Here is a 115,343-nt window from a genome sequence, read left to right as displayed (position 1 = left end):
ATTCTATGTGGATCTAATAAACAGGAAATCTTATAAAGACCTTGAGCTAAATAATCAGTTACCTCATTGATAATGGACTGATATTCTGGTACCCCATTTATATAACTAGCAAAAACATCTTTTGTTGAAATCGTACCTACCTGTAAGTCTCTTTCGGCTATTCTCTGGATCCCTGGCCCAGCAGCGATTTTTTCTAATCGTTCATTGATCCCCTTCGATAGAACAGGGATCAAACCTAGTTCTCCAGCAAATCCTGCTCCCCTAAAAAATGAGCCTTTATGAATGATAGAACAAGATATTCCCGTACTTATAGTCACGTAGACAAAGGTTTCATTTCCTTTTACATGTGCTGCTCTCCATTCAGCAAAAGCCGCCATATAGACATCATTGTCAATCGTAATCCGCTGGATTCCAAATTGCTCCTGCAAACGGACTGAAATAGGAAACTGGCTCCACGGTAAATTGTTTTGAAAAACGGCAATTCCATTCTCACAATCCACTTTTCCCGGTACTCCAACGCCAATACCCTCAATATCAGAGATGGAAACTGATAATTTTCTGAGAACTTGTTCCACAGCTTCTACAACTCTACCAAACATTTTTTCCCGGTCTAAAGGATCACTTTTTACTTCCGTACGTTCGAGCAGTTCGCCTGTATCTGAAACAACTCCCGCTGCAATCTTCGTTCCTCCAATATCAATACCGACTGCCTTTTTCATTTGTCTGCACCCCTAAGTTTGTATTTGATGCACTGAGTAGTTTTCTATGTTCATTATCGTTGAACATAGACCTGCGATTTCGTAATCAATCCACTTGCCCCAATTGATTTATACGTATTTCCGATTGTAATTATAAAGCAGCCCTAAGAGACCAGCTAATCCAATTAACATCATACCCAGTTCAAATTTACCAGCTGTCTTTTGGTAGACGATAATGAAAGATAGGCATACGAGAAACACAACAATTTTAATAACGAATACGATATTAGCCTTCATTTGAAAAATCCTCCCACCTGATTTCACTAGGTGCCAACGTCACTTCTATCCTGTTTCCTTGTCCATCGTAGACAAACGTCATTTGTTCGACCATCGAATTGTTAACAATCGCCATTTTTCGGATGGATGGATATGCATGAACTTCACAATAAATGTTGCTCGCATGATACTTTTGAAATTCTTCTTCTTTATGGGCAGCATAGTATAACGCACGCATCAGCAGACGTGTATTTTCTTCGCTGTATGGAAGCCCTGCTATATAGACAGCTCTGCCTTCTCCAAACGGATGAGCAGAAAGATGAACTTCCCCATTTGAATATTCGATTATTTCGGTTTCTTCTGATAACGCATAAATATTTTTCATTCCTTCACCAAAATTAAATTGGGTGCTGTCAGCAGAAATAAAATGATTTTCAACAGGATTAATAAAATATTTATCTGTTGATAAGCTGAATCCGAGTTCCTTGTCAACGCCTAAGACATTTGCCAATTGAAAATAATGTCCTTCATGCTGATAAGCTGTAGGTTCTCCAATACCTATGAATCCTCCGCCATTATACATCCAAGCTCTGATTGTAGTGACTAACTTTTCATTAATCCAATTAGCCCCCCCTGAAAAAGCTGTGCCCACATCTCCGGCATTAATGATTACATCAATATCCTCTGGTATCCCATCATTCATGACATCATCAAAACTAATGAACGAAACCTCCACGGCAGCCCCACTCAAGGACTCTAAAACGCCTAAATAAGAATAAATTTGTTTATACCATAGTGCATGAGCAACCATATGTGTTTGCCAAGTTCTCAACTTGCCCCAAGAATTCAAAATCGCAACTTTAAGACCGCTATATGGTTTCACACCTTTGATTGTGTCATGAATTTCACGAAATTCCTCAGTAACTTTTTCAATATAGGAGATGAATTCTGGAAATTGATATGCTAGACTTAAATACCCCCCATATCCGATACGATCAACAGGATTACGCAGTATAGCTCTACGCGCCGTTAGCCAATTTTCATTCGCTTCAATCGTCGGGTTGTTACCTTCGTAAAAAGTATCTGGAAAGAAATAAGGTAAGAACCGCCCTTCCGTATATCGAACATGTGGTATATCTGCAATCATACGCAATGTGGCTCCACCGCCCACACTGCCTACAACTGCATCCAATCCGATATTTTCAAAGTATTTTCCATATGGTTCTGTCCCAATCCAGTTATCACCAAGGAACATCATTGCTTCTTTTCCACTTTCATGGACAATATCCACAAGTTTCTTTGCTTCTTCAGCAACGAACTTATGAACAAAATCTATATAATCTAAAAAAGCTGGGGTTGGAATTCGAAACGAAGTATTATAATAACCTTGATCAACAATGTCCTCTGGTCTTAAGCGATAGCCTTTTTCTTTTTGAAAAGCATCCAAAGCAGCAACTGAAACACTAGCACCATATCCGAACCAATCGACAAACTTCTCTTTGCCAAGATTATTGAATACAAGGGTAAAATGATAGAAAAACGTTGTAAACCTGACCACATCTGTATCCGGATTTTCTGTCAGCCATTGTTTTAAATAGGTTTTCATAAATTCATTAGAATGTGGCTGCCTGACATCAAAAGGAATATCATGTGGCTTATCTCCCCAATTATTAGTAATATGATTGTACATTTGGGTTGGATCCCAAATCGCATAGACTAGGAATGAAACCGTATATTCATGCCAAGGAATCGCCTTCGTAATCAAAACACGATTTTGATCTTTGTTTACTTCCCAATCATTAACGTCAACAACTTCTCCTGTTGTCCGATCAATAACCTCCCAGTATTTTTTTGGACTGTGAACGTAATCCGGTTTTAATTGTTCCTCAAAGTAGCCTTTCATAAAATCAATTTCGAGGGTGTCAGTAATCGCAGTATTGAACAAGCTCATTAAATAAAGTTGCTGGCATTCATCCATATGCTTCTCTGCGAACTCATTGTGAGCTCGAGCAACAAAATAGGTCGTATAAATTTTCGCATCCAATTGTTTAATATCATTATCTAGTTTTGTTCCATCACTATCGCGAATCGCATCTGCACCCCATCGTTCCATTAATTCTTTCGTTTCCTTAAGAAAATTTTCTTCACTCGGTAAAGTAACTCGGCCTGTTTTCCTTTTCATGTAAATCCTCCTCTAATCCTTTAAACCACCAAGGGTCATTCCTTGTGTTAATTTTTTTTGAACAATAATATATAAAATCAAAGTTGGCAGCATGACAAGAACCATTCCTGCATACATTTGACCATAGTTTGCAGCAGATTTTTGAGCTGCCATCAAGTTCATTAACCCAACAGGTAACGTCTTATTCGGCCCTGGAATTAATGTTAAAGCTATAATGTATTCGTTCCAAAAAGCAAGAAAATTAAATAAAATGACGGCAATAATACTTGGACGAGCTATCGGAATCATAACTGAAATCATTGTTTTGAAATATCCGGCACCATCGACCAACGCCGCTTCCTCATACGTGGATGGAAGCGATTGAAAAAAACTAGACAGCAAGTAAATCGTGAATGGTAACGCCGTCGCCGCATATACCACAGCTAAAATAAATAAATTGTCTAATAGCAATCCATCACCTAGTTGGCCTCGTAAAAAGTTATCTCCGTCCAATAACATCAAGAAAATTGGCACAACAATGTAGTTCACATTGATGAATAATCCAGCTTTAAAAAAAGTATTTATCAATTTACTTCCTCTAAAGGTATATCTTGCCAACACATAAGCTGCTGGTAAAGCCACAATCAATAAAATAAGAAGGGCCAACGCAGTTACCATGACTGAATTCAACATATAGGTACCCATGTTTGCCTTTTGGAAAGCATCGATAAAGTTTTGAAAATAGAAACTTTTCGGCATGGCCCAAGGGCTTCCATAAAACTCCGAATTTTGCTTCACTGAGGCTAAGAAAACCCATGCAACAGGAATAACAATTGAAATTGCTAACGTAATAAGTGCTACGTAGATAAAGCAGCGATACATTGCTTCTGTAGTCATTCCTTTTTGTGTTTTCATTGTTTTTGGGGCTGGATAAGCTGATTCTACAGTCACTTCTTTTTGTGTTTCTATCGTTTTTGGATCTCGATAAGCTGTTTCTGTAGTCATTCTTTTTTGTGTTTCCATCGTTTTTGGACCTCCTTAATACTCCAACACTTCCCTTTTAGTAACACCACTGATAATTGCAGATAATGCGAATGAGAATAAGAAAATGACCACCCCAATAGCCATACCGTAACCGTAAGAAGAATTCGTGTAAGCCTGCTTATACATGTAGCTTAAAAACACTTCCGTCGATCCATCAGGTCCGCCGCCAGTCATTGCTTGAACGAGAAGAAAACTTAAATTAATCGTACTAATAACGAAGAAAGTTAACGTCGTCCGAATGTTGTTCCAAATTAACGGTAAAGTAATACTAAAAAATTGTCTGAACCGTCCAGCACCTTCCAAAGCAGATGCTTCATAAAAACTTTCCGGGATACTTGCCATTGCCGCCATATACATGACCATATAGTAGCCAATTGCTTGCCAAATGAGCGCCCCGCCAATGCTGTAAATGGCAAGTTTCTGATTTCCGAGCCACATCTTTTGTAGGTGTTCCAGGTTAAATAAAGCAAGTAAATTATTTAACAACCCTGTAGTTGGGTCATAAACTGCAGAAAATATTCCCGCGATAACTACAACCGATAAAATATTAGGGATATAAAAAATAATTCGAAAGAAGCTTTTTCCTTTTATTTTTTCTCTTGTTAACAAAGTGGCAAACAAGATCGCCATCACCATCGTGATGAGTGTGACGATAACAATCAAAACTATACTGTTTTGGAGAGACCGAAGGAAGTTCATATCATTCCATAAAATCTTGAAGTTTTCGAGCCCAACAAATACCTTATTATTAGAAAATCCTCCCCACTTATATAAGGACATCCTGAATACCTCAATCGTAGGAACAATCATAAAAATGGCTAACAGGATTAGTGCTGGTGCAGTACAAACAAAAATAAAAATTCTTTTCTCTGTCGTCTTATTCATGCCATCACCTCAATTAATAAGTACAACGGTGAGACTAGGCGACTCACCATTGTACATAGTGAAAACGAATTCATTTTAATGCAGACCGTAATTGGTCACTCACTTTTTCAACAGAGCTTTGCCAATCTTTCACCTTTTTATCACCAGAAACAACACTGTCAATCGTTCTAAATAATGTATCTGGCATACTTATACCTTCAACAGCTTTCGTTGCAGCAAATCCACCTATTCCCACTTTCACTCCATTATCATAGATACTATAGAATGATTTATTTTCACCTGTCAGTTTATTAGAAAGGCCTTTAATAGGCTGGATCGCACTCGACTCAGCAAAAATTTCAGCTGCCTTATCCGAATAAACAAACGTCATGAAGTCTTTAGCAAGTTGTTTATTTTTAGCTGCCGATGGAATCCACATTTGTTCAAAGAAAGTAAATGCATAACGGTCGCTATTAGCATCAAGTGTTGGTAAAGCCATCATGCCCCATTCAAACCCTTTAGATCGAGGAGCTTCTTTCATTTCACCAACTACCCACGTACCATTTGGCATAAACAAAGCTTTGTTATCGAGAATCAACTGTTGATTTTTCTTGTAGTCTTTATCATTTGCATTCGCAACAGTAGTTGGCTCTGTATACTTTCCTAATTTTCCGATAATTTCAAAAGATTTTGTTGCTTCAGAAGTTTCCCAAACACCATCTGTATATTTCATAGCTTTATTAAATAACTCAGGCCCGCCCACCCCTAGTAGTAAAGAATAGAAGAATGTATCAAAGTAGCCTGTAGTAGGATAAGTAAATAATGAAATCCCTTCTGCTTTCGCTTTATCTCCTAAAGCCCACATTTCGTCCCAAGTCTTCGGCACTTCCCAACCTTTTTCTTTTAATAAACTAGCATTATAAAATAATCCAGTTGGACTATAGAACATCGGTGCCATATAAATTTTACTGTCATTATAAGGATTAGTTGCAGGTGTACCAGTAAGCCCTGGTACTAACTTATCTTTGACTTTAACATCTTCACCATAAACATTTTTATCAAAAACATCAGTAATGTCTTCTAATGCTTTATCTTTAATCAAAGTTTCTGTTAGCGCCTGTTTTCTCCCAGTTGCCAACAACACAACATCCGGATACTTTCCTGCTTTCATATTTGAACCTATGACATCCTCAAGATTTTTGTCCACTGTCAATTTAACATCAACTTTAGGATTAGCAGCTTCATATGCGTCAATCACTTTGTTCCACATCTCTTTACCATAAGCCGATTCAAGTGTTGCCACATGAAGGGTTTGTTTTTCACTGGAGCCTTTACCATCCTTAGCGTTATCAACTTTTGTAGTATTACTTTGGCAAGCTATTAAACTAAAAGATAACAAAGCTGTCATTCCAGACAACAATAACTTTTTTTTCATCTTTATCTTACCCCCATCTCCTAATCTTCCTTTCATAATTAAAGAATACAAAATAGATAACGCTTTCACAATAAACATCTTGTTCTGTTTTTTAGATATCTTGCTTTTTACTGAATATCCCACTAAAATCTTTATAAAATAGATAAAAATTCTAAGAAGGAGGGATTCATTTGTCCAATGAAGTATATGAGATTCCACAATTTCAACGAAACCATCTTCCAGTAAAACTTCTTTATATAACAAAATCAAAATACGATAAAGATTGGCATAGTACCATTCATGCTCATCACTTTACAGAGCTATTGTATATTACTAAGGGCAAAGGCACTTTTATCTTTTACAAAGAAGAAATCCCTGTTCAAGAACACAATTTGATTATCGTCAATCCAAATATCGAGCACACGGAAAAGTCGGATACAAATCATCCACTCGAATATATTGCACTTGGTATTCAAGGCCTGTCCTTTTCATCCATAGAAAATCCTAGTCCTGTCACTATTCATAACTATAAACAGGATCAAAAAAACTTCCTCTTCTACCTTCAGCAATTGGTCGAAGAAGTGGAAAACCATCAAGAAGATTATGATTTGATTATACAAAATATTCTGGAAATTTTATTACTTAAGATGATGCGAAAAAAATCTTTTAATGTAGAGAAAACATCTACTCAAAAAATTAATAAAGATATTGAATTTATTAAAAACTATATTAAGCAGCATTTTCACGAAAATATCAGCCTAGATACATTAGCAAGCATTAGTCATATTAATAAATATTATCTATCCCATTCCTTTAGAAAATTCGTCGGTGTGTCGCCTATTGAATATTTAATTCAAACTCGTATTAGAGAAAGTAAAATTTTATTAGAAACTACTAACTATTCGATTTCTAATATTTCAACCATTACCGGTTTTTCTTCACAATCATTCTTTGCACAATCATTTAAACGAGAAATGAATCTATCTCCTTCACAATACAGAAACGCTATAAATTCTAGCAAAAACAAACTAGATTCTAGTGCAAAAATTTAAAGATAAATGCAATGAATCTATACTTCTTTAATATATTGTTACTATTATTTTGGAAAGAGAGTGTCCCTATGATTCAACAATTAAAAACATATTATGGTGAGGATATAAAAATCAATGAAGCTGTGTTGTCAGAAGATTATAGCTGGTTTTTAGTTGAAGGAAATAAAGTCGGGATTCGAAAAATTCGATTACATCAAAAGGAACATCAATTGCTTTCATCCATCTTAACACCCATTCATGCTGATACATTTTATAAAACGGAAAAAGAAAAATCGTGGTACGAAGCATTATACAGAAATAACAATATCCCTATACGATCAGTTCGTTTTTTACACTTCTTCACAACACAATCTATTGTAGAAAGAGAAGAATTTCAAGATGCTTTACAGTCTATGTTTTCTTTTACTACTACAATGTTATGGGAAACTTCGCAAGCCGGTGTCCTCATCTTAGAAGAAAACATAACGGAATCTGTATTGCAAACAGCCTTAGATACACTAGAAACAGATTTTTTTATATCCCTATCCTTCTTTGTTGGAAGACGTTATTCGCAAACAACTGAATTTACTTACCTGTATCAATGGGAACGAACATTATTTTCTGTTCTTTCTCCCTATTTATCAAAAAAAATTACATACATTGAACAACTTCTCCCTTATCAATTAATGATTTCATTACCAAAAGAAGAAAGAAAAAAATACACGAATCAATTATTAGAAAATATTTCAAACGATAAAGAACTAATAGATAGCGTTAAAGTATTCTTCCAGTGTAACTTAAATGTCTCTCTTGCAGCTAAACAATTATATTTACATCGTAATACTTTGCAGTATCGAATTGATAAATTCATTGAAAAAACAGGGATTAATATAAAAACCTTTGAAGGTGCAGTAGCAGTTTATATGGCGTTTCTTTCTTTAGATATCTCGTGAAAGACGATACAATATTCATTTCTCTTATATCATCATCGTTTTATAGTCCCTTGTGTGACTGGGAAACTCTATAAACTTATTTTTCTACGAGAAAAGAATACTTTCTTCCCATATCTATAGATGAACTTAAGTTCTACAGGAGCTTTCTCGTATCTTAAATCTGTAAACTTGCATAAAAGCTCCTCATTCTTTTGTGCACAATGCCAATTTACTTACGCCTTTAATAATCTTATAATTCTATCAATTACCAAAAAAGGAGTGGATATTTATGGCCGAACTTGTATTAGATCATATTTTTAAAGTTTATGATAATAAAATCACTGCCGTTTCTGACTTTAATTTACATATTAAAGATAAAGAGTTTATTGTATTTGTCGGTCCTTCTGGGTGCGGAAAATCAACAACTCTACGTATGATTGCAGGGCTAGAAGACATTTCTGATGGTTCGTTTTATATTGATGGGGATCGTATGAATGATGTCGCTCCAAAAGATCGCAACATTGCGATGGTATTTCAAAATTACGCACTCTATCCGCACATGACTGTGTATGATAATATGGCGTTTGGCTTAAAGTTACGCAAACTTCCAAAAGATGCAATTAATCGCCGGGTAACGGAGGCAGCAAAAATCTTAGGGCTAGAAGATTACTTACAACGAAAACCAAAGGCATTATCAGGTGGACAACGCCAACGGGTTGCACTAGGAAGAGCTATAGTCCGTGATGCAAAAGTATTTTTAATGGACGAGCCTCTATCGAATTTAGACGCAAAATTACGCGTAAGTATGCGTTCAGAAATTTCTAAACTTCACCGCCGTTTAAATACGACCACTATATATGTGACACATGATCAAACAGAGGCAATGACAATGGCATCACGCCTTGTTGTTATGAAGGATGGGCTCATCCAGCAAGTTGGAACTCCAAAAGAAGTATATGATACTCCTGAGAACATATTTGTTGGCGGATTCATTGGTTCTCCAGCTATGAATTTCTTTACTGGGACATTACAAGATAGCTATTTTCACATGGAAAATATCCGCTTCAAAGTACCAGATGGTCAACTAAAGACATTAAAGCAAAAAGGGTATAATGGAAAAAAAATCATACTCGGTATTCGTCCTGAAGACATTCATGATGAACCTATCGTTCTTCAATCTTCTCCTGAATCCACAGTCGAAATTACAGTAGAAGTTGCTGAATTATTAGGTGCTGAAACGATGATTCACGGAAAACTTTCAAACCAAAACTTTATTGCGCGAATTAACGCTCGTTCCGAGATTAAAACTAACGATACACTTCCATTAGCTTTTAGTTTAGCGAAAGCACACTTTTTTGATATCACTACCGAGCAAAGAATACGAAATAATTAACGAATGTCTAAAAAAATCCCGATAGAATTGTCCCGTAAGTAACTCAATCTTTCCATTTTATTGTATGCATAACTTCTACTTCGAAAAAATAGATGTAGCTACGACAAACATTTCTTGAAAAAGAATTCAAGACTAGATTCCACTATATATGCGACAGAACCATACTAAAAAACATCTCATAAAAATATGAGATGTTTTTTAGTAATTGTTATTCTTTCAATAAATCTATTAATCCATTCCCTTCAGATGTACGTTCATATCCTAAAGGTACAGTTCTTTTAATAAGTTGTGCATATATTTCTGGTTCTGATAACTTTCTACCATATTCCCTTTCACACTGCTTTATGAGCAATGCCAGTGCTCCAGCGACATGCGGTGTGGCCATAGAAGTACCACTTAATACCGCATATTTCCCTTCAGGATACGTAGATAATATTTCATCGCCTGGCGCCACTAAATCAATTTCTTGATTTGAATTACTAAAACATGCGATTTTCCGCTCTAAATTGACGGCACCCACTTCAATTACTTCTGAGTATGCACCTGGGAAATCTAGTTCCTCCGTATTATCATTACAATCTCCATTATTCCCAGCAGCACATACGACGAGAACATCTTGCTTTACCGCATTTTGAATTGCTTCATGTAATTCCGGAACGTCTTGCGGGCCACCAAGTGACATGGAAATGACTCTAACTCTTTCTTTATTAGGTCCTCTCCAATTTACAGCATAATGAATCGCCTCAATAATTTGCTCATAACTTCCAGAACCATCTCCTGCTAAAACCTTTAACACTAACATTTTAGCGAGCGGTGCGACTCCTAAAACACCAACTCCATTTTCAGTCGCTGCAATTGTCCCAGCTACATGAGTACCATGTCCGTTATTATCAAGATAAATATTTGGATCTCCTTCGTAATCTTTCGTGAAATTTCTTCCGCCGATAATACGATCCTTTAAATCTATATGATTCATATCACACCCTGTATCTAATACGGCAACAACAATATCTTTTCCTTTTGCACTCTTCTCCCATACTTGCGGAGCATGAATGAGTTGTACACCTGGTGGAATTTCATTTACTTGTTCAACTACCTTATCTACTGTAAAAGGAATCAATTGTATACCTTTTTGTTTATTCGCTGTACTACTGTTCATCGTAATCCCTCCTGAAAATATATTATTTTCATTTCAGACCACTTTTGAAAATGCTTACATGTAACATTCGTTTTAGTTGTTTCGTTTTCCTTCCTTAAAAATATTTCTCAATAAGGCTTACGAAATTTATACTACTCTTTTATTTATCTCGTAATTTGTAGACATCAAAAATCCGATTGGTACAACCAATAACCAAAATAAAAGGACCACTAAATTGGTCCTTTTATTGTCTTTCAAGAATGATATGAAATTTTTAAAATAATATAAATTAAGACTAAGCCTCACTCTTGTTTAAAAACTTCTCTATTTCTTTTATTAAATATTTCGCTCCATCTATACTAACAGTAATGTTTCCATTTGCTAATGATATGTTTTGATTTGAAACATCACCTGTTATTTGACAAGCATTGTAAGGTTGATATTTTTGTAAAATGACTTTGTCTTCTTCTACGAAAATTTCAAGCGGTGATTTAATTTGTATTCCCAATACATCACGTAATTCTTTAGGAATTACAATTCGTCCTAATTCGTCTACTTTTCGAATAACTCCTGTTGCTTTCATATTACTTCCTCCCTTACTTTTTATTAATTTTTTCACCTCGCTTTTTCCATTTTATCACTTTTTGGTAATACCTGCCTCTTTTTAGAAAATTTTGTACTCAAGTTAAAAAAACACATTTAACGAATATATAATCTCTCTTTCAATTGTTTTAAATAACGAGATCGAATCAGTAAGAAATATACAACTTGAATTCCTACGAAAATACTTAATACAATCGTATTTTCTTTAAATAGTGGGTACTCAAACATCTGCCCGAGTGCAGTTAACGCTACTGCCCCATGTAATGTTGCAACACCTATTGGAACAAAGAATAAAAGCGCCAATCGAATTGTAACTACTTTCGATAATTCTCTACTCGTTAAACCTACTTTTCGAATCATTTCAAACAAACGAGTATCATCCTCCAAATCAGAAAACAAACGGAAATAAAGGAAGCTTCCTGCACATACGAAAAATACAATACCGATAAAGAAACCTACAAATAGAATTGGTCCTGCAATTTGTAAACTTTGGTTTTGTGCGTACTCTTCTGCACTAAACGTTGCATGTTCTTCATAAGGTTTCATCTGATGCGTTAGTTCTTTCCCAACCTCAATTTCATCTTTCGTTCCTTCTGTTTTGTATACATAATTTTTTTCCTCTTTAAATCCATCTTGTAATGCATCATACTGCTTGTTAGAGATTACATAAACGTTACCTCTTATTATTTTACTTAATGAAGACGTATTAATTTTTTTCACTTTTAAAGGTTCATTCAAATGCGGCAACGTAATTTCTTTTCTTTCTTTCATCGGTGGTCCTGGTATATCAACTGCCAAAAATAAAACTTCTTTTTTTGATACCGCATGAAAGGGTTCTCCTGTTAACTTCGCATATTCCTTATAGTCTGATTCCTTTATAAACGTGGCGCTTCTTAACGACTGCTCCTCCGTTTTCTTCGTTGAAATATTAGTTTTTGAAGCTGCTATACTATGTTTCTTTAACCCTTCGTCAATCATCTTCAAATGCTGTGATTCATTACTATTTCCTTGCTTAGAATGATAGTGAAACGCAATTGGTCTCTCCATAATCGCCTTTGTCATTGATGTAAAGCCAACTAATGTACCTATTGCTGAAAATGCTACAGTTGAAATTATCGTTACAATAAAGAACATTCTTGCGTTATCTCTCATACGGTAAGCTAAATCTGACAACGTAATAATATTTGTCTGTGTCCAATAAAAACGTTTACTTTTTTTACATAGTCTAATAATAAAAACACTCAACTGCTTGTACAGCAAATACGTACCAATAATGACTACCGTTGTAACAGGAATCATCATGATAAATACCATTGCACCGTGTGACATAAGCGCTCCTGCATATCCGGCACTAAGCAATATAACTGCTAATATAGAAGAAATAATGGATGCTTTCGGTTCCGGCTTCGCTTCTGCCGATCCTCTAAACAATTTCATAATTTTATTTTTTCGAATCATTCCTGCACTAAACAATGAAATGATCATAAATAATACGAAAAACATCATACTCGTTACAACAATGGCTTTCATTGGAATGTAATAAGGTAAGGAAATATCTAACTTTAATATCATTGGAGCTATAAATAGTAATATTCCGGAAAATAGCATTCCAGCAAGTATCCCAAAAATAATTGCCCCTATTCCAATCATAATATTTTCAAAAAAGATAAGACGCTTTAATTGATATTTCGTCATACCTAACATCATTAAAATTCCTAGTTCACGCTTTCTCGTTTTTAAAAACATTCCCATCGAATATAAAATAAAGAAAAATGTAAATAAGTAAATAATGGACTGTGCAAAAGACATACTTACGAACACATATCGTCCCAATTCTCCAGCACTTAATGCCGGATGAAACGCAAAAAACGAATAAACAAAAAAGGCCATAATAGCAAATGCACTACTTAAAAAATATGCTGAATATGTTCGTCTATTTCGCGTCACATTCCGATATGCGAGTTCTCTAATATTCATATTACTTCTCCGCCCTTCTACTAACTATGTTCTTATATTAGTAAAGTACGGAAATCCCTTCCATCGATTCAAATGACAAAAACCTTACATTATTGAAAGGTTTCAAAAAAATTGCTTAAACGATGCAGTTTCATTATAATGACTACATTCATATTCATACACACATCCTATTGTATATTCGTTAATTTTGCGAAATAATAAAGGATAGAAGTATGTACCAATATACATATAAACTTATTTACCGCTTTAATATGAATAGGAGGAAAACATAATGACATTGCAAGAACAGATTATGAAAGCATTACACGTTCAACCTGTAATTGATCCGAAAGCAGAAATCCGTAAACGTGTTGATTTCTTAAAAGATTATGTAAAAAAAACAGGTGCGAAAGGATTTGTACTTGGAATTAGTGGCGGACAAGACTCTACATTAGCTGGACGTTTAGCTCAGCTTGCAGTGGAGGAAATTCGTAATGAAGGTGGTAATGCAACGTTTATCGCCGTGCGCCTTCCTTATAAAGTGCAAAAAGATGAAGATGATGCGCAATTAGCATTACAATTTATTCAAGCTGATCAATCTGTTGCATTTGATATCGCTTCAACTGTTGATGCTTTCTCAAATCAATACGAAAACTTATTAGATGAATCGTTAACAGATTTCAATAAAGGTAACGTAAAAGCACGTATCCGCATGGTTACACAATATGCAATCGGTGGACAAAAAGGGCTCCTTGTTATCGGAACAGATCACGCTGCAGAAGCTGTAACAGGATTCTTTACAAAATTCGGAGATGGTGGTGCAGACCTATTACCATTAACGGGATTAACGAAACGCCAAGGACGCGCTCTATTACAAGAATTAGGTGCGGACGAGCGACTTTACTTAAAAATGCCAACAGCTGATTTATTAGATGAAAAGCCAGGTCAAGCTGATGAAACAGAGTTAGGTATTACGTATGATCAACTTGATGACTATTTAGAAGGTAAAACAGTTCCAGCTGACGTTGCAGAAAAGATTGAAAAACGTTACACAGTGAGTGAGCATAAAAGACAAGTACCAGCATCAATGTTTGATGATTGGTGGAAATAAATAAAACATAAAAAAGAAGCTAATCTCATTTAGCTTCTTTTTTATATGTTAACGATATACCCCTACCCTTTTCTCCAATAAATCTTGCAGGCAATCTTCATGCTGTTTACAAAATAACGGTGGCATGTCGTCTAACGGGAAAAACTTCAAATCCAACGTTTCATCACCATCCACTTTTTTGTCGCCTCCAACTATTGAGCATGAAAAACACATCACAATTGACTGCGCCTTGTCTCCATTTGGATATGATTGAAAATATTTTGTATACACTCCAATAAGTTCATTTATTTCTACATCATACCCGGTTTCTTCTTTTATTTCTCGAATTGCAGTTTCCGCAGCCGATTCTCCTATCTCCATTGCCCCCCCTGGAAAGCCCCAAGCGTTAAAGTCGCCTCTTTTTTGCAGTAATACTTCTCCTTCTTTATTAAATACAAAACCACCGGCAAAGTTTAAGAAAACATAATCATGCCCTACTTTTTCGCGTAATTCTTTTATATAATTGGCCATTCTCTTTCCCCTTTTCATACTTCTTTTATCGCTATTCCTTATCTTTTTCAAGCAATTCAATAATTCGATCTAGCTTCTGATTCATATGCATCACTTGTTGTTTTTTTGCAGCACTGCTTTGCAATACTCTTTTAATGAACAAAGTAAATGATAGGAAAAACAAAACGATAAGTCCGATTACTAAACAAGTATATATCAATGTAAAAATATCACTCTCGAACAAATTCATTTAGATTCCACATCCTTCCTCCTTTCATTTTATTATATAATTCTAATTTTTGTAGTAATACATAAGAAAAAGAGCATCCTTTACAGATGCTCTCTTTCACCGATTAATACGTAAATGTAATTGTCGCTAATGAATAATCTGCCATCGCACTATAAGGTGCTACTTGATAAGACACACGCTTTGCACCTTTTGGCCAATTTATTTCATTTAATACTTTCTTTATATCTTGCATCGTCCCATCCATAGACTGCTTATATCGTACTTCTACCTTTTCTGGCTTAGAAGCAAATTGTTGCTGTAATTTCTTCTTAAAATCACTATAATTCTCTGCTCCGTATTGTGTAGACATATATTTTAAATTTGTTTCTTTTAACATTTGTTCATACGCCGCAGTCTTTGAACTACCCGCTTTTATTTTGTTTGTTAATTCATTAAAGTAGCTTGTAGTTGCTGCTGGATATTTGCTACGATCCCATTCGTGATCTTTACTTAACTGCTCGTCAGACATATTAAAATATGAATATGTTACACGTCCAGCTTTATCTGGCACTGGATCATCGAATGTAGTATCAAGGTGGTACCATTTGTTTTCAATGTTCACTAAATTCCATGCGTGAGCTTGTCCATTCCCTGTACCTGTTACAATATGGTTTTGGATACCTGCTTCTTTTAGTAATTCATATGTTAATAACGTATATCCTTGGCAAACAGCAGAGCTATTCGCTAACGCTTCATATGCTGTATATGCTTGATACGACGTGTCATACGATACATGTTTTACAACGTAATCATGAATAGCTTTTACTTTCTCATGATCATCCATCCCTGGTTTTACAATCGAGCCGATAATCGCTTTTGCCTGAGATTTTACATATTGTGTTTGCTCTTTCAATTCACGGTACTTCACTTGCAGTGTAAACGTATAGTTTCCTGGTAACCCTTTAATGGAATATCTAGTAGACGCTACATTATATTTTACATACTCATCTGCATCTACAATCTTATTAAACTCGCCATACAATTCATCCATAATACTTCTAGCATTTCTATCTTTTGTTTTATATGTGATTGTAATATTTTCTTCTCGATTATCAATCTGTTTTTTTAATTCTTTTTTGAAATCATTTAACAACTTTGTATCTGATTGCGATGTCGCTACAGTTTGATTTGTAGCTGCATAAGATACAGATGACGCGTGTAAGCCCCCCATTACTATAGTTGAACAAAGTGCGGCAGCTGTCACATACTTACTTGTCTTTCCCATCTCGTCACTCCTTACATTCTATAACTATACGAAAAAGTATCGTATAGTTTCAGAGTATACAATACTTTTTCGTATAGGTCATATGAGATTATGCATATTTAACATTGTAAAAGGGTTGTTCTTTTTACAAGAACAACCCTTTTCATTAACAAGTTTGTAATACACAACATACATTTTCAAAACGTCGATTTTTCAAGTCTTCATTTCCAATGCAGAAATAAAGCATCCCTAAATCTCCCCACATCATATTACAATTTTTAGTATCTGAATCAATTTGGAATAAAAGCGTCATTTGCTGCGGATCTATGTCCATATATTGTCCAGTCTCGTATAATACCTCATCTTGTACAGAAAATGGCTCACCAAATATTTGATGGTTATCATAGTTGTCTGGGATTAGCTCTTCAAGTAATTGTAAGAAACGGTCCGAATCAGCCTCATCTTCAATGAAAAGCTCTGGCAATTTATACGTTAATTCAAAAGTAATTGCACACTGGTTATAATTCGTTTGCAATTCATCTCCTCTTCGTAATTGCTCTACAGGAACATCATAATAAAGCACACGCCCCGCTTCGGTTGGATTCACATCTTCTTCAAAGTAATTTTCCACGGTAAAGAAATATAACATCCCCGTCTTAGGAAGATCGTGATTCATACCAATATTTTGTAAATCCTTTAAATTAAATTGTGCAATAAACTGTAACGTATTTCCTTTATGCGTTGGATATTCAAATGTAAATGGCAAGTCAGGAACCCCTCCCATTTTCGAACTACCTATCGCTACTGTTTCCTCCTGCTTTGGCACAACTTTTATACAAGGAAATACAGTATTCATAAGTTCCTCTTTTAAATGCGTCAGCCCATATTTATCAATTAATACTTCAATTTGTTTATTCATACATTCTCCTTATATTTACATACTTATTTGTATCATCGCACAAAAATTATACTCCATTCTTTGCAAAAACAACAAGCCTTCAAAAAAACGGGCTCATCTTCCATACGCGAACAAGTTAAAAAAAGCATAGTATACATTGTTCCTACAAACACGATAGTTCATTATTTCTTCCAGTACATTTTCCCCTCGTTCATTTTTATTTTTAATTTAAGGAGGAATTCCACATGGGTTACGGATATAGTTGCGGCGGTTACGGTTACGGCGGTAGTTGTGGTGGATGTGGTTATGGAGGCTTCGCTTTATTAATCGTTTTATTTATCCTTCTAATCATCATCGGAGCTAGCTGTTGGGGCGGCTTTGTAGGCTGCTAGTAAATTTAAAAACTATTGTAAAAAAGCACGTATAATACGTGCTTTTTTGCCATTTTCAAATATTTTATGTGAAAGGAAGTATGACTTTATGAAGATTGATGGTGTTTTTGAAGGAGGCGGTGTACGCGGAATTGCGCATGTAGGGGCAATTTGCGCGTTAGCTGAAAAAGGCTATGAATGGGAACGTGTAGCTGGAACATCAGCTGGTTCGATTATCGCTGCGCTCCTAGCAGCAGGATACTCTTGCTCAGAGCTAAAAACGATTATAACAAATATTGATTATGATAAATTTACGAAGAGAACCTTTATTGACAGAATCCCGTTTATTGGAAAAGGATTAAGCGCATGGACTACTCTTGGTATTTACTCTAATATTTTTATCGAAGAATGGATTGAAGAATTACTTCGAAAAAAAGGAGTTCACTTATTTACAGATTTACCTGATTTAAATAAGCTTAAAATTATCGCTTCTGATATAAGCAATGGTAAAATGGTTATCTTTCCTGATGACTTACCGAACTATGGATTTTTGAATTATCGCTTCTCTATTGCGAAGGCTGTAAGAATGAGTAGTACAATCCCCTTCTTTTTTGAACCGGTAAAATGGCGAACCCCAAAATGGAAACAACCTTGTTATATGGTTGATGGAGGGATTTTAAGCAATTATCCAATTTGGATTTTCGACTCCCCTACCTCTCCCCGCTGGCCGACTTTTGGGTTTCATTTCGTAAAAGATGAGATTCAAGCTGACCCTGCTCACTATAACGAGCCTATCTCCATGTTTAAAGGACTATTTAAAACAATGATGCAAGCCCATGATTTACGTCATTTAGACAAAGAATCAAAAGCAAGAACAATTACAATTCCAACAGGGTCCATTACTAGTACAAACTTTGAGTTAACAATAGAAGAAAAAGAGTGGCTATACAATTCTGGTTATAACGCCGCAAATAAGTTTTTACAATCGTGGAATTTCAGACAATATATTGATAACTATAGAAACGGAAATCAGGACCGAAAATCAAATCGTTATTTCCGTCAACTTGACTCATAATATTATTATCTTTTATACGAGAACACGTAACGCTTTCAAAAAATAAGCCTAGTAATATAATATATTACTAGGCTTATTTACTTTCTGCATCATTATTATACGTTGTTTAAGGATAAGTTAACCCTTCTGCTTCCTCTGCAGTAATAACGGTGTATCGATTTCCCGTTCGTAATCCTAACAATTCTGCTTTTTCAATTGCTTCCTGCTTCGTCTCCGCATAAGCAGCTAAATATTTTTCTCCATTGATAATTTGGCAAATTACATATTGTTTCATTACTCTCTCCTCTTACTTTTTCATTAGTTGTGCAAGTTTTTTTATACCTATTTCAATTTCTTCTAACGTTGCGTATGAATATGATAAGCGCAAAAATTGATTTGCACTTCTATCATACAAAGTACCTAAATTTAATAAAATCTTTTCTTTCAAAGCTTTGTCAAATAAGCTACGGTTTGAAACGGGTACATTCATATGTAACCAAATATAAAAACCACCTACTGGTTCATACCAAGTTGCTATATCACAACAATATTTCTCTAACATTTTTAACATAAAATCTCTACGTTTTTTCAACTGAGTTCTTACAAACAGTAAATGTTCATCATACAATCCATTTGTAAACCATTCCGCTGCAATTTGCTGGGAGATTGAACTCGAGCCATAATCCGTTTGCATTTTTATATCCGCCAATCTTTGAATGACTGGCTCTGATCCAACAATCCATCCGATTCTTAATCCTGGACTAATGACTTTAGACATACTCCCAATATGTAGTACAATTCCGTTTTTATCATATGCCTTTAAAGGCTTTGAAATAGGCTTATCAAACCATAAGTCTTGATATACCGCGTCCTCTATAATAGGCAATCCAATTTCATTACATATTTCCATTACTTCTATCCGTTTCTTCGCATTCATACTAAAGTTCGTCGGATTATGAAAAGACGGGATTGTATATAAAATAGATGCATTAAATTGCTTCTTATATTTTGGAATATATGATGCATGTAAACCGTTTTCATCCATCGGTATACCAATTAATCGCATTCCTGCTGATTGAAAAACATTAAGAGAATATAAATAAGATGGTTTTTCTAATAAGATAGATGCCCCTTTTGGTAGAAGCCCCATAGAAATAAGTTGCAACGCTTGAATTGCCCCTGAAACAATTAATATAGAATCAGGAGTTACATATACACCATGCCCTTTTAAATAGTCCGCAATTTTCTTCCTTAAATAAAAATTCCCTTTCGGTTCTTCATATCCAAGTATCATGTTCGACTTTAAAAGCTTATTCATAATATCTTTCATCTTTTTTTCAGGTAAAAGACTTGGCGCGAGTTCACCTGTTCCTAAACGAATTACATGCGGATAAAATTCAGCTTGATTAATTTCTTGAATAGCAGGCAGATTTGGATAATGAAGTCCCTTTTCTACATAAGACTGCCAATTAGGCGGGGGTGCGTATATTGAAGCATTCTCATTATTATTTACAACAATTGTTCCTTTTCTGCCATTTCCTTTAATATACCCCTTTGCCGCTAGTTCATCGAAAGCCATTACAATTGTACTCCGGTTCACACCAAATATATGTGCCAAATCTCTTTGCGAAGGTAATTTCGTTCCAACAGTCCATTCACCATTAACGATTCTTTCCTTAATATACGTTTCTATTTGTTTATATAGAGGAGTCGCTAGAGACATATTCGGTTTCCAAACGAATCTTTCCATCATATCACCTTATATTCTTTTTGGTTGGTAACCTCCCCAACCATATGGATGGATACAAATTTTCATTTCTTCTATACAATATACACTATCATAATAAATTTAAATAGGAGGAAATATGATGAGTGAAGCAATTATTCATGGTATCATTCTTGCATTTGGTCTTATCATTCCATTAGGTGTTCAAAATGTTTTCGTCTTTAACCAAGGTGGGAGCCAACCAAATATTTGGAGGGCAGCCCCTGTCGTATTAACAGCCTCTATATGTGATACGTTACTCATATTGATAGCGGTACAAGGTGTTTCCCTTGTACTCCTTACTTTTTCTTGGCTAACTAACTCGTTATATATAATTGGATTTTTCTTTCTCTTATACATGGGCTTTGTTATTTGGAGAAGTAACCCTTCCAACGATGTAAAACAAGAAAAAAGTATGCCCTTAAAAAAGCAAATCCTTTTCGCTGCATCGGTTTCGTTATTAAATCCACATGCAATTTTAGATACTATCGGTGTAATTGGAACAAATTCGATTCAATACATAGGAAGTGAAAAATGGGCTTTCACACTTGCAACTATTATCGTTTCTTGGATTTGGTTTATAAGCTTAGCTTTAGCGGGGAAATTTCTAAAAAGGTTAGACTCAACCGGAAAGACAATCATATTATTAAATAAATTTTCTGGTCTCATCATATGGAGTGTCGCACTTTATATGTTAAAACAAGTTATTTATTCCTAATGAACGAAAGAGAATTGCATGTTACTAAAAGCATCATACAATTCTCTTACAAATTATGAAGTAGGTTCTGGTTTCTTTTTTACGTTCTTTGCATCTTTTGCTGGTTTAATCCAAATGATTGCTATAGCAGCACCAATCCCAGCGAGAATACTTGTTACATAAAACACTTCATGGTCAGCACCTTTCATGAAAAAAGAGTATAGAGGTGGTCCAGCTGCTACACCGATAAATCGCATAGAACTATAAAATGACGTAACCGTCCCCCTTTGCTCCTTTTCAATTCCTTGTGTAATGAGAGCATCTAAACATGGGAGTGCCATACCAATTCCTACCCCCATAATAACGAGACAAAGAATTAGTAAATAAATTCCTTTTATAAATAAAGGAATGATGACTGATGCAGCAGCCATTAAAAAACCAATGTAAATACACTTCTTCATCACATTTTGGTTATCTCCAATTTTTTTGCCAGCCATATATGAACTAAGTGACAGTACAAGTAACGGGATTGCAAGTACACACCCTTTCCAAATACCATGAATGTCATACTTTGATTCCAATATAGTTGACAAATAAAAGAGAATTCCGAATAAAATAAGCATAATAATTGCACCTAATGCAAAAATGGCAATTAACCATCTTCCTTTTTCTCGAAACGTAGCAAGAATTGATTTTATAAACTCTTTAAGCGGTGGTACTTCTCCTTCTTGTTTCTTTGCCTTTACTAGAACAAGTAATAAAACAATTGATACTACGCATAAAACTGGAATCGCCCAAAACGGCAAGAACCATACAATGGCAGCCAGAGCAGACCCTAAAATAGGGCTCAACACTTTCCCAAATGTATTGGATGTTTCGATGATTCCTAAACCTGTACTAACTTGTTTTTCATCTTTGTATAAATCACCAACACACGGTATAACAACTGGCATTGCACCAGCAGCACCAATACCTTGAATCGCTCTACCGATCAATATCCAAGTGTAGGGATTATCAACTTTCCAAGATACCCAACCAGTTATCGCTCCTCCTATAGCCGCAATCAGCAAACTCGGAACCATTACCATCTTTCGTCCCCATCTATCTGATAAATAACCAGCAATCGGTATAAGTAGAATGGCTACGATAGAATAAATTGTAATAATCATGGATACTTGAAACGATGAAATATGTAATTTCTTTTCAATAGTAGGCAGAATTGGAATGAGCATTGAATTCCCTAATGTCATAACAAGTGGAACTGATGCAAGCGCAATCAAACAACAGTTTTCTTTTTTTAACATGTTGGCTTCGAAACCTTTCATCATATATTTCTTACCATATAATAGCCCCGCTGGAACATAACTTTTCATTCCACCAGGGCTATTACATTTTTACTACTTCCCATTCACAACAAAAGAAATTGGGGAAAATATAGTATTATTCCTATTCTTTGAATCCAGTTCACAATATATCCATACCAATTAATTGAAAAAAAAAGAAAGGAAGAATCCTTCCTTTCTCCTATAACCTTCTACAATTAGCGAGTATATCCGCCACCAAGTTGTTGTTCTGCCATCGCTACAAGGCGTTTTGTAATTTCACCGCCTACAGAACCGTTTGCACGTGAAGAAGTATCAGCGCCAAGTTGTACACCAAACTCTTGTGCAATTTCATATTTCATTTGATCTAAAGCCGCTTGTGCTCCATGTGATGCTAATTGATTAGAATTACGATTTCTAGCCATTACCAATCACCTCCTTATTTATATATAAATTGTGTTAAATTTTAATTTAAATACATGGTAATTTTTGGTTATTTATATTTTTAAAAAAGAGTCTCTACAATGAGAGACTCTTACATCATTTTATACTAAGAAGTTACTACTTCTAAATTTCTATTTGTTAGTACTTTCATTTCTTCTTTTCATATATCTTTCGCATTATGTCCAAACCATTCGAGTGAAACAAAAGAGGTATACCTTAATTGGTATACCTCTTTCAAACATGTAGTTTACATAATAATATTATTTATATCCTTCCAACAATACGCCGTCTCTTCCACCTGTACTCGCTCTAAAAATTTCGTATCCATTTTTTCTGGATTAAATTTTTCATAAAACTTTTTAGAAGGATTATTCGTAACAACCCAAACTAATAGCGATTGCATATCATTGTTTTTACAATCCGATAAGAAAGCTTGAAATAACTTTTGTCCTATTTTCATTCCTTGATACTCTTGTAAAAGGTAAATCGCATATAATTCTCCCTCACAATTGTATGTACCAGTTCTTTCTACTCCTCCATCGATGAATCCAACTATTTCTCCATTTAACGTCTCTGCTACAAATCTAAATTGATGGTTACTTTCTTTTTGAAAAATGTTTTCCCACTGTTTTTCCCGTTGCTCATATGTTATATTTTCTAAAATCTCGTTAGGGAATATGTCTTTATATGTTGTTTTCCAACTATCAGCGTGAACTTTTGCTATACATGGTATATCATCTTTTATCGCTCTTCTAATACGTACCTCCATCATTCTCTCCCCCCTTGTTTACTCATCATTATATCAATTTTCCCCCTTAAAAAAACAAACAAAAAAGAGTGAATTTACTTCACCCTTTTTTATTACAATTATCTACTTTCCACTTCAACTGAAACAACACGATCTATCTCTTTTAGTGAACTATACAGCTCAGTTGTATATAAATCTTCTGGAGCTAAAATAACCATCTCCAATTGCTGAAATGCTCCACTATCTATATCTTTAATCTTCACTCGTTTTACATGCATACCTAAATTTTTAATTTGCTTAAATATACCATCCAACTCATGATGCTCTTTTACAGTAATTTTTATAGATAAATCCTTTTGTCTTAATGAATACGGTCCTGCAATTTTCACAAGTTGCGGAAGTACATTAATTGCTAAAATAATTAAAATCATAGCAACCGTCGCTTGTAAATAAAATCCTGCTCCAATCGCAATACCTAAAGCTGAAGCAGCCCACACCATAGAGGCGGTCGTTAATCCAGAAATAACGTCATTACTTCTTCGTAAAATAACACCTGCTCCAAGAAAACCAATTCCACTCACAATTTGAGCAGCTAAACGCATGGGATCCATATTTGTATGCCCTGGAACAGAATATACATGTACGGATTCAATTGAAACCATCGTAATTAAACAACTTGCTACAGAAATAACCATACTTGTTTTCACACCAAGTGGTTTATTCTTTAGCTGCCTATCTATCCCGATGAATAATCCTAAAAAGAGTGCTAAACCTAATTTGAGTAAAAATTCATATGACATATTTCCAGTCTCCTTACTTTACAATGTTTCCCTTGGAATAATTCACTATAACTCTTTTATGATATCAATTCCAGTCTTTTCTATTCATTTAACGTAAAAAACCGAAAAAACATTTGTGACAATGTTTCTCCGGCTTTTTATTACTCTTAAAACTCTTCTTTATTTCTTATCTTTAATCTTAATCTCGGCATCTTTGTAGAATGCTAATTTACTGTCATTATACTCTTTTGTAAAATTGTTAAATTGCTCTTTTGATTTTTGTGCTTCCACAGTTAATTCATTAACAGCCTTAACTTTTTCACCAATCTCTTTTAATTTCGTTTCTTTTACTTTTAATTTTTCATACAATTCTTTTTCAGTCGCTAACGCCTTCGTATAATTTTCATTCATCTTTTGGAATGCATCATAACGATTTTTATACGACTCTTCTACTGCTTTCGCTTGTTTTTGTAACTTTTTATCTTCAAGCTTCTCTATATTTCCTTGAACGGATTTCGTTTCTTTCTGAGCTTTTTCTAGCATTTCTTTCTCATTTTTCAATACTTTTTCACGGTCATCTACATTTGCAGTAGCTTGCTCTATTTTCTTCATAACAGCGTCATTATGATCTTTACCTTCTTGCAAAATTTGAGAATATAGTTCTTGGCCTTCCTTCTCTAACTTCTCTAATTTTTTCGCTTCATCAACTAATGATTTTTCTTGTGTCGCCGCCGTTTCAAAAGCTGTATATAGGTTTTCTTCTGGTTTTTCACCGAAGCAACCTGTTAATAGTCCTACTGATAGAGCTCCAACTACTGCTACTTTTCCATACTTCAACGTTCATTCCTCCATTACATACGGTTATCATGCCAGAAATTCACTGGGAAGTGACTTTCTTCATGATAAGCTTCAAACTCATAACCCTTTTCTTTTAACCCTTTTAAAATTGCTGGCACAGCAGCAACAGATTGCGGATGAATATCATGCATTAAAATGACTTCTTGTGGTTTTGTTGCATTTGTTAATACATTTTGAGCAATTTGTGCTGCAGCTGCATCAACTTGCATTTTGTTATATTTCCAGTCTAATGAATCAATTGTCCAATCCCACACTTTAAGGCCACCTTCTACCACTTTATTTCGAAGACCTTCATTTAATCCTGGCATCGAACCGTATGGTGGACGTGTTAATTTAGGTGATTTCCCAATAATATTGGTGATTAAGCTTTGATCCTCTTTCATCTCATTTACATACTCGCCATTTTTATATAACTTTGCAAAATTATGCGTCATACTATGCATTCCTACGTAATGACCTTCTGCATTTTCTCGTTTCACTAAATCTGGAAACTCTTTTACATTCGCTCCAATTAAAAAGAATGTCGCTTTCGCATCATGTTGTTTTAACGTATTTAATAATTCAGCCGTATATTTCCCTGGGCCATCATCAAATGTAAGATAAGCAACTTTTCTTTCCTTGCCATTAAAACGACTTGGTGCCGTTTTATTCATTTCTACTTTTGGTTGTTCACTTGCGAGTTGTACTACATTTTCTTGTTTTGCAACAGCCTTTGCTGGTGAAGTAATGGATTGAAACATGAAATACCCAATAGCTACTGCTGCAATCGCTATTAAAACGAATACTACTCGTTTAATTTTAAAAGCTTTTTCCATTCTATCGAATTCCTCTCCCTATTAATCTTATATATAAATCACCCAATATAATTATACATCTATTTATTTTATTACACTATATAAACAGACTTTATATGTATTATAATGGGAGTTTTATCAAAATGGTCGTTCCTATTCCTTCTTTACTTATAATATTTATTGTACCTCCATGAAGCTCCACCATTTTTTTAACGATAGCTAAACCAAGACCAGCACCTGTAGCATGATTATTAATCTGGTAAAATGACTGTTCTATATACGGTAAATGCTCTTTAGCAATTCCAATCCCATCGTCTTTCACCTTTATGACTGCTTGTCCTTCATTTTTAGTCGCTTCAATATATACTTTACCATTTTTATGTGAATATTTAATGGCATTTTGAACAATATTCAAGAAAATTTGCTTTAGCCTATTTCGATCTCCTATCAATTCAATTCGTTCTATAGTTTTGATGAACTGCATTTTCTTCTCTTCAGCATTAGGAGTTAATTGCCAAATCGTCTCCTCTAGTATATCGTATAATTGCACCTTTTGTTTATATAAATTAAAATGATTTGATTGCAATCTTGAAAAATCTAGCAATTCTTCTACTAAGTGAATTAATCGGTCTGTCTCACCTGAAATAATCCCCATGCCTTGCTTTATTTCTTCTTCCGTTAAATGATCTACCGTTTTTAACGTTTCACTCCAACCTTTAATTCCAGTTAAAGGGGTTCGTATTTCATGAGAAATAGAAGCAATAAATTCATTTTTCATCTGTTCCGCTTTTTCTATTTTATCAGACATATGATTTAAACTATGTGCTAACTCACCTAATTCACCAGGATAATCTTCTTTAATTTTCTTCTTTAATGTACCTTCTGCAATTTGAGAAGAAGCATGAATAATAGATTCGATAGGTTTCACAAACGAATTTGCTAATCGTCTACTGATTAAGAATACAATTCCTGAAATAACAATACCTACAGAAATCGTAAACATTATAATTTCAATAATCTTAGCATATACATGTGTTAATACAGTCGTATACTTTAAAACACCGATCGTTTGTCCTTGATGAATTAGTGGACTAATTACTTCCAATTGTTTCACATTGTCTTTCGTAGTAGTGACTTGATGATACATTTCTCCTTCTAGTAATGAATACGGAATAACTACTTTACCTTCTACCCTTTGTCCACTTGAAGATTGTATAACCGAACCATGACGATCAATTAACTGTAATTCTGTTCCTTCTAATTCAAAACTACTAATGATGTCACCACTATATTCTTGCAAACGAATAAAGTATAATGAATTGTATTCAGAGAAAAATCGTGTACTTGTCTTCGCATGAGATTCTACATATTGCACAATACCGTTATAATAATATCGATAAACGGAGACTGAAAATACGACTTCAAATAATACAAGCATAAGTATAATGACCGTCATAAAATATAAAGTCACTTTTCTTTTCATCTTATACTTTCCTTCCACACATATCCTTTTCCCCACACAGTAAGAATAAATTCAGGTTCTGATGGATTACATTCTATCTTTTGACGTAACCGCCTCATATTTACATCTACTACTTTCGTCTCACCTACATAATTCGTTCCCCAAATCATATTTAAAATTTCATCACGTGAAACTGGCTTTGAAGCCTGATTCATTAAATACTGTAATATCATATACTCTGTAGGGGTTAATTCGACTAGTTGTCCGCTTTTATATAATCTTTCTTCTATTATATTTAAAGAAAACGGGCCAGATGTAATAGTATTCGCTTTTTCATCATGTACTTCTATTCTTCTTAGTAACGATTGTATACGTGCAGTTAGTTCCACTGGACTAAACGGCTTTGCAATATAATCATCTGCACCAATTCCTAACCCTTGTACCTTATCTTCATTTTGTACGCGCGCAGTTAACATAATAATTCCTATTTTTTTATTTTCTTTCCGAATCGTTTTACAAACTTGAAAACCATCCATTCCCGGTAACATTACATCAAGTAAAGCTACATCTACAGTATGTTCACATAAAATTTGTAACGCTTCTTCTCCAGTACTGGCTTCTAATACATAAAATCCAGCACGTTTCAAATTTAGGACAATAAAACTACGAATAGGTATTTCATCTTCTAAAACTAAAATTGTTGGCATCATTTCCACCTCCCTACTCTTGTTGATAATCCGCTAGCGGCTTTACATATATTTTCACTTTTTCAAAATGTGGTTGTTTCGGTACAGCATATACGTGAGAAGCCGTTTTAACTGCTGCGCTGTATCCTTTTATTCCAAACCATTCTTTCCGCTTAAACATATGAACTTCAAGCCATGTTTCATTTGTACTTGTCTCCAAAAACTTTTGAGAATTTGATTCCTTTTGCTCATCTGATATCGTAATTTTCCCTATTAACTCTTTAGGAATTTTCACATAATATCCCTTTTCTATATCGATATATCTTTCTTCAATTGGCTTAATCCCCGATTCACTCCACTGTATGTAACGTTCAAAGAGCGGACTATCACCATGTGGTTTATCTTCCCAACCTTTTGGACGCACAGTACGAACAAATTCAATAATGCCGTCTTCATTAACATCTTTACTTTCTACAACATATTCATTGAACAAATCTTCTTTCCCATCTATAGGTAATACCTCATAATGATTCTCATCAAATTTTGCTACATACGTTATACCTGAATGAGCACCAACTCCTGCATCAATTACAATCGCCTTTAGTGATTTAGAAATACGGCCCATTTGTATTCTTTGAATGCTATTTATAAATGGATCGAATGATGCTTCAGATAACGTCTTAAATTGTTCAATGAACTCAACTATCAACTTCTCATCTTTTTCATACGTAACAAGACTTAAATCTTTCAGTCCATTTTTATTTAGATCGTCTATGAATAACTTCGTATAATTCCGATTATATATTTCCCTCATATCTTCATTTTCTTCCGAAAAAACATACATAACATGTTTTAACGATTCACGGTCTACAGAGATTCCGATTAACAACTCTCGTTTCCCGTTTCCTGTAAAATCACCAACTTCAACAATATCTACATCTCCACCATTAAATTTATGTGTGGACTTCGTTTTCCAACCATTCCCGTTTTTTTCGTATACGGCTAAATATACACTATGATCTGCATTCGGCAATTTATAAAATATAATGGCTTCTTTCTTATTATCTTGTTTAAAATCCATTGACCAAATCATCTGTTTATCTTTATTAGACATTGGAGTAAGCAATCGATAATTAACAGGCAAATCTTTATCTATTTGCTCTTTTAGTTCATTAATCCATTTCTCATTGGCAGGAGCTTCCATTAAATTTGTTGGAGCTTCAGACATTTTACATCCAGTCAATATAAAAATGATTCCCATAATGCCTATCCATTTCTGCATATAATATCTTTCCTCATTACAGATTTTCATTATTTCTCTTTACTTTTTGCTTCTCCAATATTCTCATACATATGAGTATAATTTTTCTACAATAAAAAATCGTTACAGAAAAGTTACAAATCGCGATAAAAAAAGATTGGCAGAAGCCAATCTTTTTTATTATTCATTTCGAACTGATTTTAGTGTTACACCTAGATGCTGATTCAATTTATTTGAAATGTCTTTTACATTTTTTTCATTTGGAATGTAATAATAAATACCTCCGATACGTTTATCCGTACCTTCTATTTGCATTTTTTCCATTTCTAAATTAGATCCTGCCATATTTTTCGTAATAGCAAGCATATCATCGAAAGTTAAGTTCGTTTTCATATTTTTATCAACTGCATCAAGTAAAGAGCCCATTTTGCTAATTGATTGAACAGACATCGCTTTTTTGGCAATTGCTTCAATTACAAGTTGTTGTCTTTGACCACGCATTGCATCACTGTCAATTTTACGCGTTCTTGCAAGCGCAAGTGCTTGTTCTCCATTTAAATGTTGGTAGCCTTTCTCTAAATGAATCATACCTGCTTGGTCTTTACTATCTTGTTCAGTGAAAGTAACTGGTACATCGATATCAATACCACCAAGTGAATCAACAATTTGTACGAATGATTCAAAGTTAAACTTCACATAATAATCAACAGGAACATTTAAAAATCTTTCCACTGTATCGCGTGTACTTTCAACACCACCAAATACGTGTGCATGTGTAATTTTATCTAATTTTTTTCTAGATGGAATATATACACGTGAATCACGCGGAATACTTACTAATTTAACTGATTTATCATCTTTATTAATTGTTGCTAATAAAAGTGCATCTGTTCGAACAGCTTCTCCGTATTGACTTTTTCTCATTTCACTACCATCAACACCCATGATTAGAATTGAAATGTTATCCTTTAAAGGTTCAACTTCTTTATCACGCTTCGATGATTTATCAATTTGTGCATATGCATCACTTACTACTGCTTTTGCTTTATTATATATTAACGATCCATATCCTACTCCACCAAAAATAAGTAGGAAAAACGGAATTAAAATGAACCATTTTATTGACTTTCTTTTAGAACGTTTTTTACTGCTTCTCGTATTCTGTTCTAATTCAGAGCTCATATCCATTCGCCTCTCTTTCTCTTTCCCAATTATAATGCAAGTCTATTAACCTTCATATTGAATTTCCTTTCAATTACCTTACAATTTTGTAAGGTTACTACGCAAATCCAATATGTACTCCATTTCACATTATACTCTCGTGCTTATTTTTGGCAAGTCACTATTTATATAAAATTATTTTTAAATTCATATATTATAATTTCATCAGTTTGGTGTATACATAGTTTGCTTTCCATTATTAATAATGAAAGCTGATTTTGCTTTTATTTTCGTCTTTTGTGTTTCTATCTCTTCATTTGAGAAATTCACAATAATTTCAATATTTTTTCCATACGAAGCTGATTGTACTAACTTATCTTCTGACAAATATGCAAAGTTCGTCATTTCTTCTTTTACTGCCTTTTCATGAACTTCATTCCAAACTTTCAGGTGCTGCGTAATTTCTTGTTTATGCTTATTCCACTCTACTTCATCTAAATGGTACAACGGAGGAACGTTATACAATAATTCGTATAACATACGGTTTCCAACCTCATCTTTTATTTTCAAACTTCCCCATTCCCAGTGGTGCGTTGTAATTACAGAATCATTGTATACTAATTTATATAATGGTACTGAATATGCAGGATTTAAATATACTTGTTTATACTCTTCTTTTAACGGTACTTGTTTCGCATATTTTTCTGGAACATTTTGATTCGGTGACCAATATCCGCCTACATAATACGGACTTGTTTTGTTTTTCCTCATATCTTCATCGTCCCATTTAATTACAGGCGTTTCAATACCATGAGCAAATGCAATCGTACTACTAGCAAAATCATTTCCGCCTTCAGAACCAACGACCATCCCCTTTTCTTGCGCAATGTAGTCCATTCGTTTTAAACGTGCTTTTAAATCTTGCTCTTGTGTCGTTATATGTTTCGCTGAATAGTCATCGTAAATTTCACCTGTCGCATCACAATCAATAAACCATGAATTATATTTAGGTCCATTTTGTAATATATCGTTCATTCGTTCTTTTACACTAGGAAGAGATAAAGTTGGATTTAATTTTCGCCCTCTACCTAAAAACCCTTGCACCTTTTCTCCATTTTTCTTCGTTACAGTAGCCTCTTCGTATAATGATGGGTCATTAAAGGATGCTGTGTTCCAATTTTTATCACTTTTTTCGTGAATGGAATGATATGAGTCATACGGACCAACTAAATACCCCATTTCCTTAGCTTCTGTCACGAAATTAGGTTGCATAAATCCTTGTTCCCAGTTTGGCAGACCAATCCACGCTTTTTCTATTCCTGCCTCTTTCATTTCCTTTAGTATATCCGTTCCATCTGCATTACCCCATTTACTTACCTCTTCAACCGCATCACCGAGTAGCGACTTTAATAAATGCTTATTTAAGCTATACAATTCTGTATTCGTTAAGTGACCTACACCTTTCTTTAATAGCACACTAGCTTCCTGATTAACGTTTTGAAAAATATCATCTTTATAAAATTCTTTCATTGATAACACTTCGTTTATATAACGTAAAATAACATTTTTTTGATACTTATCAATGAAATCTTGTTTACTTACTTGATCTAATACATTCAATTCCCCAGGCTCTGAACTATATTTTTGAATAAGCTCTTTTATATGGCTAAACAAAGGGCTATTTATTTTCTCTCTTAGCTTTGGCCAATTTACATTACTTTCTGATAAGCCATTTTGATTCCAAAAATAAAAATGAGCTGCACCGTAAAGCTTTTCTATCTCTTTATTTTTTCTAGCCTTTTCTTTTAATGTTTTAAATTCACCTTTTCGAGCAATATGTTCTTTATACAGTTTAGCAATACTGACTGCACCATTATTTGTCACATATAATTGAAATCCATATGTTTTATTTTTATTTATACGTGGGAATTCATGTATAAACTCAAATCCTATTTTCGGATCCGATTGAAATTTCAATTCATTATTAAACATATTGTTCGCAATATATACAATCGAATATTTCGAACCATTTAACGCGAAAAACTTCATAGAAAATGATTCAGCAAATGAATATGCATCATCCTTTAAAAACTTCTTCCAATTCTCATCATTGCTCGGAATTTGCTTCCCTTCCCATAACGGAAGTGTATAATTTTCAGCTTGTACTTTCGGCCACGTAAAACTTTCTGCACCAGTCGATTCCACTTCAATATTCAAATGATCTTTTTTCTTCTCTACATTCACCTTTACTTTTTGATCTGGATATTCCCAAGATATTCGATCCTTTTCTTTTTTTACATTCGACACCTTCATTTTCGGCAAGGGCTGTGACGCCTGTTCCTTTACACCATCATGTTCGACAGTTAACGTGAAAGTCTCTGGATTTACATCGTAAGTAAACTCTTTATACGTCGATTTCTTTATTTTAGACTCTTGAACAGTATTGCTACCTTTTACATCACACCCAACTAAAGTCGAAAATGACATCGTTGTAAGAAGACATATCGCTATCATTTTTTTCATCTTCTGCACCTCCACCACTGAATATACAAGGGCTTTGTTACAGGAATGTGGCAAAAAAATAGAACTAGCATAAACTAGCTCTGTTTTGGGTATTAAAAATAAATGTATATATATGGACAACTATATAGTCTACTTAATATATATGCAGTACAATAACCGTATTTTTTCATCCTCACTAATTATAAAAGCAAATCATTCAAAGCTTTAACATGCATTTCTTAACTAAAAAAATAAGTGTATATAATATACGCTAAAACTAGCACTAAAATTACTAGCGCTGTACCTTTCCAATTCATACCACCTGTCATATCAACTGGACTACCTGTTTCAGCTCTGTTAAGTCCATCATGTAAAGAACCTGTAGGATTATTTTTCAATTCACTTTGCCTTATACGTTCTCTTTTTTCTTCTGGTGACTCTTTCTTCATATGATCCGTTCACCTCCAAATTAATACACTCTTTACTAAATTATACATTAATATTTTTCTTTTATATGCAAACTTAAAAAATATTTACAACATAAAGAAAGCTAGCGATGCTAGCTCTCTTTATAATCCAATATGTTCTTTTTTATTTACAGTAATCCCTCTATGATCAATTTCTAGCTCACACACTTTCATAGACGTAAATACTCTCGCTAATTGCTCAGCAATTTCTTGACGTTTCTCATAAGGCGTTAATATAAAAATAGATGGTCCTGCACCGCTAAGCGCTGTACCGTATGCACCGAATTCTTTTGCACATTTACGAATAGATGGTAATAACGGTACAAGCTCTAAACGATACGGTTCGTGAAAATGATCCCTTTCCATCATTTCCCCTACAACTTCCCATTTCTTTTGACATAAAGCAGCTACTAATACATTACTTATTGCACTAGCCTTAACAGCTTCATGAAACGGAAATACATCTGGTAATACAGAACGGCTTTCATCTGTATTTAGCTCTTCATTTGGAATAAGTGAAATTACGCCTAATTCCTTACTTTCAATTCTCACAACCGATACATTCTTTCCATCAAGTGCCCCGATTACAGTTCCTCCTAATATAGAAGCAGCAACATTATCAGGATGACCTTCAAAATTTGTAGCAATTTGAACTTTTTGATCAGTCGTTAAGTTCAATTTGCCTAGTTGATTTGCAAGCTCTATCCCAGCTACAATTGCTGATGCACTACTTCCTAGACCTCTTGTTAGCGGGATGTTACTAGTAACTTCTATTATATGGGGTGATAAAGAAGGACATACTTTACATGCCGTGCTAACAATTAAATTTTTATCGTCTGTCGGAATTGAATCTTCAAAGGAATGGATCACTTGCCATTTATCAGACTTCTCTTTTACTACTACATGTAAATACAATGACAAAGCTATTCCTACTGAATCAAATCCAGGTCCAACATTCGCTGTACTAGCAGGAACACGAATACTTAATGGTATCACGACATAATCACCCCTTTAATATGCTCTTTAATTTGTTCTATATTATTTGAAACACTTGCAATATCTAATGTATTAGAAGAAATTGCGATATCAGGATCTTTCAAGCCGTTTCCAGTTAAAACTGCAACAACTGTTTCTCCTTTTTTGATTTTTCCAGATTGAACATGTTTCATTACGCCCGCTAATGAAGCATTTGATCCTGGCTCAGCGAAAACCCCTTCCGATTTTGCTAATAATCTATACGCATGTAAAATTTCTTCATCTGATACCATATCTATTTCACCGTGAGATTGCTCAGCAGCCTCTACTGCATATGACCAACTTGCTGGGTTACCGATGCGAATCGCTGTTGCAATTGTTTCTGGCTCGTCAATTACATGCCCTTTTACAATAGCAGCTGCTCCTTCCGCTTCAAATCCATGAATTCTTGGCTTCTTATATCCTTTTTCTTTCTCATATTCACAGAAACCCTTCCAGTACGCTGTAATATTCCCAGCATTCCCAACAGGAATCGCTAACACATCTGGTGCACTTTGCAACTGGTCACAAATTTCAAATGCTGCTGTTTTTTGCCCTTCAATTCGATAAGGATTTACAGAGTTTACTAACGTAATCGGCTCTTCTGCAGCAATATTTCTTACAGCCTTTAGTGCATCATCAAAATTTCCTTCTATTGAAATGATTTCAGCACCATACGCAACTGCTTGCGCTAATTTCCCATGTGCAATCTTTCCTTCCGGTATTACGATAATACATTTCATTCCAAGGCGTGCCGCGTATGCGGCAGCCGATGCTGATGTATTGCCTGTTGATGCGCAAATAATGGCCTCCGAACCTTCTTCTTTTGCCTTTGCGACTGCCATTACCATACCACGATCTTTAAAGGAACCTGTCGGATTCGCTCCTTCGTACTTACCATATAACTGAATCCCTAATTGTTTTGATATATTTAATAACGGAATAAGGGGTGTATTTCCTTCCATTAAGCTCACATCAGGTGTGTTTTCATTTACCGGTAAATAAGAAGCATATTGGTTTAATAGTCCTTTATACATATTGTTTTTCCTCCTCAATAATGTAGTAACTGTTTATTTCACTTGCGACATCTTCTATCGCTCCTAAAACTCGTTCGAATTGATACTTTGAAGTTTGATGTGTCACAACAACGACTTCTGCAAGTTCACGATTTAAAGGTAATTGAATAACTTCTTTTAAACTTACAGAATAATTAACAAAACATTCTGTTATTTTTTGCAACATCCCAGGTTCATCTCGTAATGAGATACGTAAGAAATATTTCGAAACAACTTCTTCATCCCCTTGTAATTCATACGGTTCCGGTTCTTTTAACGCACTTTTATTTTTCTGAACTTGATTCATATTTTTAACGATTGAAATAATATCACTTACTACAGCAGAACCAGTCGGTAACTTCCCAGCTCCAGGTCCGTAAAACATTACTTCTCCAACTGCTTGACCGTGAACATATACCGCATTAAATTCATTATTTACATTCGACAATGGATGATGATTTGGTAATAGAGTAGGTTCTACACTTAAATGAATGGCTGATCCTTGTTTCACCGCTTTCCCAATTAATTTCATAGTAAACCCTAACTTTTCGGCCATTTGTAAATCTTCTTTTTCAACCTTTCTAATCCCTCTTACTTGCACATCATCTAAAGAAACATTCATCGAAAAACCTAAGTTTGCAAGAATAGCTACCTTTCTCGCCGCATCTAGCCCATCTACATCCGCTGTCGGATCCGATTCTGCAAAACCTAATTTTTGCGCTTCTTGTAAAGCCTCTTCATACGACCATCCCTTTTGACTCATCTTTGTTAACATATAATTTGTTGTTCCATTTACGATTCCCATTATTTTTTCAATTTGATCTGAAGCTAATCCGTCTGTTAGTCCTCTTAACACTGGAATACCCCCGGCTACGCTTGCTTCATAACATAAATCACAATCATTATCATTCGCCAGTTGCAAAAGCTCTGCACCGTATACAGCCATTAAATCTTTATTTGCTGTTACGACATGTTTCTTATTTCGTAAAGCCTTAACAATATGCTGCTTCGCTTCTTCAATTCCGCCCATTACCTCTACTACAATATCAATATTTGAATCATTTAGAACTTCATCAACATGACTTGTTACTACGATTCCATCGATACAAACATCACGTTCTTTTTCTAAATCACGTACAACGACTGTCTTCACCTTCACTTCATACCCTGTATCAAGTGCAATTTTTTTATAATGTTCTTTCAAAATATGGACAACACCACTTCCGACCGTACCTAATCCTAACACCCCAACATTAATGACGTTATTCATCTTCTAATCTCCTCCTACAATTTTATTTTTTATCTTTATCAATCACCTTGCTCTGCTTTTCAACCATGCAGGTGGTGGTTATTTCCGTACGTACAAATCGTTTCATGTTACTGCACCTCCTTTCAAAATAATAAAAAAACACACCCATCCCTAGGAAAGGGACGAATGTGTTTTCGTGGTTCCACCCTTGTTCCAATCTAGACGTATCTCCTCCTAGATTGCTCAAGTTCAGATAACGGCTGATTCCGTCAATAATTACTAGATTACTCGTTCACTATTGAAGTTCAAAGGTGGTAAAATCATTTCTCGTGTTAGGAAGCTCACACCCTTGGCTTCCCTCTCTGTAAACCGTAAAAATGATTCCGTGTCCTTATCGTTACTTTTCGTTCATGTTTATTTGTTAACTCATTATACTCGCATAAAAAACAAAATCAATACTATTTTTAAATTATTTTAAATTTTCAATCTCTAAAACTATAAAAAAACACACTCATCCCTAAGAAAGGGACGAATGTGTTTTCGTGGTTCCACCCTTGTTCCAACCTAGACGTATTTCTCTCTAGATTGCTCAAGTTCAGATAACGGCTGATTCCGTCAATAATTACTAGATTACTCGTTCACTATTGAAGTTCAAAGGTGGTAAAATCATTTCTCGTGTTAGGAAGCTCACACCCTTGGCTTCCCTCTCTGTAAACCGTAAAAATGATTCCGTGTCCTTATCGTTACTTTTTCGTTCATGTCTATTTGTTAACTTATTATAGTTATCAACTTTTTAAAAAGCAAGCCTATTTTTACTAACAATTTTCAAAATCATTTTTTATTATATTTTACAATAACATTATGCAACTGTCGCTCGATTTACCTATTTTGTTATTTTTCCACTTTGTAAATCAATGCCTCATATATACATTTCCTATTCTAAACCACGTACATTTCCACCTCAGAAAACTATATTAATAAAATTTTATTAATACAATCTTTTTGTATAACTTTCTTCTAAAGAACGTGCAACATCTTCTTCTAAAGCATTCACTTTCGCATGCTCCAGCAACATTTTTGCTGCTGAAGGTAACTCTTTTTTATTTAACCAAGATTCTGGATCCCACATTTTTGAACGAATAAAAGCTTTTGCACAATGGATATAGCATTCCTCTACCTCAATCACAATTCCAAGTAGCGGATTGCGTCCATTTACCTGCATTTCTTGCAAAATTTCTTCGTCGTTTGTTATATACGCTCGGCCATTTATTCTGAGTGTCTCCCCAAGGCCTGGGATAAAAAAGATTAATCCTACACGTGGATTTGAAATAATATTCAAAATGGAGTCTATACGGCGGTTGCCTGGTCTTTCTGGAATGATGATTTTATTATGGTTTAATACGTAAACAAATCCAGGTGCATCTCCTCTCGGTGAAGCATCACACTCTCCTAATTTATTTGCTGTAGATAATACTAGAAAAGGAGATTTGGATAGAAAATCTATACAATGGTGGTCTAGTGATGAAATAACTTTCTTTAACGCTCTCTCACTTGGTTGCCCCAATATTTTCCGTAATTCTTCCTCTGTTGAAATAATCGATTTTATTTCCGTCCTCTCTATACCCACTTATACCCTCTCCTTTTTTCTTTATTTTCCCAAAATTCAATACAAATATTGTATAATAAAGTTTGCAGAAAGGGGAATTAAAATGACAGAGTGGTTAACGATATTTGATTCTGAAAGAAATACACTTGGGAAGAAATTACGTGATGAAGTGCATCGTGACGGTGATTGGCACGAAACATTTCATTGTTGGTTTGTAGAAAAAGATGCTGAAGATATGTTTTTATATTTTCAATTACGCTCTAAAAATAAGAAAGAAGCTCCACTTATATGGGATATTACTTCAGCTGGACATATTATGCATGATGAAGATGTACAAAGTGGCGGTCTTCGTGAAATTGAAGAAGAATTAGGCCTTTCCTTTCAAACGACTGATTTAGCATACAAAGGAATCTTTACAATAGATTATGAAATTTCAAATCTTACGGATCGCGAATTTTGCCATATGTATTTTCACAATGTCATCGATTCACTTCCATTCGCACCAGGTGAAGAAGTAGACGATGTGATGAAAGTACATGCAACTTCTTTTCTACAACTATTAAAAAGAGAGATTTCATCTTTTACAGCTATTTCTGTTTTAAACAATAAACCGATAACGATAACATTTGAAGATATTTATCCATATGATATTGCATACTATGAATTTGTTATAGAAAAAGGAAAAGAGTTAATAAAAAATAATAGTTTGTAAATAAAATAGGACTCCCACATAATATTGCGTGGAGTCCTATTTTTTCATTATTGTTCAAGTATTTTTAATCTACTCTCTACTTGTATAAATAAACGAACGATTAATAACAGCATAACTATCATAATCGCTATCATTGTATGTGGATATCTAAACAGTACACTACTAACACTTCCAATGAACATCATGATGAATCCGTTTTGCTTCATCACTTCTGCACTATACCTATTACCTGCATCCCATAATTCTTTATTTTTCATAGATCGTTTCGTACGATAACCATATGCCACATTAATATCTGTCGGTGGATTTTTTTGAAGGATAATTGCCGCAAATATAAATATAATACCTATTAAAATACTCATTCCTATGTTTATTAGTGCATATATCAATTATATCCCCTCCTAACCTACACCTTCATTATACGACATAATCCTGTTTTCCCCAATTTATAACACATTCATTTTCTTTCTTTTGATGTCTGGAACATACTTGGAAGTGTTACAAAACGCGCCCCTTTCGTTTTTAACTGCGGAATAATTTTGTCTAGCGCCTCTACGGACCCTTGCAAATGCCCACCTGGAGTTGAATGCTGAAGTATGACACTACCAGGAAATGAGTTTCCTAACACGTTATTTGTAATCGTATCAGCACTTACACCTTTCCAATCAACTGTGTCAACACTCCACTGTACAATCATAAAATTTTGCTCAGTTGCCCACTTCAATTGATCTTCAAGTATTTCACCATACGGTGGGCGAATAAATTTCGGTGCATACCCAGCTAAACGATTTAATATTTCTTCTGTTTTTATAATTTGATTACGGTACTCAGCATCATTTACTTTCGCTAAATTTGGATGACTATACGTATGATTGCCAATTACATGCCCTTCATTCGCAATACGCTTTACTACATTTGGAAACTTTTCTGCATTTTCACCAAGCAGGAAAAAAGTCGCTTTTACATTATGTTGTTTTAACTTATCTAATATTTTTGGCGTGAATTCTAAATCCGGTCCATCATCAAATGTAAGAGCAACTTCCGCTTTATTGTACGGTCCTGAAAATGCGTACGCATATTTTTCAACCCAAGAAAATGACGTCCACGATCCACGCTCATCTGCTTTCATTTGTACTTCATAATTTTGAGGGGTATATACGTACGGCAATGAGTTTATATAGTCTCCATAATAAAATGAGTTATATGGCATATAAGCATACGAAACATTTCGTTCTAGTCCCCATTGATATGGAGTAAACATTTGTGGCGAATAAAAATAATACATGATAAAAACCTCCCTAAATTTTCATATGTGATTCCTCTGCACTTTGTTAGAGAAATTGTTATTCATAAACAAAAATAAGACTGTCCGTAATTTGGACAGTCTTACTGCTTACTATTATTAATAAATTGATGTACTACCTTTCGGCAAAGTTTTCACGTGTTTTAAATAGTTCGTCACTTTATCATCATCATCTTGCGGATATCGATACCCATATGTGTTAGCAATTTCATTCGCCACTTCCCTAAATAAATTACCCATGACAAAGAATGATTCCCATATGTTTTCATATTCCGCATTAGAAAATGTCCTTTTAAATTGCTCCCACATTTCCCCTTCAAAATATTGCTCAAAATGCTTTCCAAATTTACCTGCATTAACTGTAAAGTCTGTTTTCATACCAATATGCCATTCTAGCATTACGATGAACATATCTCGCACTGGTCCTTCAAGCATTCCTTTTGCATAAGAAAGCTCTTCTCTCCATAACCCTTTTGCCACATTCGTACTACACCACCAAAACTCATTACAGCAATCTAAAAACTCTTTTTTTGTAGGCTTTTTTATTAAGTAATCTTTATCGCTTGCTGGCGGGAATTCTTCTATACAATTATCTTTATCGAGAAGTAATTTACTTAAGCTATCTTGTCCAACGAACTTTTTTATTAAATCAACCGGAACTAATGTTAAATCAATCCGATTTCCATCCATGAACTGCATTAAATACGGAAACTTCCCGTCTCCATCTGGTGGAACTAATGACATTTCTTCTGGCATTTGTACAATCATTATTTCTCCAAACCTATGAATCCAATTATGATTAGACGTAAAAGAGCGTATATCTTTTACAACATAAATAACATCATAGTCTTGAAAACAATCTTTTTTCACATTTGGATTTACACGTGATCCATTCATGATGACAGCTCGAATTCTTTCATCCTCTTTTGCTGTATTTATAATTAAGTCTAACATTTCTTTTTCCGTTCTCATCTACTTATAGCCTCCAATTTTTTAATATATAATATAGTGCTATGTATAACTGGAGGTCCACGAGCTAATCTCGTTATACACGATACATGTTATAATTTTTCAAACATCTTTTTCATTCTATTTATCTCCTTTCGTTATTCTTTTACGACCGCCATTATAAATCCATCGTACCCTTTACTACCCACCGTTTGAAGCGCAGTAGCACTTACACGTGGCTCTGTAGCTATTAATTCATAGAAACGACGTATCCCTTGTACGCGAGGGTCATTACTCGTATTGTCAATAACTTCTCCTTCACGTACTACGTTATCTCCAATAATTACAGTCCCCGGACGTGATAGTTTCAGTGCCCATTCAAAATAAGCGGGGTTATTTTGTTTATCAGCGTCTATAAAAATAAAGTCAAAGGGTTCATACTTCTCATTTTCGATTTGCTTTAAAGAATCTAAAGCAAATCCTAATCGTATTTCAATTTTATCAGTCAAATTAGCACGCTCAATATTATTACGTGCAATTTCTGCATGTTTTTCACTCGCTTCCAATGTAACAACTCGTCCTTCAGATGACAATCCTCTTGCAAGCCATATCGTGCTATACCCGCCTAGAGTACCAATTTCTAAAATGTTACGAGCTCCTTGAATTTGTACTAATAGTTGTAAAAACATCCCTTGCGTTGGCGATACATCATGTGCTGGTAAATTAGCTATAGCATTAGTTTGAAGTACTTCTTCTAATGTAGAATCTTTCGGTATTAATATATCACTCACATATTGATCAACAGCCGTCCATTTCTCAATCGTACTCATGTAAATACCATCCCCTTCAATTTTCCAATGCATTTCTACTATTCGCTTTCAATTATACCGAAAATTCTGTCTCATATACAAAAAATAAAGAAGGGACATCTACTTCATTACAAAATAGATGTCCCTTCTTTTGTTTATACATGTATCCCTTACGGATTAGTAGACCAAAGTCCTGCTGATTTAATAAATGTACGTTTATTTAATTTCAGCTGCGCTACGATAAACTCTGCAATATCTTCTGCTTGCATAACTTTATCAGGATTTCCATCAGTTAATCCTAAATCTACAGCCATATCAGTTGCTACTGTACTTGGAGTTAAAGCAGTTACGCGAATATTATGTTTACGAACTTCCATCGCTAACGATTCTGTTAAGCCAAGAACACCAAATTTAGAAGCACTATATGCACTTGTTACAGGTGCACCTTTTTGTCCTGCTGTAGATGAAATGTTAATGATATCACCAGATTGTTGTTCAATCATGTTTGGTAAAGCTGCACGAGTTGCATAGTATACACCCATTAAGTTTACTTGAATGATTTTTTCCCAATCAGCAACGTCTAATTCTAAAAACTTACCGAACTTAGAAATACCAGCGTTATTAATTAAAATATCGATAGATCCTAAACCGTTTTTTAATGTCTCAATTGCAGTAGTCACTTCTTCGTATGAAGAAACATCAGCAGTTGCAATAACAGCTTTTACGCCTTCTGCTTCTACTTCTTTCGCTACAGCTTTTAAGTTTTCTTCTGAGCGAGCTAAAAGACCTACATTTACGCCCTCTTTCGCTAATGCGATCGCTACAGCGCGACCAATCCCTCTACCTGCTCCTGTAATTAAAGCATTTTTGCCTTGTAATAATTCTGCCAAGTATAACACTCCTTAATCATCTCAGTTATGTATTATATTAAAATTGTATCTATGTTTATGTAAAAAGGCAATGATGCACTTTCATGTGCGTAGGTTACTTGTAGGTAACTATAGTAAGAATACAAGTACCTTTAAAGAAAAAAGTAGTGCTAGAAGAACCCCTAACACTACTTTTCTTTCTAATTCGGAATACGCACACTAAATTCCGTACCCTGACCTTCTATACTTTCAACCTTTATTTCTCCTTGATGTAGATCGACTACTTTTTTTACTATCGCTAATCCTAAGCCACTTCCTCCATATGCTCGATTTCGTGAAGAATCAGCTTTAAAAAACCGTTCAAATATATGTTGTTTTTGTTCTTCTGAAATACCAATTCCCGTATCACGTATACGTACTTCTACTAATGTCTCATATTCTTTTAGCTTGATTGAAATCGTACCGCTACTTGGAGTAAATTTAATACTATTATGAATTAAATTAATCCAAACTTGACTCATACTTTCTTGGTCAGCAGTTATATGCACTTTTTCTAAATCAAGGTCTAATTCAATTTCTTTCTCAGCCCAAAGCGGTTCACTATTTAACACAATTTGCTTTAACTGTTGATCTAATCGATAAGTTACTCTTTCTGGTGTATATTCTTCCGACTCTAAAAGAGTTAGTTTCAGTAAATTTTGACTTAGTTTAGATAATCTCGTCGTTTCCGTTTCAATAATGGTAAGGTAATGCTCTCTCTTTTCCTCGGAAAGATTGTTATCTTGTAGCGCTCTAGCAAATCCTTTTATAGAAGTTAATGGTGACTGTATTTCATGAGAAACATTCGATACAAATTCCTGGCGCATTTTCTCCATCGCATTTAGTTCATCTGTCATATCGTTTATACTTTTTACGAGCACACCAATTTCCCCGTCATACTTTTCTTCATTTCGTATTTTTACCGAGAAGTCCCCTTTTGCAATTTTTTGTATCGGTTCAATAATAGTCCAAATCATCGCCTCTCGCTTCGGTCTCATTAATACTGCAATTAATATCCAAAGAAGAATCATAAATATAAAACTGAGTATGTCACTAATGAGGTAAGTAACAAAAGGAGATAAATGTATTGCAAGGGCATCCAATATACTAGATGATACATAAAATGCTGTAGACCAAATAATAGTAAGAAAAGAAAAGAGTGCTATTATCGCTCCTGTTACTTTCAGCATCTTGAATTTACTCATTCGTTCTCTTTTTCTCATTTACTTACCTCTAAGCGATATCCTAAACCCCTTATTGTTTTAATACTAAATTTCGACTTCTCTTCTTGAAACTTCTCACGTAACCGATTTATATGAACGTCTAGTGTGCGTTCATTCCCTTCAAAATCATATCCCCATACATCTTCAATTAATTGCTCTCTCGAACAAGTTCTCCCCGCTTTAGAGCCTAAAGTAAAGAGCAATTCGAATTCTTTTAACGGTAACGTAACCGTTTGTTCTCCAATTGTAACTTCAAATGTTTTACGATTTAACAGTACAGTTCCAACTTGAATTGATTGCGACACTGTAATTTGGTAACGTTTCAATAACGCCTTAACCCTCACTACTAGTTCTATCGGATCAAATGGTTTTACAAGATAATCATCCGTACCAAGATGAAATCCTTTTACTTTTTGAGACGTTTCCCCTTTAGCAGTTAACATCAAAATTGGAATATCATAGTACTTTCTTAATTCGAAACATACATCAAATCCATCCATATTCGGCATCATGATATCAAGAATAACCATATCAACTTTCACTTCATTTATTTTTTGAAGTGCATCTAGACCATCAATTGCCTCATATGTTTGAAAACCTTCACGCTCTAAAAATACAGAAACGAGTTCTCTAATATGCGGATCATCGTCTACTATTAAAATGTTAGGTATCAAAGAAACCATTTCCTTTCTAATTAGCATCCTTAACAAAACTTTTAAAAATGAATAATCAGTGGAGTACAATCCCCACTGATTATTCATTTTATAATGCCGCCTCTTTAATTTTCAATTGTTGCGTTGCAAATTCACGATACATGTCATGTGTGCGTAATAATTCATCATGTGTACCACTTCCTGTAAGATTCCCTTTTTCAATAAAGATAATTTTATCTGCATCTACAACAGTAGACAGTCTATGTGCAATAACTAACGTTGTTCTGCCTTTCATTAAGTTATTTAATGCCTTTTGAACGACGGACTCGGACTTACTATCTAAACTTGAAGTTGCCTCATCTAACATAAGAATTTGTGGATTTCGAAGTAGAGCTCGTGCAATCGCAATTCGCTGCCTTTGTCCTCCGGAAAGCTTCACACCACGCTCTCCAACTTCTGTTGCATAAGCGTTTGGCAAATCATGAATAAATGCATCAACATATGCCATCGCTGCTACTTTTTCAATTTCTTCATCTGTTACTTCCCCCTCAACACCGTAACAAATATTATCACGAATTGTTCCATCGATTAACGGACTATCTTGTGAAACGTAACCAATTTGACGTCGCCATGACTGTAATGAATAGTTCGTAATTGCATCTTTTCCTAATTTAATGGCACCGCTAGTTGGCTCATAAAAACGTTCTAATAGTGAGAATAACGTCGTTTTCCCGCTACCACTTGGCCCTACAATTGCTGTTACTTTTCCAGATTCAATTGTGAAATCAATATTCTTTAACACTTGCTCTTCTTCGTTATACTCGAAATGTACATTTTCAAGAACGATTGGTTGCTTAGCATTTGTGACTTTCACACCAGTTTCATGATCTTCTACTTCATATTCTAAAATGGTATTAATTCTTTCCGTTGCACCAATCGCCTTTTGGAATTGTGTAAAGAACATAGATAATTGACTCATCGGCATTATAATTTGAACTAAATATAAAATAAACGCTACTAGTTCCCCAGTTGTTAATGCACCACTAGAAACTCTCATCCCACCATATCCTACGATAATAACAAGCAGTGCCATTAAAACAAACGACATAACTGGTGAAATTAACGCTTGCACTTTTCCCTCTTTCAAACCAAATTGCAATAACTTCTCGATACCTTTATTTCCAGTTTCATATTCTCTTTTTTCTGTGTTCGAAGATTTCACTAAACGAATTTCTGATAATACTTGCGTTAGCACACTTGTAAAAGAAGCTGTTTCATCTTGAAGCGCTTTTGAAATCTTATACATTTTTCTTCCTAGTGGAACTAAAATCAGTACTGATAATGGAATAACCGTTAAAAGTAAAAGTGTCATTTTCCAATCTAAAACAAATAATACAATTAATGATCCGACGATTGAAATACCACCTGTTAGTAAGTTTGACAAATGCTCAGAAATTAATGTCTTCACAACACCTGTATCATTTGTCATGCGGCTAATTGTATCGCCTGTTCTATTTTGATCATAATAAGATACTGGCAATATAAGTACCTTTTTCCACAAACGTTCTCTCAGTCCAGCTACAATCTTCTGTCCTATATAATTTAATAAATATATAGACAATCCTGCAGCTATAGTTTGCATAATAAAGAATGCAACTAATCCAACAATTTGTCCTGTACTAATTGAGGAAAGTGAAAAATTATCTACTAACCCTTTTGTTAACATCGGAATAAATAAACTTGCTCCCGTAGAAAGCAAACTCATTAATAACGCAAAAATAAGAATCCCTTTCGGAGGCTTTGTATCTTGAATAAGGCGTAAAAACTGCCTCCAATTCCCTTTTTTCTTTATTTCATCTCTAACTTCCATTCATGTTCATCTCCTCGTGTTAAACAAAACTGTTCTTTCTAAAAACAGAATACAATACAAATGTAAACTGAATGTAAACACACATTTTGTATTTTTACAAAATATACATAAAAACTCATCTTTACAACAGGTATAAACATCTGATATTATTACCTGGTACTTAATATTATTCTATGTGAATTATAAATAACTAATTTAAAATACTATATAAATCTCCAGTTATTGAAAGGAGTATCCTTTTTGCAAACAAATATACATTCCGAAAAGGAAACAATCATTTTTATTCATGGATTAGTTGGCAATCGTCGTGCCTTCAAAAAAGAGCATAAACGATTTTCGGCCTCTTACAACATTATTACATATGACTTATTAGGTCACGGCGATGATAAAGGTGAAGCTATCGAATTTTCATTACAGCGCCTCGTTGATCAATTATTGAATTTATACGAAAAAGAAGGCATTCAAAAAGCTCATATTTGCGCTTTAAGCTACGGCTGTTATATCTCTACCATTTTTGCACAAATGCATCCAGAAAAAGTTTTGAGCATTTGTCATATTGGTGGACATTATAATAACCCTTCCCTTTTATATAACGTATTTCAAAAGTTTTGGGAGAAGCGAGGAGACGATTACTCTAAATGGCTCTCTCAATACGCAAATACCATTTTTCCAAGTGGCATACTAAAGGCAAATCCGTTCGCAGTCATTTCAAAAAATATTTATTATCGGTTCGGATTGCAATTACATTCATCAATTATTGCTCAATCATTACGTCATCGGTTAGAATTCGATTTAAAATCTAAATTAAAATCACTTCCCCACCCTATACTATGGGTAATGGGTGAACATGATCATCTCTATAAATCTTGTCTTTTTGATTTAAAGTCCATTCTTCCTAACGTTTTATATAAAGAAATACCGTTAGCAGGACATGCAGCAAATTTATTTCGCCCTAACTATTTCCATGACTTATACGATCGATTTTTAAACGGGAAGTTAAAGTAAAAACTACTATACTCCCAATTTATTCAACTATAAAAAGGCTTCCCAAGTTTCCCTGGAAAGCCTTTTCTCTATACGAAAAGTATATAATCTACTTTTTCTTAGTATGCTTTTGTGTAACCTAATAGGTGCTTGCTCCAGTAAGAGTTACTTACAGAACTAATACGTACACCAGTTGCATCAGTTTCTGCACTAATGAACTGACCGTTTCCTAAGTAAACACCCATGTGAGAAGGACCTGATTTATAAGTGTTTTGGAAGTATACTAAATCACCTGGTTGTGGATTGCTAGTTTTTGTTTTAGAACTCCAGTATCCAGCAACTGTTTGACGAGCGCCTTTATGACCAGTTTGATTTAATACGTAGTGAATGAATCCACTGCAATCAAAACCAGCAGGTGTTGTACCAGCTGTTCTATATGGTGAACCATTTAATGATCTAGCGAATCCAGCGATTGAAGATGTATCTCCACCAGTTGTTGGTTTTTGTACGTCTTTACCTGGTTGTTGAACGTTATTTGTAACGTTATTGTTATTTGTAACGTTGTTTACTCCGCCTTTTACAAACTTAACGAAGTCTGCACTTACGTAACCTGTGCGGCCGTTATGGTTAATTTTGTACCAACCATTTTCAGCGCCAGTAACGTTTAATACTGTACCGTTTGTTACACCACCGATTACAGCGTTGTATGTAGCTGGGCCTGTACGTACTTTTAAAGCACCAGTGTTAACAACATAAGAACCACCAGTTTGAACTGTAGTAGTATTGTTGTTTGTAGTTGGTTGTTGTGTTTGGTTAGATACAGCAGAACCACCTTTTGTTACGAAGTCTTTACTTACGTATCCAGTTCCACCATTGAAGTTGATTTTAAACCAATCTTGTACTTCACCAACAACTTGTACTGTTTTACCTTTATTTACAGAGCCTAATACTGTATGAGATGTACTTGGGCCTGTACGTACGTTAAGTGAAGAAACGTTTACTGTGTAAGTACCAGTTCCTTGTTGAACAGTAGTTCCTGTTTTACCACCAGTCGTTACGAAGTCACCACTTACATAACCAGTTTGACCGTTTACAGTTACTTTGAACCAACCGTTTTCTTGTCCAATTACTTGTAGTACTTGACCTTGTTTTACTTTAGAAATAACGCTATGTCCTGTACCAGCACCTGAACGAACATTTAATACATCAGCAGTTACTGTGTATTTTAAGTCGGATTTTGTTTCTACAGTTTTTGTTTCAGTTACAGTCGTTTGTGTTTGTGTTTGTCCATTAATTTCTTTTAGCGCTTCGTTTGAAACTTGTGCATGAGCAGAATCCATACCTGGAACTGCAACACCTGCTACTGAAGCTGCTGCTAAACCTGCAATTACTTTTTTCATAAGTTGTCTTTACTTCCTTTCCCTACTATCCTCTTAAAAAAACTTATAAACTTAATACTTTACAATATTATCAAAGTAAAATATTCATTAAGTTCCATTTTTTAACAAGAGTTTTATTTTTCACACAGAGTTCATTTTAAATGAACAAAGTGAAATCCGTGTGAACTTCATGTGAACTTTATCATTAAACACAGTGTTTTTGCAATGCTTTTTTTATATTTCTTATGTATTTTATTGAAAATTCGACATACCATTCATTATCTTAGTATATATTTTCTATCCACTTAAAAAAATTCTATTCATCTAACACAATGCAAAGAATGTATTTCCTATTATAGTTCCTCCTATGAAGTATACTCTTATCATGACAAAAAACACTTTTTTTATCAATAGTATAATATTTTTAGAAAACTATTTTTGATACTATCTATCACTTTTAAAAGATTTGACGATTTGTAAGATTTAACTTCAAAAATTCTGTTCTAATTTGACGAAAGTACACATTCCGCTACCCATTTTTAACTGTCTATGGAATTTATAGGGTATTTATATTATCATATATATAGTAGCGTCTTAATCTATACACATTTTATTTACCCTACACGGAAAGCAATTGAATTTTAAGATGAGCGTTTTATTGCTTGCAAATAGTGGAATCAAAAGGGAGGTATATTTATGAATAACATAATAGATGATCCTATAAATAAAAATATAGAACTGTACTATGCTTTTTTTCAATTCGTTTCAATTATTACCTTACAAAAAATATCAACTATTGAAACACGTAAAAACGAATTAAAAAATCAGATGAAAAATTCCTATCAAAAAAATCCTTACTACTTATAAAAAGGTGAACAGGTTGTATCCCTGTTCACCTTTTTATAAGTAGCAAAACCCCGATTGGTTCAAATAATAATTAGTGGGGGATAAACAATTCCCCCACTCGTTCCTACATTATTTATAAATTTTTACACGGTTTTCTAAAGGCTGGTATTCTTTTTCACCTGCAGGTACAACCGGTTTACCAAACGGCATTTGCGCAATAAGCTTCCAATTTTCTGGAACTCCCCATTCTTTTCTCACTTCTTCATCAATTAATGGATTGTAATGTTGCAATGTAGCACCAAACCCTTCAATTTCCAAAGCTGTCCAAATTGCAAATTGTAACATTCCAGAGGATTGCTGAGACCAAATTGGAAAGTTCTCTTTGTATAATGCAAATTTTTCTTGCAGTTCTTCCACCACTTCACTATCTTCGAAGTATAGAACTGTTCCATAACCACTTTTAAATGCATTCATTTTTTCTTCCGTAGAAGGGAAGTTATTTTCAGGTACAATTTTTCGTAACGTTTCTTTCGTAATATCCCATAACTTATCGTGTTGTTCTCCAAGCAAGACGACAACGCGAGCACTCTGAGAGTTAAAAGCTGAAGGTGTATGTTTTACAGCATGATAAATCACTTCTTGAATTTTTTCATCAGAAACTACTTGTTCTTTACTAATTGCGTAAATAGATCTTCTGTCTTCAATCGCTGAGTAAAAATCTTTTGCCATCATAATTCCCTCCAATTTTCATTTGAGGCTTTTTCCTATGTACACATCATATGCCCCTCAAAACTTATCATTAATAAGTTTCTAACTTTATAATATAAACAAACAATAATAAACTCAAATAATAACACTCACATTTTTTACCTTTTTACTTTATTAGTGCTAAAAAATAAAAGGCAATTTGCCGTTACCAATAGTACGTAACAACAAATTGCCTTTCTTATATGATGATCCAACTCAGTATTTCACTTAATTAACTAACCCAAATGCATAAGACATTAGCTTATTCGTTTCTGTAAAACGCTTTGTTTTACCTTTTGTTCCCATAACAACTGTAATAATACGAGTATCACCTTGTTTTGCTGTACCCGTAAAACAATACCCTGCGCTATCTGTAAATCCTGTTTTTAATCCGTCTATTCCTTCTATATATAAAGCTTTATTATTTTTGTTTAACATATCATTTGTACTTATAACATTAATATTATTAAATGCTAACTGACTTTGACGTAAGTGAGTCACTTCTAATATTTCTGGGTAATCTTTTATAAGATGATACGCCAAGTTTGCTACATCACCAGCCGTCATTTTTGTTTCACTTCCATCTGGCTCTTGTAATCCAGAAGCATTTGCAAATTTAGCATGTTCCGACATTTTGAACTGTTTCGCTTTTGCATCCATAAGCTGAACGAAATCTTTCTCCGATTTTGCCATATGTTCTGCTAAAGCCACAGCTGAATTATTAGCTGACTCAATCATTAATGCATGATATAAATCTTTAACAGTTAATGTGTCATTAACTTGTACTGGGATTCTCGCTCCCTCTGTTTGTGCCGCTTTCGCACTCATTTTCACCGGATCTTCCCAGCGAACTTTCCCATTATGTACATTTTCTAATAGAAGATATGCTGTCATCATCTTAGACATACTTGCTGGCGCAAAAGCCTCATTTTCATTATGTTGATAAATAATATCTCCATTACTCGCATCAATAATCATAGCTGCTTTTGCATCAATTTCCGGTGGTATGTACTTTGGTGGGACTACTTTTTCAACTAATCCTGTTTTAGGTAGTTCTGCCACTTGTAAAGGTTGTCCCTCTATACTTGTTGCACTCTTTTGAGTTCCTTGGAATAAGAACCAACATATCCCTAAAACAATGACTAATAGGACTGTCAGCCTTCCCCATTTTAACCGCTTCATTTCAAAACTCCTTTAACAAACCTTTTATACACTCACATTTAACCATAACAACTTTCCCTTTATATCGTCAAGGTAAAAAGCATATTTATTCATCTACAGCAATTATTATTTCAATGCATGTATGTTACAATAACAATACTGAAATATAAGAATATTCAATGATAAATCCTTATGAATAAAACTATTAATAGAAGGGATTCATACAAATGCTACTTCCAAAATCATTAAAATACGGAGACACAATTGGGATTTACTCACCTTCTTCTCCAGTAACCTACACTTCTCCTAAAAGATTTGAACGAGCGAAATCTTACTTACAACAGAAAGGATTTCATATATTAGAAGGTTCACTAACAGGTCGATATGATTATTATCGTTCGGGTAGTATACAAGAGCGTGCTGAGGAACTAAATGCTTTAATAAGAAACCCTAATGTTTCTTGTATCATGTCAACAATTGGTGGCATGAATTCAAATTCCTTATTGCCTTATATTGATTATGATGCTTTTCTAAATAACCCTAAAATAATGATTGGGTATTCAGATGCAACAAATAAAACGATACATATTGTAGAACCTTGGAAAAAATGAATGCATAGCTTCTATTGTTTTACAATAAAAGCCATGATACTATATAATTTGGAATGTGAAAGATTAAACAAAATACGTTCCAATATCTATTATTAGGAAAAGATAGATATAAATATATATTTATATGTAAAAGAGAGTGAATAAATGAAACCAACTATTAAAAATTACTTATTTTTACATGTAGCTTTTTTGATATATTCTATCATTATGGTTTACATGAAATGGGCGGCTAAATTTCCCATTGCTTCCATCTCATTTTTTATTGCTTATTTCGGACTAGTTATACTTTTATTTGGATATGCAATTTTATGGCAACAAGTAATTAAACATTTCGAAATATCAAAAGCATATTCACATCGCGGGATTATTATACTATGGTCAATGCTTTGGTCAGTATTTCTATTTGGAGATACGATTCAGTGGAATCATTTACTTGGTGCAGCTATTATTATCGTCGGAATTGTGGTGGTGACAAAAGATGAATAGTTATATGTTATTATTTATTTTCGGGATAATTTTAGCTAATTACTCACAAATATTATTAAAAAAAGCTACTTTGCAACAATACGATTCTAGAATAAAAGAATATGTGAATCCTTATGTTATTATCGGCTACTCTTTATTTGTAATTAACGCTGGATTAAATGTTATCGCCATGAAGGGCATGGCATTAAAACAAGCATCAGCATTAGAATCCTTAAGTTATATCATCATATTAATTTTCGGTTGGTATTTCCTAGGAGAAAAAATAACGAAACGTAAACTCATCGGCAACATGATTATTATCGTTGGTGTAATCGTTTATTGTATCCAATAGTAAAAGGCTCCGTTTATCACAAACGGAGCCTTTTACTATTGACCTAAATTTTGCACCTTCTCTTTCAAATCTCGAACTTGATCTACCGTCTGCATAAGCTCCGAGTTTTTAAACTCTTCTACATTCACTTTCCCTTCTTCTATCTTTATCATCGCCGTATCAATTAACGTATTTAACTTTTCGTTATATCCGACGATTTGCTGATGAAGATCCTTTGCTACATCAGGCGGTGTTAATTCATTAAAAGCGGGTATATCTTGTTTAATTTCACTAAGCTTCGCTTCTAATTCTTTTCGAGCTTCACTATCATTAACAGCCTTTTCAGCTAATGCTGGTGCATCATTTGCAAAAGCACTTATTTCATTTACATAGTCTGTCGCTTTTTGAGCATAATCTATGGAGTTCTTTCCTTGTTCTACTAGTGAACATCCCATTAAGCCAATTGTAACTATAAATACTACTAAAGTTGATTTTATTTTCATTTTAGGCTCCCTTCGTCTTTATAATTGTCTGTAAGTTTCTCTATCCTAACTTCTAGCTACATTACTTATAACCTTTTTTCAAATAGCTATTTACCCTCTTACATGCCCGATTACCGTTACAACATCTACTTCTATATGTACGCTAATAATATCTTCAATTATATCCGTATATCCTTGTCCTATAGCTGTTCCATAGTGTAATGTAAGCCCCTTCTTTTCATACACTGACTTTGGTACTGAAAAAATAAATCTCCTCAAATTTCTTTCATCAGCCGGTTCCATAATTAAAACAATCCCATCCTCATCAAACATATACGCTCGCCCTCCAACTTTACATTCACTATGGCTCAGTATTGCCTTGGTCAGCAAAATTTAAAACATAATACATTTATATACACACTCTGCTGCACCATAAAAATAAAAAACATTCCTTCTTTTTGTTAAGAATGAATGTTTTTTAAAAAATCAATTTCTAACTCTAGCATCTTTCTTTGACGAGGTTTTATTTTTCTTACGGGAACTCCAGCATAAATATACCAATCTTCTAAACTCTTTTTCACCATACTCATCGCACCTACTGCCGTGCCTTCTCCTATAGTTACATTTGGAAAAAGAATAGAATTAGCACCAATAATCGCATGTTTTTTTAAAATAACTTTTTCTGTTTTCACATTCCTATATTGATTCGGGACGGTTGGCCCCATTAATGTATTCCCACTGAAATCATCTAGTACTGCATATACGATTGTTTTAGCTGAGATATTTGCAAAGTCATGCATTTCAATTCCAACTTCTCCTCCATATAACGCTGTATACGCTGATATATGTGAATAACTTCCAATTGTGATTTTGCCACTTAAAATGCAAAAATCATCAATTCTTACATGATTACCAACTGATATAACACCTGGATTATATATACTTACTTTTTTACTAATCAATACATTTTTCCCAACAGATAAAAATCCAATTTTCTTTAGCTCTTCTTGATTATAAAAACTATTCATCTACCGACACCACCTTCTGCTCTAAACAGATTACAATTTGCTCTACTAGTTCTTTCGTCATTCCTTCCCATAAAGGTAAACTTACGATTCGTTTTGCTATTTTATTCGTTTTTGTTAAATCTGTCGACTTATAGTTTTTAAAAAGAACTTGTTGGTGGCAAGATGGTGAAAAGTATAATCTAGCTTCTATTTTCTGTTTTTTCAGTTCTTCAATTACTTGTATGTTGCGAACTTCTTCTGGACAAATGATAGGCATAAATTGGTGAATAACTGCTTCTGTCTTTTGGAATTTCCACCCTTTTTTCATTAACCCAGTATTTTGTAACAACTGTTTATACCATTCAGAAATACGGGTACGTTCTTTTAATTTTTGATCCCACTTTTTTATAGTCGCAATCCCAATAGCTGCTGCGTATTCAGACATTTTACAATTAAACCCCATCATCGTACATTCACGATTTGTATCAAATCCGAAATTCCCCATTCTTTTAATACGTTGTATATCTTCTTCGTTTTTACTATATATGAGCCCTCCTTCACCAATTCCGAACGGCTTTGTTGCATGAAAGCTATATACGATCATTCCACTAAAATCTTGACCGTAATGCATCCCTCCATTCATTAATCCAAATCCCGGCGCCGCATCTACGACAACCGGAATCCCCTTCTTCTCTAATTCTTCATATTCTTCTAAGTTCATCCATGATCCAAAAGTGGCGTACGGGACAACAATCGCAACCTCTTCTTTTAATTCTTCTATCTTATCCAAAAGTACGGTTTTATCCATATACCAATCATCTATTGAAATATCAATAAAGTAAGGTTCCAATCCACACCAAATAGCGGCTAAGGCAGTCGCAGGGAATGTAAAGCTAGGCATGAGAGCATACTTTCCCTTTCTTCTTTTCTTTAGTTGAATAGCCGCCATTAACCCTAACGTTGCGTTTGCTACTGTTGTAACAGCTCCCCTGTTTTGAAAAAATCCCGACATAATTGTTTGTTCAAAACGTTGATTTATAGGTCCGTAATTCGTATATATGTGAGATGTATCAATTTCCTTCAATTCATCCAAATACTCAATTACAGGTACAGTTGAAGCACGTAAAAAAGGAATATTCTCCATATCTATCTATTCCTTCCTATCATTTTCGGACAATATAGAGCATATCTGTTTCAGATAATCCAAATTTCCTAGCACTTTTCATTCCTTGTTTTTCCGCTATGTTATATAATTCTACCTTAAATCCTGCATTCATTAATCGTTGAATAAATCCCGATTGATTGTAAATTCTCACATGATCTTCTTGACCAAAAGCTAATTTCCTCAATTGTGGTGTTACAATTAATTCATTCTCTATAATAAAATCTACATTCATTACGATTGGTACTTGAATAATTCCCCATCCATTTGGCTTTAACACTCTATATAACTCTCGCATTGCTTTGTCATCATCAGGAACGTGTTCTAACACATGGCTACATAATATTACATCAAAAGTATTACTATCATATGTAATTCTTGTAACATCAATTTCCTTCATTAATGGATCCTTTGGTTCTAAGTCACCACATACATACGTAATATTTTTATACTCGTTAAACCAATCTCTTAACTTTGCTTCAGGTGCAATATGAAGCATTGTATAGTTTCTATTTAACAAGTCCGTTTCCGTTTCAATGTACGCACGGTACAATCTTTCACGATCCATCGAATTACAAACTGGACATATCCCTGTATCTTTATTCCACATTTCAAATTTATATTTCGGAAAATCATAATGTGCTGGCCAAGGTGAAAATTTTTCAAATTGTTGATTGCAATATTGACAATAACAACATTCTTTCTCGAACATATGAGCAACTAACTTGTTTAAGCCTTTTTTTATCTTTTCATTATAAATTTGATCTAGTTCGCCATTTCTTACTGCATCCTTAACTATAAATCCCGCATTTTCTAAACAATAAGATAAACTCTCTTTATACTCACTTTCGGAGCTTAAAAACCCACTATTATATGCATCTATAATTAATTCAATCCACTCTTCAATTGTCATTAAAATAAAATGCATTTGTTTTTGATTTTGTCCACTATGCTGTCTAAAATAACTAAGAGGTTCATGTATATAAACTACTTTTCCTTTCCTCATCATATCTAGCCAAGTTGCAATGTCATTAATAGCAGAATAAGCCTTTCCTTTAAAATATCCAAACTTCCCGTCAAACAAATTCCGATTAAACAAAACAGTTGTCGGCTCACCAACTACATTTTTCAAGTTTTTTAACATATAATTCCCTAATTCTTTTCCTTCAAAAAGTGTAGTTTCTTTCGCGATTTTCATATTTAATGTTGAAGGTGGTAATATCTCTCCATTCTCATCAATCAGTTCACGATATGACGTCACAAATGAAATATTTTCTAACGTCAAAAAGTATTTCATCATTCTCTCGATCTTTTCATGATGAAATAAATCATCATCTAATAAAAAGTTTATATAGTCCCCATTCGCAAGTTCTACACACTTATTAAAGTTTTCGGCAACTAACGGCGTTTCATTTTTAACATATGTAATACACTCATATTCACGTAAGTACGGTTGAATCATCGCATTGACTTCATCATTTGTACTGTCGTCAGAAATAATAATTTCAATATTTTCATATGTTTGATTCAAAGCGCTGTTGAGTGCTAATTCCAAGTAATAAGGTCTATTGTATGCAGGAATAAGTATACTTACTTTCGGTAAAGAAGAATTATTATTTATATGTTGTTTTTTCTTTTCTATGTTTATTTTCTTCGCTCTAATTTTTTGGTAATAGTCTAATGTATATAATATTGATGACGGAACTATCCTTCTTGCATATTCTAGAAAATTAGTTATCGCTTCATCTAACTCTTTTTCGTTAGATAAGAAACCATATTTTTCTCCAGCTATAATACTATGTGAAAAATCTTCTAATCCATCCATCATTTTATTAGATTCATTTAACTGTTGATCTGGATGTAATCGAAAGTAACTCAGTGTCTCTGCTATATATACTGCTTTTCCTTTACTTAATAAAGATAACCATGAAGCTATATCTACGTTACAAAGATACCTCCTCTTATCAAAAATCCCATACGGTTCTTGTAAATCATTTTTACGAAATAAAACTGTTGTCGGTTCTCCAATATAATTTTTTTGATCCACAATTACCCTATTTGCTAATTCTGTTCCCTCTATAATCGTATCCTCTTCAAATAAACGGACAGTTGAATAAATATGTCGTAGTTCTTTCCCTTTTTCATCAATTACTTGACGATGAGATGTTACAAGCTTAATTTCATTATCTAAATCATTGAAAAAACACTTCATCATTTTTTCAATTTTATCCACATGAAAGATATCATCATCCATTAAAAAATTTATATACTCACCGTTCGCTTCATGAAATAACATGAGTGCATTTTCAAATTGTCCGAGAGTTGAACTGTTTTTTATATAAATAATATTTGAATGATCACATAAGTATTTTTGTAACACCTTTTCTGTTTCATCATTCGTACTATCATCTCCAACTATAATTTCTATATTAGAGTACGTTTGTTCCAGCACACTACATAACGCCTCTTCAAAAAAGCGAGGACGATTATATGTAGGAATTAAAACACTTACCAACGGAAGTTGATCTACCACCTCTTCATTTCTTTCAATACGAGTTCTCATTTTACTCTCTCACCTCTTCGCATATTATTTATATACGCGACACAAAAATCACATTACTGTAACCGAATGGAGCCTATATACTTTTATGCAGACATGAAACGAAATATCATACTTTTCGTTCCTGAATAAACATATTTAATAACACGGACATTTTATTTGCACCTTTTTTATTCATATGATCACTATCATAAAAATCATCATCGCAAAATAATGGCGAATCAAATAAATCTATAATTTGAAAAGAATATTGAGCTTGAAAATCGTTTATAACTTTATAAAAATCTTCTTTTAATTTCTTACTACTACAATTGAAATAATGTGAAGTAACAGGGAATACAACAATTAGTGGTTTTATATCATGTTTTAACAGTAGTTCTAAATATTTTTCGAAAATCTTTTTATATTCAACTAAAGTATGAGGATATGATAATTTAGCATGTGAAGCTGCTCTTATTTTTCCGTGTTCTTCAAAAGGAATGTGAAGAGGAGTGATATTCCATTCAGCGTGTATCCAGGGCAGTATCAATGATTCATCTTTTAGTTCATCTAATAAAATATACTCAAAATGCAAATTAAAAATAGAAAAAAGCTGTTTCGGCGTATCTAGGTGTGAGAACCCATCAGTGGGTAGATGAGAATGAACTACAGTATGATGACCGTCTTGAAACAATGGATAATATACCTTGTGAATTCTATATGATTCAGATGATAACGACATGTCAAAATAAAACGAGAAATAAGCTATTCCTATCAAACAATATTGAAAGGAATGATTGTTTGATAGAAGTTGTGATGCTATTAAATAATCATAGTATAGATCTTGCGATGGAAGTGTTAGTTTTATTGACTTTTTTGAGAGGAGCTCTGTACTTATGCCACAATGCGGATAAGACAAGCCCGTCGCAAACAATTCATACGTCGGATCACCCTTTGCTTTTTTCATAGAAATGTATAAAGACATAAGATCCGGATTTATTTGATAGATAGAAATTAATTTATTCCTCCATTCATACATGTATTTTGTTAAATTAATAATTTTTGTACTTTGCACGCCCCTATTTATCAATTCATTTGTAAGTTTTTCTGCGTCCATTCTCCAAATGACTATATATTGAAAAGAATTTTCTATTTGAACAATAGCTGAAACGTCTACAAGATGAACGATTGTTTTACATTTATTTTTGTCTAATGTATTTTGAATCTTCTCCCTTGATAATTCATCACTTAAAACAATAATTTTATACTGCTCCTTCACGTATATCCCCTCCATTATATGTATAATATGAAATTCATTTTTCATTCATAACAATCATATACATTTGCCATCCATCAAAAAAAGAATAGAATATTTATTTCAAAACAAAAAATAGCTCCACCATTAGGCGTAGCTATTTTTCCATTACATACTTAATAAAGTGAAGCTTTAATCAGTGGGGGGGGTTTTTCATCCCCCACTGATTATTAGTTGAACCAATCGGACTTTTATGGGCAGTTGATCCCCCACCTAACTTCTTTGCTTTCACTGCATTTTAAGGTGGGAGTCTTACTGCCCATTAAAGTCGGATAAAATTATATTCCTTTGTCTAACTCATAAAGCATACGATACTTTTCATTTTCTTTCAGAAGTTGTTCATGACTACCTTGCATCACAATTTGACCACGATCAAGGAATATTACTTCATCAACATGCTCCATTCCTACAAGATGGTGCGTAATCCAAATTACTGTCTTTTCTTCTGTTGCAGAAAACATCGTTTCTATTAAAGATAATTCTGTCTTTGGATCTAAGCCGATTGTAGGTTCATCTAGTACAATGATTGGTGCTTCTTGCATTAGCGTTCTTGCAAAAGCAACCCGTTGTCTTTCCCCGCCAGAAAATCTTTTCCCCATCTCATGCATTTTTGTTTGTAATCTATCTGGAAGAGAAACAACATGCGAAGCTAATTGTGCTTTCTCTAAAGCTTTCCATATCTCTTCATCTGTTGCCTCTGGTTTGCCTATCCTCACATTATTTCCAATTGTCGTATCGAATAAATGCGGCTTTTGATTCAATACAGAAATATATTTTGATAAAAGATTCGTATGAGCATGTTCACTATTCAATAAAACTTCACCATGTAATGGGCTTAGCGCACCTGTTAACAGTTTTAATAAAGTTGATTTTCCTGTTCCGCTTCTTCCTAAAATGGCGATTTTCTTCCCTGCTTTTATTTGTAATGATACATCTTTCAATACAAATTCATTGCTATCTGGATAACTATACGATACATGTTTTAATTCAATATCTATATGTTTTGATGCGACATAATCCTTATCTCCATGTAATTCCTTTTCATCTTGTAAAACACCATTACCTTCTACTTGATTGAGACGATGAGCAGATTCTACATATGATGGTATCCGATCGATAGCATCTGAAAGAGGAATAAGCGCGTTTGTGACAGATAACGTCATTAAGACGAAAGCCGCAATAACAGTAGGTGCAATCTGTTCACTTGCCGCCTCATTTCCAGTCCATATGATCATTGAAATGACTACAATCCCTACTACTAATTGAATGATACTGTCCCGAATATGATTCCAGCGCTTCATTCTTTTCTCAATTTTTAACAACTGATCATTTTGTTCTACATACTTATCAATGAATTCATCTTTTCTACCACTTGCTTGCCAATCAGATAATCCAAAGACAGCATCTGTTAGTTGTTGGTACAAACGGTTTCTTCCTTGCTTTAAAGTAACATGATGTTTCTTCATTAAAAGTAATGATATAAATGGAAGAAGAAAAACGATAATAGCCAACATACATGCTGCAATAAGTGCAAACACTACGTCAAATGTACCGATAACAAGTACGAATATGCTATATACAACTAATGCTAATATGCTAGGAAATATTGTACGTAAATATAGGTTTTGTAAATGCTCTATATCTTCGGATAATACCCCTAACATATCACCCGTTTGGAATCGCGAACGGAAAAATAACGCCTGTGGTTCTACTATCCCATATAGTTTCGTTCTCATCTTTTCTAAAATACGTAGTACGACATCGTGACCAACTAAACGCTCTACATAATGAAATACCGCTTGTCCTATACTAAACGCACGTGTTGCAACGATAGGAACATATACAGCCATTACATTTTCTGGTCTAAGAGCAGATTTAGAGATTAAATAACCTGAAATGAAAAGTAGCATTGCACCTGAACTAACTCCAAGCAGACCAAGGAAAATAGTTATAGTCATTCTACCTTTATTTTGCTGTACATACGGTTTAATCCAGTTACTCATCTCTATCCCCTCTCTTTCCTGCGAAAATGTAATGCTTCATTCTTTACAAGTTCTTCATACGTTCCGCTTTCTATCATTTTCCCTTTATTTAAAATAAGAATATGATCCATTTGTTTCATCCAGTGAAGACGATGTGTTGCAAGAAATACTAACTTACCTTCAAACAGACGTAACATCGCTTGTTTTATTTCAAATTCAGTTTCAATATCAAGATGTGCTGTAGGCTCGTCTAATAAAATAATTGGCTTTTTGCTCAAAAGGGCTCGCGCCATTGCGACACGTTGTTCTTGTCCGCCACTCAGCATACGCCCACCTTCTCCAATTCTTTCATACATTCCATTTGGAAGCGATGTAACAAGTGAACGAAGACCGACTTCATTCATAACTCTTTCCACTTCTTCATCAGTTGTATTTGTTTCATAGAAACAAATGTTATCTTTTAATGAAAGCGGGAAAATATAAGGTTGCTGCGGAATATAAGCAATATTCTTTTGCCACTCTTCACGAGTAGCCCCATCAATTTCCACACCATTTACAATCATCTTTCCAGCTGAAGGAGTTAAAAACCCTGCTAATACGTCGATTAACGTTGATTTCCCTGCTCCACTTTCACCAATTACACCTATAGCGCCAGTGCCTTTCCAAGTAAAATCAATTTCCTCTAATATAGCTTTTTCAGATTCATCATTCTTTACTTTTACATCTTGTAATTTCAAGTTACTAGAGGAATTCCATATTAGATTTACATTAGATTCTTTCTTCCCTATTTCTTTTTGTCGCTGTAAAATCTCCTCTATTTGCTCCATTGCAAGTTGTCCATCTAACGTAGCATGATAATTTGCTCCAACTTGTTTAATCGGCAGAAAATATTCCGGAGCTAAAATCAAAATTGTAAGGGCTGGTAATAGTATAATCGTTCCATCTATTAAACGTATCCCTAATCCAACTGCCACAAACGCAATTGATAAACTCGTAAAGAAATCTAATGCAAAAGAAGAAAGAAAAGCAACTCGCAAAGTACGCATCGTTGCTTTTCTATACCTTTTACTTACTTTTTCAATCTTTCCTTCGTGCTGTTCACTTTTCCCTAAATACTTTAATGTTTCTAAACCTTTTAACGTATCTACAAAATGGTTCGAAAGTACACGATATATCTCGTACTGACTATCTGCCATTTTTTGCGCTGCTAATCCGAGAAGAATCATAAATATGATCACGATAGGAATCGTTACAACTAAAATGATTCCAGACTCAATATCTAGCGTAAAAACATATAGTACAATTAGTCCTGGTACGATACTACTTCTAATCATTTTAGGAATTGTTAATTCAATATATGTTTTAAATTTCTCAATACCCTCTATCGATAAGGTAACCAGATGACCTGTTCCAGCAGTTTGAACATATCGTGGACCTAATGTGAAATACGCCTCTATTAATTGTTTTCTCAGTAGCGATCCTGTTTTTTCAGCAAAACGTTCCACTAATATTTGCGATATTCGAACTAGCAAATGACGTACTGCAAACGTGATTCCGAAATAAACTGTTTCATTTAACACAGATTGCACTGCTTCTCCCTGAAATAAAAACGTAATAGCTCGCGCTAAAAACACCGTTTGTGCAATAATACTAAAAGCTTCTAACATGCTAATGATTGTTAGCACTACATATAAAACTCGGCTACCAGGATACGACGGAAGTCCTCTTTTTCTTTTCATTAGTACTCCAAATCTTTATCTGACTTAACAGGTTGTCTAAACACATAGAAACTCCATATTTGACTTCCCAAAACAAATGGCAATATAGCAATTGAAAAATACGTCATCAGTTTTAGTGCATAATCTCCCGATGCTGCATTATAAATTGTTAAATCGTATATTGACCCTAACGAACTAATTAAGACACGTGGAAACATGCCAGCAAACACACTCGCACTTAGTAAAATGATTGTTAAACTTGTCATAAAGAAAGCCCAACCATCTCTTCTTCTTTTATTTAATAATGTTGACGCACATAATGCTACAAAAGCTCCAATCGGAACCATAATCCATTCTTTACCATGCCCAGTGAAAATATCTGTTTTCCATAATCCAACACCGGCAAAAATAAGAAGTGTGAAAATTGCAAGTGGTGCAATTTTCAGTGCAGCAATACGTGCACGTTCTCTTAACTTACCAGTTGTACGTATAGTAAGGAATTGCAATCCGTGAACAATACATAACAGAAGGAACATAACTCCTCCAAGTAATGCAAATGGATGAAGTAATTGTAAGAATCCACCTACAGCATTTTTCGTCTCATCAATTGGAATACCTACCATAAAGTTAGCAATGGCAACTCCCCAAAGGATAGGCGGTAGTAAACTCCCTAAAAACATACCCCAATCCCAAAAGCCTTTCCATTTATGATTATCTATTTTCGCACGGAATTTAAAGGAAACACCTCTAATAATTAAAGCAAGAAGCATAAATACAAACGGAATGTAAAACCCACTAAATAAAGTTGCATACCAATGCGGGAATGCCGCAAACATAGCGCCACCAGCACAAACAAGCCATACTTCATTCGCGTGCCAAAATGGACCAATTGTATTTAAATATATTCTTTTCTCTAAATCGTTTTCTCCTAAAAACCTTGAAACTATACCTACACCGAAATCGAAACCTTCAAGTACAAAGAAGCCTACGAATAAAACTGCAATAATAATAAACCACAACTCATTAAGAGATAACATACTCACCCTCCTTATCAAATGGATCATGGCTTTGAGAATCCTGTTTCGCTTTCTTATTCTCATGTCCTTTAATAATACGAACGAATAAGTAAACTGTAATTCCACCTATAATTAAATATAATGATGTGAACGAAACTAAAGAGAATAGCACTTCTCCGAACGTAACATTTGGAGATACAGCATCTTCCGTTTTCATAACACCGAAAACTACCCAAGGTTGACGTCCCATTTCAGTCATAATCCATCCTACTGTATTACCGATAAACGGTAGTGAAATTGCATACACCATTAATTTTAAATACCAAGTTTTTTCAGCTAAACGATCTTTTCTTGATAAGAACCATCCGTACGCTCCTAGAAGAAGCATAAATGTTCCACTCATTACCATCGCTCTAAAGCTCCAGAACATCGTGTGTACTGGTGGAATATAATCTCCAGGCCCATATTTTTCTTCATATTGCTTTTGAATTTGATTCATCCCTTCTACTTGACCGCTAAATTTATCATATGATAATAGACTTAGCATATACGGGATTTGAATTTCAAACGAATTTTCTTTCTTCTCCGCATCAATTTTCGCAAATACTGTAAATGGCGCTGGATCTTCACTCGTATTCCATAACGCTTCAGCTGCTGCCATTTTCATTGGGTGTGTCTTAATTAATTGTTGTGCTTGCGCATGACCGAAGAATAATACTAGCGCCGTTGTAAGTGTTCCAACAATGATAGAAATGCGGAATGATTTTTTAAACACTTCAGTTTCTTGTGCTTTCGTTATTTTCCATGCACTCACACCGGCAATAAAGAATGCACCGGTTGCAATTGCCGCTGTAATGGTATGCGGGAATTGTACCCATAATTGTGGATTTTGAATAATTGCTAAGAAATCATTCATTTGTGCACGTCCATCTGCTGCCATTTCATATCCTACTGGCGATTGCATAAATGCACTTGCAGTTAAAATCCAAAATGCTGATAACATTGTTCCAATTGAAAGGAGCCAAATACATAAAAGGTGAATGCGCTTCGGTAATTTATCCTCACCGAATACCCATAAACCTAAAAATGTAGACTCAATGAAAAATGCTAATAAACCTTCAATCGCAAGTGATGGACCAAACACATCACCTACGAAACGCGAATAGGTTGACCAGTTCATACCAAACTGGAATTCTTGTAAAATACCAGTTACTACACCTACCGCAAAGTTAACAAGGAATATTTGTGTCCAAAACTTCGTCATCTTCTTATAAATTTCTTGTCCCTTTACCACATATAACGTTTGCATTAACGCAATGATAAAAGCTAAACCAATAGACAGCGGAACAAAAAAGTAATGGAAAATCGTTGTTGATGCGAATTGTATTCGTGCCAATTCAAGCGTTTCCATACTACAATCACTTCCTTCATAGTTTTTATAATAAAAGTTAATTAAGCAATCTTATCAAGCTCAATTATTAAGAAATACGAAAAGACAAAAACATTTTGTATGTATTGTCGAAAAATATGAAGTTTCAGTTTTTCAAACTATTGTAATGCTATTTTTTACCTTTTCACTATTTCTGTAGTGTTTTATTCGTTAATCGAATTGTATAATATACCTGCATAGTAAATTCAGCTGATTTTTGACGTATTATTGACATCATTTTGTCTGAAATATGTCTTTTGGTATTTTTTTGAATTAGATTTTTCTCATCGATAAAATGTGTTTTTTTAATATGAGACTTATCTTTGCATCAATAAAATAATCGTTTCTCTCTTTATACACTTGACTTTTCTACGAAAAAATTTCCTGTTAACCAATGGATAATTTCGTTATTTTTTTGTCAAGAGAAAAATGTATTTCTAAAATTCAAACATGGAATATTGTTATTCAAAAATAGGAAATAACCTCCTCTTTTCAGATTAAAAATTCACTTTTTTGTCATTTTTTCAAACTAAAATAAATTAAAAAATACCGAGAATCCATTAGACTCTCGGTATTTTTTAATTTATTTTGCTGTATGTTTTCTAATAGCCGGTAAAATTTCAGTAGCAATTAGCTCGATATTTTTCTCAATTTTATCATATGGTACGCCACCAAAATCAATTTGTGCCATAAAGCGTTGTTGCCCAAACAATTCATATTGGTAAAGCATTTTTTCGATAATTTGTTGTGGGCTACCAACCATTAACGCGTCACGGTAATCTATTGCATTTGTAAATTGTTGTTTCGGATACCCACCACCGCGTAGCGTAAGCATACCAGCATTAATGTGAGGATAGTATTCACTAAGTGCATCTTGTGAATTTTTTGCTGTGTAAAATAAACTCGTTGTTGCAACTGGCAAACTCGCTGGATTAAATCCACTTTGCGCAGCCGCCTCACGGTAAGCATCTACTGATCCTTTAAAGTTAATAGCTGGGCCACCTAGTGTTGTTATCATCATTGGTACACCTGCACGTCCTGCTTTAATCGCACTAGCTGGTGGGCCACCAACTGCACGCCAAATTGGTAAGTTATTATTTTTAGCTCTTGGAATAACCGATGCATGCGCAAGCGGTGCTCTGAACTGTCCATTCCATGTTACATGTTCCTCTTTATTAATTTTTAATAAAAGATCCATCTTCTCTTCAAATAACTCTTCATAATCATTCACATCATAACCAAGTAAACTATATCCCCCAATACGAGATCCACGACCAGCCACAATTTCTGCACGTCCATTAGAAATCAAATCAAGTGTAGCAAAGTCCTCGTATACTCGTATCGGATCAGATGTACTTATTATCGTTGCTGAACTTGCAATTTTTATATTTTTCGTTGCTTGCGCAATCGCTCCTAAAATAACTGTATGAGCTTGCGTTGTAAAGTGTGTTTGATGACTTTCACCGACAGCAAATACATCAAGTCCAGCTTCATCCGCTAACTTTGCTGTTTTAATTAATTCATGAATTCTTTGTTCAGCACTAATTTTCTCTCCGTTATGTGGATTTAAAACATGATCCCCAATTGAATATAACCCAAACTCCATTCCTTTACTTGTATTCATACGGTATTTTTCCATCATTACTCTCTCCTTTGATGAGGTATTATTAGTTTCTCTTTTAAAAACATTTGTAAGTCAAATGTTTTTCCCTATTGCTTACAACATCACTTGATTAGTCAATTGATATTGTAAAAAAAATTACTCTTGCGGTAATTCTTTTTTTTCACTATGCTTATGAACCTTCGTCATTAGCTCGTATAACATTTTCTGTTCTTCTTCATTTAATACATCATCAAAAAACGATGATTGAAATGCAAGCTGCTCTGGCAGTGCTCTCTCTAAGGCCGCTTCCCCTTGCTCTGTCAGACTAATTGTTTTCGTTTTCCAATCTTGTTTTCGTACAATATATCCTTCTTTTTCAAGACGTGTTAACATTCGAGAAATACCGCCTTGTGTAACAGTTACCTTTTCAGCTAACTCCATTTGTGTTAGCGGTTGATACGTACGTATTTGCAAAAGCACATCAAATTGAGCAGTCGTTAAATCAAAGCGTTTTAAAAACTCATTTGACATCTGATTACTTTGGTTCGTAAATCGTATTAAACGTAACCATATTAATGATCCTATCGTATTATCACGCATGTTTGATCACTTCCTATCGTGAATCTTACTATCACTTTACTACGCAAGTGATAAAAAAGCAAGAGAAAAAGTGAAAAATATCTCATTAGAGTATTACATAAATAACGATAAGAAAGAATTCATGTTTAAATGAATTCTTTCTTATCGTTATTCTTAACTTTCCATATCATTCATTGCTATATGTAAAGCGCCTACTGCTTTGGGCCAACCAACATAAAAAGCCAAATGTGTTATTAATGCAATCATTTCATTTTCTTTAATTCCATTTTGTTTGGCCAGTCGCAAATGAAATGGTAATTGCTCTGTATTACCAAGACTGATTAATACCGACACTGTACATAAACTCCTTTCTCTTAATGTTAAAGTGTCATCTCGCCACACTTCCTCGAACAGTATCTCTTCACTATAATGAGCAAATGCAGGTGCCTTTTCTCTCATTTTCTCTTGAATACAATATTCAATGGATTCATTCATCATTTCACTCCCCCTTCACTTTTACCAATTGCGCCAATCCTTGACCAAACGACCAATTTTCAGCGGCTGTCTCGTTAAGTGTAATAAAAATGTCTGCACTTTTTATACTAGAACATTCAGAAACCCTCAAAGATATTGACTGATACAGATCGCGTTTCTGCTTTATCGTTCTTCCCGGTCCACATGTGATAGAAACATACATCATATTCTCTGTTCTCTTTTCTCCTCTTTCTAATAAATAATATGGATCATATAAAAAATGATTTTGTTGATAAGGTACAAACATTTCAAAAAAATCATTTTCAGGGATGTTAAAATGTTTAATTAATGAAAGATGAATACATTCACCTATCTTTTTCAATTCTTCTTCATTTAATATATTTTCATGATAATAAACGTTTACAAAAGGCATATATTTTCACCCCTTTACTTAATTTAGCATTCAACAAGATATCATTGTGAAATGTGCAAAATCTCATATACTGTAGTACCTTTATTCGTTACCATATCAGGCTTTTCTTCATAAAAATTAAACTTACTATATCCCCATTTATCTGGATTATATACTATTACATTTCCTAAACAATTTTCTACCTTTTGATCCACAATGATAGATTGAATCCCACTCAATGATTCACTTGGAGAAATACTTCCTTCATATTCAACAACATATCTACATTTCTTAAAATTATTTTTTAAATTAACAACTAATGGAACACCTATATTTATTTGTTGCCACCCAAACGATTGTAAAATATTATCGTAATACCCTTCAAAGATAAATTTGTTCATTCCTTCATGACCATTCCAAACATATAAAGGCGCATAACAGTTATAGAAATTCCCGTCTTTACTTGCCTCAGTAATTAAATAAGCTTTAAAATTTAAGTCTTGAAAACCATCCGTTTTATACCCATTATCCTCTACCCTTTTTCTAATAATCTCCATGTCATAATCCTTTGGCAAAATGACCTTATATTGCATTCCAATCATGTTTATCACTCACTTTCCATCTTATATACACAATGATAAACCGATGACTGGCCAGCGTAAAATAAGTATAACTTATGCTTGGTATCATTTATAATGATATCGTATAAGGAGCTGTGATAAATGGAAATAAATGATCTTATTATATTCAAAACTGTAGCTAGCGAAGGTTCTATTAGTAAAGCTGCGAAAGAGTTAGGATATGTTCAACCAAACGTAACTGAGCGAATCAAAAAATTAGAACTAGAATTAGAAACACCTTTACTACATAGAGATAACAAAGGCGTTTCCTTATTACCTTCTGGTGACATTTTACTAGACTACACAAATCAAATATTAACGCTAGTAGAAGAAGCGAAAGATAAAATTAAAATGTGTGGTTCTTCTTATATAATCGCGACATCACAATCGATTTTGACTAATTATGTAAGTAAGCGCATTAAAGAAAATTTCAGGAATTATCAAATATATGTAGAAAATAGTAGTCATTTGCAAAAATTACTGCAGCAACAAAAAGTTGATATGGTCATTACTTATGAGGATTACCCGGACACAGCGTTTAAAAAAGTATTTTCCACTTCAATTTCTATCGGTTTATTAAAAGCGAAAGAAAAGTGTACTGTTGACTATTCAAAGGAACTCTTCTTCGTTAGCAATGACAAAAAGTGCCCTTTTAGAAATAAGACCATTCAATTTCTAAAAGAAAATAATTTATCTCAGCGTCAACTTCAACAGCTAGATTCTTATTCGCTTATGGAAGAGTATATTCAGGACGGAAAAGGCATAGCCTTTTTACCGATTAATAATGATAAATTGGTACCAATTGAAGATGTTCAAATTGAGAAATTAACTGTCCATTTTTTCACAAATCAAAACTCTTTAAAACACATCCCTGATGAATTATTTAATTAATAAAAAATCCCTCCTTTACAAATCTAAAAGAGGGATTTTCATATTTTATACAATCGATTTTTCACACGTTTTGCTCCACTTCTGCACTTTTCTCCTTCTTATTCCGTTTCATATTCTTCAAACCCTTAACCGTGCCAACTAATCCTTTCGGGAAAACTAGCAATACGATAATGTACAATACACCAAGAATAATTGTCCACCGTTCAAAAATCGGATACTCTGTAGCTAGTTCTGATAAATAATATTTTAGGGATTCAATAATTCCAGCTCCAGCAATTGCTCCTATTAACGTTCCAACTCCTCCAATCATTGTCATCAATAATGCATTTAATGTCATTTCAATTGAAAATACAGTTGTATTAACAAAGCGCAGTGTAATAACAAATAAACCACCGCTAATCGCAGCTACTACTCCTGCAACAACACTAGCAATAATTTTATAATGAAGAACTTTATATCCTAGTGCTTCCACACGTTGCTCATTTTGTGAAATTGCCTTTAATACTTTTCCAATAGAAGATTTTGTGAAAAGACGTAACAGAACAAAAATGATAAGTAAACATATAAGTGTTACATAATAAAACGTAAAACGATCACGGAATACGTCTGGTACACCAAATGTAAAACCATCCCCTCCGTGAGTAAGCCCACGCCATTTTTCAGCAAGTACGAAAAACAACTGTGAAATAGCAAGTGTTAACATTGCATAAAAATGACTTTTCAGCCGTAAAGAAAGCAAACCAATTATATAACTAACAATGGCTGAAATGATAATTGCAGCTACTATCCCTATAAAAAAGTTCGTTATGGATACTCCTTGTCGATCAAATAAAAGCGCTACGCCATATGCTCCTATTCCAAAGAACATACAATGACCAAACGATACAATCCCTGTATACCCAAGTAATACATCAAAACTCATTGCAAAAATAGCAAAGATGAAGATTTGAGTGAACAAAATTAACAAGCTCCGTGAATCATTTACGAATGGAAATACACTTAAACAAATGAGCATACATACTCCGAAGTATACTTTAATTCGATTTGATGTGCTGTTCACCATTTCACCCCTTTTCACCAACAAGTCCATTTGGCTTCACGATTAAGAAAAACAGTAGCATTAACATATTGATTGCAAGTGATAAATCCGGTATAAAATACGCTGTAAAAGCACCAGCTAATCCGACAATTAAAGAAGCAATTGCTGAACCTTGTACGCTTCCTAATCCTCCAATGATTACTACTATGAAAGCTAAAATCGCATACTGCATACCCATCTCAGCGAAAATAACACCTGAATACGGTGCTAATAAGAAACCTCCCAACGCCGCCATCCCTGCTCCTAATAAAAAGACGAAAGAAAATATCGCTTTTACGTTAATACCGAGCGCTTGAACCATCTCTTTATCCATTACACCTGCGCGTATCATAAGACCTATCTTTGTTTTTTTGAGCAATACTAGTAAGGCAACGTAAATGATAATCCCAATTAAAATAACAAATAGACGATATTTAATTAATATAACGCCTCCGAACGTAAAACTTCCTTGTAGCCATAACGGTAACTTTGCCCCAATTGGATTTGGTCCCCAAAATACTTTAATACATTCACTAAGTACAAGCATTCCTCCAAGCGTAACAAGAAGCTGGCGAACATGATTTCCATATACCGGTCTAATAAGGAATCTTTCTAAAATAAATCCAAGGAACATTCCCATAGCTATTGCTCCAATTAAAGCTAACACATAACTCCCTGTCATATTAAATAGCCAAACACCCGTAAATGCTCCCCACGCAAATAAACCACCATGTGCGAAGTTTAGAACACTCATTAAACCGAAAATAAGTGAAAGACCTGATGCTAATAAAAAAATGAGCATCCCTGTTGAAATCCCATTTACAAATAAATTGATTAACACATCCATCCTTCTCACCCCGGATTCATGTTAAGAGATTCCTAAATATTTGTGACACATTTCCTTATCCTCTTTTAATTCATGCATAAAACCGTTATGAACAATTTTCCCGTTATCCATAATATAAAAATAATCACCAATTTGACTAGCCATCATAAAATTTTGTTCAACGAGTAAAACTGTTGTTTTCTCCTTCATTTTCAAAATGGCTATCATTAACTTTTCTATCATAATAGGAGACAAGCCTTTACTCGGCTCATCAATAAGTAATAAACCATCACTATTAATAAATGCTCTTGAAATTGCTAACATTTGCTTTTGTCCCCCGCTTAAGAGTCCACTTTTTTTGTGCCAAAATTGCTTTAAATCTGGAAATAGTTCAAGCATCCATTCTATTTTTCCTTCCGCTTCTTCGCCCTTACCTCTAGCAAGAGCGAATGTTTCTTCTACTGTCAGATTGTGAAAAATACCTTGATTTTCTGGTACATACCCTATCCCTTTCCTTGAAATTAAATGTGTAGATAATCCATTTACTTGTGTACGATCATAATAAATTTCACCATGTGCGATATGGTGAAATCCCATAACCGAACGTAATGTCGTAGTCTTCCCTGCCCCATTTCTCCCAAACAGTACAGTAATCGTTCCTTTTTCAACAGCAAGAGATACCCCTTGTAAAATATGAAACTGATCTAAATACGTCTCTATATTATTCACTTGTAATAGTGCCACTATATAATCCCCCTAAATAAGCACTTTGTACACGCTCATCTTTCATAATTTCTTCGGGTAAACCTTCAGCCAATAACTCTCCATGAAATAAAACGATTAGATGGTCTGACAAACCTAGTACCATATCCATTTTGTGTTCAATAAGTACAATTGTACTCTCTGGATGTTTCTTAATATTTTCAATCACTTGTAGTATAGCTGGGACTTCCTCAACCGAAATACCTGCCGTCGGCTCATCAAGTAATAACACATCCGTTTTTAAAGCTAATAACATCGCAAGTTCTAGCTTTCTTTTCTCTCCATGTGCCAAATCTTTCGCTAATACATTCTCTTTCTCCTGAAGTAATACTGTTTTTAAGAAACGTCTCGCCTCTCCAACTTGTTGCTTTAATTTTGCTGGACTCGGGAAAAAACTATAGTAATCTTGTACGAATGATTGAACACTTAAACGGACATTTTCAAGTACCGTTAATTCTGGGAATATGTTTGTAAGCTGAAAAGAGCGACCGATTCCTAAGCGTGTTCGATCTGAAATCGATAGTTTTGTAATATCTTGCCCTTTAAAATACACTTCACCTGTTGTGGGTGAAATCTGTCCACTTAGTAAATTAAATAACGTTGTCTTACCCGCACCATTTGGCCCGATAATAGAAATGAGTTTTCCTTTTTGTACAGTTAAATTTACATCTTTAATAACATGATGCTCGCCAAAAGATACACTAAGATTTTTCGTTTCTAGCAAATGTGTCACGAAATCCCTCCCTTTCAAGCTTTCAGTATGAAAGAAATACGTATAAAGAGGGTGTACCCCTCTTTATACATAAACAACAGAAAATTCAGTCTATTTATTTTGAACTGGTGGTTCTGTTTCTTTCATCGTTAATTCTCGCTCTAACACTGGCACCGGATAATCAACACCATCTTGTTTTTTCAATGTGATAGAATACAGCGTCTGCATCGCTTGATGATCCTTCTCTCTAAATTTCATCTTTCCTTTCGGTGTATCAAATTCCATTCCTTCCATTTTCTTAATTAATGTATCTACATCTGTATCACCTTTTGTTTTCTTTAAAGCTTCTACAATTGAAATTGCCGCTGACATTCCTCCTGCTGTAAATAAATCTGGCACCGCACCATTGAATCGTTTTTTATGTTCTTCCACTAACCAATCATTCACCTTATTTTTCGGGAGTGTATGATAATAAACAGAAAAACCTTGCATTCCTACTAACGCATCCATCGTTTTTAATGCTGGTATATCTGGTGCACCTGTAGAAATTTTAATACCTTGCGCTTCCACGTTCATATCTTTCAACTGTTTCCAAGGTGAATTTGCCCCTGCCCAAACGATAAATAAATAGTCTGGTTTTGAGCTAATGATATTTTGAATATTTGCTGTAAAATCTGTTGAATTTGTATCCGCGTATTGCTCATTCACAATGTTCGCACCTAATTTTTTCGCACCCGCTTTAAATGCAGCAATCCCTTCACGACCAAAAGCGTTATCTGGGGCAAATGTCGCAATCTTTACATCTTTTTTCGCAATTGCTGCTGCTCCTGCAATCGCATCTTGTGAGGAACTTCTTCCAGTTCTAAAAATATATTTATTCCAGTTCTTCCCCGTAATACTATCCGCAACTGCCGGTTCTACAACCATAATCTTTTCATATTCTTCAGCTAATGGTAAAACCGCTAATGTATCACTTGAACTAGACGATCCAACTAAAAAATCAACTTTCTCTTCTTCTAATAACTTCGTAGCTTTTTTAACTGCTACATCCGCTTTCGTTTCTGTATCTTCTACAACAAACTTAATCTTTTTCCCATCTACTTTCCCAGTTCCACCAGTTGCATAGTCTAACCCTAATTCAAATCCGTTCACTGTTTGTTTTCCATACGATTCTAGCGGTCCTGTTATAGAAGCAAGGACTCCTACCTTAATCGTCTTGTCATCCTCTGTACTTGTTTTCTTTCCTGAACAAGCTGCTGTTATTAATAACGAACCTAAAACACAACCAGTAAACATCGTCTTTAGCCACTTACGTTTTTTCATCGACATTGTGATCCTCCCCATACTTTACTTTCTGATAGAATCAAACACGCCAAAATCCCCTGTCCGTAATCATGACTAACTAATTCAATAGATAATGGAAAACTCTTGTAGTACCCTCTACATTCGGCACAAATATATAATCACCTTCCTATGTAATGGAAACGGACATACAATCAATATATATTCTGCAATCCAATTGAAAATACTGTTTCATTTCAGTAATGACCATACAAAAAGACTAACTTATTTTTAAGTTAGTCTTTTCACCTTAATTAGAGTTAAGTTCTACTTTCTCTAACCCTTCAGCCAATTGTTTCTTATCTAACCCTTCCCCTATTACTACCAAGTTCGTCGGGAAACCGAAGTCTTGTTCCATTAAAGTTGGTACCCCAAATGAATATTGGAATAGGTGCGGGTATTTATCTCCATGGAATTTTACAAAACCTTTTACACGATAAATACTATCTGGTAAACTCGAAAGCCATTCATATAATTTGTCTTGATCAATCGGTTTCGTAAATTGATACGTCATCGTTTGTATATGTAAATGCTGTTTTACATGTAGTGTCTCATGTTCCCCATCATTCGTAAATTCAGCTTCCTCTATGTCTTCTAAAGATATATTACAATATTTTGTTTCAAATAATTTTGCATGATTATTTATTGCTTTCACTTCTTCAATTACTTTGTTCTTATCTGCAAATGTTAGTAAATCTGATTTATTAATTAAAATGTGACTACCAAACTTCAATTGCTCATGCAATAATTGCTGAACATTTGCACTTAATATACTTCGATTTAACCACCTTATTGCATCTAAAACGACTACTATTGATTTCACTTCTAAGAAAGGTGCTAAAATTGGTGATACACATGCATCTAACACTTCAATCGGATGCGCAACACCTGTCGTTTCTATATAAATGACATCTGGTCTTTCTTGCTGATATAACGAATGTAATTGTATTTCAAGCTCTTCTTTTAACGTACAACAAATACACCCTTTAAGAAGTTCCCTTAAAACATTCTCTTTTCCAATAATATCTGTATCTACTGAGTATTCACCAATTTCATTCATTAATACTGCAACTTTTCTATTCTTCTTTTTCTCCGCTAACAATAAATTTTGTAATAATGTTGATTTTCCGCTACCTAAAAAGCCACCTAATATATGAATTTCTACTTTATTCATTTGATCGACCATCCATTTCTTTATTTCAAAACGTATTCAAAGCGTAATAATTACGATTTATATTTATTATTTTATTAAAAGAGTCGTGATTTGTAAATATATCTTCACTGTTCATTTACTTCATATGCAACTCGAATTCCAGACTCTATTGCTCCTTGCATCCATCCATGTGTTAATGTCGCATGCTCTCCTGCAAAATGTACTTTTCCAGATGGTGATGTAATATACGGAAATAACTCGAGCTCTTGGCCTGGTTCGAAAGCTGTAAATGCACCGCAAGAATACGGATTTTTACTCCAGCTAAAAGATGTTCCAGTGACAAACTCACTATAGACGATGTCACCGTATATTTCCGCTAAATTTTTTAATGCGTAACGAATGCGTTCTCTATCCGGTAAACTATCCCATGTTAACGCCTCATCTGCCCACGTATAACTTGCTATAACGATAGCTGGTCCTGGAGTATGAATACTATAACTCGGATAGTATGTAAACCGTATTGGTAAATCAGTAATAGATTTACCACCACACTGTCCCACTTTCTCCCAAAATCTACTTTTAAACTCTATCGCAATTTTCGTTGCAGCAATATAATTTAATTCACGAATTGCACGTCTTTTAAAATAAGAGAATAAATAGTATGGCTGAACTTCTACAAATCGTAACGCTGAAAATGGAATTGTGACAATAGCAATATCGCCTGTTACCATAAACGAATGTAACTTTTGTTCATTTGTTACTTGCATCATTACCTTATTATCTTCCTGTATAATTTTTTCTACTTTATACGGCATAAAAATATTATCTTTTAAATCTGGTAAAAATGAATTTGGTAATGCATCCATTCCGCCTGTTATCTCATAATATTTCGTCGTTGAAGTAAAGAAAATCATTTCACGTAATACTTCAATTAAAGACATTCCCATATAAGCTTCCATATCAAGAAGTACCCCAATCATATCTATTGCACCATCTGAATAATACTCCATTAAAAATGAACCAAGCGAATACGTTTTATACTTTTTTTCAATGATAAGCCAATTTTTATCAGGATCCTTCTTAATATAATTTAGTATTGGTTCTAATACCTCAAGCATTAGCTCTTCTGCCGTTTTTCCTCTTTCTTTATCCAAAACCGGATATTCAAGTACACTTGGATCATTTTCAAACACATTCAATCTCGTTTGAATGTTATTCGTATAAATGATATCTGCAAAAGTTTTATTTATAAAAAGGTTTAAAGGTAGTTTAAATTTATGAATATACGCTAAGGTTAACTTATGGGTATCAGGGATTCTCATCGGTCCAGCATTAAAATATAAACCCACATTAAATGGCTCCCGAATCGTATACACCCTGCCACCTATTCTGTTATTTGCTTCTATAATCGTTACTTCATGCCCAGCCTCTTTTAATAAAGAACCTGCAACTAATCCAGAAATCCCTGCACCGGCAATCGTAATTCGTTTTGGGTTATTCTTTTTAACAAGCCCTGCATGAATAATATGAAGCATTTCTTCCATTGCTAATGGGTTCCCCATGCCATTTCCCCTTTTACAAAGGATTTTACTGAATTATATTCGGTTCACTTACTTCCTATGTTTCATGCAAAGAATTGCACGGATACATTTTCAATTACTTGAATATCTTTTATAAAATGTAATAAACTAGATATGAATCTATAGAAGTAAGACGTATTATCTTACATAATAAAATCAATGAAATTGCGAGGAATTTTGAAATGAAAAAAGGTATTAACCGTGTTGTATTAGTCGGAACAGGAGCAGTTGGATGTAGTTATGCTTACTGCATGATTAACCAAGCTGTAGCTGAAGAATTTGTTTTAGTTGATGTAAACGAAGCAAAAGCTGAAGGAGAAGCGATGGATTTAAGTCATGCCGTTCCATTTGCTCCAGCTCCAACTAGAGTATGGAAAGGTAGCTACGAAGATTGTAAAGATGCTGACCTTGTAGTCATTACGGCTGGATTACCACAAAAGCCAGGCGAAACACGTTTAGATTTAGTTGAGAAAAATGCAAAAATCTTTAAACAAATTGTTCGTAGTATTATGGATAGCGGATTTGATGGTATCTTCTTAATCGCAACTAACCCTGTCGATATTTTAACTTACGTAACTTGGAAAGAATCTGGTTTACCGAAAGAACGCGTAATTGGTTCTGGTACAACACTTGATTCTGCTCGTTTCCGCTATATGTTAGGTGAGTACTTCAATATTGGTCCACATAACATTCATGCTTATATTATCGGAGAACATGGTGATACGGAACTTCCTGTTTGGAGTCACGTATCAGTTGGTATTCAAAAACTACAAACACTGCTTGAAAAAGACAATACGTATAATCAAGAAGATTTAGACAAAATCTTCATAAACGTTCGTGATGCAGCTTACCATATTATTGAACGAAAAGGCGCAACTTACTACGGTATTGGTATGTCACTTCTACGCGTTACTAAGGCAATTTTAAACGACGAAAATAGTATATTAACTGTTTCGGCATATTTAGAAGGTCAATACGGTCAAAAAGATGTGTATATCGGTGTACCTGCTGTTTTAAATCGCGGCGGTGTTCGTGAAATTTTAGAAGTAGAATTAAGTGAAGACGAAGAATTAAAATTCGATCACTCTGTTCAAGTGTTGAAAGAAACAATGGCTCCTGTTCTTTAATCATATATGTGAAAAAGCAATCCAATTTATTTTGGATTGCTTTTTGTTTATTTTCTATTTTTTAATCGATTCCTCATTATTTACATCAAGTACATCTAATAAAAAGATGAAGATTGGTATCCCGATAATAAGCCCCCATATTCCAAGGAAATGTTCTGAAAAAATGAGAATCATAAATGTATAAAAGATTGGTAAATTTGTTTTCGCAGACATAAACTTCGGGTTTAAAAAATAACTTTCAAGAGCATGGATGACTGTAATGAACACAAGTATGTACACAACGTATATAACTCCGCCTACGTTATAAGCAATGATACAAAGTGGAAATAAAGAAATAATCACACCTGCAACTGGAATCAACCCTAGTAGAAAAATCATAACAGCTAATACGAGAAGCTGCGGAAATCCTAAAACAATTAATGCAATAACAGTAAGAATACAATTTACAACCGCAATTAAAAACTGTGCTTCAATTACTTTACCGAACGATCTTGCAAACCTTTCGCCAAAATATGCAATCTCCTCATAAAAAATCTTTAGCTTACTCTCTTTAAATTTAGAAGTAAAGGTAATAATACGCTCTTTTTCTAATAAGAAAAAGAGACTTAATATGAGAGACAATAATATTTGTAAACTTACCTTCCCTATATTTGCTATCGATTGATAGATGACATCTACACCTTGTTCTATATACTTTGATACTTCCATTCCGTTAATTGTCGAAAGTGCATATTTAATGATTTCATTATCAGGCGGGTTTTGAAAAAACAATTTAAATTGATAAATCAATTGCGAAATTTGTATCGTTAACACAGGTAAATATTTATACAATGTCGTGCCAATAAAGGAAACTAATATGATATACAAACAGGCGATAACAATTTTCCGGTTCACTTTCAATTTCTTTGAAATAAAACGTTGAAATCGATCCATTAAAAATGTCAGTATAAACGTAATTAATATTAAGTTGATCATACTTTTTAATCCATATAATACAAGCGCTAATATTATTAAAACGAGAAACCGTTGAAACCCTCTACTTCGAAAGAAATTTTTCACTTCATTCATTAAGATTTAACCTCCCCCTTCAATGGATGGAAATTGAATATATTACATTTTATGAACTTCTATAGACAATCTTTCTTACTAATTAAGAAGAATCCTTTTTTTCTTTTTATATTGTCAGATTCTATTTATATTAGCCCACCTACTTACTTCAGTTGAGATCTTTTTTTCGTTTAACCTTTTACAATTTAGGTGGTTTTCTATTTTTAGACTGCTGTTCATACGCATATCCAATATTGAACAGTTCCTTCTCACTGAATTGCTTCCCGACAAATACTGCACCTACTGGCTCTCCATTGTTATCATATCCTGCTGGCACCGCTAATTCTGGATAGCCAGCTACAGCTGATAGAAGAACTTCCTCGTTGTTAATCATAACTAAAGCGTCTAAACCCTTTTCTACTAAATATCTATCTAGCTCTTTTCTTGCATTTTCTTGACTCGTTTGCACTACTTTTTCAAACTCATCTTTCGTTATAGCAGATTTTTCAGATCCCTCAATTAATGTTTGTCCATATTTTATTCGTCTATTACTATCCTGTTTATTAAACGCTATAATCTCTTCTAACGATTTTACCGGTACATTTTTTTGCTTTGAAAGAAAATCGTTAACATTATGTTTGAATTCATATTCTAATGTTTGTAGATTATCTACACCCTCAGCGTTTAACTGAATATCATCAGTCAATGTTGCACTTGCATCTTGAAGGTCTTTTCTTATCTTTTGTGCTACTTCTTTTCTATTGTCATCTTGTCGATCTATTGAAAATAGTACTCCTACTTTTTTCCCTTTCAAACCGTCTATTGATAAGTCCTTCGTATAATCCATTCTTTCTTTATCTTTCATTTTCTCTGTCATAGCATCTTTTTCATCATAACTTACCATTATGTTAAATAACGTTGCCGCATCCTTTACCGTTCTTGCCATCGGCCCTGCTGTATCAAGCGTTTCAGCTAACGGAATAATTCCTGTTCTACTTACCATACCTAAAGATGGACGTAACCCAACTACTGATTGCTGCGCTGCGGGTGCTACAATCGATCCTGTCGTTTCTGTTCCGACTGCAAGCGGTGCAAAATCTGCCGCAACTACTGTAGCAGATCCAGAGCTTGATCCTGATGTATCAAACGTAATCGGACCATACGGACTCAAATTTTGTCCTTTTTTCCCGCTATATCCGCTAGGCATTGTAAAGGATAAATAATTTGCCCACTCAGACATATTCGCTTTTCCTAAAACAAAAGCACCTTCTTCTTTCAACTTTTTTACAATCGTCGCATCCTCATCTGCAATCCAATCTTTTAACACATACGTTCCTGCACTAGTCGGCATCACTTTTGCCGTTTGTACATTATCTTTTACAACGACAGGAATACCATATAAATTCGACTTTTTGTTTCTACTTCGCTCTTGATCTAACTTTCTTGCTTCTTCCATCGCATTAGGATTTATCTCTGTAACAGAATTTAATGTTATTCCATTTTGATCATGTTCTTGTATTCTAAAGAGATAAATACTCGTTAATTCTTCATATGACAATTTTCCATCATCAATCATTTTTTGAAGCTCATCTACAGTCGCATTTACAACTTCTTTTTCTTTTATCTTTACATTTTCTATATTGATTCCTTTAAGCTGATTATGTATCGGTTGTAGCACTCTTTCTTTATCATATACAATACGCTCAGGTTCCTTTGGAAAATAATTTTTATACACGTAATATCCGCCGGCACATGCTACTAAGACTATGCCTCCAGCGATAGACAGCGTTACCTTCACCCATTTCTTCATGTTGCTTCCTCCACTCTATAAGGTGCTTCTTTATACGAAAAAGAGAGTTACCTTTTACTTAACTCTCTCCAATCAAAATGCTAAATGAAAAAATGAAAGATTTCAATCTAATTACTTCTTTTTTTGCATTTGCTTTGCTAACATTTCTTTCACTTGATTATACGTTAACCCTGAATTTTTATTTAAACGCTTTACTTCCTCAACATCAGTACCTACCACTGTATATTTTTTCTCATCATTCATTTTTCTACTTCCCTTCTCACCGGATTATTTCTTATATTTCTTCCCTAAACGCGCATAAATTAACACCACTACAAAAAAGGAAGCTGTTTTTAAGCACAACTTCCTTCTCGTTACATATTATATTTCTTAATAAAATTTCACTACATCTTCAGTAGGCAAGAACGTTCTTTCTGCTGGTTGTTCGTTTGGTTCACCAAATGGCATTTGACCTACTAAGCTCCACTCTGCTGGAATGTTCCAAGTTTCTTTCACTTCAGCATCTACGATTGGGTTGTAATGTTGTAATGACGCCCCAATTCCTTCAGCAGATAATAACATCCACACAGTATGTTGTAACATCGCATTTCCTTGATGAGACCAGAATGGGAACTGCTCTTTATATAATGGTGCGTTTTCTTGCATTTTTTCTACAGTTGCTTGATCTTCAAAGAATAGAACTGTTCCTACACCTGCATGAAAACCTTTTAGTCTTTCTACAGTCGCTTCAAAGTTTTCTGCTGGTACGCGGGCTCTTAATGTTTCTTTCACAATATCCCAAAACTTTTCATGCTCCCCATCCATTAATACAACCATACGACCACTTTGCATATTGAAAGATGTTGGTGCGTGTAAAGCTGTTTTTAGCACTTCTTCAATTCTTTCTTTCGTAATTGCATCATTTTTTGTTACTTTACGAATGGAACGGCGGTTCACGATTGCTTCTTTTAAGTTTGTTGTAGTTGTTGACATTTTAATTCCTCCAAATGTTTGTTTTATAATTTATTTTGTTATTTCATAACAAGCGAATTAGCAATATCCATCGGTATTACATTGCATACCTTCAAATGAATTTGTTTTATCCTTTTCAATTTCTTTATCAATGACCCTTTCTAGTGTTTCTTTACTAGCAAGCCCTTGAATGACTTCATCTCCAATCATGACAGTTGGAACAGCCATAATATTCGCTTCATCATATGCGTGCTGAATTGCTTTTTGATGCTTTTCTTTATATTTACGAGTTACTAAAGCATCTTTAAATTCCGCCTCAGGAAGTCCTACTTCTACCGCTAATTTTGTTAACACATCAATATCTTCAATGTTTTGCTCTTCTTGGAAAAATGCTGTGAATACGCGGTGATGATACTCATTACCTAGTCCACGTTCTTTCGCAAATTGACACCCTTCGAAAGCTAAATGTGTATATGGATGCGGAGAAACACGTGGCAAACGCATATCAATTCCTAACTTCTTCGCTGTCGGAAGAATGAAAGCATCCCATGAACCTAATTTTTCTGGCTCATTCCATGGATCTATTTTTGAATATGGACTTGGACGTAATTCAAATGGCATCCATTCAATTTCTACATCTTTTTCTTTCGCTACTTCATCTAATGGACCTTTTGCTAAAAAACAAAATGGACATATAAAATCTGAGTATACTTTCATTTTTACAGTCATAACTTTTACACCTTACCTTTATAGTTGTAACCGCATAAGTTACATTAATGTTAAAAAAATATAAATATGATTTAAGCATTCATTTTTTCTTGCAAAGTTTCAAACAGCTGCCCCATCGTAATATTTCTCAAAACTTCTTCCATCGCGGATTGTGCTTGAATTAAAATAATTTCTAACACCGCTTGAATATTCGCCCCAATTGGACAATCTGGATTCGGTTGCTCATGAATGTGAAATAATTTATCCTCTTCCACTACATTCACTGCATGATACACATCTAACAATGTGATTTCATGTAAATCCTTTAGTAAACCTGCGCCACCCGGTCCACGATTTACGTAAACAAAGCCAGCTTGTTTCAAGTACGACATCATTTTACGAATGACTACTGGATTTGTATTGACACTCTCAGCCATATAGTCTGAAGTACAAAGTGAAGATGGATTTTTTTTCAAAATAGATAAAATATGAACAGCTATGGAAAAGCGGCTACTAATTTTCATCGTAATCACCACCTCGATGTAATCATTATAGTTACAACCAAAAAATAAGTCAATCCTTTTCACATATTTTTTATAAGTAAATTAAAAAGTGTCCCATTATAATATACGAGACACCTCTTTTTATTCTGCAAATAGCGCCTGAAATTCTTCAATAAATAGCTGCACAGCGATTGAAGAATCCCTTAATGAAGGAACAGCTAAAGCAATTTCTCTCCATACTTGCGGTTCCAATTCTCTCGTTTGCACATTCTGTGGTAAATTCATTAAAGATAATTCAGCTAATATTGCAATGCCTAATCCTTCTTGAATCATATTTAAAGCTGTCGTAACTGTCGAAATTACATACTCAGCCCGAAGTGGTACGTTTGCTTGTTTAAACATATCGATAATGGGTGGTTCGTATCCGCCCTTACATAATATGATCGGTTCATTCTCCAAATCACGAATTGTAATAGCATCCTTCTTGCAAAGAGGATGATCCTCTCTTAAAATAACAACCATTTTCCCCTTCGTTAATGGAACAATCTCCATCTCTTTATTAGGTAAAATAACAATCCCTATATCAACAACCCTCGATACTAACCAATCTTCAACTTCTTTAATCGTTCCTTCACAAAGAACGACTTCTAAGTTCGGATACTTTTCCTTAAAATGGTTTATCATTTTCGGTAAGAAATGTGCAGAAGCACTCGGAAAACTCCCAATTCGAATCGTCCCAACTTCGTGTCCTTTCTCCATCGCAACTTCTTGTTCAATCTTCTCTACACCGTTCAAAATCTCTCTAATATGTACAAGAATTCTGCTTCCTACATCCGTAACAATTAACCCTTTTCGTTTATCACGTATAAGAATCGTAACTCCTAACTCTGACTCAATACTTGAAATCGCATGACTTACTGCTGGTTGCGTCATATTTAACACCCGAGCAGCCTTCGTAAAACTACCTAACTCAACAGTTTTTATTAATACTTGCAGTTGTGTAATGGTCATAACTAATCACTTATACTCCTCATAAAAAAGATTCATTTTATTTATTACAGTCGATATCATATCATAGTGAAATGAATAACAACAAGGAGGTCTAACCGTGACACAGCTTTCTCGAACTAAGACGGCCATCATCCTTACCTTTCTCGTTTTTATGTGGGGAATCAATTGGCCTTTATCTAAGTTTGCCCTGCATTATACACCACCCGTTTTATTTGCAGGCATTCGAACTTTAATTGGAGGATTCATTTTACTCCTTTTCGCTCTACCAAAATATAAAGAATTACATTTAAAAGAAACTTGGCATTTATACGTTATTTCTTCTTTACTTAACATCATTATATTTTACGGATTACAAACTGTTGGTCTTCAATATATGCCTGCTGGTCTATTTTCCGCTATCGTATTTTTACAACCTGTTTTACTTGGTATTTTCTCGTGGATATGGCTTGAAGAATCAATGTACAGTTTAAAAATCTTCGGGCTTGTACTCGGATTTATTGGTGTAGGTGTTATTAGCTCTAGTAGTTTAACTGGACATATTTCTGTCATTGGAATCCTTCTTGCATTAGGATGTGCGATTGGCTGGGCACTTGGAACAGTATTTATTAAGAAAACTGGTCACCGTGTGAATGCCATTTGGATGGTAACACTTCAGCTTCTTATCGGTGGTCTTTGTTTAGTAGGATTTGGCTCAGAGTTTGAAAGTTGGTCTAGTATTGCTTGGAGTATGCCATTTGTTAGTGTCCTACTCTTTATTTCATTCTTTGTTATTGCAATGGGGTGGCTTGCATACTTCACACTCGTTGGAGCTGGTGAAGCAAGTAAAGTTGGGGCTTATACATTTCTCATTCCTCTAATCGCTATTATTGTAAGTTCAATTTTCTTACACGAGGCCATTACAATTAGCTTATTCATCGGACTATTATTTATTGTAGTGAGTATTTGTTTTGTAAATATAAAGCCAAAAACACTTGCTGTGAGGCAGCAGGTTGAAGTGAAATAAATATGGGAAAGAGCCTACTGTTTGTAGGCTCTTTTTTATTGTATGATGATATTTAAGTAGTAAGAATATTACCTCTACTTTACATGGATGAACTAACAATTCTAATCATAAGGGGGAAATTATATGGCTTTAAAGTATAAAGAATTTGGAGATTCAAGCTCTCCACTTATGGTTTTTATTCATGGGGGCGGAGTTGGTGGATGGATGTGGGACAAACAAATTAAACATTTTACTAACTTTCACTGCCTTGTTCCTGATTTACCTGAGCAAGGAAAAAACAGAAGTAAAGAGCATTTCTCAATAAACTTTAGTGCTGAAAAAATCATAGAACTAATTGAAGAAAAAGGACAAGGCAAAACTGTTATAGTAATTGGGTTTTCATTAGGCGCTCAAGTATTAATTGCTATGCTCAGCATGAGACCAAACTTAATTCAATATGCTATGATAAATAGCGCATTAGTTAAACCAATTCCTTTCGCTAAAACATTAATAAGCTCTCTTAGCTTAACCTACTATCTAGTAAAGAGTAAGACATTTTCCAAAATACAAGCAAAATCAATGTACATAGATGAAACACAATTTGATAACTATTATCATGACAGTTGTCAAATAAATAAAAATACATTTGTAAGGATATTACAAGAAAATATGTCGTTTACAATACCAAAAGGTTTCAAAGATGCTAATACTAATATATTAGTAACTGTTGGAGATAAAGAAAAAAGAATTATGAAAGACTCAATGACTGAAATCCTTGCAAATAATACGAATTGCACAGGTATTATCGTTCCTGAAATTGGTCATGGGATCTCTTTAGCAAATTCCATTCTATTTAATAATTTAATTGAAAATTGGCTCGAACATGGTATCCTGCCGGAAGAATTAATAATCGTCAATTAAATTCCATACATTAATAAATTTCATTATATAATGACTGTAATAATGCCACTATACTCATTCTTACTAATCCATAAACCTAATAAAAAAGGTCTCATTATTTACGATGAGACCTTTCAACCTTACTTATCTTTTACGACGTACGACAAAAACACACGCACCTACCGAAGATACAATTGCCAAAATAGATAAAACAATCGCTATTACTTGCATATGACTAGTACCTTCATTCTTTTCTACACTAGACACTTCACCATGTTCTCCTGTTAATGACGTACCTTTTGCAATTGTTGTAAGTGAATGTGGTTTTTCAGCTTTTTCATCGCCTGTCCATTCCACAATTTCACCGTCTTTATATTGTTGGTATGCATCCCAAGCTATTTTTTGCTCTTTATCCGGATTTTTAGCGACAAAAGTAAATCGCTGGAACTGACCGGGTGAAATCCCTTCTCCTGTCGCTTCCCATATTACAGTTTTAACTTTTCCAGCTGTATCTTTTTGCTCTTGCACTTTCCATCCTGGCACTGGTTCATATTGTTGGAATTCCACTCCAGACGGGATTTTCAGTGTAACCTTTGTCGTTGCTATATTCTTTTCAACTGGCACCTTTATCGTATACATTTCCCAAGAGTTTACATCAGAAGTTGCTGGTTGTACCGTCACATGAGCACTAACTGGTAACGAAAAAATCCCCATTGCAATTATTGTTGCGATTATTGTTGTTCCTAATTTTTTTATACGTTTCATTTTCTATTTACTCCTTTTCATCTAAAACGGCTCTTTATCTGCTACCTACAATAAATTTATAATCTGTATCAAAGCTATCAAGAGATTTTGTTAATCCGTGCACTTGTATATTCCAGTTTCCTGTCATGTTAATATACATACCTTCCGCTTCATACTCTCCTGGTGAAACGGCTGAAACTTTAAATGAACCTTTGCCCATATTCATATCTAATGATTGCGTAGTTAAAATAATTTGCTCCATATTAGTAACAGGTTGTCCGTTCTCATCCTTTAAAGTAATATGGAATGTATTTTGTCCTACTTTATTAGGACTTACATTTAGCGTAAGTTCATATCCATTATCTAATTGCTTACTCTCTGTAAAAGGTCCAGTAGGAGGCATCGGTGGTGTTTGTACGTTTGTCATAAAAGCTACGATTACGAAAATGATAATTCCAATGATAAACTCTACTTTCACCGTAGCCCCTAATCCTTGCTCCGCTCTCATTTTCCCTTTCACATAATGCACAATTCCCAATATCCCCATGAAAATGAATAAAAGTATCTTCGCTAATAAAGCTAATCCATACTTCGTATCAAATAACGAGTGGATTGTTGGTATAAAGAATGTACTGTTAAAAAGACCTGTTATTAAAATTACGACGACAGCACCTGTTGCCCACGGTGAAAAGCGCTTGATCATATCCCAATACATACCCCACTTATCATCCTCTTTACGTAAAAGGAGAACAATAGATGATAGACCACCAATCCATAACGAAGCTGCGAATAAATGTAGAAAGTCCATAACGACCGCAATCTCTTTAAACTTTAAACCAAATGCATGACTATTAAAGGCTTTCATAACAAGTATCCCAATAAACAATACTATTGGAATGCTCCATACTTTAAACGACGAAAGCTTCTCACGCTTCATCACAAAATACGTAACGATTATAAGCGAACTAATTAGAGCCATTTGAGTAATCCATACATAACCAAAAACAGAAAGCTGTAATGTTTCTTTTAATAGTAAAGGATTGAATGCTTCTAGCCATGAAACATCCGCATTTATTTTCGCTTGCAATGGTAGATTGAATAACAAGCTAATCAATATACCAAATAAGGAGATCCATATTATGTTCTTACTCCTTGATCGGACCGAAGTTGCATTCCCTTTATACATAATAAGATTAAAGAATAGCACGCCTATAAATAATGAGAAACTTGTATATAAAATTCCACGTTCCATAATCATATCGATTTGTGGGACGTAACCCATCTCTTCCACTTGTATACCGTCTGCTTCCACTTCTGCTAATCCAATACGAAATGGAATAACTCCTTGAATTGGATGGCCATCAGCTGAAATCACTTTCCACTGAATAGAGTACAGACCGTTTTTTAAATTTTCTTTTAACCCTGCTTCTAATAACTTTTTGTTTTTCTTATCAATATGAGCATCTTTTAAATCTACTCTTGTACCTGATGTATCTCTTACAAACAATGTATTAAAATGTGATACTTGTATATCCTCATCGAATTCAATCTTCACAACAGCTAGTGCTTTCTTCAATGTTTCATTTTCAGTAGGATTTGATTTCACAACGTACGCATGAGCAGATGCACTTTTCGGTATCAATATAATAAGCACACATGCAAGTAATAGCCATGTCCCTACCCTTCTCATTACTTTCACAATCATTTCACTTCTTTCTTACTCATCGCTCTATTTTCATGCCTTTAACTTCCTAAGTTTAATTCTCGGGCGAAATATTAACCTAATTAAATATAAATTTCTATACAGTATAACTCTTTATTTCTCTCTCACCTCTAAACTTCTAATAAAATAGTAACTACCTGTATAGATACAACTTACATTTTTAAAGTCGATTGTTATTATATCATAAAATATATTTATGTAAGTTCCTGAAGAAGAAAAGTTATCGTGAATCATTTGTGAAGAAAATGTGAAATACATAAATAAAAAGATGTTACTTTATTACGTAACATCTTTTTAAAAATATCTTTTTTCTATTTCTCTTCCGGATAATCACAATACTCTATGATTGTTCCCTCTGTATCCGCTGGGTTAAGATAGATTAATCTTCTGCCATGTTTATTCATTCGAAGTGTATGCTCTAAAGTTCGAATTCCTTGTTCTTTCAATTCCTCTAAAGCTACATCTAAATCATCTACTCGATATGCAACATGATGTACACCTTTACCTTTTTGTTTAATGAATCTGGCAATTGGTGACGTCGTATTATTCGTCGGTGCAAGTAATTCGATTCTATCTCCATCCACTTCAAGAATGGCTACTTCGCTTTCAACACCAGGTGCCTCACTTACGTAACGATCTATTAATGTTCCTAACAATACCTTTTCATAAAAGCTTATCGTACTATCTATATCGCGCACTGCAATGCCGATGTGATCAATTGTTTTTTTCATTTTATTTCCCCTACTACTTTATTTTCTCTCATTATTAATAGTAACAAAAAAAGTTATAGAAACAAGTTCTATAACTTTTTTATTTAACCTATTTTCTTATCCGCACTAGCTGCTGGTTGAACTTGATTTTTTGCTTTCACAATGCTAATGACGTACCCGATCAATCCGCCAATAAGTGCTGGTAAAATCCACCCTAACCCAACTTCATGCATTGGAAGTATTTTAGTAAGAAAATTATTTACTACTGCTAACTTCATACCAGCTGCATTCAATCCATCGAACACACTTACAATAAATGTAATTAATAAGCTGCCTTGATACACTTCTGCTCGTCCTTTAAACAATGGATGAAGGAGCGTTAGGAAAATTAAGACGATTGCTAATGGATAAATCGCGATTAATACAGGAACAGAAATTGCGATTAATTGCGTTAAACCTACATTCGCAACAACTGCACTGAACACTGATAAGATGATTGCTATCTTTTTATACGAAACATTCGGGAATAGTTTATGGAAGAATGAAGAACACGCTGAAACAAGTCCTACACTAGTCGTTAAACATGCTGCTGTAACCATAATCCCTAATATAATTCCGCCGTATGACCCAAAATAATAGTTTGAAACTTTTGCTAATACTGCACCACCATTATCTAAATGACCAAGTTTTGCGACACTTGAAGCTCCCATAAATGAAAGTGCTGAATAGATCATTGCTAAAATAGATGCAGCAATCAATGTTGCTTTTGCACAAACAATCATAATGTCTTTTTTTGTTTTTGCGCCCTTTTCTTTAATCGCATTGATGATAATAATACCGAATACGAATGATGCTAACGTATCCATTGTTAAGTAACCTTCTTGGAACCCTTTAAAGAACGCATGTGATGTATATGCCTCTGCAGGTGCTTGCATTTCTCCCATTGGATGAATAAAAGCAAATACTACTAAAATCCCAATAAACGTTAATTTAATTGGCGTTAAGATTTTTCCTACAATATCGACAATTTTCGCGGGATTTAGCGAAAAAAAACAAGTAATGCTAAAGAATATAATTGTAAAAAGAATGAGTGCTGAAGAACCCATAGCTTCTGGTACAAAAGGCTTCATACCAATTTCATAAGAAACGCTGCCTGTTCTCGGAATAGCGAATAGTGGACCAATCGCTAAATATAAAACTGTCGTAAATACAATGCCGAACACTGGATGTACACGACTTGCTAACGATTGTAAATCTTCTTTACCTGAAATTCCAAATGCTAATACCCCTAGCAACGGTAAACCTACACCTGTTACTAAAAATCCAGCGTTAGCAATCCACACATTCTCTCCTGCCGATTGACCAAGCATTGCTGGGAATATTAAATTTCCTGCCCCAAAAAATAGTGCAAATAACATTAAACCAATAACAACTATGAACGAAAACGGTACTTTATTCGTCATAATATAACCTCCATTCAAAATAACCTATATCATTTCCAATTTTAACTAATTGAATTTTCTGAATATTTAATTCGATCATCAACTATTCTTGAACTCATTATAGTTTGATATATAATATTTTGCAATACTATTTTCAAACTTTTCATTCATTTTATAAATATACATTTTTTAACATAGAAATAGACTAAAAAACCAACATGGTCATCCATGTTGGTTTTTCCATTTTTACTATCAATTAATTAAAATTTCGCCGCTACTTTCTTAACGTTCTCTAGACCTTCTTCAACAATTTGTTGTGAGCGATCTGGATATTGGTTGTGCCCTTCAATTACAACAGTCTCTGGATTTGTAATTCCCCAGAATCCAAGTACAGTTGTTACGTAATTAACTGCCATTTCCATAGGAGCCATTTGTTCTGAAGAGTAATCTGAACCACGAGCACCTAACACAACTACTTTCTTACCACCAGCTAAACCTTCTGGGCCATTAGCTGTATATTTAAACGTTTTTCCAGCTTGAGATAAGTATGAAATATATGTGATTAATGGTGCTGGTACAGTAAAGTTCCATAATGGGAATGCAAATACAACTTTATCAGCTTCTAAAAACTGATTTAAATATTGATCTACTGTAGCAACTGCCTTCTCTTCTTCTGCTGTTAATTCCATACCTTGACTACGTTTGTATCCACCTGAAATAGCAATATTTCCGTAATAAGGAAGATCTAATGCAAATAAATCTAACTCTGTAATTTCTGTATTCGGATTTGCTTCTTTATAAGTACTTACAAATGTTTCATACATTTTTGAACTAACCGCTTGCTCCGCTGGGCGATCGTTTGCTTTTACAAATAATACTTTTGACATTGTTTTATTCTCCTCTACTTTTTGATTTTCTTCTTTTTTACCAAATAACGAGCTAAATAATCCCATTTTCTTCACCTAAACTTTCTTATCATATTCATTATTCATCATCACAAAAATTCTTATTCTAATAAAGTGAAACTTTAATCAGTGGGGGTTTTCTTCATCCCCCACTGATTATTAGTTGAACCAATCGGACTTTTATAGGCAGTTGATCCCCCACCCAACTTCTTTGCTTTCGCTGAATTTTGAGGCGGGGGTCTTACTGCCCATTAAAGTCGGATAAAAAGTTCCAATTGATACCTTAAGGAAAGTTAATTAAAACTTTTTGTTATTTAATTACCTTATGTAAGTGATTGTAATATAGTCACTTACTTTAGTCAAGTAACTTTTAATAAAAAAATAAATCTCAAATTAAAAACATTTACTAAAATACAATTGAACACCAAATTACAGCCTTATTACTTGTATAATAAAATTAGAGAGGAAAATTCATATTTAGAAAGGATTCATTCATGAGCACGATAGAAAAGATTCAAACTTTTATTATTCTTTTTGCTGTTACATGCGGCATCATACTCGGGCAATTTAATTTCATACATATGTATTCAGAGCGATTTATTGTCCCCTTCTTATTTTTCATGCTATATGGATTATTCCTCAGCATCCCATTAAAAGAAATAAAAAATGGATTTCGCAATTTAAAATTTGCTGGAACAAGTCTTACTATTAACTTCTTATGGACACCTTTACTCGCTTGGGGATTAGGAGCACTATTTCTTTCAGATCACCCTGCGCTTTGGGTTGGATTTATTATGCTAATGGTTACTCCGTGTACAGATTGGTACTTAATCTTTACTGAAATAGCAAAAGGTAATGTAGCACTTTCTACAGCGATTTTACCAGTAAATTTAATTTTGCAAGTACTACTACTTCCCATTTATTTATTTTTATTCGCTGGTGTTATGAAGACTGTTGCGGTTTCTGTTTTAGTAGAAAGTATTGTTATCGTAATCGTCTTACCATTTTTACTTGCACACGCTACAAAATTCATTATGAATAAACTGAAAAAAGCTGAAACGCTCGAGAATAAACTCATTCCGTTTTTCAGCTCTGCCCAAATTGTATTTTTAAGTTTAGCAATCGTAGCGATGTTTGCATCACAAGGTAAATATTTACTACAAAATATGAATGTCGTTTTATTATTACTCATTCCTGTTCTATTGTTCTTCATCATTAATTTTGTACTAGGACAATTTATCGGGCACGTTATGCGTTTATCTTATAAAGATACAGTAAGTCTAAACTTAACAACGTTAGCAAGAAACTCACCTGTTGCTCTTGCTATTGCTGTGACAGCTTTCCCTGACGAGCCTCTTATTGCACTTGCACTCGTTATTGGACCGTTAATTGAACTGCCAGTACTTGCTTGTGTTTCACAAGTGTTGTTACTTATTAAGAAGAAGCAGCAATATACATAATAAAAAACGTCCTGCTATAGGACGTTTTTTATTGTCGAGAAATTATATAATGAACGATCATTATCGGCTCTAAGCATTTTATACGTTATAGAAGAATTAATTTGTCGTTACATTAACAGTTCCTTTCTAATTAAAAATTAAAGGAAACGTAAATATAACGAAAGCTGCCCAAAGTCCGTAAATTGGCAAATACTTCGTAACGGCATCTTGGATAGCTGTCGGTCCTGATTTGTTTTGCAAGAAACGCATATAGGAAAACATAATCCAAATTAAATTTGCCCAGATCAGTATGTTTACCCCTAAAACAGCAAGTCTATTAGGTGTAATCCCGTAAGAAGAAAGTCTGAATACAATGGCTGATAATGCGACAGTGTCAATAATAAGCGCCAAAACAATTAAGGCAAAATTTATATAGTCTGAAATGTTCTTTTTCTCATCTGAATCACTCTCAACGATAGAAAATATAGTAACAGCCAATACACCAAGGAGTATTCCGTTAAAGGCCATTAGGAAATTTCGGTCCAAGAATGGATTTTTCCCGACCCAAACTACCGTTATTAGATAGATAAACAATGTAATCAAGACAAGCGGACTAAAAATTTTAGATATGTATGGTGTAATATTTTTAGCAAGTTTAAGATTCAATGATACTAAGTATGCAGCCACTACAGCGAGAGCGGCAGCTCCAAATAAAACAACATTACTAAAATAGAACTCTCCTATATCCAAGTCAACAAAGCTAAATAATCGCATGGTGAATACTGCTAGAATCATTCCGCTAACTGCCATGCTAGCGTAGAGAAGGGCATATTCCAAATTAAATTTAATATAAGCTAATCTTGTATTACCTTTTGAATATTCATTTCCTGTAAATGCCAGTCCCAATAAGACCCATAACAATATAGGAAGATGTAAATACGCAAGGATACTGCTGTCTTTATAATTTAATGGCAACATATTAAGATACAACCCAGCAATTAGGAACAACGCTGCAAGGAAATAAATAATACTTTTTTTCGGGGTATTATTGTAAACAAAATAAGCAGCGATAAAGGGAATTACACCAAAAGCTAGGTTAATTGGAGCAATTGCTTCCTGCTCAACAAAGTGGAAAATGATCCTGGTGCTTATGCCGGCCAGAATAGCTAAAAGGCCCATGAATAAGAAACCTTTTTGAAACAAAGATGTTTTTTCTTTATTTACTTTCTCCTTGAAATGCAACCTTTCATACCAAGCACCTAGAACTTGAGAATCAGGGTTTTGGTCCCATGCTTGTGAGAATGCTTTTTTAAAAGCTTTCGGATCTTTTCTATACATCTTCTCCAACTCATGGGGGTTATCCATATTTTTAACAATCAAATTGTTAATGTTCATAGTTATACCTCCTCTAATTTTAAAAATAAGGTTGTTACCTTTTAACAAAAGCACCTCACTCATTTATTATGATTTTGATTTTAATACAAATTTTATCGTTTTACAATAAAAAATTATTATTTAAAGGTTTTTTTTTATCGTTAAATTTTATATAAAAGAAAAACAAAAGAGCATGACAGTTTTATGTCATGCTCTTTTAACAAATTAATTCTCAAACACAAAATTAATCTTATTATCTTTCCACTCTAACTTCGCATCAAATGTTTTCTCGCCCTTTTTAAAACCTTTAATTAAATCGGTCTTTTCACCTTTTAAGAGCTTTGTCATATTCTTTTGTGAAATTGTTTTACTTAATATTTTCTTTGAGATGGTAAAGTCACATTGCGTTGTGTTGTAGTTAGAACAACCGTAAAACGTTGACTTATCAATTACGTCGCCGTCACATTTTTTACAGCTTCCAACCTTTTTACCTGTTGTAAATTTCGATCCTTTTCGCTCAATCGATTCAACATGTAATCCGGTGAAATCCCACTTCTCAGACATTTCCACTGCATCTTCAATAATTTTAGCTGATAGCTTTTTCGTTTGTTCCATAAATGTAGCTGGTGAAGCCGTGCCTTCACCAATTTCTGCAAGGCGCTGCTCCCATTTCGCTGTCATTTCTGGTGAAGCTAGTATTTTATCACCGATTGCGGTAATTAATACTTTCCCTTTATCGGTCGCATACACTTGGTTCTTCTTCACATCTATATATTTACGGTCTTTTAGCATCGTAATAATACCTGCACGGGTCGCTTCTGTACCTAAACCTTCTGTTTTCTTTAATACTTTCTCAAGCTCTTCATTCTCTAAATACTTACCAGCTGTTTTCATTAACGTAATAAGTTGTCCTTCTGTATAACGCTTCGGTGGTTGTGTTTTTCCCTCTTTCACTTTTACCTTTACAACTTTTCCTTCTTCACCTTCAGCTACAATTGGAAGAATGGTTTCGTCATCTTTATCGTCTTGGAAAATAACTTTACGCCAGCCTTCTTGAATTTGCTGTTTTCCTTTTGAAATAAATTCAGCACGTTCATCTACAAGCGTTACAATTGTTGTATAGTCAAAGATTGCAACTTCATAATGAGCTGCTATAAGTCTTCTTACGATCATATCGTAAATTTTCTTTTCATCACCTGATAATCTGCTTGGGTTTGTAACTTGCTCTGTCGGAATAATGGCGTAGTGATCTGTTACTTTCTTTTCATTCACATAACGCTTATTATTCATAATCGATTCAACCGGAGCTGGTAATAAACCTTTATATTCATCAAACTGACTTAACTTCTGTAAAATATCAGGGAATGTTGCCGCTTCACCTTGTGTAACATAGTTGGAATCTGAACGTGGATAAGAAACAATTCCTTTTTGATATAGTGCTTGCGTTATATCAAGCGTCTTTTTCGGTGAGAATTTAAATGCTTTATTTGCCGTTGCTTGCAATGATGATAAGTTAAATAAAAGCGGCGGCTGAAATTCTTTACGCTCCGTTTTCATTTCCTTCACTACTGCCGGTTTACCTTGGCAAAATGTTGCAATTTTATTCGCCATATCAGGATCTTTTAAGCGGGATTCACTATCCTTCTCCCATTTCCCCTCATACTTCTTTCCTTCTATATTAAAGGTTGCGAACACTTCCCAAAACGGCTCTGACTTAAAGTTTTCTATTTCCTTTTCACGCTTTACGATTAACGCGAGTGTCGGTGTTTGTACACGACCAGCTGAAAATACATCATTCATTCCTTTTTTCTTTAACAAAATACTAAACACACGCGATGCATTCATACCAACAACCCAATCCGCACATGACCTTGTATACGCCTCATAGTACGTATTGATTGTATCTGATTCGTCAAGCAAATTTTTAAATCCTTGGTAAATAGCTTGCTTCGTTAAAGAGGAGATCCAAAGACGCTTCATCGGCTTTTGTACGTTACAAAGATTAATAATGTTTCGTACAATTAATTCCCCTTCGCGCCCAGCATCGCCCGCATGAATAATTTCTGTTACCTGTGGATTATGTAACAGCTGTTTCACAATGTTAAACTGCTTATACTTTGACTTTGTTACTTCAAATTGAAAACGCTCTGGAATCATCGGTAACGTATTAAGTGACCATTTTTTCCACTCGGCGTGATAATGCTCTGGATTACATAACTGCGTCAAATGACCAATTGCCCATGTACAGTACGCTCCATTTGGAAATAACTCATTCGCTTCTACTTCTAAATATCCATCTTTCCGGCGATATTTAAACTGTGAAACAAGAGCCAAACCTTGATCTGGTTTCTCGGCAATAATTAATTTCATTTTATAACTCCCTATCTGTATTCCACTGTTACTTTCATTGTCTATCTGTTTAGAAGCGATGATAAAACAACAATCTTATTTATCATTCGCGGGTTGTCCCGAGTAATGGGATAACTATAATATTATACGCTTATTCTTTATGTGTTCACAATAGAGATACTCACATATTATTTCTCCTATAATTAAAACAACATAAATGTGAATTCAATTGTACAAAAGTTAAACTCTACAACCATATCACTTTTTTTCTATTAACATAAGCTATTATAAACTTGAAAAGGATGATGATAATATGAAAAACCTTGTAAGTATACACGACTTATTAGCAATTATAGAGCATACCGAAGGCTGGTTATCGCCGCATGAGCAAGTTGCACTATTGCATTTGCCTTCAATGGTAGATCATTTAAACGGCGATATAGTTGAAATTGGTTCCTATAAAGGAAAAAGTACCATTGCATTGGCACTTGGAAGCTCTCTAATGAGCAAAAAGAAACGTCCAATCTACGCTATTGATCCATTCCTTGATTATTATTATCCTTCATTTCAGTTCAATATAAATTACCATAGTCTACAAGATTTCGTTATTCCAATAAAAAAGTTTAGTACACAAGCTTACGATGATTGTCCTAAATCTATTGCTGCATTATTTATTGATGGTGATCATGAATATTCTAGTGTAAAACACGACATCACTCATTATGTATCACGCGTTATAAATGACGGACTCATTCTTTTCCATGATTATACTGAGCAATTCCCAGGAGTCATCAAAGCTGTAAATGAACTTTGCAATAACACTGAATACAACATTGTTTTAACTTATGACCACCTTATTATTGTTCGAAAAACCAATAATTAAGCTCCGCTTCATTCCCCTGCTTGCTATCTTATTTCGTTTTTATTCACAAAAAAAGACGTTCAAAAGCCGAACATCTTTTCTATTCATTTTTTACTATATATATTTCTCTCAGAGTAACATTACTTTTCCCTCTGTAACTAATATGACCTATGGTTATTGAAATGTACTGTTTTTTATAGATCCTCTCCTACTAAAAACACACATCAATATTTGAACATTATATCGAACTCCCCTCTATTAAATTGTGCAGATAATATGCAGATATAAATAAGCATAAGTACTCTCCATATGAACATATGATGAAATGAATGATTGGACAGGGAGGTATCATGATGTTTACTTATACGTTAACTGCCTTAACGCTTTGTTGTATCTCGATTCTTATTACATCATATATGTCTAAACGAAAGGGTACCTTAATGGAGTATATGGTATTTATTATGTCTTTTAGTATGAGTATCGGTTTAAGTATAGGTTTTTATTTAGGTATTCTATTTAAAGGAGAATTGCTATATTCTACTTTGCTTGCGATTTTAATTAGTGGTTGTATCGGCTTTTTAGTTGGTCTACGTTTTCATCTATATACTGCTTTAGAAGGAATGTTCTCTGGGGTAATGGCAAGTATGATGGGAGCAATGATTACAGAAATGCTAAATGCGCAACAAGCTCATAGTATACTGTTTATCAGCCTTTTATTTACTATAACGATTACTATGTCATTTATAATTCAAATTTTATCAGAAAGGTTTTCTACTGTGATCCACCGATGCTTTTTGTTAGTGCTTTCAATTAGTGTTGTAATTATTGTTTCGGTATTCATAACATTCCCCGATTTTACTCCTTCAACTTCACACGAGTATAAACAACATATGCACTAACACTTAAAACAAAATTATTAAATCAGAAACCTTAGAAGAAGCGATACTTTTAGGTATGCAAGAGGATTTCTCTGTAACGAATGTATTAGCAGTTCTCCTATTTATTAGGGCTTTATTTCTTAAGAAACAATAACACTGTGATTATTAAATTAGAAAAAGGTAACCAAAATCCTCTTCACAAAAAAACGTATGATTGTGTATAATAAGAACTAATGTTCCTTTCGGGGATTCACTAAACCTAAATTACACTTATATATCAAATAGAAGAGGATTGATATACCATGAAAATTGATAGACCCAAAATTTCACCAGAGTTATCTTCAAAAAATTTTCAAGATATTTTTTATGAAGAAGATCCTACACTAGAAATGTGTGAAATTATCGATTCCACTTTCGAAAATGAATCTGTGGATAGAGTACGATTATATGATGCCGTGATAAAGAATTGTAAGTTCACGAATACAGACTTTAGCAATATTGATATTACAGATGTTTGTTTTGAAAACTGTGATTTATCAAATGTTAATTTAAGCAATTCTTCTGTTCACAGAGTCGAATTTAAAAACAGTAAATTAATCGGGGTTAATTTTACAGAATCTAGCTTAGGAAATGTTAAATTTGAGAATTCTATTTTGAACTTAGCTGCATTTGGAAATTCTAAACTAGAAAAGATTGTATTTAATGAAACTTCATTAAATAGTGCAGATTTTTTTGACTGTAAACTAAAAAAAGTTGAATTCCAATTATGTAGCCTTGACGAAGCTAATTTTGACCAGACATCACTGAAGGGGATCGATATTAGCTCTTCTAATTTTAATACTCTGACAGTTTCAGTGAGCGATTTAAGGGGATGTAAAGTATCTACATATCAAGCTGTTCAGTTTGCGACTTTATTAGGATTAATAATTAAAGATTAGTATTTCGAAGATAAAAAGAACCCTATCCCGAATCATGGATTTTTTAATTGTCCACGATTCGAGATAAAGTTCAAATAAATTAGTGATGACTTTCTTATTATTTAACTACAGCTTGTTTTCCTTTGACATGTTCATTATTTACACTCATAAACGCTTCAATTTCTTCCACTTCTCTAATGATATCTTTTGACAAGTTTTCGTATCCGTCTTTTGTTACAAGAATATCATCTTCAATACGAATTCCAATCGATTCTTCTTCAATATAAAGACCCGGTTCAATTGTTATAACCATACCTTCTTCTAAAACTCTATCTTTATATGTCCCTACATCATGCGTATCTAAACCAAGGAAATGGCTGACACCATGATAATAATATTTAGACAATTCTTCGTCTTCTTGAATTAAACCAATTGCTTTACACCCTTCTGCGAGTACTTTTTTAGCATGCTCATTTAATGCAGCGAACTTTAAGCCTGGCTTAATAATCTCTGTTGTTTCTTTCAATGCTTTTAATACGATATTATAAATTTGTTTTTGGCGACTAGAGAATGTTCCATTTGCCGGGAATGTATAACTAATATCAGCGTTATAGTAGTCTTTTTGAGCACCTAAATCTAGTAGTACTAAATCACCATTTTGAATTTGTGCATCATTATCTTCATAATGAAGAACTGTAGCATTTTTCCCGCTTGCCAAAATTGTATGAAACGCATGATGCTTAATGCCAGATGACTTCAGTGTGAAGTCAAACTGAGCTTCTAATTCATACTCCATCATGTCTGCTTTTGCATGCTTAAGTACATTGTAAATACCGTCTTTCGTTACAGCAATCGCTTCTTTAATCACTTCAATTTCTTCTTCTGTTTTAAATACTCGCAATTCACAAATATTCGGATATACATTACCAATTGTTACGTGTGGGTATTGTTCTCTTACATGTTTAGCAAATGCTAATGTTTTTGTCTCTGTACCATTCCATTCACGACGCTCTAAATCCAAATATAGATGCTTCACATTTTCTGTGAAGAGTATATTTGACATCGTCTTTTCAAAGCTATCTAAATATACAACTTTCTTTATACCTGAAATCTTCTCTGCTTCTTTGTTAGAAACAGTTTTCCCAACCCATTTTTCCATTACTGGATCTGATTTTTCAATGAAAAGTGTCTCTTCTACACTATTCCCAAACTTTTTCAGCATAAAAATAACATTTGGTTCATTGATTCCTGTTACATAGTAAAAATTCCGATTCGGCACAAATTTATAATGTGCATCCGCTGACATATGTGGTGCTTGTCCGGCAAATAAAACAGTAATAGATTCATCTGGTAATGTTTTTACTAATCGTTCTCTATTTTGAGCAAAAAATGTTGATTTCATAATAATCCCCCTAGCGTTCTATGTATGATTAAAAAATAATTATCTAATCAATTCATTTTATTATTGTTACAATTTTTCGTCAATTTTTAACCTTTTTTGATGGTGTTGACATAATTAAAATTACACGTTACAATAACTATACATTAGTAAGCAACTAATATATTTAAATTAAACTAGGGGTGAAACAAATGAAAAACATTTTATTCCGTATTAATGAATTATCAAAAAAAGAAAAAGCAACTGGATTAACAGTTGATGAAAAACAAGAACAACAAATGCTACGTCAAAACTATACACAAACATTTCGTGGAAGCTTAGATTCCATTTTATTAAACACAAAAATTGTTGATCAAAATGGTCTTAACGTTACACCAGCCGCATTACAAGATGCTCAAATACGTTTAAAATTAAGCAAATGAGTTCCGCGCAAAAGAATTTCAATAAAACATAAAAAGAGCTGGATTTCCTATTTAGAAATTCCAGCTCTTTTTATTGTTTTTTCTAATTTATCATACGAACGATACATAGCAATTCTCCACGATACAATCATCGCAAAAGCGAGTAAGAAAAACATTCCACTTAACTCTGCTAAGTCAATCGATTGACTTAAATACGATTTCATTACTACTCGCACTACTAATAATCCAACTAAAATAAATATAAATGCTTTTGACGGTTTCATATATATTTGTTCATTTCTTATTTCAAACTTCGTTGTTTTAATAAGGAATATAGAGAAAATAAGTCCTACAGTAATTGCTTCTACTATTTCTAATGACGTTAACCGAAACGCTGGTAAGAAGTACATCATAGCACCAGTACTCATAAAAAATGGGGGCAATATAATTTTCTTTTTCGTTACCGGTTTTTTCGCTGCTTTAAAGCGAAGAAACATGACACCAACAGCCATACAGACTGCTACAATACTTGATAAAAGTGCTATCATACTTTCCACTCCTATCTATTCAAATGACTTTTTGAGCAAAATCATAAATTAATAAGTAACTACAAGCACCATTATAGAATTTCTTCATTCTATCCCTCCTGCTGTAAACTTTCCATATTCGCTACACTTATTTTACGCAAAGTTTATGAACGGAATATGAACAAAATATTACATTCAATTTTCAAACAAAAAAGCCATTTTGCAATTAATATTGCAAAATGGCTTTTAACTTATTTTAAATCGTCATTTGTAAATGCACCTGGAAGTAATTGCTCAACAGTCACTTCTTTTTCATCGCCTTTTACATTCGTTAATAATACAGGCATTTTCGGATCACAGAATTCAGCAATTACTTGTCTACAAGCACCACATGGTGAAATTGGTCCGTCCGTTTCTCCTGTAATAACTAAGTAACTAAAGTCGCGCTCACCTTCTGATACTGCTTTAAAGATTGCTGTTCTTTCTGCACAGTTACATAAACCATAAGAAGCATTTTCTATATTACAACCAGTATAAATTTTACCTTCTTTCGTAACTAACGCCGCCCCAACAGGAAATTTTGAATACGGAATATACGCTTTTGCTAACATCTTATTTGCTTCTTCAATATATTTTTTCTTATCCATATTATTTCCCCCTCAAAGTAAGTGTAATGATGATTAGTCAGTAATAACTGTATGAACTAATTTAGGAGCCACTGCTGTTTCAGCGATAGAAATGTTCTCATAAATTTTCGCTTTTACATCTTCTACATTTTCGCGATTTGCATAAATCGTTACGAATGGCTCGCCTTCTTTTACTGCATCGCCCACTTTTTTACGTAACATTAATCCTACTGCTAAATCGATTTCATCTTCTTTTGTTGCACGACCAGCACCAAGTAGCATAGCTGCGATACCGATTTCATCAGCAACAATGTTAGAAATAACACCTGAAGTTTTAGCAGGTACATCAATTACATATTTCGCTTGTGGCATTTTTTCTGGATTGTCTACAATCGAGCTATCTCCACCTTGATTGCTTAAGAACTCTTTAAACTTCTCAGTTGCTTTTCCGTTCTTCATCACTTCAATTAACATTTCACGCGCTTCTTCTAATGTATTAGCTTTTTTCGCAAGTACAACCATCTGACTTCCTAATACGAGTACTAATTCTGTTAAATCTTCTGGACCTTCACCTTTTAACGTATCAATTGCTTCTTTCACTTCTAGTGCGTTACCAATCGCAAATCCAAGCGGTTGTGACATGTCTGAAATAACAGCCATAGTTTGACGTCCTACATTATTTCCGATACGTACCATTGCATGTGCTAATTCTTTTGCATCTTCTTCTGTTTTCATAAACGCGCCAGCACCTGTTTTTACATCAAGTACGATTGCGTCAGCTCCAGCTGCAATTTTTTTACTCATAATTGAACTTGCAATTAGAGGAATTGAGTTAACAGTTCCTGTTACATCGCGTAATGCATAAATCTTTTTATCTGCAGGTGTTAAGTTTCCTGTTTGTCCGATAACAGCTACTTTGTCACGGTTTACAATATCAATGAACTGCTCTTTCGTAATTTCAACGTGGAATCCTTCTACTGCTTCTAATTTATCAATTGTTCCGCCCGTATGTCCTAAACCACGACCAGACATTTTTGCTACTGGTACATCTAAAGCAGCTACTAATGGCCCTAATACTAATGTTGTTGTATCACCAACACCACCAGTTGAATGTTTGTCTACTTTAATTCCTTCAATTGCAGATAAGTCGATTGTTTCTCCAGACTCCACCATTGCCATCGTTAAATCTGCACGTTCGCGATCTGTCATATCTTTAAAGAAGATTGCCATTGCAAGTGCACTTACTTGATAATCAGGTATACTTCCGTCTGTATAACCATTAATAAAGAATTTGATTTCTTCAGTTGTTAATTCTTTGCCGTCACGTTTTTTCGCAATAATATCTACCATTCTCATTACAATCACCATTCCTTTTTATATGATATGAATCTATTAAAATAATAAGCCTACGATTGTTGCTGATAAGAAACTTACTAATGTTGCACCGAAAAGTAATTTCAAACCAAATCTTGCGACTACATTCCCTTGCTTTTCATTTAAGCTCTTAACTGCCCCTGCAATAATTCCAATTGAAGAGAAGTTTGCAAATGAAACTAAGAATACAGATATAATCGCTGTCGTTCTATCTGAGAAATTAAAGTTTCCTTGTGCTAAATCTGTCATAGCGACAAATTCATTTGATACTAATTTTGTTGCCATAATATTTCCGGCATTAACTGCTTCATGCCAAGGTACACCCATAATAAATGCAAATGGTGCAAATGCATAACCAAGAATTTCTTGGAATGAAATACCGATTACACCTTTAAATACTGCATTAATGAATGCGATAAGAGCAACGAAACCAATTAACATAGCTGCTACTGTAATCGCAACTTTAAATCCATCAATAATGTATTCCCCTAATACTTCAAAGAAAGTCTTTTTTTCTTCTTCTTGTACTTCTAACATATCTTCTTCATCAGTAACTTCATAAGGATTAATAATAGAAGCAATAATAAAGCCCCCGAATAAGTTAAGCACTAAAGCGGTTACAACATATTGCGGTTTTAATAACACCATATACGATCCAACGATAGACATGGAAACGGTAGACATTGCAGATGCACATAATGTGTACATTCTTTTCTCTGGCAATAATCCTAATTGTTTCTTAACTGAAATAAACACTTCAGATTGCCCTAAAATCGCGGAAGCAACAGCATTATATGATTCTAGTTTCCCCATTCCATTTACTTTACTTAATGCTAGACCGATAGATTTCACAATAATAGGTAACACTTTAATGTGCTGCAAAATACCGATTAAAGCTGATATAAATACGATTGGCATTAATACACTTAAAAAGAATGAAAACTCTTTTTGATTTACTAATCCACCAAATACGAAATTTACACCGTCAGCGGCATATTTTAATAGCTCTCCAAAACCATCTGCTATTCCGCTAATTAATATATTCCCTACACTTGTATTTAATAATAGAAACCCCAAAATGAATTGTAATATAACCATCGTTATGATTGGACGATATTTGACTTTCTTTCTATCATTACTAGCAAGCCAAGCGATACCTAAAATCAATACGAGGCCAAAAACACCGATTAAGTATTTCATAAGCCGTCTCCTCCCGTGTTCGTATCCGCTTACATTTCTTTCAATTGTTAAAGCAATAGATACACTTTACTTTGTGTATCTATTGCCCTTGACTTCACTAATGATTAGTAGTTATCTGTAGCACCTTTTGCATCATTTAATACGATTGCAACACTAGCACTTGCTCCAATACGAGAAGCTCCAGCAGCTACCATTTTGTCTGCATCTTCACGTGTACGAACACCACCAGATGCTTTTACACCAACGTTTGGTCCTACTGTTTTACGCATTAATGCGATATCTTCAGCAGTTGCTCCGCCAGTTGAGAATCCAGTTGAAGTTTTTACGAAGTCAGCACCAGCTTTTACTGATAATTCACAAGCGCGTACTTTCTCTTCATCTGTTAATAGACAAGTTTCAATGATTACTTTTACAAGAGCTTTTCCTTTTGCTGCTTGTACTACTTCATAAATGTCTTTTTCAACAAGTTCGTCGTCGCCATCTTTTAAAGCGCCTACGTTGATTACCATGTCAACTTCAGTTGCACCTTTTGCGATAGCATCTTTTGTTTCAAATGCTTTTGTTTCAGTCGTGCTTGCTCCTAATGGGAAACCGATTACAGTACAAACATCTACATCATGTCCAGCTAGTTCTTCAGCAGCTAGCTTTACCCATGTTGGGTTAATACAAACAGAAGCGAATTTATATTCCTTTGCTTCTTCGATTACTTTCATAACATCTTCTTTTGTAGCATTAGCTTTTAAAATTGTATGGTCAATTAACTTTGCAATATTCATTATCTTCACTCCTCATATCTTTTAACAACTTCATTCTAACTCTTAGTTGAACAAATGTAAATATACTTTTGAAATTTTGTTCATTCTTTTTAAAAAGGAATTTCCTTCCAGTAAATAAAGCGCATTCTAACTAAGAAATACTTCATATATAAATTCAAATTTTTTATATTAACAATGGTAGTATGTATCTCAATATCCATAATTATTTTAAAAAAGGCAATTTGTATTCAAAAATAATCCCATAATTCATACATAACAAAATAAAAGGCTTTCTCAAAATGAATATCTTGAGAAAGCCTTTTATTTCTAATCTTCTTTTTGATAATGTAACAATTCTTTCGCCGTATGCTGATCGATAATTAATACATTTGCATATCCGCCACGTAACGCACCATCAATTGCTTTTATTTTTCTATTACCACCAGCAACTAAAATAGAGCGTTTCTTTAATTTCAGTTCCTCTAACTCAATTCCAATGGTCCGCTTATTAATTTCTTCACTACTAATATTTCCGTCCCCATCAAAGAATCGTGAACAAATGTCACCGACCGATTGTTTTTTGAGTAAACTTGTTTCATCCTTATCGAAATAACCTAATCGGAATAATAGCGCTTCGTCTCGCACTGTTCCTACAGTGAAAATTGCAATATTCGCTTGTTTCCCCATTTCGATAATGTGATGAATATGTCGATCCTGCTCTACTAATTCTTTTGTCACTGCATTATCAAATATAACTGGAAGAGGCAGATTTCTTGGCGTCGTTTGAAAAGCATCTGCAAATAATGCAATGGTTTCATTTGCATATGTATTTACACTCGAATGGCTAATACCACCTTTTAGCTGGACAACTTCTACACCTTTTACATGTTGTGGTACGATTTTTCTAGCGATTTCATACATCGTCATTCCCCAGCTTACACCAACGATATCACCGTTTTTAACCGTCTTTTCCATATACTCAGCTGCATATTTACTTATATACTCTGTAATCGTTGCATATTCTGGCACTGGGGAAAATACAACATGTGCTTCTAACAAGTTATATTTTTCTTTCAGTAAATTGCCGACATTATCTAAATCAGCGAATGGATCGGCTATACTAATTTGAACAAATCCTTTTTCTTTCGCGTACTTTAATAGTCTAGAAATTGTCGGTCTTGAAATATTTAATTTGTTAGCAATTTCTTGCTGACTATAATCTGATTGATAATATAATCTTGCAACTTCAACGCTTAATTGTTGTTTATCTTTATCCATAGTAACTCAATACAAATCCTTTCCTGTATTTCCCTTTCGTTACAAGCATTATACAGCTTTATGCAAGAAATTTCGACTACTGAATTTTATATACCTGAACTTCTACTCCGCTTAGTATATACAATGAAATTTAATCAATAGGGAGTTTGTCCCTCCCCTACTGATTATCATCCCTCACAAATTGGGCGTTTACGGGCGACTTGTCCTCCCATAATGTAGAATCTTTTTATTAAGCAAACAGGTCGGATTATTGAGAAACTCATTTTTAAAACTCAAATTAGTATATAAGTGTGAAATAGTATTAGAATAAATAAGAGAAATAACCACTATTGATTATTTCTCTTTTTCATATACATATTTATTTTTGGAAAAATAATCTAACCCCAAATACTAATAATACTGCGCCCGTAATACCCTCTATTGTACGGTTCACTCTTTCTTTCCTTAAAAAAGTTCTTAATTGGCGTATTAGCGAGATATAAAGCAAATACCATATTGCAGTCAAAGTCGTAAATGTGAGTCCTAATAAAAGAAATTGGAGGAAATGATTTTGATTACTTACAATAAATTGAGGTAAAAAACTAAGGAAGAACACAGCAGTTTTTGGATTTAAAATTGCCGTAGTAAATCCTTGTCTAAAGCTTTTAATTGCCCCAATATTCTTAGAGTCCATTTCTATTGGACCTGACATATCTTCTTTTTTATGTAAGGCACTTTTAATTGACTTTACAGCTAAGTAAATTAAATAAAAAGCCCCAGCACATTTTATAAATGTAAATAACATAGCAAATTTCATTAGAATAGCAGAGAGTCCTAACGTAGCCATTATTGTATGAATCATCATTCCAGATATCGTTCCTAAAACTGTCTTTATCCCACCACTTTTACCATGCGAGATAGTATTTTTTGTAACTAGTGCAAAACCAGGACCAGGCATCATTATGATTAACATTGCTGTAAGGATAAATAATAGATAATTTTCCATGTTCTAGTATTTCCTTTCCAATTTTTAGTTTTGCTTACAGTATAGCTTTTTTCATTAAAACATTAAATATAAAAGACTTGATCAGAAATTTATATATCAAATTACAAGTCCACCTCTCACAAAAACAGGATAAAAAAATAAACAGCAGAACTAGTCCACTGTTTACTTCGCTACGCCTTCATGTAATTTTTCTGTATAATCTTTTACGTCTTTCCAGCTATCTTTTGCTGTATGTAAATCTTCTTTTATAAACGTAAATTCTTCTGGGCTAATTTCTTTTACGTTTTGTAGTAAATTATTATACTTTGCCCCTACTGTATACCATTGATTTGATATGTTTTGCAGTGCTGTAATTGCTGCATCAATCGTTTCAGTCATATTTGTTGTTTTATTTTTTACATCTGTCAAAATTGCGACTTCTGCTTGCGCTCCAGAAATTCTATCTTTTAAATTAGCGATTTCTCGTTCTGCATTTGCGATATCTTTTTTCGCGACGGCAATCATCGGTCCGCCAGCAAGACATGTTATTAGAGCTACGCAAAGTACGCCACCAGCAATAACCATATCATTACTCTTTTTAATCGAATCGTTATATGTATTGATTTGTTGCTCTAGAGCTGGAATACCTGCATTCGTACTTGCCAATATCGCTGTTAACTGATTTGTATCCTCTTTGAAACTATTTGTATCTTTCGCCATTCTATCGCGAAAAGCTTTCAAATTTCCTAATAATCCATCTACCTCATTTTGATTCTTTACAATATCCGCATACAACTTTTCTAAATCCGCTTTTAGTTTTCCGCTATCCTTTTGATCAATCGCTATTAACATGTCATTATAATACGATTGAAAAGTATTATTGTAATTAATAATATTTTGATCCGTTTTCATAATTTGAGGCTTCATATTATTTAACCAATATGCCGCATTCATTTTTGCATCTCTTTGATGCTGAATCATATTCCCTTTAAATTCACTATTAATCGAACTTATTTTACTTAAATCCGTCTCTTGTTGATTTTGAATTAATTTTGAATATGAATCCATTGCAAACATGCTTGATGTCGTTTGTGCCATTACATCTTGGAATCCAGCTGGTCCAAGAGAATAGTTTTTCACATTTTCTTGTAGCACCTTTACATTTTGTTCTGCTGCAAAAGGATGTAAAGGAAATGCGTTACTCGTTGCCACCCCAGCAATCATTAACGTTAAAAGACATTTTTTATAAAATCGTTTCTGCATATTTTCCACCTATTCTCTTTATAAGGATATCAAAAGCTCCTGCTCACAACTGAACAGGAGCTTCAAATCATTCATCAACACTTAACGCTCTAACGATTCGTATTCGATTATGCTTTTTTTGTGTCTACTACTTTAATGTCTTCAGCATAAATCTTTTCTGCATAGTCTTTAATGTTTTTCCAGCTATCTTTCGCAATGTTTAAATCTTCTTTAATAAAAACAAGGTCATTCGGACTAATTGAATCTACATTTTGAAGTAAAGAATTGTATTTTGACCCCATTGTGTACCATTGATTTGAAATATTTTGCAACGCTGTAATTGCAGTATCAATTGTATTTGTTAAATACTCAGTTTGTGTTTTAATGTTTGTTAATCCTGCTACCTCTAATTGAGCAGTTGTAATTTGTCCAGTTATTTTTTGAATTTCAGCTTGTGCATTATCAAGCTCTTTCTTCGCTAATACGATTCCAGCTGTACCACCGCCTACAGCCGCTGCGCCTCCTGCAATTAACGCCACTCCTAACGGCGTTCCTGCACCTGTAGCAATAACTACTGCACCACCGATAATTGCAATTGGCCCTAGAGCTGTCGCAACTGATGAACCGATAATAATTGCATTATATTTACTAATCGCTTCATTGTACGTTGTAATTTGATTTTGCAATAGCGGAATTCCAGCGTCTTGACTAGCTAAAATAGATGTAATTTGATTTGCATCACCCTTAAAGTTTTGCGTATCCGACGTCATTTTATTTCGGAATTTCTTTAAGTCTTCTACTAACTGATCTACTTGCGCTTTATTTTCATTAATACTACTTGATAATCTAGTTAACCCTTTCGTAAGTGTCGCTTTATCTTTTGCATCAACCGCAGCAACTAAAGTATCATAATAGTTTTGGAATTTCGTATTATAGTTAATGATATTTTGATTCGTTGAAATAAGCTGTGGCTTTAATACATCTAACCATTGCTTCGCATTTCCTCTAGCTGTATCCTGGTGCTGAATCACTTTTCCTTTTAAAGCAGCATCAACAGTCGATACATTTCCAAAGTTAACATTACCTTGTTTAATAATTGTTAAAGCGTACAGATCCATTACTAAAGCGTTTGAACCTGTTCTTTCCATTGCATCTTTTAGGCCTTCTGGTCCTAATGAGTATTCTTCATAGTCATTATAAGCTTTTGCGACCGCATGTACGGGAGCTTGTTTCACTGTACTTTCAGCTGCATACGTATGGGCCGGCATAATATTCCCTGCTGCAAATACTGCCATAAGTGCTGATAGAGCCATTACTTTATAAGGTTTTTTTGTCATTTTTCTTCTCTCCCTATATCGTTACTTATTTTTAATGTACTTCAACGTTTGTAACATAATCTTCAAATTGATTTGTTTGTTTATTCATTTCATCACTTACTTTTTTAATTTGATTAAAATGTTTTTGAAGTAAACTACTATCTGTATACGTGCCTTCTTCAACATTCTTTTGAATTTGGATCATATTATTGTTTAAAACTTTCCAATCCGTTAATAACGTTTCTAATGTTGTAATTTGACGATCAATTAGTTCTGTAAAACTATTTACCTGATCTTCAACGAATGTAATTTGAGTCGCTTCTGCTTCAGTTTGTGATAATTTTTGAATAAGTGGTAATAGCTCTTTTTGCTTTTGCTGAATGCGAAGAGCTGCTTCTCTCGTTTGGCTATCTGCAGCATTTACAATTTCATTACTTAAAGTACCGATAGAAACGAAATCAATCGTTTTCGTTTGTGCAGTTTGATTTGTAATTGTAAATACTTGTTTACCGATATTAATAGAACCTTTAATAATTTCTTGAGGTCTATTCAATATAGTAGTTAATTCAGCTTGAATTTCCCCTTGAATTCTTTTAATATCTTCTCTTAATTTCACAATATCTCCACTTGATCCTTGCAGTGTTTTTATTGCTTCATCAGCTTTAATTGATAAGTTATTACTATCTTTATCTAATACCGATTTAAATCGATTTAACTCTAATAAATCTTGCTCCATACTCTCTTGGATGCTTTGTACTTGCAATTGTAATTTTCCATATGCATTTGTAAAATCTGCTTTTGCTTGTTCATCTTCATTGACTTTTCCTGCTAGTTCATAGAGCTTACTATAATAGCTATTAAATCTAGTACTATACCTCATCATCTCTTGATTTAAGTCGATTAACTTCGGATTATATTCATCAATCCACTCTCTTACATTTGCCTTTGCAAATTTTTGATGATTCGTCAAACTACTCATCGCATTTACCTTAATGTCTGGCTGTTGTAAAATAACTAATCCATATGCTTGTATAAGTGGTGATTGTGATCCTAACATTCTAATTGAATTCGATAATGTATTTGGAGCAATTACATTTTGTGCATATACTGTTTTCACTTCTGTTTGCCCCTCCTTAGCGTAAGCGCTTACAGGAATAAAACAACTCGTAGATACTGCTGTAACCAATAACCCTGTAATTAAAGTCTTTTTCACTTTAACTCCTCCTATGTATTAGCAACTATTACTATCGCATTTTATTATTCTATTTTCTTACACATAATTTGAGATGGTTAAAATAGAGAACGTTCTCATCGCGATCCATGTACGAACCACCTCTCCAAAATTTTATTGCTACAGTACTTACTTATTGTTATAAAACTTTTCATATATACTTAGTATGAATAACATTGCATAATTTTTCTATTCCATCTTATTTTCCACATTGATACAGTGAATATATTACACAAAAATATTATTCATTTTAAACTAAATAACGTATGTAAATATGAAATTACGTTTTCTTTTCATATAAGTTTTGTACTGTAAGGTCATTTAAACACAGCTATTTATCTATCGTAAAGAAGTATTTTCATTCCCTTTATTTTCAAGCTTTTATGTCCTTATTTCAAAATATAATCCGCTTCACTTTTTCAATTGAAATATCCATATATCACAACGAAAACCTCTACTTTTTCCGAGGCGAAAAAATTATATCAATATACTTTTATAACCGATATGCAATTATGCATAGAATATACACAAAAAGGATAGCTTTACTTACGTAAAGCTATCCTTAAAAAACCTTCTTACTTTTTCAAATGATATGGAACTGTCGTAATAACAACATTTCTTTTATAAAGTAAATACGCACGAATAAGTAAACTAGATTGATTATGAAGAATGTTATGCCAACCTTTTTTCGGAATGAACTGTGGTATAACGACAGTAACTCGGTAATTTGATTCACTCGCTTTATATTGTACTGTATCAATAAACTTTGTTAGCGGTTGAATAATACTTCTATAATAAGAATGTAATGTAACAAGCCTTACTTCAGGTTGCCACTTCTTCCATTTCTCTTCAAATTTCTTTTCCTCTTCTCTGTCAAAAGCAACATATACAGCGATAACTTGATCTGCCGAAAGAGATTTCGCATAGTTTAATGAATTTTCTACTACATGCGTCATACCAGCTACTGGAACGACAATTACATTCCCTTCAATCGGTACAATCCGTTCACAAGTTTTTAAACTTAGTTGGTCACCTACTGCATCATAATGCTTCTTAATTCTGTGGAACAAGAAGATAATAACAGGTAAGAAAATAAGGATTGACCAAACTTGTGCGAACTTAGTTAAAAAGAACATACTCATTACGATAAAACTAATGACTGCACCAATTAAATTGACCGTTAATCTCAAAGCCCATCCTTCAGGTTTTTCACGAAGCCATTTTAATACCATACCCGTTTGAGAAAGTGTAAATGGAATAAATACACCTACTGCATATAACGGAATTAAATGCTCTGTTTGCCCTTGGAAAGCTACAATTAAAATAATCGATGCGATTCCAAGTATAATAATTCCATTTGAGTAACCTAGGCGGTCTCCTCTAATCGTAAACATTCTTGGTATAAACTTATCTTTTGCAAGGTTAACTGCTAATAACGGAAACGCAGAATATCCTGTGTTAGCAGCAAGAATTAATATTAAAGCCGTTGTACCTTGTATAAAATAGTACATGAAATTACGTCCAAATGTTTGTTCAGCAATTTGTGAAACAACTGTTACTTCTTTACTTGGAGAAATTCCGTAATAATAAGCTAGGAACACAATTCCTGAAAATAAAACTGCAAGTAATGCACCCATTGCAAGCAATGTTTTCGCTGCATTGTTAGGTGCAGGATCTTTAAAATTTGGAATTGCATTAGATATCGCCTCAACACCTGTTAAAGCAGAGCTTCCTGAAGCAAATGCTCTTAGCAGTAAAAACAAACTAATTCCCGCAACCGGTGTTCCAATCGGCGTGTGTAGAGCCTGCGAAACGTGACCCGTTAAAATATTATATATCCCTACACCAATTAATATAAATAGTGCTAAAACGAATAAATAAACAGGATATGCTAAAACAGAAGCTGATTCTGTTACGCCTCTTAAATTTAAGATGGTAATAAATATAACAAATATAATCGCAATGATTACATTATGTGCATGTAAACTAGGAAAAGCTGATGTGAGTGCGTCTGTACCTGCAGACACACTTACTGCAACAGTTAAAATATAATCGACTAATAAAGATCCCCCAGCTATTAACCCTGGATTCATCCCTAAATTTTCTTTTGATACAACATATGCGCCCCCGCCATGCGGATAAGCAAAAATAATTTGTCGATAAGATAAAATAAGGGCTGTCAATAATACTAATACCCCAATAGCGATCGGAATGGAATACC

General features: G+C 34.0%; 112 protein-coding genes and 2 other annotated features (2 of these 114 only partly in view). Of the genes, 22 read left to right on the top strand and 90 right to left on the bottom strand.

Features of this window, described 5'->3' with window-relative positions; genetic code table 11:
- From MR147_RS02330 to MR147_RS02305, 6 genes are all read right to left on the bottom strand, one after another.
- Nucleotides 1–719 carry the 5' portion of an ROK family protein gene (locus MR147_RS02330; protein ID WP_242303591.1) on the bottom strand. Its footprint begins 178 nt before the window's first position, so the window shows 719 of its 897 coding nt (coding positions 1–719); it begins with the start codon at nt 717–719; its stop codon lies off the left edge, out of view.
- 108 nt (nt 720–827) lie between these two features.
- Nucleotides 828–995, bottom strand: coding sequence for a DUF6903 family protein (locus tag MR147_RS02325; protein ID WP_000646587.1), 168 nt, complete (start codon nt 993–995; stop codon nt 828–830).
- Nucleotides 985–3,156: a 1,3-beta-galactosyl-N-acetylhexosamine phosphorylase gene (gene gnpA / locus MR147_RS02320; RefSeq protein ID WP_242303590.1), complete on the bottom strand. Its 2,172-nt coding sequence runs from the start codon at nt 3,154–3,156 to the stop codon at nt 985–987. The genes MR147_RS02325 and gnpA overlap by 11 nt, the downstream gene beginning before the upstream one ends.
- A 12-nt stretch (nt 3,157–3,168) precedes the next feature.
- Nucleotides 3,169–4,158 (bottom strand): carbohydrate ABC transporter permease, encoded by a 990-nt coding sequence (locus MR147_RS02315; RefSeq protein WP_000449885.1) that lies wholly within the window; start codon nt 4,156–4,158, stop codon nt 3,169–3,171.
- A 15-nt stretch (nt 4,159–4,173) separates the two neighbouring features.
- Nucleotides 4,174–5,064: a carbohydrate ABC transporter permease gene (locus MR147_RS02310; RefSeq protein ID WP_242303589.1), complete on the bottom strand. Its 891-nt coding sequence runs from the start codon at nt 5,062–5,064 to the stop codon at nt 4,174–4,176.
- Between the two features lie 70 nt (nt 5,065–5,134).
- Nucleotides 5,135–6,478, bottom strand: coding sequence for a carbohydrate ABC transporter substrate-binding protein (locus MR147_RS02305; protein ID WP_242303588.1), 1,344 nt, complete (start codon nt 6,476–6,478; stop codon nt 5,135–5,137).
- Between the two features lie 170 nt (nt 6,479–6,648).
- Between MR147_RS02305 and MR147_RS02300 the strand changes: the two genes are divergently transcribed.
- The 3 genes from MR147_RS02300 to MR147_RS02290 all read left to right on the top strand — a co-directional run bounded on the left by MR147_RS02300 (nt 6,649) and on the right by MR147_RS02290 (nt 9,813).
- Nucleotides 6,649–7,509: an AraC family transcriptional regulator gene (locus MR147_RS02300; RefSeq protein WP_074607210.1), complete on the top strand. Its 861-nt coding sequence runs from the start codon at nt 6,649–6,651 to the stop codon at nt 7,507–7,509.
- A gap of 68 nt (nt 7,510–7,577) precedes the next feature.
- Entirely contained in the window at nt 7,578–8,441 is an 864-nt protein-coding gene (locus MR147_RS02295; protein WP_000615939.1) for a PucR family transcriptional regulator, read from the top strand.
- A gap of 268 nt (nt 8,442–8,709) precedes the next feature.
- Nucleotides 8,710–9,813: an ABC transporter ATP-binding protein gene (locus tag MR147_RS02290; RefSeq protein ID WP_074607208.1), complete on the top strand. Its 1,104-nt coding sequence runs from the start codon at nt 8,710–8,712 to the stop codon at nt 9,811–9,813.
- Between the two features lie 208 nt (nt 9,814–10,021).
- Here the strand turns inward: MR147_RS02290 and MR147_RS02285 are convergent, their stop codons facing one another.
- From MR147_RS02285 to MR147_RS02275, 3 genes are all read right to left on the bottom strand, one after another.
- Nucleotides 10,022–10,972: a serine protease gene (locus MR147_RS02285; RefSeq protein WP_001089035.1), complete on the bottom strand. Its 951-nt coding sequence runs from the start codon at nt 10,970–10,972 to the stop codon at nt 10,022–10,024.
- Nucleotides 10,973–11,246: 274 nt separating this feature from the next.
- Nucleotides 11,247–11,534 carry an AbrB/MazE/SpoVT family DNA-binding domain-containing protein gene (locus tag MR147_RS02280; RefSeq protein ID WP_000648330.1) on the bottom strand — a complete coding sequence of 96 codons (288 nt, stop codon included), beginning with the start codon at nt 11,532–11,534 and terminating at the stop codon, nt 11,247–11,249.
- Between the two features lie 116 nt (nt 11,535–11,650).
- Nucleotides 11,651–13,531: an ABC transporter permease gene (locus MR147_RS02275; RefSeq protein ID WP_074607206.1), complete on the bottom strand. Its 1,881-nt coding sequence runs from the start codon at nt 13,529–13,531 to the stop codon at nt 11,651–11,653.
- Between the two features lie 271 nt (nt 13,532–13,802).
- Here MR147_RS02275 and nadE point away from each other — a divergent pair, with 271 nt between their 5' ends.
- On the top strand, nt 13,803–14,621 hold the full coding sequence (gene nadE / locus MR147_RS02270; RefSeq protein WP_000174879.1) for an ammonia-dependent NAD(+) synthetase: 819 nt from the start codon (nt 13,803–13,805) through the stop codon (nt 14,619–14,621).
- A gap of 48 nt (nt 14,622–14,669) precedes the next feature.
- Here nadE and MR147_RS02265 read toward each other — a convergent pair whose 3' ends face one another.
- The 4 genes from MR147_RS02265 to MR147_RS02250 all read right to left on the bottom strand — a co-directional run bounded on the left by MR147_RS02265 (nt 14,670) and on the right by MR147_RS02250 (nt 17,522).
- A complete protein-coding gene (locus tag MR147_RS02265; protein ID WP_000035005.1) occupies nt 14,670–15,131 on the bottom strand; it encodes an NUDIX hydrolase in 462 nt (153 codons plus the stop codon).
- Between the two features lie 31 nt (nt 15,132–15,162).
- Complete coding sequence (locus MR147_RS02260; RefSeq protein WP_001048092.1) at nt 15,163–15,360, bottom strand: DUF4083 domain-containing protein; 198 nt, start codon at nt 15,358–15,360, stop codon at nt 15,163–15,165.
- Nucleotides 15,361–15,463: 103 nt separating this feature from the next.
- Nucleotides 15,464–16,624 carry a transglutaminase domain-containing protein gene (locus MR147_RS02255; protein ID WP_242303587.1) on the bottom strand — a complete coding sequence of 387 codons (1,161 nt, stop codon included), beginning with the start codon at nt 16,622–16,624 and terminating at the stop codon, nt 15,464–15,466.
- 145 nt (nt 16,625–16,769) lie between these two features.
- Nucleotides 16,770–17,522, bottom strand: coding sequence for a YwqG family protein (locus MR147_RS02250; protein WP_242303586.1), 753 nt, complete (start codon nt 17,520–17,522; stop codon nt 16,770–16,772).
- Between the two features lie 224 nt (nt 17,523–17,746).
- On the opposite strand from MR147_RS02250, the gene MR147_RS02245 reads away from it, so the two are divergent.
- Nucleotides 17,747–17,893, top strand: coding sequence for a YjcZ family sporulation protein (locus tag MR147_RS02245; protein ID WP_000540425.1), 147 nt, complete (start codon nt 17,747–17,749; stop codon nt 17,891–17,893).
- 88 nt (nt 17,894–17,981) lie between these two features.
- Nucleotides 17,982–18,947, top strand: a complete 966-nt coding sequence (locus MR147_RS02240) for a patatin-like phospholipase family protein (RefSeq protein WP_074607200.1) — start codon at nt 17,982–17,984, stop codon at nt 18,945–18,947.
- A 106-nt stretch (nt 18,948–19,053) separates the two neighbouring features.
- Here MR147_RS02240 and MR147_RS02235 read toward each other — a convergent pair whose 3' ends face one another.
- Nucleotides 19,054–19,221 (bottom strand): DUF3933 family protein, encoded by a 168-nt coding sequence (locus MR147_RS02235; protein ID WP_000816383.1) that lies wholly within the window; start codon nt 19,219–19,221, stop codon nt 19,054–19,056.
- Nucleotides 19,222–19,233: 12 nt separating this feature from the next.
- Nucleotides 19,234–20,676: an aminotransferase-like domain-containing protein gene (locus MR147_RS02230; protein ID WP_074607198.1), complete on the bottom strand. Its 1,443-nt coding sequence runs from the start codon at nt 20,674–20,676 to the stop codon at nt 19,234–19,236.
- 118 nt (nt 20,677–20,794) lie between these two features.
- On the opposite strand from MR147_RS02230, the gene MR147_RS02225 reads away from it, so the two are divergent.
- On the top strand, nt 20,795–21,409 hold the full coding sequence (locus MR147_RS02225) for a LysE/ArgO family amino acid transporter (RefSeq protein WP_242303585.1): 615 nt from the start codon (nt 20,795–20,797) through the stop codon (nt 21,407–21,409).
- 53 nt (nt 21,410–21,462) lie between these two features.
- On the opposite strand, the gene MR147_RS02220 is transcribed toward MR147_RS02225, so the two are convergent.
- The 16 genes from MR147_RS02220 to MR147_RS02145 all read right to left on the bottom strand — a co-directional run bounded on the left by MR147_RS02220 (nt 21,463) and on the right by MR147_RS02145 (nt 38,817).
- Nucleotides 21,463–22,692 carry a bacillibactin exporter BcbE gene (locus tag MR147_RS02220; RefSeq protein ID WP_046197775.1) on the bottom strand — a complete coding sequence of 410 codons (1,230 nt, stop codon included), beginning with the start codon at nt 22,690–22,692 and terminating at the stop codon, nt 21,463–21,465.
- Nucleotides 22,693–22,928: 236 nt separating this feature from the next.
- Entirely contained in the window at nt 22,929–23,135 is a 207-nt protein-coding gene (locus tag MR147_RS02215; RefSeq protein ID WP_000113545.1) for an alpha/beta-type small acid-soluble spore protein, read from the bottom strand.
- A gap of 266 nt (nt 23,136–23,401) precedes the next feature.
- Nucleotides 23,402–23,923 (bottom strand): GNAT family N-acetyltransferase, encoded by a 522-nt coding sequence (locus MR147_RS02210; protein WP_139302745.1) that lies wholly within the window; start codon nt 23,921–23,923, stop codon nt 23,402–23,404.
- A 98-nt stretch (nt 23,924–24,021) separates the two neighbouring features.
- Nucleotides 24,022–24,702, bottom strand: coding sequence for an MgtC/SapB family protein (locus MR147_RS02205; protein ID WP_000119508.1), 681 nt, complete (start codon nt 24,700–24,702; stop codon nt 24,022–24,024).
- 159 nt (nt 24,703–24,861) lie between these two features.
- Nucleotides 24,862–25,518 (bottom strand): YkyA family protein, encoded by a 657-nt coding sequence (locus MR147_RS02200; protein ID WP_000873555.1) that lies wholly within the window; start codon nt 25,516–25,518, stop codon nt 24,862–24,864.
- Nucleotides 25,519–25,532: 14 nt separating this feature from the next.
- Nucleotides 25,533–26,354 (bottom strand): peptidoglycan-N-acetylglucosamine deacetylase, encoded by an 822-nt coding sequence (locus MR147_RS02195; protein ID WP_074607191.1) that lies wholly within the window; start codon nt 26,352–26,354, stop codon nt 25,533–25,535.
- Nucleotides 26,355–26,454: 100 nt separating this feature from the next.
- On the bottom strand, nt 26,455–27,816 hold the full coding sequence (locus MR147_RS02190; protein ID WP_074607189.1) for a sensor histidine kinase: 1,362 nt from the start codon (nt 27,814–27,816) through the stop codon (nt 26,455–26,457).
- Entirely contained in the window at nt 27,813–28,502 is a 690-nt protein-coding gene (locus MR147_RS02185; RefSeq protein WP_074607187.1) for a response regulator transcription factor, read from the bottom strand. The genes MR147_RS02190 and MR147_RS02185 overlap by 4 nt, the downstream gene beginning before the upstream one ends.
- Before the next feature lie 13 nt (nt 28,503–28,515).
- Nucleotides 28,516–29,763 (bottom strand): hypothetical protein, encoded by a 1,248-nt coding sequence (locus MR147_RS02180; RefSeq protein WP_001174805.1) that lies wholly within the window; start codon nt 29,761–29,763, stop codon nt 28,516–28,518.
- Nucleotides 29,764–29,922: 159 nt separating this feature from the next.
- Nucleotides 29,923–30,924 carry an LCP family protein gene (locus tag MR147_RS02175; RefSeq protein ID WP_242303584.1) on the bottom strand — a complete coding sequence of 334 codons (1,002 nt, stop codon included), beginning with the start codon at nt 30,922–30,924 and terminating at the stop codon, nt 29,923–29,925.
- Nucleotides 30,925–31,128: 204 nt separating this feature from the next.
- Nucleotides 31,129–33,426, bottom strand: coding sequence for a glycoside hydrolase (locus MR147_RS02170; RefSeq protein WP_242303583.1), 2,298 nt, complete (start codon nt 33,424–33,426; stop codon nt 31,129–31,131).
- Between the two features lie 218 nt (nt 33,427–33,644).
- Nucleotides 33,645–33,854: a DUF6366 family protein gene (locus MR147_RS02165; protein WP_000712283.1), complete on the bottom strand. Its 210-nt coding sequence runs from the start codon at nt 33,852–33,854 to the stop codon at nt 33,645–33,647.
- Between the two features lie 120 nt (nt 33,855–33,974).
- Nucleotides 33,975–34,868 (bottom strand): homoserine kinase, encoded by an 894-nt coding sequence (gene thrB / locus MR147_RS02160; RefSeq protein WP_000612674.1) that lies wholly within the window; start codon nt 34,866–34,868, stop codon nt 33,975–33,977.
- Complete coding sequence (gene thrC / locus MR147_RS02155; protein ID WP_000276454.1) at nt 34,865–35,923, bottom strand: threonine synthase; 1,059 nt, start codon at nt 35,921–35,923, stop codon at nt 34,865–34,867. Before thrC ends, thrB begins: the two co-directional genes overlap by 4 nt.
- Nucleotides 35,916–37,211, bottom strand: a complete 1,296-nt coding sequence (locus MR147_RS02150) for a homoserine dehydrogenase (RefSeq protein WP_242303582.1) — start codon at nt 37,209–37,211, stop codon at nt 35,916–35,918. Before MR147_RS02150 ends, thrC begins: the two co-directional genes overlap by 8 nt.
- Before the next feature lie 154 nt (nt 37,212–37,365).
- Nucleotides 37,366–37,597, bottom strand: a binding site (T-box leader).
- A gap of 114 nt (nt 37,598–37,711) precedes the next feature.
- Nucleotides 37,712–37,943: a binding site (T-box leader), on the bottom strand.
- 235 nt (nt 37,944–38,178) lie between these two features.
- Nucleotides 38,179–38,817 (bottom strand): pyridoxamine 5'-phosphate oxidase family protein, encoded by a 639-nt coding sequence (locus MR147_RS02145; protein ID WP_242303581.1) that lies wholly within the window; start codon nt 38,815–38,817, stop codon nt 38,179–38,181.
- Between the two features lie 82 nt (nt 38,818–38,899).
- Between MR147_RS02145 and MR147_RS02140 the strand changes: the two genes are divergently transcribed.
- Nucleotides 38,900–39,508 (top strand): NUDIX hydrolase, encoded by a 609-nt coding sequence (locus tag MR147_RS02140; RefSeq protein WP_242303580.1) that lies wholly within the window; start codon nt 38,900–38,902, stop codon nt 39,506–39,508.
- 47 nt (nt 39,509–39,555) lie between these two features.
- Here MR147_RS02140 and MR147_RS02135 read toward each other — a convergent pair whose 3' ends face one another.
- The 8 genes from MR147_RS02135 to MR147_RS02100 form a co-directional block, all read right to left on the bottom strand.
- Entirely contained in the window at nt 39,556–39,894 is a 339-nt protein-coding gene (locus tag MR147_RS02135; protein WP_242303667.1) for an SdpI family protein, read from the bottom strand.
- 71 nt (nt 39,895–39,965) lie between these two features.
- Nucleotides 39,966–40,793 carry a peptidoglycan-N-acetylglucosamine deacetylase gene (locus tag MR147_RS02130; RefSeq protein ID WP_242303579.1) on the bottom strand — a complete coding sequence of 276 codons (828 nt, stop codon included), beginning with the start codon at nt 40,791–40,793 and terminating at the stop codon, nt 39,966–39,968.
- 117 nt (nt 40,794–40,910) lie between these two features.
- On the bottom strand, nt 40,911–41,783 hold the full coding sequence (locus MR147_RS02125; protein ID WP_074607171.1) for an aminoglycoside 6-adenylyltransferase: 873 nt from the start codon (nt 41,781–41,783) through the stop codon (nt 40,911–40,913).
- 134 nt (nt 41,784–41,917) lie between these two features.
- Entirely contained in the window at nt 41,918–42,589 is a 672-nt protein-coding gene (locus MR147_RS02120; RefSeq protein WP_139302744.1) for an O-methyltransferase, read from the bottom strand.
- A 149-nt stretch (nt 42,590–42,738) separates the two neighbouring features.
- Entirely contained in the window at nt 42,739–43,458 is a 720-nt protein-coding gene (locus MR147_RS02115) for a 3-ketoacyl-ACP reductase (protein ID WP_000818983.1), read from the bottom strand.
- A gap of 179 nt (nt 43,459–43,637) precedes the next feature.
- On the bottom strand, nt 43,638–44,699 hold the full coding sequence (gene hitS, locus MR147_RS02110) for an envelope stress sensor histidine kinase HitS (protein ID WP_242303578.1): 1,062 nt from the start codon (nt 44,697–44,699) through the stop codon (nt 43,638–43,640).
- Nucleotides 44,696–45,373, bottom strand: a complete 678-nt coding sequence (hitR, locus tag MR147_RS02105) for an envelope stress response regulator transcription factor HitR (protein ID WP_001995448.1) — start codon at nt 45,371–45,373, stop codon at nt 44,696–44,698. Before hitR ends, hitS begins: the two co-directional genes overlap by 4 nt.
- 88 nt (nt 45,374–45,461) lie before the next feature.
- The gene (locus tag MR147_RS02100; protein ID WP_000453754.1) at nt 45,462–47,222 is read right to left on the bottom strand and encodes an ABC transporter ATP-binding protein; all 1,761 of its coding nucleotides are present in this window, start codon (nt 47,220–47,222) and stop codon (nt 45,462–45,464) included.
- A 240-nt stretch (nt 47,223–47,462) separates the two neighbouring features.
- On the opposite strand from MR147_RS02100, the gene MR147_RS02095 reads away from it, so the two are divergent.
- A complete protein-coding gene (locus MR147_RS02095; RefSeq protein WP_074607167.1) occupies nt 47,463–48,227 on the top strand; it encodes an alpha/beta fold hydrolase in 765 nt (254 codons plus the stop codon).
- A gap of 98 nt (nt 48,228–48,325) precedes the next feature.
- Here the strand turns inward: MR147_RS02095 and entFM are convergent, their stop codons facing one another.
- Nucleotides 48,326–49,606, bottom strand: a complete 1,281-nt coding sequence (gene entFM, locus MR147_RS02090) for an enterotoxin EntFM (RefSeq protein ID WP_000755519.1) — start codon at nt 49,604–49,606, stop codon at nt 48,326–48,328.
- A 675-nt stretch (nt 49,607–50,281) separates the two neighbouring features.
- Between entFM and MR147_RS02085 the strand changes: the two genes are divergently transcribed.
- Nucleotides 50,282–50,452, top strand: coding sequence for a hypothetical protein (locus tag MR147_RS02085; RefSeq protein WP_001059583.1), 171 nt, complete (start codon nt 50,282–50,284; stop codon nt 50,450–50,452).
- A 108-nt stretch (nt 50,453–50,560) separates the two neighbouring features.
- Here MR147_RS02085 and MR147_RS02080 read toward each other — a convergent pair whose 3' ends face one another.
- Both MR147_RS02080 and MR147_RS02075 read right to left on the bottom strand, forming a co-directional pair.
- On the bottom strand, nt 50,561–51,163 hold the full coding sequence (locus MR147_RS02080; RefSeq protein WP_242303577.1) for a nitroreductase family protein: 603 nt from the start codon (nt 51,161–51,163) through the stop codon (nt 50,561–50,563).
- A gap of 243 nt (nt 51,164–51,406) precedes the next feature.
- Complete coding sequence (locus tag MR147_RS02075) at nt 51,407–52,360, bottom strand: D-alanyl-D-alanine carboxypeptidase family protein (RefSeq protein WP_000825885.1); 954 nt, start codon at nt 52,358–52,360, stop codon at nt 51,407–51,409.
- 206 nt (nt 52,361–52,566) lie between these two features.
- Between MR147_RS02075 and MR147_RS02070 the strand changes: the two genes are divergently transcribed.
- The 3 genes from MR147_RS02070 to MR147_RS02060 all read left to right on the top strand — a co-directional run bounded on the left by MR147_RS02070 (nt 52,567) and on the right by MR147_RS02060 (nt 53,767).
- The gene (locus MR147_RS02070; RefSeq protein ID WP_074610983.1) at nt 52,567–52,950 is read left to right on the top strand and encodes an LD-carboxypeptidase; all 384 of its coding nucleotides are present in this window, start codon (nt 52,567–52,569) and stop codon (nt 52,948–52,950) included.
- Between the two features lie 144 nt (nt 52,951–53,094).
- The gene (locus tag MR147_RS02065) at nt 53,095–53,436 is read left to right on the top strand and encodes an EamA family transporter (RefSeq protein ID WP_000805122.1); all 342 of its coding nucleotides are present in this window, start codon (nt 53,095–53,097) and stop codon (nt 53,434–53,436) included.
- The gene (locus MR147_RS02060) at nt 53,429–53,767 is read left to right on the top strand and encodes an EamA family transporter (RefSeq protein WP_001089868.1); all 339 of its coding nucleotides are present in this window, start codon (nt 53,429–53,431) and stop codon (nt 53,765–53,767) included. Before MR147_RS02065 ends, MR147_RS02060 begins: the two co-directional genes overlap by 8 nt.
- A 35-nt stretch (nt 53,768–53,802) precedes the next feature.
- Here the strand turns inward: MR147_RS02060 and MR147_RS02055 are convergent, their stop codons facing one another.
- The 15 genes from MR147_RS02055 to MR147_RS01985 all read right to left on the bottom strand — a co-directional run bounded on the left by MR147_RS02055 (nt 53,803) and on the right by MR147_RS01985 (nt 70,066).
- Complete coding sequence (locus tag MR147_RS02055) at nt 53,803–54,249, bottom strand: DUF6376 family protein (protein ID WP_074540484.1); 447 nt, start codon at nt 54,247–54,249, stop codon at nt 53,803–53,805.
- 90 nt (nt 54,250–54,339) lie between these two features.
- Nucleotides 54,340–54,561: a hypothetical protein gene (locus tag MR147_RS02050; RefSeq protein ID WP_000459104.1), complete on the bottom strand. Its 222-nt coding sequence runs from the start codon at nt 54,559–54,561 to the stop codon at nt 54,340–54,342.
- A gap of 128 nt (nt 54,562–54,689) precedes the next feature.
- A complete protein-coding gene (locus tag MR147_RS02045) occupies nt 54,690–55,256 on the bottom strand; it encodes an acyltransferase (protein WP_074607736.1) in 567 nt (188 codons plus the stop codon).
- On the bottom strand, nt 55,249–56,379 hold the full coding sequence (locus MR147_RS02040) for a DegT/DnrJ/EryC1/StrS aminotransferase family protein (RefSeq protein WP_242303576.1): 1,131 nt from the start codon (nt 56,377–56,379) through the stop codon (nt 55,249–55,251). The genes MR147_RS02045 and MR147_RS02040 overlap by 8 nt, the downstream gene beginning before the upstream one ends.
- A gap of 19 nt (nt 56,380–56,398) precedes the next feature.
- Entirely contained in the window at nt 56,399–58,960 is a 2,562-nt protein-coding gene (locus MR147_RS02035) for a glycosyltransferase (protein WP_242303575.1), read from the bottom strand.
- A gap of 106 nt (nt 58,961–59,066) precedes the next feature.
- Nucleotides 59,067–60,215: a hypothetical protein gene (locus MR147_RS02030; protein WP_139302771.1), complete on the bottom strand. Its 1,149-nt coding sequence runs from the start codon at nt 60,213–60,215 to the stop codon at nt 59,067–59,069.
- A gap of 314 nt (nt 60,216–60,529) precedes the next feature.
- Entirely contained in the window at nt 60,530–62,254 is a 1,725-nt protein-coding gene (gene cydC, locus MR147_RS02025; RefSeq protein ID WP_242303574.1) for a thiol reductant ABC exporter subunit CydC, read from the bottom strand.
- Between the two features lie 2 nt (nt 62,255–62,256).
- On the bottom strand, nt 62,257–63,972 hold the full coding sequence (cydD, locus tag MR147_RS02020; RefSeq protein ID WP_242303573.1) for a thiol reductant ABC exporter subunit CydD: 1,716 nt from the start codon (nt 63,970–63,972) through the stop codon (nt 62,257–62,259).
- On the bottom strand, nt 63,972–64,988 hold the full coding sequence (gene cydB / locus MR147_RS02015; protein WP_074607728.1) for a cytochrome d ubiquinol oxidase subunit II: 1,017 nt from the start codon (nt 64,986–64,988) through the stop codon (nt 63,972–63,974). The genes cydD and cydB overlap by 1 nt, the downstream gene beginning before the upstream one ends.
- Nucleotides 64,975–66,378 carry a cytochrome ubiquinol oxidase subunit I gene (gene cydA, locus MR147_RS02010; RefSeq protein WP_074607726.1) on the bottom strand — a complete coding sequence of 468 codons (1,404 nt, stop codon included), beginning with the start codon at nt 66,376–66,378 and terminating at the stop codon, nt 64,975–64,977. Before cydA ends, cydB begins: the two co-directional genes overlap by 14 nt.
- Nucleotides 66,379–66,979: 601 nt before the next feature.
- Nucleotides 66,980–68,035, bottom strand: a complete 1,056-nt coding sequence (locus MR147_RS02005; RefSeq protein ID WP_242303572.1) for an LLM class flavin-dependent oxidoreductase — start codon at nt 68,033–68,035, stop codon at nt 66,980–66,982.
- Between the two features lie 120 nt (nt 68,036–68,155).
- Nucleotides 68,156–68,599, bottom strand: coding sequence for a MarR family winged helix-turn-helix transcriptional regulator (locus MR147_RS02000; RefSeq protein WP_001205526.1), 444 nt, complete (start codon nt 68,597–68,599; stop codon nt 68,156–68,158).
- A 153-nt stretch (nt 68,600–68,752) separates the two neighbouring features.
- Complete coding sequence (locus MR147_RS01995; RefSeq protein ID WP_074610435.1) at nt 68,753–69,076, bottom strand: carboxymuconolactone decarboxylase family protein; 324 nt, start codon at nt 69,074–69,076, stop codon at nt 68,753–68,755.
- Between the two features lies 1 nt (nt 69,077).
- Complete coding sequence (locus MR147_RS01990) at nt 69,078–69,485, bottom strand: tautomerase family protein (RefSeq protein WP_001117246.1); 408 nt, start codon at nt 69,483–69,485, stop codon at nt 69,078–69,080.
- Between the two features lie 41 nt (nt 69,486–69,526).
- The gene (locus MR147_RS01985; protein WP_074610437.1) at nt 69,527–70,066 is read right to left on the bottom strand and encodes a DUF4865 family protein; all 540 of its coding nucleotides are present in this window, start codon (nt 70,064–70,066) and stop codon (nt 69,527–69,529) included.
- Between the two features lie 120 nt (nt 70,067–70,186).
- Between MR147_RS01985 and MR147_RS01980 the strand changes: the two genes are divergently transcribed.
- Nucleotides 70,187–70,975: a LysR family transcriptional regulator gene (locus MR147_RS01980; RefSeq protein ID WP_000404981.1), complete on the top strand. Its 789-nt coding sequence runs from the start codon at nt 70,187–70,189 to the stop codon at nt 70,973–70,975.
- A 61-nt stretch (nt 70,976–71,036) separates the two neighbouring features.
- Here the strand turns inward: MR147_RS01980 and MR147_RS01975 are convergent, their stop codons facing one another.
- The 7 genes from MR147_RS01975 to MR147_RS01945 form a co-directional block, all read right to left on the bottom strand.
- Entirely contained in the window at nt 71,037–71,990 is a 954-nt protein-coding gene (locus tag MR147_RS01975; protein WP_139302910.1) for a branched-chain amino acid ABC transporter permease, read from the bottom strand.
- Between the two features lie 49 nt (nt 71,991–72,039).
- Nucleotides 72,040–72,900 (bottom strand): branched-chain amino acid ABC transporter permease, encoded by an 861-nt coding sequence (locus MR147_RS01970; RefSeq protein ID WP_000382796.1) that lies wholly within the window; start codon nt 72,898–72,900, stop codon nt 72,040–72,042.
- Between the two features lie 21 nt (nt 72,901–72,921).
- On the bottom strand, nt 72,922–73,623 hold the full coding sequence (locus MR147_RS01965; RefSeq protein ID WP_242303571.1) for a branched-chain amino acid ABC transporter ATP-binding protein: 702 nt from the start codon (nt 73,621–73,623) through the stop codon (nt 72,922–72,924).
- Nucleotides 73,601–74,374 (bottom strand): ABC transporter ATP-binding protein, encoded by a 774-nt coding sequence (locus tag MR147_RS01960; protein WP_000149327.1) that lies wholly within the window; start codon nt 74,372–74,374, stop codon nt 73,601–73,603. The genes MR147_RS01965 and MR147_RS01960 overlap by 23 nt, the downstream gene beginning before the upstream one ends.
- 90 nt (nt 74,375–74,464) lie before the next feature.
- Nucleotides 74,465–75,682: a substrate-binding domain-containing protein gene (locus MR147_RS01955; RefSeq protein WP_000061991.1), complete on the bottom strand. Its 1,218-nt coding sequence runs from the start codon at nt 75,680–75,682 to the stop codon at nt 74,465–74,467.
- A 262-nt stretch (nt 75,683–75,944) separates the two neighbouring features.
- Nucleotides 75,945–76,868, bottom strand: coding sequence for a CobW family GTP-binding protein (locus tag MR147_RS01950; RefSeq protein ID WP_242303570.1), 924 nt, complete (start codon nt 76,866–76,868; stop codon nt 75,945–75,947).
- Nucleotides 76,869–76,972: 104 nt separating this feature from the next.
- The gene (locus MR147_RS01945; RefSeq protein ID WP_242303569.1) at nt 76,973–78,409 is read right to left on the bottom strand and encodes a flavin monoamine oxidase family protein; all 1,437 of its coding nucleotides are present in this window, start codon (nt 78,407–78,409) and stop codon (nt 76,973–76,975) included.
- Nucleotides 78,410–78,609: 200 nt separating this feature from the next.
- On the opposite strand from MR147_RS01945, the gene MR147_RS01940 reads away from it, so the two are divergent.
- On the top strand, nt 78,610–79,554 hold the full coding sequence (locus tag MR147_RS01940; RefSeq protein WP_242303568.1) for an L-lactate dehydrogenase: 945 nt from the start codon (nt 78,610–78,612) through the stop codon (nt 79,552–79,554).
- A 54-nt stretch (nt 79,555–79,608) separates the two neighbouring features.
- On the opposite strand, the gene MR147_RS01935 is transcribed toward MR147_RS01940, so the two are convergent.
- The 7 genes from MR147_RS01935 to MR147_RS01910 form a co-directional block, all read right to left on the bottom strand.
- On the bottom strand, nt 79,609–80,622 hold the full coding sequence (locus tag MR147_RS01935; RefSeq protein ID WP_001006574.1) for an AI-2E family transporter: 1,014 nt from the start codon (nt 80,620–80,622) through the stop codon (nt 79,609–79,611).
- 178 nt (nt 80,623–80,800) lie between these two features.
- A complete protein-coding gene (locus tag MR147_RS01930; RefSeq protein WP_242303567.1) occupies nt 80,801–82,411 on the bottom strand; it encodes an amidase family protein in 1,611 nt (536 codons plus the stop codon).
- A gap of 111 nt (nt 82,412–82,522) precedes the next feature.
- Nucleotides 82,523–82,654, bottom strand: coding sequence for a hypothetical protein (locus MR147_RS27035; RefSeq protein WP_000997344.1), 132 nt, complete (start codon nt 82,652–82,654; stop codon nt 82,523–82,525).
- A gap of 126 nt (nt 82,655–82,780) precedes the next feature.
- Nucleotides 82,781–83,383 (bottom strand): nitroreductase family protein, encoded by a 603-nt coding sequence (locus MR147_RS01925; RefSeq protein WP_000108570.1) that lies wholly within the window; start codon nt 83,381–83,383, stop codon nt 82,781–82,783.
- Nucleotides 83,384–83,440: 57 nt separating this feature from the next.
- On the bottom strand, nt 83,441–84,091 hold the full coding sequence (locus tag MR147_RS01920; protein ID WP_074610453.1) for a DsbA family oxidoreductase: 651 nt from the start codon (nt 84,089–84,091) through the stop codon (nt 83,441–83,443).
- 71 nt (nt 84,092–84,162) lie between these two features.
- A complete protein-coding gene (locus MR147_RS01915; protein ID WP_074610456.1) occupies nt 84,163–84,594 on the bottom strand; it encodes an Rrf2 family transcriptional regulator in 432 nt (143 codons plus the stop codon).
- 120 nt (nt 84,595–84,714) lie between these two features.
- On the bottom strand, nt 84,715–85,584 hold the full coding sequence (locus MR147_RS01910; RefSeq protein WP_074610458.1) for a LysR family transcriptional regulator: 870 nt from the start codon (nt 85,582–85,584) through the stop codon (nt 84,715–84,717).
- A 97-nt stretch (nt 85,585–85,681) separates the two neighbouring features.
- Between MR147_RS01910 and MR147_RS01905 the strand changes: the two genes are divergently transcribed.
- The gene (locus MR147_RS01905) at nt 85,682–86,587 is read left to right on the top strand and encodes a DMT family transporter (protein ID WP_029440911.1); all 906 of its coding nucleotides are present in this window, start codon (nt 85,682–85,684) and stop codon (nt 86,585–86,587) included.
- Between the two features lie 123 nt (nt 86,588–86,710).
- Nucleotides 86,711–87,487 carry an alpha/beta fold hydrolase gene (locus tag MR147_RS01900; protein WP_074610461.1) on the top strand — a complete coding sequence of 259 codons (777 nt, stop codon included), beginning with the start codon at nt 86,711–86,713 and terminating at the stop codon, nt 87,485–87,487.
- Between the two features lie 123 nt (nt 87,488–87,610).
- Here MR147_RS01900 and MR147_RS01895 read toward each other — a convergent pair whose 3' ends face one another.
- The 5 genes from MR147_RS01895 to MR147_RS01875 form a co-directional block, all read right to left on the bottom strand.
- Nucleotides 87,611–88,231: a YcnI family copper-binding membrane protein gene (locus MR147_RS01895; RefSeq protein WP_074610463.1), complete on the bottom strand. Its 621-nt coding sequence runs from the start codon at nt 88,229–88,231 to the stop codon at nt 87,611–87,613.
- A gap of 34 nt (nt 88,232–88,265) precedes the next feature.
- Nucleotides 88,266–89,915 carry a copper resistance CopC/CopD family protein gene (locus MR147_RS01890; protein WP_139302909.1) on the bottom strand — a complete coding sequence of 550 codons (1,650 nt, stop codon included), beginning with the start codon at nt 89,913–89,915 and terminating at the stop codon, nt 88,266–88,268.
- A gap of 329 nt (nt 89,916–90,244) precedes the next feature.
- On the bottom strand, nt 90,245–90,664 hold the full coding sequence (locus tag MR147_RS01885) for a VOC family protein (protein WP_000750862.1): 420 nt from the start codon (nt 90,662–90,664) through the stop codon (nt 90,245–90,247).
- An 83-nt stretch (nt 90,665–90,747) separates the two neighbouring features.
- A complete protein-coding gene (brnQ, locus tag MR147_RS01880) occupies nt 90,748–92,106 on the bottom strand; it encodes a branched-chain amino acid transport system II carrier protein (RefSeq protein WP_074610465.1) in 1,359 nt (452 codons plus the stop codon).
- 239 nt (nt 92,107–92,345) lie between these two features.
- The gene (locus MR147_RS01875; protein ID WP_000522508.1) at nt 92,346–93,038 is read right to left on the bottom strand and encodes an FMN-dependent NADH-azoreductase; all 693 of its coding nucleotides are present in this window, start codon (nt 93,036–93,038) and stop codon (nt 92,346–92,348) included.
- Between the two features lie 446 nt (nt 93,039–93,484).
- Here MR147_RS01875 and MR147_RS01870 point away from each other — a divergent pair, with 446 nt between their 5' ends.
- Entirely contained in the window at nt 93,485–94,450 is a 966-nt protein-coding gene (locus MR147_RS01870; protein WP_074610467.1) for an arsenic resistance protein, read from the top strand.
- Between the two features lie 126 nt (nt 94,451–94,576).
- Here MR147_RS01870 and MR147_RS01865 read toward each other — a convergent pair whose 3' ends face one another.
- Both MR147_RS01865 and topB read right to left on the bottom strand, forming a co-directional pair.
- Complete coding sequence (locus MR147_RS01865) at nt 94,577–95,824, bottom strand: DUF4153 domain-containing protein (RefSeq protein WP_074610469.1); 1,248 nt, start codon at nt 95,822–95,824, stop codon at nt 94,577–94,579.
- A 204-nt stretch (nt 95,825–96,028) separates the two neighbouring features.
- Nucleotides 96,029–98,173: a DNA topoisomerase III gene (gene topB / locus MR147_RS01860; protein WP_074610967.1), complete on the bottom strand. Its 2,145-nt coding sequence runs from the start codon at nt 98,171–98,173 to the stop codon at nt 96,029–96,031.
- A 292-nt stretch (nt 98,174–98,465) separates the two neighbouring features.
- On the opposite strand from topB, the gene MR147_RS01855 reads away from it, so the two are divergent.
- The 3 genes from MR147_RS01855 to MR147_RS01845 all read left to right on the top strand — a co-directional run bounded on the left by MR147_RS01855 (nt 98,466) and on the right by MR147_RS01845 (nt 100,830).
- The gene (locus MR147_RS01855; RefSeq protein WP_074610965.1) at nt 98,466–99,035 is read left to right on the top strand and encodes a class I SAM-dependent methyltransferase; all 570 of its coding nucleotides are present in this window, start codon (nt 98,466–98,468) and stop codon (nt 99,033–99,035) included.
- A gap of 332 nt (nt 99,036–99,367) precedes the next feature.
- Nucleotides 99,368–99,913, top strand: coding sequence for a hypothetical protein (locus tag MR147_RS01850; protein WP_074610964.1), 546 nt, complete (start codon nt 99,368–99,370; stop codon nt 99,911–99,913).
- A gap of 281 nt (nt 99,914–100,194) precedes the next feature.
- Entirely contained in the window at nt 100,195–100,830 is a 636-nt protein-coding gene (locus MR147_RS01845) for a pentapeptide repeat-containing protein (protein ID WP_000687264.1), read from the top strand.
- A gap of 97 nt (nt 100,831–100,927) precedes the next feature.
- Here MR147_RS01845 and MR147_RS01840 read toward each other — a convergent pair whose 3' ends face one another.
- Nucleotides 100,928–102,211 (bottom strand): aminopeptidase P family protein, encoded by a 1,284-nt coding sequence (locus MR147_RS01840; protein WP_074610962.1) that lies wholly within the window; start codon nt 102,209–102,211, stop codon nt 100,928–100,930.
- Between the two features lie 188 nt (nt 102,212–102,399).
- Here MR147_RS01840 and MR147_RS01835 point away from each other — a divergent pair, with 188 nt between their 5' ends.
- Nucleotides 102,400–102,630 (top strand): DUF896 domain-containing protein, encoded by a 231-nt coding sequence (locus tag MR147_RS01835; RefSeq protein WP_000789783.1) that lies wholly within the window; start codon nt 102,400–102,402, stop codon nt 102,628–102,630.
- A gap of 47 nt (nt 102,631–102,677) precedes the next feature.
- On the opposite strand, the gene MR147_RS01830 is transcribed toward MR147_RS01835, so the two are convergent.
- The 11 genes from MR147_RS01830 to MR147_RS01780 form a co-directional block, all read right to left on the bottom strand.
- Complete coding sequence (locus MR147_RS01830; protein ID WP_074610960.1) at nt 102,678–103,157, bottom strand: CcdC family protein; 480 nt, start codon at nt 103,155–103,157, stop codon at nt 102,678–102,680.
- 230 nt (nt 103,158–103,387) lie between these two features.
- Nucleotides 103,388–103,783, bottom strand: a complete 396-nt coding sequence (locus MR147_RS01825) for a cytidine deaminase (protein WP_070805768.1) — start codon at nt 103,781–103,783, stop codon at nt 103,388–103,390.
- 33 nt (nt 103,784–103,816) lie between these two features.
- Nucleotides 103,817–105,118 (bottom strand): pyrimidine-nucleoside phosphorylase, encoded by a 1,302-nt coding sequence (locus MR147_RS01820; RefSeq protein WP_001983022.1) that lies wholly within the window; start codon nt 105,116–105,118, stop codon nt 103,817–103,819.
- 36 nt (nt 105,119–105,154) lie between these two features.
- Nucleotides 105,155–106,336, bottom strand: a complete 1,182-nt coding sequence (locus tag MR147_RS01815; RefSeq protein ID WP_000876184.1) for a NupC/NupG family nucleoside CNT transporter — start codon at nt 106,334–106,336, stop codon at nt 105,155–105,157.
- 104 nt (nt 106,337–106,440) lie between these two features.
- Complete coding sequence (deoC, locus tag MR147_RS01810; protein WP_001017431.1) at nt 106,441–107,112, bottom strand: deoxyribose-phosphate aldolase; 672 nt, start codon at nt 107,110–107,112, stop codon at nt 106,441–106,443.
- A gap of 306 nt (nt 107,113–107,418) precedes the next feature.
- Entirely contained in the window at nt 107,419–108,369 is a 951-nt protein-coding gene (locus tag MR147_RS01805; protein ID WP_000356563.1) for a sugar-binding transcriptional regulator, read from the bottom strand.
- Nucleotides 108,370–108,727: 358 nt separating this feature from the next.
- Entirely contained in the window at nt 108,728–109,354 is a 627-nt protein-coding gene (locus tag MR147_RS01800) for a LysE family translocator (RefSeq protein ID WP_074610955.1), read from the bottom strand.
- A 162-nt stretch (nt 109,355–109,516) separates the two neighbouring features.
- Complete coding sequence (nheC, locus tag MR147_RS01795) at nt 109,517–110,596, bottom strand: non-hemolytic enterotoxin NHE subunit C (RefSeq protein ID WP_074610953.1); 1,080 nt, start codon at nt 110,594–110,596, stop codon at nt 109,517–109,519.
- 107 nt (nt 110,597–110,703) lie between these two features.
- Entirely contained in the window at nt 110,704–111,912 is a 1,209-nt protein-coding gene (nheB, locus tag MR147_RS01790; RefSeq protein ID WP_000162975.1) for a non-hemolytic enterotoxin NHE subunit B, read from the bottom strand.
- A 31-nt stretch (nt 111,913–111,943) separates the two neighbouring features.
- A complete protein-coding gene (gene nheA / locus MR147_RS01785) occupies nt 111,944–113,104 on the bottom strand; it encodes a non-hemolytic enterotoxin NHE subunit A (RefSeq protein ID WP_000751842.1) in 1,161 nt (386 codons plus the stop codon).
- Nucleotides 113,105–113,697: 593 nt separating this feature from the next.
- On the bottom strand, nt 113,698–115,343 hold the 3' portion of the coding sequence (locus MR147_RS01780; RefSeq protein WP_000254881.1) for an APC family permease. It continues 181 nt past the right edge of the window; 1,646 of the gene's 1,827 nt are visible here — the last part of the coding sequence; the start codon falls outside the window, past its right edge — the gene reads right to left on this strand; its stop codon occupies nt 113,698–113,700.

The sequence above is a fragment of the Bacillus cereus group sp. BfR-BA-01350 genome, assembly GCF_022663775.1.
GTDB lineage: Bacteria > Bacillota > Bacilli > Bacillales > Bacillaceae_G > Bacillus_A > Bacillus_A paranthracis.
This window is presented reverse-complemented; position numbering and strand designations above follow the sequence as displayed.

Excerpts from the sequence above, each read along its gene's own strand:
- MR147_RS02325 (WP_000646587.1), bottom strand. The coding sequence starts at position 995 with ATGAAGGCTAATATCGTATTCGTTATTAAAATTGTTGTGTTTCTCGTA.
- gnpA (WP_242303590.1), bottom strand. The coding sequence starts at position 3,156 with ATGAAAAGGAAAACAGGCCGAGTTACTTTACCGAGTGAAGAAAATTTT.
- MR147_RS02315 (WP_000449885.1), bottom strand. The coding sequence starts at position 4,158 with ATGGAAACACAAAAAAGAATGACTACAGAAACAGCTTATCGAGATCCA.
- MR147_RS02310 (WP_242303589.1), bottom strand. The coding sequence starts at position 5,064 with ATGAATAAGACGACAGAGAAAAGAATTTTTATTTTTGTTTGTACTGCA.
- MR147_RS02305 (WP_242303588.1), bottom strand. The coding sequence starts at position 6,478 with ATGAAAAAAAAGTTATTGTTGTCTGGAATGACAGCTTTGTTATCTTTT.
- MR147_RS02295 (WP_000615939.1), top strand. The coding sequence starts at position 7,578 with ATGATTCAACAATTAAAAACATATTATGGTGAGGATATAAAAATCAAT.
- MR147_RS02290 (WP_074607208.1), top strand. The coding sequence starts at position 8,710 with ATGGCCGAACTTGTATTAGATCATATTTTTAAAGTTTATGATAATAAA.
- MR147_RS02285 (WP_001089035.1), bottom strand. The coding sequence starts at position 10,972 with ATGAACAGTAGTACAGCGAATAAACAAAAAGGTATACAATTGATTCCT.
- MR147_RS02280 (WP_000648330.1), bottom strand. The coding sequence starts at position 11,534 with ATGAAAGCAACAGGAGTTATTCGAAAAGTAGACGAATTAGGACGAATT.
- MR147_RS02275 (WP_074607206.1), bottom strand. The coding sequence starts at position 13,531 with ATGAATATTAGAGAACTCGCATATCGGAATGTGACGCGAAATAGACGA.
- nadE (WP_000174879.1), top strand. The coding sequence starts at position 13,803 with ATGACATTGCAAGAACAGATTATGAAAGCATTACACGTTCAACCTGTA.
- MR147_RS02265 (WP_000035005.1), bottom strand. The coding sequence starts at position 15,131 with ATGGCCAATTATATAAAAGAATTACGCGAAAAAGTAGGGCATGATTAT.
- MR147_RS02260 (WP_001048092.1), bottom strand. The coding sequence starts at position 15,360 with ATGAATTTGTTCGAGAGTGATATTTTTACATTGATATATACTTGTTTA.
- MR147_RS02255 (WP_242303587.1), bottom strand. The coding sequence starts at position 16,624 with ATGGGAAAGACAAGTAAGTATGTGACAGCTGCCGCACTTTGTTCAACT.
- MR147_RS02250 (WP_242303586.1), bottom strand. The coding sequence starts at position 17,522 with ATGAATAAACAAATTGAAGTATTAATTGATAAATATGGGCTGACGCAT.
- MR147_RS02245 (WP_000540425.1), top strand. The coding sequence starts at position 17,747 with ATGGGTTACGGATATAGTTGCGGCGGTTACGGTTACGGCGGTAGTTGT.
- MR147_RS02240 (WP_074607200.1), top strand. The coding sequence starts at position 17,982 with ATGAAGATTGATGGTGTTTTTGAAGGAGGCGGTGTACGCGGAATTGCG.
- MR147_RS02235 (WP_000816383.1), bottom strand. The coding sequence starts at position 19,221 with ATGAAACAATATGTAATTTGCCAAATTATCAATGGAGAAAAATATTTA.
- MR147_RS02230 (WP_074607198.1), bottom strand. The coding sequence starts at position 20,676 with ATGGAAAGATTCGTTTGGAAACCGAATATGTCTCTAGCGACTCCTCTA.
- MR147_RS02225 (WP_242303585.1), top strand. The coding sequence starts at position 20,795 with ATGAGTGAAGCAATTATTCATGGTATCATTCTTGCATTTGGTCTTATC.
- MR147_RS02220 (WP_046197775.1), bottom strand. The coding sequence starts at position 22,692 with ATGTTAAAAAAAGAAAACTGTTGTTTGATTGCGCTTGCATCAGTTCCA.
- MR147_RS02215 (WP_000113545.1), bottom strand. The coding sequence starts at position 23,135 with ATGGCTAGAAATCGTAATTCTAATCAATTAGCATCACATGGAGCACAA.
- MR147_RS02210 (WP_139302745.1), bottom strand. The coding sequence starts at position 23,923 with ATGGAGGTACGTATTAGAAGAGCGATAAAAGATGATATACCATGTATA.
- MR147_RS02205 (WP_000119508.1), bottom strand. The coding sequence starts at position 24,702 with ATGTCATATGAATTTTTACTCAAATTAGGTTTAGCACTCTTTTTAGGA.
- MR147_RS02195 (WP_074607191.1), bottom strand. The coding sequence starts at position 26,354 with ATGGAAAAAGCTTTTAAAATTAAACGAGTAGTATTCGTTTTAATAGCG.
- MR147_RS02190 (WP_074607189.1), bottom strand. The coding sequence starts at position 27,816 with ATGAAAAGAAAAGTGACTTTATATTTTATGACGGTCATTATACTTATG.
- MR147_RS02185 (WP_074607187.1), bottom strand. The coding sequence starts at position 28,502 with ATGCCAACAATTTTAGTTTTAGAAGATGAAATACCTATTCGTAGTTTT.
- MR147_RS02180 (WP_001174805.1), bottom strand. The coding sequence starts at position 29,763 with ATGCAGAAATGGATAGGCATTATGGGAATCATTTTTATATTGACTGGA.
- MR147_RS02175 (WP_242303584.1), bottom strand. The coding sequence starts at position 30,924 with ATGAGCTCTGAATTAGAACAGAATACGAGAAGCAGTAAAAAACGTTCT.
- MR147_RS02170 (WP_242303583.1), bottom strand. The coding sequence starts at position 33,426 with ATGAAAAAAATGATAGCGATATGTCTTCTTACAACGATGTCATTTTCG.
- MR147_RS02165 (WP_000712283.1), bottom strand. The coding sequence starts at position 33,854 with ATGAAGAAAGAGTCACCAGAAGAAAAAAGAGAACGTATAAGGCAAAGT.
- thrC (WP_000276454.1), bottom strand. The coding sequence starts at position 35,923 with ATGTATAAAGGACTATTAAACCAATATGCTTCTTATTTACCGGTAAAT.
- MR147_RS02150 (WP_242303582.1), bottom strand. The coding sequence starts at position 37,211 with ATGAATAACGTCATTAATGTTGGGGTGTTAGGATTAGGTACGGTCGGA.
- MR147_RS02140 (WP_242303580.1), top strand. The coding sequence starts at position 38,900 with ATGACAGAGTGGTTAACGATATTTGATTCTGAAAGAAATACACTTGGG.
- MR147_RS02130 (WP_242303579.1), bottom strand. The coding sequence starts at position 40,793 with ATGTATTATTTTTATTCGCCACAAATGTTTACTCCATATCAATGGGGA.
- MR147_RS02125 (WP_074607171.1), bottom strand. The coding sequence starts at position 41,783 with ATGAGAACGGAAAAAGAAATGTTAGACTTAATTATAAATACAGCAAAA.
- MR147_RS02120 (WP_139302744.1), bottom strand. The coding sequence starts at position 42,589 with ATGAGTACGATTGAGAAATGGACGGCTGTTGATCAATATGTGAGTGAT.
- hitS (WP_242303578.1), bottom strand. The coding sequence starts at position 44,699 with ATGAGAAAAAGAGAACGAATGAGTAAATTCAAGATGCTGAAAGTAACA.
- MR147_RS02100 (WP_000453754.1), bottom strand. The coding sequence starts at position 47,222 with ATGGAAGTTAGAGATGAAATAAAGAAAAAAGGGAATTGGAGGCAGTTT.
- entFM (WP_000755519.1), bottom strand. The coding sequence starts at position 49,606 with ATGAAAAAAGTAATTGCAGGTTTAGCAGCAGCTTCAGTAGCAGGTGTT.
- MR147_RS02085 (WP_001059583.1), top strand. The coding sequence starts at position 50,282 with ATGAATAACATAATAGATGATCCTATAAATAAAAATATAGAACTGTAC.
- MR147_RS02080 (WP_242303577.1), bottom strand. The coding sequence starts at position 51,163 with ATGATGGCAAAAGATTTTTACTCAGCGATTGAAGACAGAAGATCTATT.
- MR147_RS02075 (WP_000825885.1), bottom strand. The coding sequence starts at position 52,360 with ATGAAGCGGTTAAAATGGGGAAGGCTGACAGTCCTATTAGTCATTGTT.
- MR147_RS02070 (WP_074610983.1), top strand. The coding sequence starts at position 52,567 with ATGCTACTTCCAAAATCATTAAAATACGGAGACACAATTGGGATTTAC.
- MR147_RS02065 (WP_000805122.1), top strand. The coding sequence starts at position 53,095 with ATGAAACCAACTATTAAAAATTACTTATTTTTACATGTAGCTTTTTTG.
- MR147_RS02060 (WP_001089868.1), top strand. The coding sequence starts at position 53,429 with ATGAATAGTTATATGTTATTATTTATTTTCGGGATAATTTTAGCTAAT.
- MR147_RS02055 (WP_074540484.1), bottom strand. The coding sequence starts at position 54,249 with ATGAAAATAAAATCAACTTTAGTAGTATTTATAGTTACAATTGGCTTA.
- MR147_RS02050 (WP_000459104.1), bottom strand. The coding sequence starts at position 54,561 with ATGTTTGATGAGGATGGGATTGTTTTAATTATGGAACCGGCTGATGAA.
- MR147_RS02045 (WP_074607736.1), bottom strand. The coding sequence starts at position 55,256 with ATGAATAGTTTTTATAATCAAGAAGAGCTAAAGAAAATTGGATTTTTA.
- MR147_RS02040 (WP_242303576.1), bottom strand. The coding sequence starts at position 56,379 with ATGGAGAATATTCCTTTTTTACGTGCTTCAACTGTACCTGTAATTGAG.
- MR147_RS02035 (WP_242303575.1), bottom strand. The coding sequence starts at position 58,960 with ATGAGAACTCGTATTGAAAGAAATGAAGAGGTGGTAGATCAACTTCCG.
- cydC (WP_242303574.1), bottom strand. The coding sequence starts at position 62,254 with ATGAGTAACTGGATTAAACCGTATGTACAGCAAAATAAAGGTAGAATG.
- cydD (WP_242303573.1), bottom strand. The coding sequence starts at position 63,972 with ATGAAAAGAAAAAGAGGACTTCCGTCGTATCCTGGTAGCCGAGTTTTA.
- cydB (WP_074607728.1), bottom strand. The coding sequence starts at position 64,988 with ATGTTATCTCTTAATGAGTTGTGGTTTATTATTATTGCAGTTTTATTC.
- cydA (WP_074607726.1), bottom strand. The coding sequence starts at position 66,378 with ATGGAAACGCTTGAATTGGCACGAATACAATTCGCATCAACAACGATT.
- MR147_RS02005 (WP_242303572.1), bottom strand. The coding sequence starts at position 68,035 with ATGGAAAAATACCGTATGAATACAAGTAAAGGAATGGAGTTTGGGTTA.
- MR147_RS02000 (WP_001205526.1), bottom strand. The coding sequence starts at position 68,599 with ATGCGTGATAATACGATAGGATCATTAATATGGTTACGTTTAATACGA.
- MR147_RS01995 (WP_074610435.1), bottom strand. The coding sequence starts at position 69,076 with ATGATGAATGAATCCATTGAATATTGTATTCAAGAGAAAATGAGAGAA.
- MR147_RS01990 (WP_001117246.1), bottom strand. The coding sequence starts at position 69,485 with ATGCCTTTTGTAAACGTTTATTATCATGAAAATATATTAAATGAAGAA.
- MR147_RS01985 (WP_074610437.1), bottom strand. The coding sequence starts at position 70,066 with ATGATTGGAATGCAATATAAGGTCATTTTGCCAAAGGATTATGACATG.
- MR147_RS01980 (WP_000404981.1), top strand. The coding sequence starts at position 70,187 with ATGGAAATAAATGATCTTATTATATTCAAAACTGTAGCTAGCGAAGGT.
- MR147_RS01975 (WP_139302910.1), bottom strand. The coding sequence starts at position 71,990 with ATGCTCATTTGTTTAAGTGTATTTCCATTCGTAAATGATTCACGGAGC.
- MR147_RS01970 (WP_000382796.1), bottom strand. The coding sequence starts at position 72,900 with ATGGATGTGTTAATCAATTTATTTGTAAATGGGATTTCAACAGGGATG.
- MR147_RS01955 (WP_000061991.1), bottom strand. The coding sequence starts at position 75,682 with ATGTCGATGAAAAAACGTAAGTGGCTAAAGACGATGTTTACTGGTTGT.
- MR147_RS01950 (WP_242303570.1), bottom strand. The coding sequence starts at position 76,868 with ATGAATAAAGTAGAAATTCATATATTAGGTGGCTTTTTAGGTAGCGGA.
- MR147_RS01945 (WP_242303569.1), bottom strand. The coding sequence starts at position 78,409 with ATGGGGAACCCATTAGCAATGGAAGAAATGCTTCATATTATTCATGCA.
- MR147_RS01940 (WP_242303568.1), top strand. The coding sequence starts at position 78,610 with ATGAAAAAAGGTATTAACCGTGTTGTATTAGTCGGAACAGGAGCAGTT.
- MR147_RS01935 (WP_001006574.1), bottom strand. The coding sequence starts at position 80,622 with ATGAATGAAGTGAAAAATTTCTTTCGAAGTAGAGGGTTTCAACGGTTT.
- MR147_RS01930 (WP_242303567.1), bottom strand. The coding sequence starts at position 82,411 with ATGAAGAAATGGGTGAAGGTAACGCTGTCTATCGCTGGAGGCATAGTC.
- MR147_RS27035 (WP_000997344.1), bottom strand. The coding sequence starts at position 82,654 with ATGAATGATGAGAAAAAATATACAGTGGTAGGTACTGATGTTGAGGAA.
- MR147_RS01925 (WP_000108570.1), bottom strand. The coding sequence starts at position 83,383 with ATGTCAACAACTACAACAAACTTAAAAGAAGCAATCGTGAACCGCCGT.
- MR147_RS01920 (WP_074610453.1), bottom strand. The coding sequence starts at position 84,091 with ATGACTGTAAAAATGAAAGTATACTCAGATTTTATATGTCCATTTTGT.
- MR147_RS01915 (WP_074610456.1), bottom strand. The coding sequence starts at position 84,594 with ATGAAAATTAGTAGCCGCTTTTCCATAGCTGTTCATATTTTATCTATT.
- MR147_RS01910 (WP_074610458.1), bottom strand. The coding sequence starts at position 85,584 with ATGACCATTACACAACTGCAAGTATTAATAAAAACTGTTGAGTTAGGT.
- MR147_RS01900 (WP_074610461.1), top strand. The coding sequence starts at position 86,711 with ATGGCTTTAAAGTATAAAGAATTTGGAGATTCAAGCTCTCCACTTATG.
- MR147_RS01895 (WP_074610463.1), bottom strand. The coding sequence starts at position 88,231 with ATGAAACGTATAAAAAAATTAGGAACAACAATAATCGCAACAATAATT.
- MR147_RS01890 (WP_139302909.1), bottom strand. The coding sequence starts at position 89,915 with ATGATTGTGAAAGTAATGAGAAGGGTAGGGACATGGCTATTACTTGCA.
- MR147_RS01885 (WP_000750862.1), bottom strand. The coding sequence starts at position 90,664 with ATGAAAAAAACAATTGATCACATCGGCATTGCAGTGCGCGATATAGAT.
- brnQ (WP_074610465.1), bottom strand. The coding sequence starts at position 92,106 with ATGACGAATAAAGTACCGTTTTCGTTCATAGTTGTTATTGGTTTAATG.
- MR147_RS01875 (WP_000522508.1), bottom strand. The coding sequence starts at position 93,038 with ATGGGATTATTTAGCTCGTTATTTGGTAAAAAAGAAGAAAATCAAAAA.
- MR147_RS01870 (WP_074610467.1), top strand. The coding sequence starts at position 93,485 with ATGAGCACGATAGAAAAGATTCAAACTTTTATTATTCTTTTTGCTGTT.
- MR147_RS01865 (WP_074610469.1), bottom strand. The coding sequence starts at position 95,824 with ATGAACATTAACAATTTGATTGTTAAAAATATGGATAACCCCCATGAG.
- topB (WP_074610967.1), bottom strand. The coding sequence starts at position 98,173 with ATGAAATTAATTATTGCCGAGAAACCAGATCAAGGTTTGGCTCTTGTT.
- MR147_RS01855 (WP_074610965.1), top strand. The coding sequence starts at position 98,466 with ATGAAAAACCTTGTAAGTATACACGACTTATTAGCAATTATAGAGCAT.
- MR147_RS01850 (WP_074610964.1), top strand. The coding sequence starts at position 99,368 with ATGTTTACTTATACGTTAACTGCCTTAACGCTTTGTTGTATCTCGATT.
- MR147_RS01845 (WP_000687264.1), top strand. The coding sequence starts at position 100,195 with ATGAAAATTGATAGACCCAAAATTTCACCAGAGTTATCTTCAAAAAAT.
- MR147_RS01840 (WP_074610962.1), bottom strand. The coding sequence starts at position 102,211 with ATGAAATCAACATTTTTTGCTCAAAATAGAGAACGATTAGTAAAAACA.
- MR147_RS01835 (WP_000789783.1), top strand. The coding sequence starts at position 102,400 with ATGAAAAACATTTTATTCCGTATTAATGAATTATCAAAAAAAGAAAAA.
- MR147_RS01830 (WP_074610960.1), bottom strand. The coding sequence starts at position 103,157 with ATGATAGCACTTTTATCAAGTATTGTAGCAGTCTGTATGGCTGTTGGT.
- MR147_RS01825 (WP_070805768.1), bottom strand. The coding sequence starts at position 103,783 with ATGGATAAGAAAAAATATATTGAAGAAGCAAATAAGATGTTAGCAAAA.
- MR147_RS01820 (WP_001983022.1), bottom strand. The coding sequence starts at position 105,118 with ATGAGAATGGTAGATATTATTGCGAAAAAACGTGACGGCAAAGAATTA.
- MR147_RS01815 (WP_000876184.1), bottom strand. The coding sequence starts at position 106,336 with ATGAAATACTTAATCGGTGTTTTTGGCCTCGTATTGATTTTAGGTATC.
- deoC (WP_001017431.1), bottom strand. The coding sequence starts at position 107,112 with ATGAATATTGCAAAGTTAATTGACCATACAATTTTAAAAGCTAATGCT.
- MR147_RS01805 (WP_000356563.1), bottom strand. The coding sequence starts at position 108,369 with ATGGATAAAGATAAACAACAATTAAGCGTTGAAGTTGCAAGATTATAT.
- MR147_RS01800 (WP_074610955.1), bottom strand. The coding sequence starts at position 109,354 with ATGGAAAATTATCTATTATTTATCCTTACAGCAATGTTAATCATAATG.
- nheC (WP_074610953.1), bottom strand. The coding sequence starts at position 110,596 with ATGCAGAAACGATTTTATAAAAAATGTCTTTTAACGTTAATGATTGCT.
- nheB (WP_000162975.1), bottom strand. The coding sequence starts at position 111,912 with ATGACAAAAAAACCTTATAAAGTAATGGCTCTATCAGCACTTATGGCA.